Origin of the sequence: Formosa algae (genome assembly GCF_001439665.1) — a bacterium.
Lineage (GTDB): Bacteria > Bacteroidota > Bacteroidia > Flavobacteriales > Flavobacteriaceae > Formosa > Formosa algae.
The window spans coordinates 57,672-173,014 of the sequence record NZ_LMAK01000078.1 but is presented as its reverse complement, the minus strand read 5'-3'; the positions used below and the strand labels follow the sequence as shown (position 1 = coordinate 173,014).

Sequence of the window (115,343 nt, the reverse complement as noted above, 5' to 3'; positions counted from 1 at the left end):
GACTAGTCCATTTTAAATCAGAAGTCATCCAACCATTACCTGGCGATGAATGAATAGCGTTTCCTCCAATCGCATCAAAAGATGGGATAAAGTAACTCTCTCCAGATCTACTAGAAGTAGCGCCTTCTAAAACGTTTTGACCGTACATCATTCTATGAAGCCCATTTAAAATAAGGTCCATATTTTCTGTACTTGAAAGTGCTGCCTCTTCTGATATTGAATCTGTAGGTACAGTGTCAAGATAATCTTCACTACAGCCTACGATTACTACCATTGACATGGCAAGTAGTAATAATATTTTTTTTCGTATCATTTTGTGTATGTTTTAATTTAGAATTATATAATTTAAAAAGCGACGTTTAATCCAATCGAGATTACTCTGTTTGGGTTATAGTCATTTCCAGAAGGTGTTCCTGCAAGATTGTATTGAGGGTTTAATCCTTCTCTCTCAGCAAACATAAATAAGTTTTCTCCTGTTACAAATAATCTTAATTTATCTAATCCTATTTTATCGATAGTATTATTACTTAAGCTATAAGCTAAATTTACATTTCTAATAGATAAGTAAGACGCATCTGTTAACCATCTTGATGATAAGCTAGGCGATAAATCTGTGTTTGAGTTCTCTAAACGTGGTACGTCTGTAATGTCTCCTGGATTTTTCCATGCTTTAAGTGCATCTGGATGTAAAGATGCTCCGTAGGTTCCTGAGTGCATCATATCTGCATAACCATAATCTAAAATATCTCCTCCGATTTGGTAAGATAATAATACGTTAAGTTCAAAGTTTTTGTAGCTAAAGCTGTTAGAGATAGAACCAATTAAATCTGGTACTGCAGTAGCACCTACATAACCTTTACCAGCATCTGCCCAACTATTAGTTGTAGCATGAGTACCATCTTCGTTTAATACAGCAACACCTACTTCGTCACCTACTTCTTCGTACATGTAGAATAATGCGTCTCCATTACTAGAGTCTACACCTGCATAATCGTATAAGTAGAAATCAAATCTAGAACGTCCAGCTTCCCAACGTTTAGAACCATCAATAAAAGGGTCTGGAAGGAATGTAATTTCATTTTTTAAAGTAGAAGCTTGTAAGCCTAAGTTCCAAGAGAATTTATCTGATTGTACTATGGCTGCATTTATGCTAATTTCAAAACCTTCGTTATATAAATCACCTATGTTATCTGGAGCTTCAATTTGTCCTTCTGAAGCAGGGATTGGCACGTTATATAAAAGATCTGAAGTTGTTTTCTTGTAATACTCAAAAGAACCAGATATACGGTTGTTAAATAAACCATATTCTAAAGCAACATCATAACTATCTAAAGATTCCCACTGTAAATCTGCATTTCCAGTTGTGTCCCAATAAATACCAGGCTCACCTGCGTTAGAGTAAATAGCATATAATGGTTGAGAGATGTAGTAAGATCCTAATTGGTCATTACCAACTTCACCGTAAGAAGCTCTTAATTTTAAGCTATTAAAAACAGAGTTTTGCATAAAGTCTTCTTGGTCTATTCTCCAAGCCCCACCTACAGAGTAAAAAGTACCCCATTTGTTATTTGTAAATACAGAAGATCCATCTCTTCTTACAGAAGCACTTAAGTAATATTTATTACCAAAGTCGTAGTTTAGTCTCGCTAAATAACCTTCTAATTTATAGTCAGTACTACTACCTGAGGCATCTAACACTACAGAGAAGTTATCTAATTCATAAATTCCTGTTGCAGTTTGTGTGCTTTTAAAAGCTCTGTTTGAAGAATAGTTTCTACTAAAACTTTCATGACCTGCAGTTAAATCAAAATTATGCTCACCAAACGATTTGTTGTAAGATATAATTTGATTAAAGTTTTCTGTAGTTCTTTGGTATCTGTTGTCATCGAATCTACCTGTTGGAGCACCATCACCAACTTCTGCATTTTCGTAACTTTGGTTTACACCATCTTGGTAATCTTGACCATATATAAAGCTAACTTTAAGTCCGTCTAAAGGTTTAAAGTCTGCATTAAATCTGTATCCGTAATTGTCTGTAGTTGTAAGTTCATTATTTAAAATTGCTTCTTCTAATGCATTACGTCCTACACTTGTTGGTCTAGATGGTATGCCTAAAGATGCAACACTTTCACCACGATCCCAAATTACATCTCCTGATTCATCTCTTAAAATAGCACCTGTAGTAGGGTCTAATAAATACGGAGAATAAATAGATCCCATGTTTTTAGCAAAAGCAAATACGTTTGCTACAGATGTACCTCTAGAAGGAGGTCCATGAGACTTTTCGTTAGAGATATTAATATTACCACCTAAAGATAACCAGTCTGCAGCATCAAAAGTACCGCTTAATCGGCTAGTTACTCTTTTATAGTCACTTTCTATAACATATCCTTTTTCGTCTAAGTTAGACACAGATAAAAATACTGAGTGTTTTTCACCCCCACCAGATACGTTAATAGAGTTACTAGATCTAGATCCAGTTCTTTCTAAAGCACCGTACCAATCTAAGTCTTCTGCGATAATTTGTGCGTTAGGGTTAAAGTTTCCATTAACATCTACAATCTCGTCGTTAGCAACATTAAAAGGATTACGTCCTAAACGGTTGTAAATAGATGCCGAAGCTTCTATTGCAGCAGCTTCGTCACCACCTAAAGCATTCTTGTAAGATTGCCACATTAATTCGTAGTACTCTCCTGGATTAACAGCATCGTATTCGTTAATACCTTTTGTAATTACACCGTATTGGCTAGTTGCATTTACTGTAATTCCGCTACCTCTTTTACCTTTTTTAGTTGTAATGATTACAACACCATTTGCAGCACGAGATCCGTAAAGTGACGTTGAAGCCGCATCTTTAAGAACCGTCATAGATTCTATATCGTCTTGGTTTAATGTTCCTAAACCACCTTCAAAAGCAATACCATCTACAATAAAAAGTGGATCTGTATTACCATTTAAAGTACCAACACCTCTAATTACAATACTAGGAGAAGATCCTGGTTGTCCAGAAGATGATAAGAATTGTACTCCTGTAACTTTACCTTCGATTGCTCCAATAGGAGAACTTAACGGACGTAAGTCTAAATCTTTAGTACTTACAACTCCTGCAGATCCTGTAAAAGCTTCTTTTGTTGTAGTACCATAAGCAACAACAACAACTTCTTCAAGAGATGTTGCATCTTCTTTTAATACAACATCTATGGTATTAGACATACCTAGTGTAATTTCTTGAGAAATAAATCCCATGAAACTATATTTTAATTTGCTGCCCGCACTGGCTTTAATAGTATAGTTACCATCAAAATCTGTAGAGGTTCCAGATGATGTTCCTACAACTGAAATAGTAGTTCCTGGTAACGGTAATCCGTCTTCTCCGGTAACCGTACCTGAAACTGTTTTTTCTTGTGCAAACGTTAATTGCACAACAAACGCTAGAAATAGCGTTAGAATACCACGTAACTTTGTTTTCATGTTTATTTTTAATTTGAATTAGTCTAATGGTGAAAATCATAATTATTTGTTAATAACACAATAATATTTAACTAAAAATTAAGGTTTATGTTGCTTTTTGCAGAATAACTAAAAAGTCTTGAGTTTTTAATGTATAATAAGGTAAACTGTTGATATTTTTTATAACTTAATAAAGAAACATCCTTTGTTATAACCGAAACGACGCAGATTTTTCGCGTTTTTTGCTTAAAACGGATGCAATTGTCTGTTTATTTAACACGTTTTTATGTGTAAAACGTCAGTTTTTGGATTATTCGGCTTTTAAGTTAACGATTAGTTAACAATAATACACAAAATTAATGTTGTGATTAGTTGAGAAAAAGCTTGTATTTACTGATGCTTTGGTCTGAATTGCGCTCTAAAAATGCTAGAATATGTTTAGGGTTTTTAGAATTATGAAACATGCATTTTTGAAAATTAGTTGCTTTTTATTGTAGGAAGATTGAAAATTTAAAAAAAGACTTTATTGCACAGTTAATGCCGATTTAATTTACGGGCAGTTTGGAATAGTATTTTGTCAGGTTATACAGTCAAACTTTTTTCTTCTTTAATTTGTATAAAGACTGAATCTTTTGATATATAGAGTCGGTTTTTTTATAAAATGAAGTTGAACCAATTTTATAAAGTCACTGAGGTTTTATTTTCTGAATGAGTATTATAAATAGTTCCTTATTTTAACAATGCTTAATTGTAATGCATAAACATTAAAAATAGATTTATAGAATGTAGTAGTGTATTTTTATGAGAGTAGGAGAGAAGTCTACCTACTAGCGACGTTGTCTTAACGCTTCATATAAAAAGGCACCACAAGCAACAGATACATTTAGCGATCCAATTTCTCCTAATAAAGGTAGTTTTGCTTTTGCGTCTACTAATTTTAATACTGAAGGATTTATACCTTTACCTTCTGATCCCATAATTATTGCGCAAGGTTCTGTAAAAGAAACATCGTACATTAAGTCTTCTGTTTTTTCTGTGGCAGCGATAACTTTTATACCAGACGCTTGCATGTAAAACATGGCATCTTTAATATGGTCTACTTTACAAATGGGCATTTTAAATACTGCACCAGCACTTGTCTTAATGGTGTCTCCATTAACAGGAGCTCCACCTTTTTTCTGAATAATTATACCATCTACACCTGTGCATTCTGCAGTACGAATAATAGCTCCAAAATTTCTAACATCGCTTAATTGATCTAGCAAAAGAAATAGTGGTGTTTTTCCAGATTCGGTGACTTTAGTAACTAACTCTTCAATATCCCAAAATGTGATTGGAGCAATTTGTGCGACTACACCTTGATGATTTTTAGAAGTAAGTTTATTTAATTTTTCTACAGGAACATAAGAGAAGTTTATACGTTGTTTACGTAATACACTTTCTAGTTCATGAGATAATTCTCCTTTCAATCCTTTTTGAACAAATACCTTGTCGATATTTTCTCCAGATTGAATAGCTTCTATTACCGCACGAATACCAAAAATTTGAGTCTCTTTTTCCATGCACCAAAAGTACAATAAATTATGTATTTGCAATTAAAAATATTGGGCATAAAAAAACCACTTCAAAAAAAGTGGTTCTGTAATGATAAAAAAACAGCCGACTAATAATACTATTAGTCGGCTGCTTATAAAATAAACTCTTATTAGAATGAGTAACTAATTAGTTAACATCCCAGAATAACTTTGTTGTTTGTGCATCTCCACCAATAGCAGTAGAAGCAGCAGACCAGTTAGATTCATTTAAGTTTTGCTCGTTTACAGGGTAAGTGTAACGTGTTGGAACTGGATTTCCTGTGTTAACTGGTAAGTTAAATTCAGGAGCATCGTAAGTTCTCCAAGCTGTCCAGCTTTCAAAACCTCTATTATACATTGCTAACCACATTTGTGTACCAATAGATGTTTTCCAATCAGAAGCATCGTAAGCAACATCTGGTTGTGCTAAATAAGCATCTACACCATCAACTCCCCAGTCATCGAAATTAGCTGTAATTGCAGTATTGTAGAAATTTTCAGCAGTATCACCTACAGAAAAACCTCTTTGTGCTGCATCAGCTAAGAAGAAAGATACCTCAGAGAAATCTAATAATACTCCTCTAAATTCAGGGTCGTACATGTCGTCTCCAATATGTGTGTATAAAGAATATGTGTTGTTATCTCCGTAAGGTCCTCCTTCGTAAACACCAGAACCTAAGTTGTCATCGAAAAATACAGAACGTCTAGGATCATCTAAGTCGTTCATGAAATCTACGATAGTGTTAGCAGCAACAAAATCTGAACGTCCAGATTCAACTAAATCTTCCCATAAAGGGTTTGTATTAGGGCTAGTTGCTGTGTAAGCGATAGTTGCGTTATCTGCGTTAGATGTAAATACACCTGCAGCTACTGCAGATTCTATAGCCGTTTGAGCTGTTGCAGACATTCCAGGAGCATCTACAATACGAGAACCTATTCTTAATTTTAAAGAGTTAGCAAATTTAGACCAAGCAGAAACATCTCCGCTGTAAATGTTGTCTAAACTAAAACCAGTTCCAGATAAGTCAGCTATTGCTGAATTAAGACGAGAGATTAAATCTTCGTAAATAGTTGCAGCATCATCATATACTGGTAAAGGGTAAGTTGTAGCATCTAAAGCTTGAGTATAAGGAATATCTCCAAATGTATCAACTAGTTGTTGCCAAGTATACACTTCTAAAATTTCGATTTGAGCAACTTGAGTTGCCATATCTTCAGCAGATAATTCTGTATCAGCTTCAGTGTATTCTTTAGCTGTTTTTAAATCTAAAAGGACATCTCTATATAACTCAGACCAATGGTATTGAGGAATTGTTCTTCCCGTTAAGTCGTAGTTAGACTCATCGATATAGGTTGTTTCTGTCCAGTTTTGAGCAAGTAGTCTGAAAACATTTACGTTAACACTGGTACTTGTCATTTGGTCGAATAAACTTACAGTAGCAGAATTGAAAAGAAAAGACGCTTCTACTTGTGTTGGGTTTTTAGGATCTTCGTTATAACTTTCGTATTTCTCATCAGACATACAAGATGCAAGAAGTACAAAAGAAATTGCTGTAATAAATATTTTTTTCATGATTTTTTCTTGTTTTAGAACTGTAATTTAACACTTGCACCAACTTCTCTAATACTTGGGTATGCACCAGATTGGTATCCTTGAGCATTACCAGAACTTAATCCTGCTTCAGGATCTGAGTAAGGTACGCTCTTGTCAATAATCCACAAGTTTCTACCGATTACAGAGAAAGTAACTCCTGTAAATGGTAATCTGTCTAAATCTTTTAAGCTATAGCTAAAAGTTGCTTCTCTAAGTTTAACATAACCAGCATCGTAAACGTGTTGTGAATTTGCTGCTCTAGCATATCCCCAAGGGTTAGCATACGTGTTAGCTTCTGCTCTTACAGTGTTTACAGAACCATCTGCTTGCACACCTGGTAAAATAACTCCACCACCATCAGCTACAGAGTTTCTTACTGGGTTTCCTAAATCGTTTGTTCCTGCAGTAAAGTCATAAAGACCTGTTGCATAACCATACCAAGTATCAAGAGAGAAAACATCTCCACCTTTTTGCATGTCGATTAAGAAACTTAAGTTAAAGTTTTTGTAAGTAAAAGAGTTATATAAACCAGCTTTCCAGTCAGCGTTAATATCTCCAATTACATTGTTACTTGTACTTGTTCTAACGTAATATCCGTTAGTTCCTACTATTGGTTCTCCGTTTTCATTGTATGTTAAATCTGTACCTCTAATTGTACCGTAAGCTTCTCCTGGAGTTGCGTTAATACTAACACCACCTTGGAAAGAAGCTAATTCTAAATTGTCAATACCGTCTGTTAATTCTTCTACTAAACTTTCGTTTTTAGACCAGTTAACATTCATATCCCAAGTAAAGTTTTCTGTACGTATAGGAGTTACATTTAATGTTACTTCCCAACCTTTGTTAGAAATTGTTCCTGCATTAAGTAATGCTGAAGTATATCCTGTAGAGTTAGATAATGGTACACTTGTAATTTGGTTTTCGTTAAGTGCATCGTAATATGTTACATCAAAACCAAAACGTTTTTGAAAGAATTGCATTTCTAAACCAATTTCCCAGTTTGTTTGTTCTTCAGGTAATAAATCTGGATTTGATTTTGCACTAGGGTTAGTTGCGATACCACCGTTAAATGGTGTTCCAATTGCGTACGTATTAAATACATTGTAAGCATCTGTATCGTTACCTACTTTACCGTAGTTACCTCTTAATTTACCAAATGATAACCAATCTGCTTCTAATAACTGAGAGAATATTAAAGATCCAGTTGCAGACCAATAATCATAACGGTTGTTGTCTATTGGTAAAGAAGAAGAACGGTCTGTTCTATATGTTCCTTCAATAAAGGCAAAGTTATCGTAACCTAAACTTGCTTGAACGTATTCACCATCTACAACTTTAGTTGCATCATATTCAGAAGGTGCTTCAATAGAGTTTACACTATTAGATAAAGCATAAAGACCTGCAAGGTTTAAACCTCCATTTGTTACGGCATAAATGCTATTCGTATTGTTTTGTCTTAAGTTAAAACCAGCAATACCAGAAAGGTTTATTTTTTCTGTTAAATCTTTATTGAAAGATAACATTAAATCGTAGTTGTATTCAGATACATTTCTGTTGTAACGAGAGTATTCAGATACATCTACAGAACCTACTGCGATTCTTTCTTCTTGTAATTCAGAATAAGTATCAAAAGTAAAACGACCTAAAACACTTAACCAATCTGTAATTTCATAATCTAAAACTACATTACCCCAATATCTGTTACGCGTGTCAGTTTCGTAGTTCTCGTAACGTGTCCAGTAAAAGTTATCTGAGTAGATAGGAGAGGTGTCTGAAACACTGTTAGAATTCCAAGTTATGTTTTCACCTGTACTAAAGTAAGCATCTTTTTGCTCTTTTAAATCAACGTTCATTTGGAACCATTGTCTAAACTGTTGCATTGGGTTTTTAGAATCGTAACCTGTTCCGTAACGTCCTTTACCATCTGTTTTACTAAAGTTAAAGCTTGTAGAAGCAGTAAGTTTTTCTGTTAAATTTAAAGATCCGTTAAAAGAAATGTTGTTTCTTTTAATTGAAGAGTTAGGTAAGTTACCTTCCTGCATCATGTTTGTATAACCTAAACGGAAAGTTCCTTTTTCGTTACCACCAGTTAAATCAACAGAATTGATTAAAGTAGAAGATGTTGTCCAAACTGTGTTAGGATCATTTTCTGCAGCAACCCATGGTGTAGCTTGTTGGTAAGTATCTAATCCAGGATAGATAGAGTTCCATTGGTAGATTAATCTGTCTGGATCAAACTCAGCACCGTAAGATGCATCTTCTGTAAATACAACAGTTTCATCAAGAATACCATCTCCATTTACATCTACTAAGTCAAAATATCCATCACTACTAGAGTAATATGCACCGTAACCAGCACCATATTTTTTCTGGTAAGTTGGTAATGTTTCTTTATCTGGTGTACCTACAGTAACACTAGAGTTAATAGTAACACCAATACCTTTTTGTTTTTTACCTTTTTTAGTTGTAATCATAATTACACCATTCGATGCTCTAGAACCATATAATGCAGATGCAGCAGCACCTTTTAATACGTTAATAGACTCAATATCGTCTGGGTTAATGTCAGATGCAGCGTTACCATAATCGTAACCACCACCACCGGCTTGTTGCGTTGAAGAGTTAGAGTTTCCGTTATCAATTGGAATACCATCTACAACAAATAAAGCTTGGTTGTTTCCAGCAACAGAACTGTTACCACGTATTACTACGTTTGTAGAACCACCAATAGTACCTGAAGGTTTAATGTTTAAACCTGCAACTTTACCTGATAAAGAGTTAACGAAGTTTTGAGCTTTAACCTTAGAAACGGCTTCACCATCTACTTCTTGACTCGCATACCCTAAAGATTTTTTCTCTCTCGAGATACCTAAGGCAGTTACAACAACTTCATCAAGTTGTGCTAAATCTTCTTCTAAAGTCACATCGATAGTTGTAGAAGCTCCTACAGTTACGGTTTTCGTCTTATATCCCATAAAAGAATAAGATAAGATTTCGCCCGTAGCACTTGTAATGGAGTATTTACCATCAAAATCTGTTTGGGTTCCATTTGTAGTACCCTTTACTATAATGTTAACTCCTGGAAGAGGTAAACCGTTTGGGTCTGAAACGGTCCCTGAAATTGCCTTCTCTTGTGCAAACGTAATTTGCACGACAAACGCTAGGAATAGCGTTAGAATTCCACTAAACTTTGTTTTCATTTTATTTTATTTGAATTAGTCAATGACCAAATTCATAATTAATAGTTAATAAAACAATAATAATAACTTAAAGTTTGGATGTTTTTGTGTTTTTTGAGGAATATCTAATATTTCGAGTATAAATAATAAATATTTAAGTGATTTCTCAATGAATTTTTAAATTGATAATATTTTAAGAGTTCCAAACCCCCCGTTTTATGGTGTTTATTATTCGTTTTAGCCTTTTTTGACACGGTTGTCATTCTTTTTCGACCCCATTTTGGCTGCAAGATGTCTAATTGTAACATTTTTATGTGATTTGCTTAACCTTAAATTAACATTTCTAAGGTGTTTTTTAGTGTTTTTAAGCACAAAAAATCAAAGTTGAATAATATTGGTTTGCAGGTCTGTTTTTTGATCGTTTTTGGGGTTTTAAATGTGCTCGGATTTTTGAGTTTATTTAGGCTATTTTATATACTTAATTTTGAGTGATTAATTTGTCTTAAAAATAGGTGTTTTTGAATTTCTTAACCAAGAATAGGAATGAGGTTGTTGCCCTTGGTTTTTTGTTTTAAATGTAGATATAAAAAAAACCACCTTGTTAAAGGTGGTTTTATCATATTTAAATATGGCTTTTAATTAGTACGCTTGTACTGTATAAATGTAACCATCTTCAATAGTTATAGTAGCAATTGCATAAGTTCCAGAAGTAGAATCTGTATTATATGCATTTAATGTTATAGAACCTGTCACTGAATCAAAGTAATCTTGGCTCCAAGAGAATGTAATTGGTACATCTATTCCTCCTTCATATACATATAATGGGTTGTCGTATAAATCTACAACTACATAGTAAAATCCATCAGGTAAACCTGACAATGTAGCTGACTCTGGACAAGATCCTGTTGCTGCATTATAAAATCCTACATCAGTTAGAGTTTCATCATAAATAAGAATATCAAAATCCATAGCACAGAAATCTAATACTAAATCTGCTCCAGTACCTACAGATCCGGTGAAAGAACCTTCCCAAGTTAATTGGAAATCAAGTTGATCATTAATGTAGTCGTCATCAATTGTAATATCAATTGAGTAATCGTTAATGTTTAGGTTCGCTCTAGATTTAGCAGTTAATTCTAAAGTTTCAGTACCTTCTACATAAGCGTTACTAAATACAGTAATGTAACCCGTTCCTGTTGTGTTACCTGGACTTACAGTAATAGATGATGTTTCGTAATCTTCGCTATCTGCTTCACCACCTGTTTGAATTAAATCAATAATAGTAGTTGCTGTTACAGCTTCGTTAAGTGTTACAGTATAAGGAATGGTGTAATCACCAGATGTGTGAATATCAGATTCGCTTACCGTATAAGATTGTGATGCTGAAGATACCGTTGCTCCAACATTAGTATATTCTATTAGTGATTCTCCTGTATGGTCGTCTCCATCTTCACAAGATGTAAACACTATACCTGATAAAGCCAATAGACAAAAAGTTTTATATATGTTTTTCATAATTTATATGTTAAAGTTTTAATTCTACTATGAATTATTTTCTTACGTATGTAGACGTATATGCACCAACACCAAAGAACGCATCGTTGTGTGTCATTTGTAGTATTCCTGTTTCTTGATCCCAAGTTCCGCCAGTAATACATCCAATACCATAATCTCCACCTTCACAATAGTCAGGTCCTCCTGCAGTTGTAGAAGCATCAACTATACCTCCACAAGACACTGCAAAACTACCAAAGTTTTGTAAAGTTGTGTTTGTTGTACAATATTGTAATAAACCACCATCTGCTGTTGAAGCGTACCATGTACCATCAGAATTTTGTGAAATTTCAACTTCTACTTCACTACCACAAACAGAGTTTGTCATGGTGTAAGTTCCGTTTAAATCGTAAGAACAGTTAATAGCTAAAAGAAAACGTCCCATACTTGTGTTGTATGTATATACAGATCCGTCTGTTTTAACCACTTTAATAATGAAGCTAAAAGAATCTCCAATTCTTAAATCTGCAACATCTAATCCTGTTCCATCTACAAATTCTTCAATAGTAGTATATTCTACACTAAAAGGTAAACTTTCTGAAGATCCGATTAAAATTTCTTCACCACCATTAAGCGACTTGTAAGCTTGAATACTTTCTACACCTTGAGAAAAATCTCCAGATTGCTTAGTAACCACTAATGTTAAATAACTTTCAGAGAATTCAATAGAAGCTTCGTCTAATTCTTTTCCTGATTCTGGAGAACCTAATAGTGCGCCAGATGAGTAGTTAGATACATTAACAAGAACACCTGCTTCTCCTTCTGTTTCTACTACAGTGTCTGTATCAGTTTCCTGACATGATGTAAAACTAAGTACACTTAGCATTACAAAACATATATATAATAAATTTTTCATTTTTTTCATTTTAAATTAATTTTGCCACCAAAGTTCTGTTACTAAAGTATCTCCACCAATTGCATCTGCTGCAGCTGTGTAATTTGCATTATTAAGAGATTGTTCTGCTCCAGGATAATTATAACGAGATGGAATACTAGGTTGTACAGCATCAATTGCTAATGGTAATTCTGGGTAACCTGTTCTTAAGTATTCTGCCCAAGATTCATTTCCTTGCATATATAATGCAACCCATTCTTGCTCTGCTATTTGTTTTAAACCTGTTGCTCCTCCGCTATAGAATAACGATAAGCTACCTGTAGATACTCCATTGTCTAAACAAGACGCTGTAATTCCTTCAGCATAATATGTACTTGCTTCACCAGAAATATATCCTTTTTCAGCAGCTTCAGCCATTAATAGTTTTAGTTGAGCATAGCTCATAAAGTAAGCTGGTTGCGTTGCTTCTAAGTATTTTTCACCAATTAAAGACACGTTGTTAGAGTCTCCGTAAATAGTTTCTCCAACATTAGCGATTCCTGCAGGTTTACCAACATATCCATTTCCAGATCCGTTTCCGCCAACTTCTTGAGCGTATACAGCAAGTCTTGGATCGTCGCTAGCTAACATATAGTCTACAAGGCTTTCTCCTAAACACCACTCGTTAGTACGACCACCATCTACTAAGCCTTCAAAATAAGGGTTTGCATTAGGGCTTACCGATAAGAACGTTAAAGCAGCTTGGTCTGTGTTGCTTGTGAATAAAAGACCTGAATCTACTAAAGCTTGTAATTCTGATTGTACGTTAAATGCACTTGCGTTTTTAGACACACGCATTAAAACTCTAAATTTTAAAGATGCTGCAAAACGTTTCCAAGACATATAGTCTCCAGCGTAAAGTAAATCTTGACCGGCATCAATAGTACCTGTTCCGTCTAATAAAACCATAGCATCATCTAGCATATCTAAAATACCAGCATATACAATTTCACTATCGTCGTAAACAGGAGTAGTGTTTCCTGTAGTTGAAGCTTGACCTGCTTCTGTGTAAGGAACATCTCCAAAAGTATCTGTTAATAGTTGGTAGGCGTAAGCTTTCATAACTAAAGCAATTCCTTGCATATCGTTATTTCCTTCTTCTTCAGCTAAACCTTGCATTAAGTTAGCATTGTTAATGTTTGATACGTAAAATACGTTCCAGAACGTTTCAATACTTCCTTGTCTTGGTATATATAATTCACTATCGTTATATACAGGTTTTCCTAAGTGTTGTACCCAACAAGAGGCCGCTTCTCCCGCTAGGAAGTAATTTTGAACTTCATTTGCAGACGATCTTAATATCCCTGCTAATAATAAAGTACTCGGTACTGTGGCAGGATCGTTTGGATTTGTGTTTATCTCCTCAAAATTCGTGTCACAACTAGTGTTCATTACCAACATTGGTAATATAGTAGCTAGTAAGAATATATATTTAAGTTTTTTCATTTTACTTTAAGTTTTAAAATTTAACATTTAAGTTAATACCAATACTACGTGTAGAAGGTACTTGAGCGTACTCTAAACCTTGTGCTCCAGTACTGTTACTAAATGCAGATTCTGGATCGATGTTTGGTGTTTTCTTGTATAAAATAGCTAAGTTACGTACTGTAACACCTAAAGATAATTGATCAACTCCTGTTTTAGCCCATTTCTTTAATGGGAAGTCATAGAATAAAGCTAATTCTCTCCACTTCACAAAAGAAGCGTCGTATACTGCAGATTCTCCGATGTTAGAACCATACACAGTTCCGTAATACGTAGATGCAGTTTGTACGATATCGTTAGCAACCCATCCGCCGCTACCGTCAGATTTTACACCTTCACCAATAATACCAGTTTCTCTTCCTGGTAATGTTTCGGCTAGTACACCAGCGTAGTTACCCCAGCTGTTTGTTTGAGAATAAATATCTCCTCCCCATTTCACATCAAATAAAGTAGAGAATCTGATGTTTTTGTAAGACATGTCTATATTTAAACCTCCAGTCCAATCTGGGTTAATGTTACCTAATACTTGGTTTGTTGGATCTATAGTTGGTAAACCATTACTGTAAATAATAGCTCCATCATCGTTTCTTGCAAAAGCAGGACCGTAAATTGTACCTACGGCTTCACCTTCATTAGCTTGGATATCTACATTCCAAAGTCCACCTAAAACAATACTTCCATTGTTTGTTGTTGGATCATCATCAATATCTTGAGCTTTGTTTCTGTTACGTGCAAAGTTTGCAGAGAATCCTAAATTGAATCCGTCACCATCATTTCTAATGATATCGGCACCTAAAGTAACTTCGTAACCTTTGTTAGTTAATGTTGCTGCATTGTCCCAGAAGTATAAGTTTCCTGAAGCTCCAGAAATTTCTTTTGCCATAATAACATCAGACGTTTCTTTGTCGTAGTATGTAAAGTCTACACGTAAACGATTAGAAAAGAATCTTGCATCAAAACCAATTTCAAATTCTTCAGTAGTTTCATTTTTAATGTTTGGATTCCATAATGTAGTAGGAGAAGAGGCTACAGGAGTTGTTCCCCAAGCTGTACCAAATGTATATGCTGGTTCTAAACTGTAAGGTGATAATGGTCCTGAACTACCTACTTGTGCCCAACCTGCTCTAAGCTTTAAAAATGTATTATTCATATTAGCTATATCACTAACAATAGCACTTAAATTAGCACCAGGGTAGAAGAAGCTGTTTTTTGTTGATGGTAATACAGATGCCCAGTCATTACGTCCGGTAAGATCTAAAAATACCACATCGTCGTAAGAAAATGAAGCGATACCAAATCCTGAATTAATTTTTTGATCTGTTTGAGACTGATCTAAACTTGGTGTTACACCATCTCTTGTGTTAGAGATATTATATACATCTGGTACTTGTAATTCTGAAGCTGCCATGTATAAACGGTGATAATTATTTACCATTGTTTGTCCTCCAAGGCTTAAACTTGTATTGAATTTTTCAGTAATATCAATATTATAGTTTAAAATCGCTTGACTGTTAATTTCGTAACGTGTACGTTGTGTTTCTTCATAAGACCCTCTAGTACTTTCGTATGTACCAAATGCTCTTCGTTTAGTATCTAAAGAAGAGAAATAATCGATACCTGTTTGAGCAGTAAAGCTTAAGTCGTCTGTAATTTGATAAGTAATATTTATGTTACCTAATAATCTGTTTCTATCAAATGTATTTGTGTTTGTGTCTAAAGCCCAATATGGGTTGTTGTTGTATGCTAAGTTCCAGTTAATTGGAGTAGCTGTGTCAGATCCAGCAGCATAACCTAAAGGAAGATTTTTCCAATCTTTTAAAGCTTGGAAATCAACATTACGTCCACTCCATACTAATTGACCGATTTGGTTGTTCGCATCTCCATATCCTAAAGAAGGTAAGTTGCTACTTTCTGTTTTAATATAATTTACAGACATTCCTGCACTCCACTTATCAGATAAATCGAAATTTAATTTACCACCTAAGTTATATTTTCTTAAATCTGTATTGTATATAATACCTTTTTGATCTGTCATACCCAAAGAGATTCTACCGTTATAACCGTCTCCACTTTTAGAAAAAGCAATGTTGTTATTAGTTGTAATCCCTGTTTCGTAGAAATCTTTAACATTATCTGGATGAGATACCCATGGTTTAGCTTCACCATCAAAAGAATCCCATTGAATAAATTCGTATCCAGCATCTAGAGGTGCTCCCCAACTTTCGTCAATTCCACCGTCTCCAGTTACACCATCTACGTATTCAAAATATGTAGTATCAAAACCTTGTCCGTAAGAGTTTTGGTATTCTGGTAATACATAAGCGTTTTCAAAACTAACACTACTAGAAATCTCTATTCCTAATTGGGTAGATTTAGTAGTTCCTGATTTAGTTGTAATTACAATTACACCATTAGCACCACGCATACCATATAAAGAAGTTGCGGCTCCACCTTTTAAAACGTTCATAGATGCAATATCGTCTTGGTTAAGATCTGCTATACCGTTTGGAGTACTATTACCTCCATACGCACCAGAATCACCATAACTTGTATTGTCCATAACAACACCATCTACAATAATTAAAGGTTGAGTGTTTCCACTAATAGAAGAGATACCACGAATAACAATTCTACTTTCAGAACCTACAGCTCCAGAAGCGTTTGTTACGTTAATACCTGCGACTTTACCACTTAAAGAGTTTACAATGTTTGCATCTCTTACAGTTGTAAGTTCTTCAGAAGATACAGATTGAGAAGAATACCCTAATGCTTTCTCTTCTCTTCTAATACCTAATGCTGTTACTACAACTTCGTCAAGCTCAGATAAGTCTTGAGCCATTGTTAAGTTTAAGGAGCTAGATGCGCCTACAGTAACTGCTGTTGTTTTGTAACCCATGAAAGAAAATGATAATACATCTCCGCTTGCTGCAGAAATAGTATAATTACCATCAAAATCGGATTGTGTACCTTGAGAGGTACCTTTAATAATAATGTTAACCCCAGGGAGAGGTAGGCCGGCTTCGTCTGAAACAGTCCCTGAAATTAATTTCTCTTGTGCAAATGTTAGTTGCACAACAAACGCTAGAAACAGCGTTAGAATTCCACTAAACTTTGTTTTCATTTTTATTTGATTTGAATTAGTCGGAAACTAAAATCTTAATTAAAAGTTAATAAAACAATAATTATTCCTTAAAATTTGGAAAATATTAGATTTTTTGAAGAGAAATTAATAAAACAGCTACGAAATAATTGATATTTTGAAAATACAGCAATGTTTTTTTCAACTTCATAATGCTTTTTTTAACATAAAAAGTTGTTTTTTTCATTTATTTAATTCTGTAAATTAATTATTGACACGATTGTCATAATTATGTTAAGTTATTATACTATATTATATAGTAATAAATATTATCTATTTAAATTTTTTAAATATGTAAAAAAGAAAAGCCTTGTGTAACATGTACACAAGGCTTTAATAACATTAACCATTTATATATAATCTAACGTTTTTGTTTAGATTAGTTGATAAAAGGGTTGTTTTGTATTTCTAATTGAGGAATATCTAAAGTCAATCTATCATCGTCTGAAGAAATTGTTTGACTTGGGTAAGTAAGGTGGTTACTACCTAAGGTAATATCTGAATTGTTACGTTTCATTAATAAGTAACTTTTTCCTTCACCCCAAAACTCGATACGTGTTTGTAAAATGATTTCATCTAATAATGCATCTCCGCTTAATTGGTCTACATAAGATGTGTCATCTAAACGCTCATCTAATAACGCTTTAAGTACAGATATTGCAGTTGCTTCGTCTCCAGATTTTGCTGCAGTTTCTGCGTTTAAAAGGTACATTTCATCTATACGCATGTATAAATAATCTGTTTCAATGTTACGTTGTCCTCCTACAACTCTGTCTGGAGCGTAGAATTTATTGATTGGGTATAATTGACCATCTCCATAGGCATTCACAAACTGTCCTTTTCTAACATCGTTATCAGGAATTGCAGCATATAATTCGTCGTTAATAATTTTAGGATCTCCAGCCCAAGCATAGCTATATGTAAATAAATCTACTTGACCCCACCAAGATACTAAGTCTAAGTCTGAAGCAATAGTAATGTCTGTACCCCAAATCCAAGCACTAGTTGTAACATCGTTAAATCCGCCAACAGCTTCTGTTTCGCTAACAATGCTAGCTCCAGAGCTTAAAATAGCGTCTGAACTTGCTTGTTTTGCTAAAGCATTTTCTCCCATTGCAGCGTATGCATAAGCTAAAAGTCCTTGTGCTACTGTTTGGTTGATGTAAGATTTAGAATCTCTACTAAATCCATCTAATCCTTCAACAGCATATGTTAAGTCTTCAATAATAAGTGCATACACGTCTGCCGTAGTACTTAACGGTTGGTTGTCTTGAGATAAAGATGTATATATAGGTAAAATTTCTGCAGTAGCATCGTAAGATGTAGAGAATAAGTTTGCTAAGTAAAAGTAAGCATAAGCACGCATAGCACGAGCTTGAGCAAAAGAATAGATTGCATCTGTACCAGCTTCTAATTCTGCATCGTTTCCACCGTAACCATCAATTACAGAGTTCGCTCCATTTACAATACGGTAATAGTATCTCCATGGTTTGTAGTTGTCTGTATCTGTAAAGTCGATAGTTGATTGCATTTCAGAAATACCTGAATACCATCCGTAGTTTAAGCCTCCAAGAACCATATCTCCGGATAACATGTCTCCGTAAATATCGTAACTTTTCTGACCAAAATCATCATGATCTAAATCTGTACCACCAGAACCGGTTACGTACATGTTTTCGTAATTACCTCTTAAAATCGCTTCTGATAATTCTGGGTAATCTGGTGAAATTTCTGCTATTTCTTCATCAGACATAAACTCTGATGGATCTTTTTCTAGGAAGTCATCACTACAACTTACCGCAGTAGTTAACGAAACTCCTAATAGTATATATATTATTTTCTTCATGTTTATTATTTTTTAGAATCTTACATTAAGACCAAGAGTAACTGTTGTTAAAGGAGAGTAGCTATATGTGTCTGATACTCCAGTTTCTGATGCAGAAGGATTAAATCCGTCTCTTTCACTCCAAAGTGCTAAATTGTCTCCAGTTAATGATAGTGTGAAGTTAGACATACCCATTTTCTTAACAAATGTTTCTGGAATAGAGTAAGCTAAACGGATGTTGTTTAAGCTTAAGTAGTCTGCTTTAGTAATAAATCTTGTAGATGTAGCATTTACATTCTGATCTAAATTACTTGATAATCTTGGGATATCTGTAATATCTCCAGCTTGTTGCCATCTGTTTCTAATATCTGTATGCCAGTTGTTACCACCAACTTGAGTGTTGCTCATTAATCCTGCGTAAACAGAATCGTATGCGTAACCACCAATAGAGTATAAGAATTGTACGTTAAGTTGGAATCCTTTGTAGCCTGTAGCGATATTGAAAGCACCTCTTACATCTGGAAGGATAGATTTATTTACGAATTTTTGAGTTGCATCTGAATACGTTGTTGTAGTTGTTTTAGATACTTCTCTGTCTGGATAAAGTGCTTCGTATTCTGTTAAAGATGAAATACCTTCATCGGTGTCTACAACACCGTTACCGTTTCCATCATAGAAGTATTGGTTCCATTGTGCTTCTCCAGTTTCAGAATTTACACCAGCCCATTCACGTACATAAAAATCGTAAATAGAATGTCCTTCTGCTCTACCATATCGACCACTAATGTCTAATAATTTTTCTTCTCCTGTAGCAGGATCGATAGGCATACGTGTTAATTCGTTTGAAGTTATTTCTCCGTTAACGCCTAAATCAAGATAAAAATCTTTGTTTTTTACAAGGTGAGCTGTAAGATCAAATTCTAATCCAGATTCTCTTAGAGCCCCATCGTTTACTTGTACTAAAGCATAACCTATAGATGCTCCTACACGTCTGTCAAAGATTAAATTGTCTGTATCTTTAATGTAGTAATCTACACTAGCATCTAAATATTTTCCTAAAGAAAATTCTACACCAGCTTGGAACTGATCTGAAACTTCCCATTCTAAATCTGGGTTTCCTTTAGTATCGAAAATTAACGTAGGTTGGTCATCTAAATTACCAACAGTATATAAATCGTTTCCAGAGTAGTAATCTACACCACCTTGATCTCCAACTTTACCGTAACTTGCTTTTAGTTTTAAGAAACTAAAAATGTTTTGGTTAGACATAAAGTCTTCGTTAGACATAACCCATGAAGCACCAACAGATCCAAATGTTCCCCATCTGTTTCCGTCTTCAAATCTTGAAGAACCATCACGTCTTAATGTTCCAGATACAAAATATGTATCGTTATAGTTGTAATTTACTTGTCCAAAGAAACTTTCTAAAGAATAGCTTTCAGTATAAGAAGACATGTTAGATTGTACAACAGCATCGTTAAAGTCTGTACTGTTAGGATCTGTTAAATAAGATTTAGAACCAAATAAGTATTCTCTTTCCCAGTCGTTAGCTTCGTGTGCAACAAGTGCATCAAAAGCATGGCCGTTAAATTTTTTCTTATAGGTTAACATATTTAATAAGTTGTAAGAAAAAATATCTGTTCTTTCTTTGTAGATAGATCCGTTTTGAGACGCGCTTGGTCCGTAGTATGGTCCGTCTTGGCTATTGAAATTACTGTTTTTGTAGTTCCATCCAAATTTGTTAATTAATTTGAAATCATCGTTAAACGCAATATCAATACTTGCATTACCATTTAATTCGTGAACAACATCGTTAGAGATAGAGTTGTGTGCATCACTAATGGCATTTGTTAAACCACCAAATCCACGAGTTTCACCGTAATCGTATACATAACCACCGTAATATGGGTCGTCAATTTTGTTTCCGTCATCATCTCTTAAGAATAGAGGATAGATAGATGGAATATTGTCTACAAACCAGAATACAGAACCTGAATCTTCAGACTGTCCACCATTATTAGTTTCAGAATTCGTGTAACCAATATTAAGATTACCAGATAACCAATCTTTTGCTTGGTGATCTATGTTTGCTCTTACAGAGTAACGCTCGAAGTCTGAGTTAATAGAATATCCAACATCGTTTAAATATCCAAAAGAAGTAAAGTATCTTGTTTTGTCTGAACCACCACTAATTTTAACGTTAGCTTCTGTTCTGTTAGATTCTTGGAACGCGTAATCTTCCCAGTTTTCTGGATCGTATTTACGTGTCACACCATCCATTACTTTTCCAGTAGTAGGATCGATTAAATCTGCACCACTATCTACATTCCACATATTGTATTCTGTAGCAATACCAGTACTACTAAATAATAGGCTGTTAGCATATGCTGTACCATCGTAACCTAAAAGGCTACCTCTGTTTTTAAGAGCTTCGTAGCTTGTTTCAATATATTCTTCTGGAGAAGAGATAGTTGAGTAACGAGGTAAAGCACTAAAGTTCTGACCTGTTTTTAAATCTATTTCAATTTCAGAATTGTTTTTAGATCCTTTTTTAGTGTTAATTACAATAACACCATTTGCTCCTCTAGAACCGTAGATAGCTGTTGCAGCGGCATCTTTAAGGATAGTAGTCGACTCAATGTCGTTAGGGTTAATTGAGTTCACAGAACCTGTAAAAGGGATACCGTCCAACACGTATAACGGATCTCTGTTTCCGTTAAGAGAACCAAAACCTCTAATACGCACTGTTGCATCTTCACCAGGTTGTCCGCTAGTGTTAATTACACGTACACCTGCAGCTTCTCCAGCTAAAGCTTGAGAAACGTTAGATACAGCTTTACGCCCTAATGCTTCACTGTCAATTTGTGTTGCTGTACCTGTAAAAGAACGTAATGTAGATGTACCATATCCTACAATAAGAACTTCATCCAGTTCAGCCAAATCTTCTAATAAAGTCACATTAATTGTGGAAGAAGCTCCAACCAATTTTTCTGTTGTTTTGTAGCCCATAAAAGAAAAAGATAATGTGCTACCTGTCTCTGAAGAAATTGTATAATTTCCGTCAAAATCTGTCTGAGTACCTTGAGAGGTGCCCTTAATAACAATGTTAACCCCAGGGAGAGGTATACCGTTTTCATCGGAAACAGTCCCCGAAATTAGTTTTTCTTGTGCAAAAGTAAACTGCACAACAAACGCTAGGAATAGCGTTAGAATTCCACTAAACTTTGATCTCATTTTTAGTAATTTTGAATTAGTCGGCGGCAAAACTCTTAATTAATAGTTAATTAAACAATAAATAATCCTTAAATTAAAAGTTGTTAAATGTCTTTGAAAATTCTAAAACTCTAAATTTAGAGGCTAAAATTGAGCTGTTATACTGATGTGTATTTTTGCATTATCGATATTAAAAGGCTGACTTTCAGTTTTTCCATTAGCATATTGTAATTTTAATATGCCTGCTTTTGTTAAGAGTGTAAAACCGACACCAATGGCAATTATTTTTTCTTTTTGTTCAGTCACATTATTCTCTAAGTAGGAAAAATCTGTAATTGTGTTGATGTAAATGGTAGAATTGAGCTGATATCGGTATTCTAAATTTAGAACACCATACATATTTGCGGTTAAACTATTTTCTTCAAAACCACGTATGGAATTGATACCTCCAAAATACAAAAGCTCATTTTCTAAATAATTTTCAGATTGCAAATAACCAGACGTAACTCTTGTAAAAATGCTATTGTTGTGGTTTAGGTAAAAACTATGATATAATTCCGACTGCACAAGAATTTGATTTTCTTTGGTATCCTCATATGTGCGCGAACCAAATCCTAATTCTATATCTGCATAAGATTTTGTAGGTAACAGGGAGTTGTCTTGATTGGTGTTTAAGTATTTGTATTGTGTTGTATAGAACGTAGATTCATAATCGTCTATTGAAGTAGAATAAGACTCGTCTAGCAAATTGTTAGATTGTGTTGATGAAATACCTAAATAAGCTTTGTGTTTGGTATTAATTTGGTAATACAATTTTAAAGATTGGTCTACGGTAGAAAAAGTTGAATCTTTCTTAAAAATGTTTAATTCTAAATCGGCTCCTATAGGTGAGTTAAATATATAAGGAGCGTCTATATTAATATTAAATGTTTTTTGTTCGTTTTCGTCACTTCTATATAATAGCTTTAAAGTTTCACCGTAATTCAAGTTATTCCGGAATAACATATCTATGTATCCGCTAAATTCTAATTTATTGGTATCTTCATTTGTCGCAAAACCTATGTAACCATCAAAATTATTGCTTTTTTGTTTTTCTACATATATATATAGTGTTGTAGAGTCTTTTGTGAAAAGTACTTCTGGATCTCTAATTAAGTTGGCAAACGTTAATGTATTTATAGTATTGGTCTTTTCAATAATCTGATCCATATTAAAAAGATTACCTCGTTTAAGTTTAGCATAATACTTAATAAACTTTTTGGGAAATTTCTCGTACCCTTTAATTACAATCTTATCTAAGTGTCTAGGTGTGTCTTTTTGAGAAGTTATTAATTCAGCCTTTACACTATCGTTTTCAATTTTAATATGCTCAAGTTGTAATGTTGAAAAAGGGAGACCATTTTCTGTAAGTTTAGCGTTTAGTAACCCAAGTGTGTATTCTACATTAATAAATTTAATTTGTAAGTTACTATTGTCTGTAGTTATGTCAAGTGAATTTAATAGTTCAGAGGGTATAGCATGTGGATTATACCTTATATATAAGTATTCGTATTTTTTATTTAAGGTAACAAATGCATTAACAGTAGAATCGTTACTTTTTTCTGGCGCTTCAAACAGGTGTTCTATATATCCTAATTTATTTAATTGTACCGCTAGTGTATCTATTGTATTAGCTAAGGATTTGTAGTTTTTATGATTTTTTAAATAGCCAACAGAGTCTAAAACTGTTGTTTCTTTATCTGTTTCTCCATGAATATTTAATATTAAATTCTGGCACAGCACGTTAGATGTTGCAACTAAAAAGATGAAGAATATTAAAATTTTATTTTGCACTATTTGGTAGGCTTTAAAGATGTAAAACTAACGGAAAAAGTAAAGGAATAATATATAACTTAGAATAAAAGTTAAATTCAATTGAAAATTAATTGTTTAGGGTTTGAAAAATAAAAATAAATCCTTACATTTGCAGCCCTCTAAGAAGAGGATATTTTATAAATTTTATAGAAAATATGCCAACAATTTCACAATTAGTACGAAAAGGAAGAGCCAAAATAACCAAGAAGAGTAAATCGGCTGCTTTAGATTCGTGTCCTCAAAGACGAGGGGTTTGTACGCGTGTTTACACTACTACACCTAAGAAACCTAACTCTGCAATGCGTAAAGTAGCAAGGGTTAGATTAACTAACGGTAATGAAGTAAATGCATACATCCCTGGTGAAGGTCACAATTTACAGGAGCACTCGATAGTATTGGTTAGAGGTGGAAGGGTAAAAGATTTGCCAGGAGTTAGATATCACATCGTTCGTGGTGCCTTAGACACAGCAGGTGTTGCAGGTAGAACACAACGTAGATCTAAGTACGGTGCAAAACGCCCTAAGAAGTAATTAAAATCTTTTAAAGAAAAGACATGAGAAAAAGAGCAGCAAAAAAGAGACCGCTTTTACCAGATCCGCGTTTTAACGATCAGTTAGTAACTAGATTCGTTAACATGATGATGTGGGATGGTAAGAAATCGGTAGCTTTTAAGGTATTCTACGACGCAATTGACATCGTAGACTCAAAAAAAACAGACGAAGAAAAAACAGCTTTAGAGTTGTGGAAAGATGCTTTATCTAACGTTATGCCTCACGTAGAAGTACGTAGTCGTAGAGTAGGTGGTGCAACATTCCAGATTCCAATGCAAATTCGTCCAGACAGAAAAGTTTCAACAGCAATGAAGTGGTTAATTAGCTTCTCTCGTAAAAGAAACGAAAAATCTATGGCACAACGTTTAGCATCAGAAATTTTAGCAGCAGCTAAAGAAGAAGGTGCGGCTGTTAAGAAAAGAGTTGATACTCATAAAATGGCAGAAGCTAACAAAGCATTCTCACACTTTAGATTCTAAATAAAATGGCAAGAGATTTAAAATTAACTAGAAACATAGGAATTGCTGCTCATATTGATGCTGGTAAAACAACAACAACAGAGCGTATTCTTTATTATACTGGAGTTTCTCATAAAATAGGTGAAGTGCATGATGGTGCTGCAACTATGGACTGGATGGAGCAAGAGCAAGAACGTGGTATTACTATCACATCTGCTGCTACAACTTGTGAGTGGGTATTTCCAAGATTAGATGGTCAGCCAACAGCTGATTCTCAAGGATACCATTTTAATATTATTGACACACCTGGTCACGTAGATTTTACGGTTGAAGTAAACCGTTCATTACGTGTATTAGATGGTTTAGTGTTTTTATTTAGTGCAGTTGATGGTGTTGAGCCACAATCTGAAACTAACTGGAGATTAGCGGATAATTATAAAGTGCCTAGAATAGGTTTCGTTAATAAGATGGACCGTCAAGGATCTAACTTTTTAGCAGTTTGTGATCAAGTAAAAGAAATGTTAGGTTCAAATGCTGTGCCTATAGTTTTAAACATTGGTGACGAAGAAAACTTTAAAGGTGTTGTAGATTTAGTTAAAAACAGAGCAATCATCTGGCATGATGAAACACAAGGGGCAACTTTTGATGTTATTGATATTCCAGAAGAATTAAAAGAAGAGTCTCGTAAATACAGAGCTTTATTAATTGAGGAAGTTGCATCTTACGATGAAAACTTACTTGAGAAGTTTATGGAAGACGAAGATTCTATTACAGAAGAAGAAGTGCATGCTGCACTTAGAGCTGCTGTAATGGATATGGCAATCATTCCTATGATTTGTGGATCTGCTTTTAAAAATAAAGGTGTACAATTCTTATTAGATGCTGTATGTCGTTACTTACCTTCTCCAATGGATAGAGAAAGTGTAGTCGGAACGAATCCAGATACAGACGTTGAAGAAAAACGTAAACCAGATGTAAAGGAGCCTTTCGCTGCTTTAGCATTTAAAATAGCAACAGATCCTTTCGTAGGACGTTTAGCATTTTTCCGTGCATACTCTGGTCGTTTAGATGCAGGATCTTATGTGTTAAACAACCGTTCTGGTAAAAGAGAACGTATTTCACGTATCTACCAAATGCATGCTAACAAGCAAAATGCTATCGATTATATCGAAGCAGGAGATATTGGAGCTGCAGTTGGATTCAAGAGTATCAAAACAGGGGATACACTTTCAGACGAAAAATTCCCGATAGTTTTAGAATCTATGGATTTTCCAGACCCAGTAATTGGTATTGCGGTTGAACCTAAAACAAAAGCAGATGTAGATAAAATGGGTATGGCTTTAGCGAAATTAGCTGAAGAAGATCCTACATTTACAGCACGTACAGACGAAGCTTCAGGACAGACTATTATTTCTGGAATGGGTGAGTTACACTTAGATATTATTGTAGACCGTTTAAAACGTGAGTTTAAGGTTGAAGTAAATCAAGGTCAACCTCAAGTTGAGTACAAAGAAGCTATTACACAAGCTGCAGATCATAGAGAAGTCTATAAAAAGCAATCTGGTGGTCGTGGTAAATTCGCAGATATTGCGTTTACTGTTGAACCAGCTGATGAAGGTGTTATTGGTCTTCAATTTGAATCTATTATTAAAGGTGGTAACGTTCCTAAAGAATTTATCCCTTCAATTGAAAAAGGATTTAAAGCTGCAATGATTAATGGACCTCTAGCAGGTTTTGAAGTTGATGCAATGAAAGTGACATTGAAAGATGGATCTTATCATGATGTGGATTCTGATGCATTATCTTTTGAACTAGCTGCAAAGTTAGGATTCAAAAATTGTGCTAAAGCTGCAAAAGCAGTTATCATGGAGCCTATTATGAAAATTGAAGTTATTACTCCTGAAGAAAACATGGGTGATATCGTAGGAGATTTAAATAGAAGAAGGGGACAAATGAGCAGTATGGGAGACAGAGCAGGTGCAAAAACTGTAAAAGCTACCGTGCCATTATCTGAGATGTTTGGATATGTAACAACATTAAGAACATTATCTTCAGGTCGTGCTACATCAACTATGGAATTTTCACATTATGCTGAAACTCCTTCAAATGTTTCTGAAGAAGTGATTAAGGCAGCTAAAGGTACAGACGCTTAAAACTAAGAATATGAGTCAAAAAATCAGAATTAAATTAAAATCATACGATCATAACTTAGTAGATAAGTCTGCTGATAAGATTGTAAAAACTGTAAAAAGTACAGGTGCAGTAGTAACAGGACCAATTCCATTACCTACTCACAAGAAAATTTTCACTGTATTACGTTCTCCTCACGTTAATAAGAAGTCGAGAGAGCAATTTCAATTAAGCTCTTACAAGAGATTACTTGATATCTATAGCTCTTCTTCTAAAACTATTGATGCTTTAATGAAACTTGAATTACCAAGTGGAGTAGAAGTAGAAATTAAAGTTTAAGTAGAGAATACTTACTCAAGTAAGTTTTACAGAAACGAAAGTTTTATATAAACATGTCCTAAGCTGCGAGCGAGGGAAAAACGGTAAAAATACATTCAGGGTTGAACGTGTTTCGACCCTGAATCTTTTTATAAATAATACTAATAAATAAATTAATAATTATGTCTGGGTTAATTGGAAAAAAAATCGGTATGACCAGCATCTTCGATGAAAATGGAAAAAATATTCCATGTACAGTAATTGAAGCTGGACCATGTATCGTTACCCAAGTCAGAACTGAAGAAGTTGATGGTTATAAAGCCCTTCAACTTGGTTTCGATGACGCGACAGAAAAAAGTGCTACTAAAGCTGACTTAGGTCACGCTAAAAAAGCAGGAACTTCTGTAAAACGCAAAATCGTTGAATTTAAAGGTTTTGATGCGGAGTACAAATTAGGTGATGCAATCACTGTAGAGCACTTTATAGAAGGTGAATTCGTAGATATCGCTGGAGTTTCTAAAGGTAAAGGTTTTCAAGGAGTTGTTAAACGTCACGGTTTTGGTGGTGTAGGTCAAGCAACTCACGGTCAACACAACCGTTTAAGAGCACCAGGTTCTATTGGAGCTGCTTCTTATCCTGCAAGAGTATTTAAAGGAATGAAGATGGCCGGTAGAATGGGTACTGATAGAGTAAAAGTTGAAAATTTAAGAGTTTTAAAAGTAGTTGCTGAAAAGAATCTACTTGTGGTTAAAGGATGTGTTCCTGGTCATAAAAACGCTTATGTAATCATTGAGAAGTAATGAAAGTAGCAGTTTTAGATATTAATGGAAAAGAAACTGGAAGAAAGGTAGACCTTTCTGATTCAGTTTTTGCTATAGAGCCTAACAATCATGCTGTGTATTTGGATGTTAAACAATACTTAGCAAACCAAAGACAAGGAACTCACAAAGCTAAAGAGCGTGCTGAGATTTCTGGATCTACACGTAAGATTAAAAAGCAAAAAGGAACTGGTACTGCTAGAGCAGGTAGTATTAAGTCTGGAGTTTTTAAAGGAGGAGGACGTATGTTCGGACCAAGACCTAGAAACTACAGTTTCAAACTTAACAAAAACCTTAAGCGCTTAGCACGTAAATCAGCCCTAACAATTAAAGCTTCTGAGCAATCAATTGTTGTAATAGAAGATTTAAATTTTGAATCAGTTAAGACTAAAAATTTCACTAGTGTATTGAAAGCTTTAGACTTACAAGATAAAAAATCACTATTTGTGTTGGGTGCTTCAAATAATAATGTATATTTGTCATCACGAAATTTAAAGAGCTCTGAGGTTCTATTAAACTCAGAATTAAGCACTTACAAGATTTTAAACGCAAATAAAGTAGTCCTTTTAGAGAGTTCTTTAGAAGGAATTGAAACGAATTTAAGTAAATAGAGAAGCGATGAGTATCTTAATTAAACCTATAATAACAGAAAAAGCAACAACAAACAGTGAATTAAACAACTGTTTTAGCTTTATGGTTAGTACTAAGGCGAACAAGGTAGAAATTAAAAAAGCAGTGGAAGCTGCTTATGGCGTTTCTGTTGAAAAAGTTCGTACAATAAATGTCCGTCCAGATAGAAGTACCAAGTTTACAAAAACTGGTATTCAACATGGTAAAACAAATGCTGTTAAAAAAGCACTTGTACAACTGGCGGAAGGTGAAGTGATTGATTTATACAGTAACATGTAATTAGACAAAAATGTCAGTAAGAAAATTAAAACCGATCACACCAGGTCAGCGATTTAGAGTAGTAAATGGATTTGACGCCATTTCTACTGATAAGCCGGAGAAAAGTTTATTAGCTCCGAAGAAAAGATCAGGTGGTAGAAACAGTCAAGGAAGAATGACCATGCGCTATATTGGTGGTGGTCATAAAAAAAGGTATCGTATCATTGATTTTAAAAGAACTAAAGCGGGAATCCCTGCGGAAGTAAAATCAATTCAATACGATCCAAACAGAACAGCTTTTATTGCATTATTAAATTACCAAGATGGTGAGAAAGCATACATAATTGCTCAAAACGGATTACAAGTTGGTCAAACAGTTGTATCTGGGCAAGAAGGTGTCTCTCCAGAAATTGGAAATGCAATGCCGTTAAGTCAAATTCCATTAGGAACAATTATTTCTTGTGTAGAGTTACGTCCAGGACAAGGAGCTGTTATGGCTCGTAGTGCTGGTGCTTTTGCTCAGTTAATGGCAAGAGATGGTAAATTTGCAACAGTAAAACTTCCATCAGGAGAAACTAGATTAATTTTAGTTAACTGTATGGCTACAATAGGTGTTGTGTCTAACTCAGATCATCAATTACTAGTATCAGGTAAAGCTGGTAGAAGTAGATGGTTAGGTAGAAGACCTCGTACTAGACCAGTTGTAATGAACCCTGTAGATCACCCAATGGGAGGTGGTGAAGGTAAATCTTCTGGAGGACATCCTCGTTCAAGAAACGGTATACCTGCTAAAGGATTCAGAACCCGTTCTAAAACAAAAGCGAGTAATAAGTATATTGTAGAACGTAGAAAGAAATAAGACATGGCAAGATCATTAAAAAAAGGACCTTACGTTCATTATAAATTAGATAAGAGAGTCCAAGAAAATGTTGAAGGCGGAAAGAAAACAGTAATCAAAACATGGTCTAGAGCCTCTATGATTACACCAGATTTCGTTGGACAAACTATTGCAGTACATAACGGACGTCAATTTGTTCCTGTGTATGTAACTGAAAATATGGTAGGACATAAATTAGGAGAATTTTCACCAACAAGATCTTTTAGAGGTCATGCAGGTGCTAAAAACAAAGGTAAAAAGTAGTAAGCTATGGGAAGTCGTAAAAAACAAATGGCAGACGCTATTAAGGAAGACAAAAAGCAAGTTGCTTTTGCAAAACTTAATAACTGTCCTACGTCACCGAGAAAAATGCGTTTAGTAGCCGATTTAGTAAGAGGTGAAAAGGTAGAAAAAGCGCTTAATATTTTGAAATTCAGTTCAAAAGAAGCTTCTAACCGTTTAGAGAAATTGTTATTGTCTGCAATTGCAAACTGGCAATCTAAAAATGAAGATGCAAGCATTGAAGATGCTGAGTTGATAGTTAAGGAGATTAGAGTAGATGGCGGATCTATGTTAAAAAGATTACGTCCAGCACCTCAAGGTCGCGCGCACAGAATAAGAAAGCGTTCTAACCACGTTACAATCGTAGTTGGAGCTAACAATAATATACAAGCTTAATAGATATGGGACAAAAAACAAATCCAATCGGAAATCGCTTAGGAATTATCAGAGGATGGGAATCTAACTGGTACGGAGGAAACGATTATGGCGACAAATTAGCCGAAGACGATAAGATCAGAAAGTACGTTCATGCACGTCTATCTAAAGCAAGTATATCAAGAGTAATTATCGAGAGAACTTTAAAACTTGTAACCGTTACTATCACTACTGCTAGACCTGGTATTATTATCGGAAAAGGTGGTCAAGAGGTAGACAAGTTAAAAGAAGAACTTAAGAAAATTACTGGTAAAGAAGTTCAAATAAACATATTTGAAATTAAAAGACCGGAACTTGATGCATTTTTAGTAGGGTCAAGCATTGCTCGTCAAATTGAGAACAGAATCTCTTACAGACGTGCAATTAAAATGGCTATCGCTGCTACAATGCGTATGAATGCAGAAGGAATTAAAATCCAAATTAGTGGACGTTTAAACGGGGCAGAAATGGCGCGTTCAGAACACTACAAAGAAGGACGTATTCCATTATCTACATTTAGAGCCGATATTGATTATGCTTTAGTTGAGGCACATACTACTTACGGTAGATTAGGTGTTAAAGTATGGATCATGAAAGGTGAAGTATATGGTAAAAGAGAGCTTTCTCCGCTTGTTGGATTGTCTAAGAAGCAAGGAAAAGGTGGAACACGAGGAGGTAATAATAAACCACGTCGTAGAAAGTAATTTTTTAAAGTAAAGAAAAAATGTTACAGCCTAAAAGAACAAAATTTCGTAAAATGCAAAAAGGACGTATGAAAGGGAACTCTCAAAGAGGGCACCAACTTTCAAACGGAACTTTTGGGATAAAATCACTTGATTCGAATTTTTTAACATCGCGTCAAATAGAAGCAGCACGTATCGCCGCTACACGTCACATGAAGAGAGAAGGACAACTTTGGATTAAAATATTTCCAGATAAGCCTATCACAAAGAAACCTCTTGAAGTACGTATGGGTAAAGGTAAAGGTGCCGTTGAATATTGGGCAGCTGTTGTAAAACCAGGTAGACTACTTTTTGAAGTAGGAGGAGTGCCGTTAGACGTTGCAAAAGAAGCATTACGTTTAGCAGCTCAAAAATTACCGGTAAAAACAAAGTTTGTTATCGCTAGAGATTACGAAGCATAATTTATTTGATGTTATGAAACAATCAGAAATTAAAGAATTATCTACTGCTGAGTTACAAGAGAAACTTGGTGAGACAAAAAAGAGTTATTCAGACCTGAAAATGGCACATGCAATATCTCCTTTAGAAAATCCAATTCAACTACGTAGCGTAAGACGCGATGTAGCTAAAATTGCGACAGAAATAACTAAAAGAGAATTACAATAATTCTGCTGAAAGATGGAAAAAAGAAATTTAAGAAAAGAACGTGTAGGAGTTGTTACTAGTAACAAGATGCAAAAATCTATTGTTGTTGCTGAAGTTAAAAAAGTAAAACACCCTATGTATGGTAAGTTCGTGTTAAAAACGAAAAAATACGTTGCACACGACGAGACTAACGATTGTAATATTGGAGATACTGTAAAGATCATGGAAACACGACCTATGAGTAAATCTAAATGTTGGAGATTAGTTGAAATAATTGAAAGAGCGAAGTAATTATGTTACAACAAGAATCAAGATTAAAAGTAGCAGATAACACTGGAGCAAAGGAAGTTTTAACTATCCGTGTTCTAGGTGGTACTAAAAGAAGATACGCTTCTGTAGGAGACAAAATAGTTGTTTCAGTTAAAGACGCAACACCTAATGGAAACATTAAGAAAGGTGCTGTTTCTACTGCAGTTGTTGTACGTACTGTAAAAGAAGTAAGACGTCCTGACGGATCTTATATCAGATTCGACGACAATGCTTGTGTATTATTAAACCCAACGGGTGAAATGAGAGGTACACGTGTATTTGGACCTGTTGCAAGAGAACTTCGTGATAAACAATTCATGAAAATTGTATCATTAGCACCTGAAGTGCTTTAATGAATTATAAGATGACAAAGCTTAAGATAAAATCAGGAGATACTGTAAAAGTAATAACTGGAGATCATAAAGGATCTGAAGGAAAAGTACTTAAAGTATTAACCGATAAGAACAAAGCGATTGTTGAGGGTGTTAACTTGGTGAAGAAACATACTAAGCCAAGTGCACAAAACCCTCAAGGAGGAATCGTAGAAAAAGAAGCTCCAATTCAAATATCTAACCTATCATTATTAACTGCTACTGGAGAAACTACTCGAGTTGGTTATAAAATGGAAGGCGATAAGAAAGTGAGATTTTCTAAAAAATCTAATGAAGTAATATAGTTATGGCATATTCACCGAGACTAAAAGAAGAGTATAAAAGCAAAGTAATTGCTGCTCTTACAGAAGAATTTGGATATAAGAATGTTATGCAAGTTCCAAAATTATCTAAGATAGTAATATCTAAAGGTGTTGGAGCAGCTGTTGCAGATAAGAAGTTAGTAGACTACGCAGTAGAAGAACTAACAACTATTTCTGGACAAAGAGCTATAGCAACTTTATCTAAAAAGGATGTTGCATCTTTCAAATTACGTAAAGGAATGCCAATTGGTGCAAAAGTTACGTTAAGAGGAGAAAGAATGTACGAATTCTTAGACCGTTTAGTTACTTCAGCCTTACCACGTGTAAGAGATTTTGGCGGAATTAAAGCAACAGGATTTGACGGAAGAGGTAATTATAACCTTGGAATTACAGAACAAATCATCTTTCCAGAAATTGATATTGATAAAGTTAATAAAATTTCAGGAATGGATATTACCTTTGTAACTTCTGCAGATACTGATAAAGAAGCAAAATCATTATTAACTGAACTAGGTTTACCTTTTCAAAAGAACTAAGATATGGCTAAAGAATCAATGAAAGCCCGCGAGGTAAAAAGAGCTAATACAGTAGCTAAATATGCAGAAAAACGTAAAGCTTTAAAAGAAGCTGGCGATTATGAAGCATTACAAAAGTTACCAAAAAATGCTTCTCCTGTACGTATGCACAACAGATGTAAACTAACAGGAAGACCAAAAGGGTATATGCGTACATTTGGTATTTCTCGTGTAACATTCAGAGAAATGGCAAATAACGGTCTTATTCCAGGTGTTAAAAAAGCAAGCTGGTAAAAAATAATTATAAATTGGTTTCAGGTTCAATTTAAATATTGAAAACCAAAACCGCAAATTAATACATATGTATACAGATCCAATAGCGGATTATCTAACAAGAATTAGAAATGCTGTACGTGCTAACCACAGAGTGGTAGAGATACCAGCTTCTAACTTGAAAAAAGAAATCACAAAAATATTATTCGACCAAGGATATATTTTAAGTTACAAATTCGATGATTCTTCAGTACAAGGAACTATTAAAATAGCTCTTAAGTACAATAAGGAAACTAAAGAGCCTGTAATTAAGAAGATTCAAAGAATCAGTAAACCAGGTTTACGTAAATATGCTAGTTCAACAGAACTACCTAGAATTTTAAATGGTCTTGGTATTGCCATCGTTTCTACTTCTCACGGAGTAATGACAGGTAAACAAGCTCAACAAGAAAATGTAGGTGGCGAAGTATTATGCTACGTTTACTAATTTAAAGACTATAAGAAATGTCAAGAATAGGTAATAACCCAGTCGCAATTCCAGAAGGAATTACAGTTGATATTAACGAAAATATTGTTACAGTAAAAGGAAAATTAGGAGAATTATCTCAAGAATTTTCTGCAGTAGCAATTAAAGTTGAAGATGGAAATGTTATAGTTGAGCGTTCTTCTGATAGAAAAGAAGAAAAATCTAAACATGGACTTTACAGAGCTTTAATCAATAACATGATTGAAGGTGTAACTAAAGGATGGTCTAAAGAACTAGAATTAGTTGGTGTTGGATATAGAGCTTCTAATCAAGGACAAAAACTTGATTTAGCATTAGGATTTTCTCACAATATTGTATTAGATATTGCTCCAGAAGTAAAAGTTGAAACAGTATCAGAGAAAGGTAAAAACCCTATAATTAAACTATCGTCTCACGATAAGCAACTTGTTGGACAAGTAGCAGCAAAAATTAGAGACTTTAGAAGACCTGAACCATATAAAGGAAAAGGTATTAAATTTGTAGGAGAAATCATTAGAAGAAAAGCAGGTAAATCAGCTTAATAATTTATAAGTTATGGCGTTAACAAAAAACGAAAGACGATTAAGAATTAAAAGCAGAGTCCGTAAAATAGTTTCTGGTACAGAAACTAGACCAAGATTATCTGTTTTTAGAAGTAATAAAGAAATTTATGCTCAAGTAGTAGATGATGTAACTGGTAAAACAATCAGTTCAGCATCTTCAAGAGATAAAGACATTAGTGCTGCAAAAGGATCTAAAGCAGAAATTGCTACTCTAGTAGGAAAATCTGTAGCTGAAAAAGCTTTAAAAGCAGGTGTAGACACTATCTCTTTTGATAGAGGTGGATATTTATACCATGGTAGAGTAAAATCATTAGCTGAAGGAGCTAGAGAAGCAGGACTTAAATTCTAAGAAATTATGTATCAAAAATACAAAAGCGCAGAGCTAGTTAAACCAAGTGGATTAGATCTTAAAGATCGTTTAGTTGGTGTACAAAGAGTTACAAAAGTAACTAAAGGTGGTAGAGCATTTGGTTTCTCAGCAATCGTAGTGGTTGGTGATGAAGCTGGTGTAGTAGGTCACGGTTTAGGAAAATCTAAAGATGTTGCAAGTGCTATTGCTAAAGCAGTAGAAGATGCAAAGAAAAATTTAGTACGTATTCCAATCGTAAAACGTACATTGCCACATGAACAAAAAGGTAAATTCGGTGGAGCAAGAGTAAACATTATTCCTGCAGCTCCTGGTACAGGGGTAATTGCTGGTGGAGCTGTGAGAACAGTTTTAGAAGCAGTTGGAATACACGATGTATTATCTAAATCTCAAGGTTCATCAAACCCTCATAACGTTGTTAAGGCAACTTTCGATGCATTACTTCAATTAAGAAGTGCTCAAAAAATTGCTAAAGATAGAGGCGTTTCATTAGAAAAAGTTTTTAAAGGTTAATAGCGATAGAAATGGGAAAGATTAAAGTAACGAAAGTTAAAAGCACAATAAAACGTACACAAAGACAAAAAAGAACTTTAGAAGCTCTTGGTCTTAAACGTATTGGGCAAGTCGTAGAGCATGAAAACACACCAAATATTCTTGGTATGGTTGCTAAAGTTGAACACTTAGTTTCTGTAGAGGAAGCTTAATAATAAACTGAGAAATGGATTTAAGTAAATTAAAACCTGCACAAGGTTCAGTTAAAAATCAAGGAAAAAGAATAGGTCGTGGACAAGGATCTGGTAAAGGTGGTACTGCAACTCGCGGTCACAAAGGTGCTAAGTCTCGTTCTGGTTATTCTAGGAAACTTGGATTTGAAGGAGGGCAAATGCCACTTCAAAGACGTGTACCTAAATTTGGTTTTACAAACATTAACCGTGTTGAGTACCAAGGTGTAAATCTTGACAAGCTACAACAATTGGTTGATGCTGAGAAAATTACAGATACAGTAAATTTAGATACTTTAATGGCTATAGGTGTAACTGGAAAGAATGATCTAGTTAAAATCTTAGGTAGAGGAGAACTAAAAGCAAAATTAACAGTAACTGCTCATAAATTTACTGCTTCAGCAAAAGCTGCTATCGAAGCGGCTGGAGGAGAAGCTGTAACTTTATAATCACGTAATAGAGCATGAAATTTATAGAAACGTTAAAGAATGTTTGGAAAATTGAAGAACTAAGAAATAGAATCATCTTAACCGTTGGTTTATTATTAGTTTATCGTTTTGGTGCGCAAGTAGTTTTACCAGGTATAGATGCAGCACAATTAGAAACCTTACAAAGTAATACAGATTCTGGATTATTGGGTTTATTAAATGCATTTACTGGAGGAGCTTTTGCTAACGCATCAATATTTGCCTTAGGTATTATGCCTTACATTTCTGCTTCTATTGTAGTGCAATTAATGGGAATTGCAATTCCTTACTTGCAAAAATTACAAAAAGAAGGTGCAAGTGGTCAAAAGAAAATTAATCAAATCACACGTTGGTTAACTATTGCGATATGTTTGGTACAAGCACCAGGATATTTAGCAAGTTTACCAAGTTTGGGTATACCTCAAAGCGCCTTTTTATTAGGTCAAGGTGGATTGTTTTACTTTTCTTCTATAATCATCTTAGTTACAGGTTGTATCTTTGCTATGTGGTTAGGAGAGAAGATTACAGATAAAGGTATTGGAAATGGTATCTCACTTTTAATTATGGTGGGTATTATAGCACGTTTACCATTATCTTTTTTCCAAAACGCGGCATCACGTTTAGAAGGGAATAACGTTATGTTAATCCTTATTGAATTAGTGTTGTGGTTTGTTATTATTTTTGCATCAATTATGCTTATTATGGCAGTGAGAAAAATTGCTGTTCAATATGCTAGACGTACTGCCTCTGGAGGATATGAGAAGAACATTATGGGATCAAGACAATATATTCCATTAAAACTTAACGCTTCTGGAGTAATGCCAATTATTTTTGCTCAAGCTATTATGTTTGTACCTGGTTTAATAGGAGGGACTTCTTTTATGAAAGACTCTGCTGCTGGACAATGGTTACAATCACAATTTTCTGATATATTCGGATTTTGGTATAACTTATTATTTGCATTTTTAATTATCATATTCACGTATTTTTATACTGCTATTACAGTTCCTACAAACAAAATGGCTGATGATTTAAAACGTAGCGGAGGATTTATTCCTGGAATTAGACCAGGATCTGAAACTTCTGAATATTTAGATAAAATAATGTCTCAAATAACATTACCTGGTTCAATTTTCTTAGCACTTATCGCAGTATTTCCTGCAATAGTTGTAAAGTTAATGAATGTTCAATCTGGATGGGCCTTATTTTTTGGTGGTACTTCACTATTAATTTTGGTAGGAGTTGCAATTGACACGATGCAGCAAGTAAATTCTTATTTGTTGAATAGACACTATGATGGCTTGATGAAAACGGGTAAAAATAGAAAAGCAGTAGCTTAATATATTATACAATGGCAAAACAAGCAGCAATAGAACAAGACGGAACAATTATAGAAGCATTATCAAATGCAATGTTTCGTGTTGAGTTAGAAAATGGTCACATTGTGACTGCACATATATCTGGTAAAATGCGTATGCATTACATTAAGTTGTTACCAGGAGATAAAGTAAAATTAGAAATGAGTCCTTACGATTTAACTAAGGCTAGAATAACTTATAGATACTAATACGATGAAAGTAAGAGCATCAGTTAAAAAAAGAAGTGCAGATTGTAAAATCGTGCGTAGAAAAGGTAGACTTTACGTAATTAACAAAAAGAATCCTAGATTCAAACAAAGACAAGGGTAGTTATGGCAAGAATTGCAGGTGTAGACATACCAAAACAGAAAAGAGGAGTGATCTCTTTAACTTATATCTATGGAATAGGTAGTACTAGATCACAACAAATTTTAGCAGAAGCTAAAGTTGACGAAAACACAAAAGTTCAAGATTGGACGGATGATGAAATAGGGGCTATTCGTGAAGCTGTTTCAAAGTTCACTATTGAAGGTGAATTACGTTCTGAAACTCAATTAAGCATTAAGCGATTAATGGATATTGGATGTTACAGAGGTATACGTCATAGAGCGGGTCTTCCTTTAAGAGGACAACGTACTAAGAACAACTCTAGAACTAGAAAAGGTAGAAGAAAAACTGTTGCTAACAAGAAGAAAGCAACTAAATAATTAAAAGTCATTAGTATTTAGAAGTTAGATGAATCTGTTTGAAATTGAAAAGTTTAGGATTCTATCACTAACAACTAACAACTAGAAACTAAAATCATATGGCAAAGTCAAATACAAAAAGCGTTAAAAAACGTAAAGTTGTAGTAGATTCAGTTGGAGAAGCTCATGTAACTGCTTCTTTTAACAACATCATTATTTCATTAACCAACAAAAAAGGAGACGTAATTTCTTGGTCTTCTGCTGGTAAAATGGGATTTAGAGGATCTAAGAAAAACACTCCTTATGCTGCTCAATTAGCTGCTGAAGATGCTGCTGCTGTAGCACAAGAGGCTGGTTTAAAGAAAGTAAAGGTTTATGTTAAAGGACCAGGAAATGGTAGAGAATCTGCTATCCGTTCTATTCATAATGCAGGAATTGAAGTAACAGAAATTATTGATGTTACTCCATTACCACATAATGGATGTCGTCCTCCAAAACGTAGAAGAGTATAATTTTACTTCAAAATACTAAAAAAAATTAATATCAGCTTTAATATACAGTTGGTATTAATTTTTTTATATGTAAATTTGCACTCGTAAAAAAATAATTTAACAAGTATAATCAAGAGATTAACGATTATCGAAGGATAAGATTAAGACCTTAATTCATAATCACTCTTATAACAAATTTAAAATGGCAAGATATACTGGTCCTAAAACTAAAATAGCTCGTAAGTTTGGTGAAGCTATTTTTGGAGAAGATAAATCTTTCGAGAAAAGAAATTATCCTCCAGGTCAACATGGTGCGAACAAGCGTCGTGGAAAAAAATCTGAATACGCAATCCAATTAATGGAAAAGCAAAAAGCTAAATATACTTACGGTATATTAGAACGTCAATTCAGAGGTTTATTCAAAAAAGCAACAGCTTCACAAGGTATTACTGGTGAAGTATTATTACAATTATGTGAATCTAGATTAGACAATGTTGTCTTTAGAATGGGAATTGCTCCTACTAGAAGCGGTGCTAGACAATTAGTATCTCACAGACACATAACTGTAAATGGGGAATTAGTAAATATCCCTTCTTACAACTTAAAAGCAGGAGATGTTGTAGCTGTAAGAGAAAAATCTAAATCACTTGAGGCTATCGATAGATCTTTATCTAACTCAAGTCAAGTTTACGAATGGATTACATGGAACTCTGAAACTAAGCAAGGAACATATGTTTCTGTACCTGCTAGAATTCAAATTCCAGAAAACATAAACGAGCAGTTCATCGTCGAACTATATTCTAAATAATAACTGATACAAACGCAAATATGGCAGTATTTAATTTTCAGAAGCCCGACAAAGTAATCATGATTGATTCCACAGATTTTGAAGGTAAATTCGAATTTAGACCTTTAGAACCTGGTTATGGATTAACGGTTGGAAATGCTTTAAGAAGAGTTTTACTTTCTTCTTTAGAAGGATTTGCAATTACATCAGTTAGAATTGAAGGAGTAGAGCATGAATTCTCAACTATACCTGGTGTTGTTGAAGACATGACAGAAATTATTTTAAATTTAAAACAAGTGCGTTTTAAAAGACAAATAGAAGATGTAGATAACGAATCTGTTTCTATTTCTATTTCTGGACAAGAACAAATAACAGCGGGAGATTTTCAAAAATTTATCTCAGGTTTCCAAGTTTTAAATTCAGATCTAGTTATCTGTAATTTAGATCCTAAGGTGACTGTAAATATTGAAATTTCTATTGAAAAAGGTAGAGGTTATGTTCCTGCAGAAGAAAATAAAAAAGCTACTGCACCAATAGGTACTATCTTTACAGATTCTATTTATACACCAATAAAAAATGTTAAGTATAGCATTGAGAACTACCGTGTAGAACAAAAGACAGATTACGAAAAATTAGTTTTCGAAATTGAATCTGATGGTTCTATTACGCCTCAAGATGCTTTAACAGAAGCAGCAAAAACATTAATTCACCACTTCATGTTATTCTCTGATGAGCGTATCACTTTAGAAGCTGATGAAATTGCACAAACTGAAACTTATGATGAAGAATCACTTCACATGAGACAGTTGCTTAAAACTAAATTAGTTGATATGGACCTTTCTGTTCGTGCTCTAAATTGTTTAAAAGCTGCAGAAGTTGATACATTAGGTGACTTAGTATCATTTAATAAAAACGATTTAATGAAGTTCCGTAACTTCGGTAAAAAATCTTTAACAGAGCTTGAAGAGCTTGTAAATGTAAAAGGTTTAAACTTCGGAATGGATTTATCAAAATACAAATTAGATAAAGATTAATTAATCATATTTTGCTCCTCGATGTCGAGTTTGGTAGCAAGATGATAACACAAATGTCATGAGACACGGAAAAAAAGTAAATCACTTAGGTAGACAAACAGCTCATAGAAAAGCTATGCTTGCTAATATGGCTTGTTCTTTAATAGAACACAAACGTATTAACACTACTGTTGCTAAAGCTAAAGCTTTAAAACAATTTATTGAGCCTTTAGTAACTAAGTCTAAAGCAGATACTACACACAACAGACGTATAGTATTTAGTAAATTAAGACAAAAAGAAGCAGTTACTGAATTATTCAGAGATGTTGCTACTAAAGTAGGTGATAGACCAGGAGGATACACACGTATCATTAAACTTGGTAATCGTTTAGGAGATAACGCTGATATGGCAATGATAGAATTAGTTGATTACAACGAAATCTATAACGCTGGTAAGGCTGAAAAGAAAACTACTCGTAGAAGTAGAAGAGGTGGTTCTAAAGCAACTACTGCTCCTGTTGTAGAAACTAAAGCTTCTAACGAAGAAGAATAAATGTTACACAGCATTAGAATAAATAAAAAAAGGCTACCCTATTTTCAGGGTGGCCTTTTTTTTTATATTTGTGTAAAAAAAATATGAAAAATTTCTATCTAACTTTATTAGTATTCTTGATTTCACTGTCATCTTTTTCTCAAATAGAGAATTTAAATGCCACAAAAGATTATCAAGCATTTGCTACAAATTCACCAATTAATGGGAGTTGGGCAAGAGCATTCAATTCAGAAACTAATACTATAAAGGGAGATATTTATTTGTATGATGGTTGGTCTAACAACTCTCAAATTTATTTTGACGATGTAAATTCACCTCTAAAAACATCTAGAATCAACTACAACTTACAAGCAGAACGTTTTGAATTAAAAGAATCTAAAGATTCAGTTTTTATTATTAATCCAGGTAATGTAAGAAAAGTAGTTGTTGGTACGTCTGTGTTTAAGAGGTATTTAGATCCAGAATTCAGAAGAAATTCATTTTTTCAAGAATTATTTTTGACTTCAGAAAAAACGCTGTTAAAAAAATATCAACTCGATATTATAGTTGGTGCTGTAAATCCTATGACTAATCAAAAGATGAAAGCAGATGCCTATAATGTTAAAGAAAAATATTTTGTTTTAGCAGAAGATTCTAATGAAGTTTTAAAAGAAGTTAAATTAAACAAAAAATTAGTTTATAGTTTTACCTCTAGCGATAAAGCAGACGAGGTAAAACAATACGTAAAAAACCATCATTTGTCTTATAAAGATGACAATGATGTTATATTAATTTTAAATTATATTAAAACGTTATAACGTTTCAATTATCTCGTAACGGGTTCACTTATGAAATATCAAAAAAGAAATCAAGCAGTTGTATTATTAGCCGATGGTACTATTTTTTATGGTAAAGTTGTTGGAAACAGAGAAGGTACTGCATTTGGAGAAGTGTGTTTTAATACTGGTATGACTGGTTATCAGGAAATTTTTACAGATCCTTCTTATTTTGGACAATTAATGATTACTACCAATGCTCATATTGGTAATTATGGAACAGAAAAATCTGAAGTTGAATCTGAAACTATCAAAATCTCAGGTTTAATTTGTAAAAATTTTAGTTACGATTTTTCTCGAGAAGCTGCAGATTCAAGTTTAGAAGACTTTTTAAATGCGAATAATTTATTAGCTGTATCAGATATAGATACGCGTGCTCTAGTAAGTTATATTCGTGATAATGGTGCTATGAATGCTGTTATCTCTACAGATGTAGATAATATTGAAGGATTAAAAGCTGAGTTGAAAAAGATACCAGATATGAATGGTTTAGAATTAGCCTCTAAGGTGTCTACTTCAGAACCATATTTTATTGGCGAAGCATCATCTCAAATTAAAATTGCAGCTTTAGACTTAGGTATTAAAAAGAATATTTTAAGAAACTTTGCTAAACGTGGCGCTTATATTAAGGTGTTTCCTTATAATTCAACTTTTGAAGATATGAGTGCATGGAATCCAGATGGTTACTTTTTATCTAATGGTCCAGGAGATCCAGAACCTTTAGTAGCAGCACAAGAGGTGGCTAAAGAAATTATAAAAAGAGATTTACCTTTATTTGGTATATGTCTAGGTCACCAAGTTATTGCCTTAGCAAATGGAGTATCGACTTACAAAATGCATAATGGACATAGAGGAATTAATCATCCTGTTAAGAATTTAATTTCTGGCAAAGGTGAAATTACATCTCAAAATCATGGTTTTGCTGTAAACAGAGAAGAGGTTGAAGCTCACCCAGATTTAGAAATAACTCATATACATTTAAATGATGATACTGTAGCAGGCTTAAGAATGAAGAATAAGAATTGTTTTTCGGTACAATATCATCCAGAAGCAAGTCCTGGACCTAACGATGCCAATTATTTGTTCGATGAATTTATAGAAAACATCACTAAATAGATACTAAAAACCACAAAAAAGCTTGCTTTATTTGTGGTTTTTTTGTTACGAAAACAATGTAGTAATTTTATAAGAGAAATATACCAATATTTGTTGAAATTTAGACTTACAATTTTGTAATTTAGTACTTTAAAAACAATAAAATTAACTTTTTAAATTATATCAAGATGAGCATAATAGTTAGCATTCATGCAAGACAAATTTTAGATTCCCGTGGAAATCCTACAGTAGAAGTAGATGTATATACCGAAAATGGAGCTTTTGGAAGAGCAGCAGTGCCTTCTGGAGCATCTACAGGAGAACATGAGGCCGTTGAGTTAAGAGACGGAGGTGAAGCATATATGGGAAAAGGTGTTTCTAAAGCTGTAGATAATGTAAACACTATTATAGCTCAAGAATTATTAGGAGCATCTGTTTTCGAACAAAATCAGATTGATCAAATCATGATTGATTTAGATGGAACTCCAAATAAATCAAAATTAGGTGCTAACGCAATCTTAGGAGTGTCTTTAGCTGTAGCTAAAGCAGCTGCTTTTGAATTAGGTGTGCCATTATACCGTTACGTTGGAGGTGTGTCTGCAAACACTTTACCAGTGCCTATGATGAACATTATTAATGGGGGTTCTCATAGTGATGCGCCAATCGCATTTCAAGAGTTTATGATTATGCCAGTAAAGGCTAAAAACTTTACGCATGCTATGCAAATGGGAACAGAAATCTTCCATAATCTTAAAAAAGTATTACATGACAGAGGTTTAAGTACTGCTGTAGGTGACGAAGGAGGATTTGCTCCAACTTTAGAAGGAGGAACAGAAGATGCTTTAGATTCTATTAAATTAGCAGTTGAAAAAGCAGGATATACTTTCGGTGACGATGTAATGGTTGCTTTAGATTGTGCTTCTGCAGAATTTTTTGTTGATGGTAAATATGACTACAGTAAGTTTGAAGGCCCAACAGGAAAAATTAGAACTAGTGAAGAACAAGCAGAATACTTAGCAGAATTATCAGCTAAATACCCAATTATCTCTATTGAAGATGGTATGGATGAAAATGACTGGGAAGGTTGGAAATTATTAACTGATAAGATTGGTGATAAAGTACAATTAGTAGGAGATGATTTATTTGTTACTAACGTAGAGCGTTTATCTCGTGGAATTGAAGAAGGCATTGCAAACTCTATTTTAATTAAAGTAAACCAAATTGGTTCTTTAACAGAAACTATTGCAGCTGTAAACATGGCTAAAAATGCTGGTTATACTTCAGTAATGTCTCACCGTTCAGGAGAAACTGAAGATAATACTATTGCAGATTTAGCTGTAGCATTAAACTGTGGTCAAATTAAAACAGGTTCAGCTTCAAGAAGTGACCGTATGGCTAAGTACAACCAATTATTACGTATTGAAGAAGAATTAGGAGATGTAGCTTATTATCCTCAAGGAAAAGCTTTCAAATTCTAATATTTAGAATCAAAATATTTAAAAAGCGATTATTTCTTGAGATAATCGCTTTTTTTTATCTAAAAATTTGAGTAAAATTTAACCAAATGCTTTATTTTTTATATATAAATATTGTGATAGATTTTGTATTTTAGCCGATAGCAAAAAAAACGGAAAAAATACAAGTAAATTAATATGTCAAAACAAGCCACAATTGAAATAGATGGGAAAAAGTACGAATTTCCTTTAATTACAGGAACTGAAAATGAGGTCGCAATCGATATAGCTACTTTAAGATCAGCCACTGGTGGAGTAATCACTCTTGATTCTGGATTTAAAAATACAGGATCTTGCGAAAGTGCTATTACTTTTTTAGATGGAGAAAAAGGAATTTTAAGATATCGTGGTTATTCAATAGAAGAACTTGCTCAAAAAGTAGACTTCTTAGAAGTGACGTATCTTTTAATATTTGGAGAATTGCCTACTAAAGCTCAAAATGATAAATTTCATGATGATATTAAAGCGCAATCTACAGTCGATGAAGATATAAAGAAAATATTAGAAGCTTTCCCTAAGACGGCACATCCAATGGGAATCATTTCTTCTTTAACAAGTGCTTTAACAGCATTTAACCCTTCTTCTGTGAATGTAAATTCAGAAGAGGATATGTATAAAGCTATCGTTAAAATATTAGGTAAAATGCCTGTATTAGTAGCGTGGACTATGCGTAAGAAACAAGGATTACCTCTTGATTATGGTGATGATTCTTTAGGTTACGTAGAGAATATTCTTAAAATGATGTTCGCAAAGCCTAACTGTCAATATGTACAAAATAAAATTTTTGTAGATGCCTTAGATAAATTATTAATCTTACATGCAGATCACGAACAAAACTGTTCTACATCTACAGTAAGAATAGTAGGTTCTGCACATGCAGGATTATTTGCATCTATTTCTGCAGGTATTTCAGCACTTTGGGGACCACTTCATGGTGGTGCTAACCAAGCTGTTCTTGAAATGTTACAAGCTATTGAAGCAGATGGTGGAGATACTAAAAAATATATGGCTAAAGCCAAAGATAAAAACGATCCTTTCAGATTAATGGGATTCGGACACCGTGTTTATAAAAACTTCGATCCAAGAGCAAAAATTATTAAAAAAGCTGCAGATGAAGTTTTAGAAGCTTTAGGAATTGAAGATCCAATTTTAGCAATCGCTAAAGGTTTAGAAAAAGAAGCTTTAGAAGATCCTTACTTCGTAGAAAGAAAATTATACCCTAATGTAGATTTCTACTCTGGTGTTATTTATAGAGCGATGAACATTCCTCAAGAAATGTTTACAGTAATGTTTGCCATTGGTCGTTTACCAGGTTGGATTGCACAATGGAGAGAAATGCGTTTACGTAAAGAACCAATTGGTCGTCCACGTCAGTTATACGTAGGTGAAACTTTAAGACCTTATGTTGATGTAGATAACCGTTAAGGAACTATAGATTCAATAATCTCATGTCATTTTGAATACTTTTAAAACATAAACTGTGTTTTACCAATATTCAAAATGACATTTTTATTTAATATAAGATATGTTATCATTAAATGTTACAAATGAAACGTCTCGATTAAGAGCCGTAGTTTTAGGGACAGCAGTAAGTAACGGAGACGTACCTTCTATAGAAGAAGCATACGACCCGAAATCTATTGAACATATTAAAGCTGGAACTTATCCAGATGAAGCTGATATGATTAAAGAGATGGAGGCTGTAAATAATGTGTTTAGTAAATACGATGTTAAAGTATTTCGTCCTAAAATCATTGAAAATTATAATCAAATCTTCGCCAGAGATATCGCTTTTGTAATTGATAATAAATTTATTAAAGCTAACATTCTTCCAGATAGAGAACAAGAATTAGATGCTTTACAACATGTAATAGATCAAATTAATCCTACAGACATTGTTAAACCCCCTGAAGCTGTACATATTGAAGGTGGAGATGTAATGCTCTGGAACGACTATATTTTTATAGGAACTTATAAAGGTGAGGATTATCCAGATCATATAACTGCAAGAACAAATTTAGAAGGTGTTCAATTTATAAAAGCTCTATTTCCAAATAAAATAGTAAAGGAGTTTGATTTAGCGAAATCTAAAACTGAAGCCAGAGACAATGCATTACATTTAGATTGTTGCTTTCAGCCTGTAGGTAAAGACAAAGGTATAATTTATAAAGATGGGTTTAGAGCCGAATCTGACTACATGTATCTTGTAGATCTTTTTGGAGCAGATAACTTGTTTTATATTACGCGAGATGAGATGTATAATATGAATAGTAATGTGTTTTCTATAGATGAACACATTGTAATTTCTGAAGAGAAGTTTGTGAGATTAAATACATGGTTAAGATCTAAAGATTTTATCGTAGAAGAAGTACCTTATGCAGAAATATCTAAACAAGAAGGGTTATTACGCTGCTCTACAATGCCTCTAGTTCGCGATTAAAAAATATAAGCTTAAGGTTATAATAATATTGAAATTTCCTTTGTTTCACTTACATTTGTTGTAATGCAGAACCTACTTCAAAGCTATATACCCGAAAATTCAATTCCCAAAGTTCAGGAATTGTTAGCGCATGATAAATTAGATTTTATCGTTAAACAAGAGCGTAAAACGCGGCATGGTGATTATAGAAAATTACCAAATGGCAGACACTTAATTACTGTAAACTCAAATTTAAATCCGTATCGCTTCTTAATTACTTTAATTCATGAAGTAGCACATTTTGAAACGTTCCAAGCTTACGGCGCACACGTAAAGCCTCATGGTAAGGAGTGGAAATATACGTTTCAACATTTAATGTTACCATTTATAAATCCAGATGTATTTCCTAAAGAACTTTTACCGCTATTAGCTAAACATTTTATAAATCCTAAAGCAACAAGCGATACTGATCATATTTTATCATTAGCTTTAAAACAATATGATGAAAATTCAGATAAAACCTATATTTTTGAAGTCCCCGAAGGAAGTTTATTTAAGATTTATAATGGACGACAATTCAAGAAAGGTAATAAGCGTGTTAAACGTTTTGAATGCATTGAAATTAAAACCGGAAAAAAATATTTATTTAATCCGAATGTAGAAATAGAAGTTATTTAATATAAATAGAATGAACAAAAATAATTATGCCATTATTATGGCAGGAGGTGTAGGCTCAAGATTTTGGCCAGTAAGTATGAACAGTTTCCCTAAACAGTTTCACGACATGCTAGGAACTGGAGAAACATTAATCCAGAAAACGTTTCAGCGTTTGTCAAAGTTCATTCCCAAACAAAATATATACATCTTAACTAATGCAGATTATAACGATTTAGTATTAGAACAATTACCAGATATATCGCAAGAACAGGTTGTGCTTGAACCTGCCATGAGAAATACAGCACCATGTATTTTATATGCTGCTTTAAAAATTCAGAAAGAAAATCCGGATGCTTTAATGTTAGTTGCACCAAGTGACCACTGGATAGAAGATGAAGCTGCTTTTTCTAAAAATGTATTAACTGCTTTTGATTTCTGTGAGCAGAACGATGCCTTAATGACATTAGGAATCCAACCTACATTTCCAAATACAGGTTATGGCTATATCGAGTACGATACAGAAACTGAAAATGTAGTAAAGCCTGTAAAACAATTTAGAGAAAAGCCAGATTATGCTACTGCAAGATCTTTTATTAAGCAAGGTAATTTTGTTTGGAATGCCGGTATTTTTATGTGGAGTGTGGCTAGTGTATTAAAAGCTTTTAAAACCAATCAGCCAGAATTGTTTCAATTATTTGAACACGGAATTCCGTCTTATAACACGGCTTCAGAATCTGAGTTTATAGCAGAAAATTATGTCAAGGCCGATAATATTTCAGTAGATTACGCTATTATGGAAAGCTCTAAAAACGTATACGTTTTATCTGCGGAATTTGACTGGAATGATTTAGGAACTTGGGGAAGTCTTTATGACAAGCTAGATAAAGATGAGGATAATAATGCTGTTGTAAATGCAAGAACATTAGTAGAGGATGCTTCAGGAAATATGATTAGAACCAAAGATAATAAAATTGTTGTCGTTGATGGTTTAAATGACTATATTATAATCGATAAGGATGATGTTTTACTAATTTATCCAAAAGCAAAAGAGCAAGATATTAAAGGAATACGAAATAAAGTGAGAGATACATTCGGAGACAAGTACTGTTAATATATGAGTGAAAATAAGTTTGATTTTTCGGAAGACGAAGCTGATAAAAAGAAAGCAGAAGCTCAGGATGCTGCTGTAAGTGAGTCTAAACAAGCCATTAAAAAAGATGCTCAGGGTTTACTTGATAGCATTCGAGATTTTTTATCAGAATTATTAGATTTTAGACAAGATACAGATCAGCAAGCAACCATAGCTGCCATTAAAGGCGATATTCCTTTTAAGGGCGCTACGGCTTGGATTTTAATTTGTTCTATTTTCGTCGCTTCCATTGGATTGAACGCGAACTCTACAGCTGTTGTTATTGGTGCTATGTTAATTTCACCATTAATGGGACCTATCTTAGGTATAGGTTTATCTGTAGCCATTAATGATATTGATACACTTAGAAAGTCCCTTATTAATTTTGGGGTTATGATTTTCTTGAGTGTAATAACCGCTTTTCTTTTTTACAAATTTTTTCCATTACAAGAAGAATCACTAGAGCTTTTAGCACGAACAAAACCAGATATTAGAGATGTTTTAATTGCCTTTTTTGGTGGCGCTGCTTTAATTATTGCACGAACTAAAAAAGGAACAATTGCGTCTGTAATTTTTGGTGTTGCTATTGCCACAGCCTTAATGCCTCCATTATGTACTGTAGGATATGGTTTAGCAGTGTCTTTCGACGATTTCTCTAAAGGGATAGGGTATGCGTCTGGAGCTTTCTACTTATTTATAATTAATACTATTTTTATAGCATTAGCTACGTTTATAGCCTTAAAGATTTTGCGTTTCCCAATGATTAAATACGCAAATTCTAAAAAGAGAAAACGCATTTCTCAAATTGCATCTCTATTAGCGATTGTTGCTATGATTCCTGCAATATGGACCTTCGTTGATGTTTTAAAAGAAAGTAATTTTAAAAGAGAAGCACAATTATATTTAGACCACGAATTAAAAGGTTTACCACAATATGACTATATTAAACGCAATGTAGTTTATGAATATTCTAATGGTAAAGATGGATCTAGTTTTATATTTAATACTTATGGAATTGGATATATACCAGATGAAACTATTGAACTGTTAAAAGCCAAATTAGCAGATTATCCAACATTAAGGAATGCACATTTTGAATTTAATCAAAGTAGAACTAATGTAGATAATGTGAAGTATATGGAGCAATTACGTCAGCGCGATTCCTTAGATTTATTATCTCAGACTCAAAAGATTGCTTATTTAGAAAAGCGAGTAGGACAGTTACAATACCTAGAAGATCAGACTATTCCTTTTGAAGATATTTTAAAAGAAGTTCATATCAATTATGAAAACCTGGATCTGTTTAGATATTCTCCTGTGATTTCATCAAATTTCGAAAAGATAGATACTATTCCCGTATTTGGTATCCGTTGGAAAGCAGATAAAGCGCTTAAAGAAGAAGTGCTAGCTAAAGACCAAGACAAGTTAGAACGTTGGTTAAAACTTAAATTGAAATTAGATACTTTACTTGTTGAACGCGTAAAGCACTAAAGGTTTTCTTCGATATACATTTTTCTTACCTTTTTAAATAGCTCTGAAGAGTATACAAAGTCTGTAACAACTTCATTGTCGGTTTTAAAAATGGTTTCGTTAGAACCTTCCCAAGCTTTTAATCCATCTTTTAGAAAGACAATTTTTTCGCCTATTTCCATAACAGAATTCATGTCATGTGTATTAATTACAGTAGTAATATCGTATTCGTCTGTAATTTCTTGAATTAGATTATCTATGACTATAGCTGTTTTTGGATCCAGGCCAGAATTAGGTTCGTCACAAAAAAGGTATTTTGGTTTGTTTACTATAGCACGTGCAATAGCAACACGTTTTTGCATACCTCCGGAAGCTTCAGAAGGTAATTTGTTGTGAGCATTTTCTAAATTCACACGTTTTAAAACAAAATTTGCACGGTCGTCCATTTCACTTTCACTAAGTTTTGTAAACATACGCAAAGGGAATTTTACGTTTTCTACAATAGTCATGGAGTCGAATAGTGCACTGCCTTGAAATACCATTCCTATTTCAGATCTTAAATCGCGTTTCTGTTCGTCAGATAATTTAGAAAAAATTCGTCCTTCATAAGAAATACTACCTTCTTCATAATTAAATAAGCCTAGTAAGCATTTTAAAAATACAGTTTTACCAGAGCCACTTTGTCCGATAATAAGGTTTGTTTTTCCTTTATCAAAAGTGGTACTAATGCCTTTTAAGATATGAGCATCCCCGAATGATTTTTGTAAATCTTTAACTTCAATCATTAACTTAACAGGATTTGAGTTAGTATAAAATTTAATGTAATTATGGCAACACTGGTCCAAACAAAAGAGACTGTACTTGCTTTACCTACATCTAGTGCGCCTCCTTTCATATAAAAACCATGATACGAAGGGATTGTTGCTAGTAAGAATGCAAAACCAATAGTTTTCATAAAGGCATATATTATATGGTAAGGAATAAAATCGTCTTGTAATCCCGTTATATAATCATTCACTGTAGCAAAACCACCAAAAGCACAAGCTGCTAGTCCTCCAACAATTCCTAAAAACATAGAAATTGAAATTACAAAAGGATATAACATTAAAGACACAAGTTTAGGGAAAACCAAATAGTTAAGCGAGTTTATTCCCATAACCTCCAAGGCATCAATTTGCTCTGTAACTCTCATAGTTCCTATACTGGATGTAATAAAAGAACCAACTTTACCAGCCATAATAATGGAAATAAAAGTTGGAGCAAATTCTAAAATAACCGATTGCCTGGTTGCAAAACCTATTAAAGATTTTGGAACTAGCGGGTTATCCATGTTTAAAGCGGTTTGTATAGTAACAACTCCTCCAACAAAGAAAGATATAAATGCAACAATACCTAAAGAACCAATAATCAAGTCGTCGATATCTTTAATAATGAGTTTTTTCATCACCGACCATTTGGTAGGTTTTCTGAAAATCTCTATTATCATGAGTATATAAGTGCCAATACTGTGTAGATAATTCATAGAATAGTTTGTAACTGCTAAAGTAAAAAAATACTATTACTTATTTAATGATTATTTAAATTAAGAAAGATTTTAAAAACCTTATTTTTGTATTCAAAATTTCAATTCTTTCTTATGAAAAATTCAATATTAAGTTTTGCGGCCGGCTTGCTCTTTGCAACTGGTTTTGCTCAACAAACACAGGACACAAAACCTGCAGACATATACGTGAAACCAAAATTGGTTGTGGGTATAGTGGTAGATCAAATGCGTTATGATTACCTAACACGCTTCTATGATAAATATGGTGATGATGGTTTTAAGCGTATGATGAATGAAGGTTTTAACTGTAAAAATAATCATTTTAATTACATTCCTACCTATACAGCTCCTGGACATGCCTCTATTTATACAGGAACCTCTCCAATGAATCACGGTATTATTGGTAATAATTGGTATGATAAAGAAATTAAAGCCTCTGTGTATTGTGCAGAAGATGCTTCCGTAGCGCCTGTTGGTACAGAAAACAAAGCAGGAAAAATGTCGCCTCACCGTATGATGACAACTACTTTTGCAGATGAAAATAGATTGTTTACACAAATGGAAGGTAAAACTATAGGTATTTCTATTAAAGATAGAGGTGCGATATTACCTGCAGGACATACAGCAAATGCGGCTTATTGGTTCTTTGGTGAAGATCAAGGCGATTTTATCTCAAGTACATATTACCAAGAAGAATTACCGAAATGGGTAAAGAGTTTCAATTCGTCTAAAAAAGCAAAAAATTACTTAAAAGAATGGGATACGTATTATAACATCAAGAAATACACTGAAAGTGGAGACGATTTAAATGAATTTGAAGGTGGATTTAAAGGAAAGAAAACAGCATCTTTTCCTTATGATTTAAAAGCTTTAAGTAAAGAAAATAACGGATTCGACATCTTAAAAAGTACACCATACGGTAATAGTATTGTAGCAGATTTCGCAATAGAAGCTATAAAAGGTGAAGATTTAGGTAAAGATGATATTACAGACGTATTAACAGTGAGTTTTTCATCTACAGATTATATCGGACATAATTTTGGTGTAAACTCTAAAGAGGTTGAAGATACTTACATCCGTCTAGATAAAGACTTAGCACGTTTATTTAAAATGTTAGATAGTTATGTAGGTAACGGAGAATATACTGTGTTTTTAACCGCAGATCACGGTGCTGTAGATGTTCCTTCGTATTTACATTCTCAACATGTTCCTTCAGGATATTTCGCAAAAAGTTCATTTAATGACAAATTGAATGCCTTTATGGCACAAAAATATGGTGCTACAGATTTAATTGAAGACATAAGTAATAATCAAATCTTCTTAAACCGTAAGAAAGTAAGTGTTTTAAATTTAAAGTTGGAAGACGTTCAACAAGAGATTGCAAATGAACTAATTGCTTACGATCATATTTATTATGTTACTCCAGCTTATTCTGTTTCAAGCGGCGGAAATGATATGGAAGCTTTATTGAAAAACGGCTATAATCAAAAGCGTTCGGGAGATGTGCTGTTTGCTTTCGATCCTGCTGTGATTTCATATAGCAAAACAGGATCTACTCATGGTTCTGGTTTAAACTACGATACACATGTACCGTTATTATTCTTTGGAAAAGGTATTAAGCATGGTAGTACTTTACAAAAAACAGAGATTATAGATATTGCGCCAACCATTTCAGGACTCTTAGGAATTAGCTTTCCAAATGGTACAACTGGTCAGCCTTTAGAGTTTGTCTTACAGCATTAATATGTGTAATATATTACAATACAAAAAGCCCTTAACTTTATACATTAAGGGTTTTTTTATATGGTGTTTCTTAATTTTATGTTGAATGCTTAACGTTGAATGCGTAAACCGAGATAAAGTAAGAATGTAATCATTCTTTGTAAGTACAGTAATATTTAATACTACTTTCTGTACAAACTATAGTTATTTACCAGATCGATATAAATGCGCTTAGCTTCGTCTTGTGTAATGTTTTGTACTTGGAATAATGCATTTGTTTTAAATGCATTTATAATGGGCTTACCACTATTAGGTCTATTATAATCGTTAGTGGCCTTTTTGTAATACGCATATAAGCGTAACAGAAAATCTGCTGGAAATGGGCCCGGAAGATTATTAATGCGTTCTACGGCATCCTTAAAGTCAATATCTAATTCTTCAGAAGTCATTATAATTCAGCAACAATACTTTGTCCTCCTTTAACTTTCTCGTTAAGGTTAACGTTTATTTTAGTTCCTAAAGGTAAAAATAAATCTACTCTCGAACCAAATTTAATAAATCCAGAATCACTAGCTTGTATAGCATCATCCCCAACTTTAGCATAATTAACTATTCGTTTTGCTAATGCACCCGCAATTTGGCGATGTAAAACTTTCCCGAAAATCTTATTTTCAACGACCACTGTTGTACGTTCGTTTTCTTCGCTAGCTTTAGGATGCCAAGCCACTAAAAATTTACCAGGATGGTATTTGCTAAACACCACTTTTCCTCCAATAGGGTATCGTGTAACGTGTACATTTATAGGAGACATAAACACACTAACTTGTAGGCGTTTTTCTTTAAAATATTCTTTTTCAAAAACTTCTTCGATAACTACAACTTTACCATCTACAGGAGATAATACTTGATTATCGTTTAAAATACCTTTACGATTTGGGTTTCTAAAAAATTGTAAGATTAGTATTAAGAATCCAAAACATGCAAAAAATAGTACGTTTCTTAACCAAGCGGTTGAAATGAAATTATCTATTGCCAAAAATGAAGCAATTACTAATACAAAAGTGATTAAAATAATCTTAAAACCTTCTTTATGAAACATAATCTAAAATTCTTAAAAACAAATAAATAAATGGTGCTGCAAAAATAATACTGTCTAATCTATCAAGTAATCCGCCATGTCCAGGCATAATTACACCACTATCTTTAACATTTACCTGACGTTTAAATTTAGACTCTACTAAGTCGCCCAATGTACCAAAAACACTAACAATTATTGCTAATATTAGCCATTGGTTAAAACCAAGAGTTTGGGTAAAGGTAGCAATAAAATAGCTAGCAACACATGAAAAAAACAATCCGCCTATAAAACCTTCAACTGTTTTTTTGGGTGATATCTTTTCAAATAATTTCTGTCTACCGAAATTTTTTCCAACTATAAAGGCAAAAGTATCATTAACCCAAACTAAAATAAATGAACCTAAGATGATGCTAGGTAGGTATTCGTTTCCAAATCGGGCAATCAAAAGTAAGAATACAAATGAGCTAGATAAGTAAAAACTAGTGAGTAGAAATCGTTTAAATTTAAATAGCGGAATTGCTCTTTTAGAAAATAAATCTTTTATCAGGAATAGATTTACAAATATAGATAGCACTAGAAGTATTTGTGTAGCTTCATTAAAACCATCTAGTTTTGGAGAGACCATATGCCAGTATCCAAATACAAAATATAGAATGGTAAAGATTATGTATGGCGTAAATGTACGAGTGTCTATCAGTTTCTTAAATTCACCTATAGATATAAGTCCGAAAATAAAAAATAGAACGGTTACTGCATGCTCATTATAAAGAGATCCAATTAATAAAGCAACGTATATAAAACCAAAAATAGCTCTGGTAAGAATTTCTTTCATGTTAGAGGTCTTCTAAAAGCAGCAAATATAGGTTTTTTGAATTACTACCATAGGTCATAAAGTTTTTTTCCTCTTCTAATTTAAAATGCTTTATTGTAGTAATATTTGTTGGAATTCTTTGCGTGTTTTTAGATTTAATTTTACGTAGCCCTTCACTTATGCTTCCTACTATCTGACTTGTAGTGGAGAACACAATAAAATTACTTGGAAGATCTGCTAGTTTTTTTTCTGCGATTTGTTTAGAACAAATTAATAATGAACCATCGTCTGCAATTAAGCTTTCACAACTTGTTAAAAAATAAGTTGTGTCGGTATCATTAGGCTTAGCCATGTTTAAACTAGATGAAGCAAAACGTTTTTTTAATTCGTTTTCCAGAATAAGAATTTTTTTATCTTCCCAACTGTTTTCTTCTATGATATAATCTAGGGTTTGAAAAATTTCATCTAAATTTTCGCAATACAAAAATTTACCACCATTTTCCTTAAAGTTTATTGTAAACTTTTCATCTATAGGTAGTTTTATTTCAGGCATGTATTTGCCTCTGTCTTCCGATTTTATTTCCTCTTCTGATTTATTTGATTTGGAACCAAAAAGTTTTCTAAATAGACTCATTAAGACATCTGCGATTAATCTATGTTAAATAGGGTTTGTTCAAAGATAAAAAATCTTAAATTAACCAAAGGTCAATTTAAGATTTTTCCTGCTATTAAGCGTAACTACTTAATAGATTATTTATCTAAAAGGGGTTTTAATTCTGGATCAAAAGGGCGTTTACCAAATATTTTCTCAAGGTTATCTTTAAAAATAACTTCTTTTTCTAAAAGTACATCGGCTAACTCTGTAAGTTTGTCTTTGTTATCTTCTAAAAGTTTGATTGCTCTTTCGTATTGTTTTTCAATAATATCAGATATTTCTTTATCGATAAGTTCTGCAGTCTTTTCACTATAAGGTTTTGTAAAACCATATTCGTTTTGACTAGAAGAGTCATAATACGTTAAGTTTCCAACTTTATCGCTTAATCCATAAACGGTAACCATTGCTCGTGCTTGTTTAGTCACTTTTTCAAGATCACTTAAAGCTCCTGTAGAGATTTTATTAAAAATAACTTTCTCTGCAGCACGACCTCCTAATGCAGCACACATTTCGTCTAGCATTTGCTCTGGTCTAACAATTAGGCGTTCTTCTGGTAAATACCATGCAGCTCCTAAAGAACGACCACGTGGTACTATAGTAACTTTTACTAAAGGTGCAGCATGTTCTAACATCCAACTCACTGTAGCATGACCAGCTTCATGAAAAGCAATAGCTTTCTTTTCGCTAGGTGTAATGATTTTATTTTTCTTCTCTAAACCACCAATAATACGGTCTACAGCATCTAAGAAATCTTGTTTGTCTACAGCTTTTTTACCTTGTCTTGCAGCAATTAAAGCAGCCTCGTTACATACATTAGCAATATCTGCTCCAGAGAAACCTGGTGTTTGTTTTGCTAAGAAATCTGTATCAAGATTTTCAGATTTTTTGATAGGTTTTAAATGAACTTCAAAAATTTCTTCACGTTCTCTAATATCTGGCAAGTCAACAAAAATTTGTCTGTCAAAACGACCGGCACGCATTAAAGCACTATCTAAAACATCTGCTCTGTTGGTTGCAGCTAACACAATTACATTTGTGTTGGTTCCAAAACCATCCATTTCTGTTAACAACTGGTTTAAAGTATTTTCTCTTTCATCGTTAGATCCAGACATATTACTTTTCCCTCTTGCACGTCCAATAGCATCAATTTCATCAATAAAAATAATTGCTGGAGATTTTTCTTTAGCTTGTTTAAATAAATCTCTAACACGAGATGCACCTACACCTACAAACATCTCTACGAAATCTGATCCTGATAAAGAGAAGAACGGTACTTTAGCTTCACCTGCAACGGCTTTTGCTAATAAGGTCTTTCCTGTTCCTGGAGGGCCTACAAGTAATGCGCCTTTTGGTATTTTACCACCAAGAGCTGTGTATTTTTCTGGGTTCTTAAGGAAGTCTACAATTTCTTGAATTTCTTCTTTAGCACCTTCTAAACCGGCTACATCTTTAAACGATGTTTTAACGTCTGTATTCTGATCGAATAATTTAGCTTTAGATTTTCCGATGTTAAAGATTTGACCTCCAGCACCGCCACCTCCACCAGAAGACATTCTACGCATAATAAAGATCCAAACTCCTATTAATAGAATAAAAGGCAGAATACCAATAAGGAAATCTCCCATTAGGTTTTGTTCTGTTTTGTATTCTACATGAGTTTTTAACCCTTGATCTTTAATTGCAGCATTTACTTGATTTTCAAAATTTTGTAAATCACCAAATTCAAAACTATAATTTGGCTGTTTAGATGCTGTTGGAAGTAACGTAGACGGTTTTGAATTCTTATGTTCTTCTTTTTGTAAAGCTTCATCTGTTAAATAAACATCTGCTTCTCTCTTGTTTACAATTTCTACAGTTTCAATATCACCATCGCTCAGATATTTCATGAATTCTGATGGAGTAGTTGTGGTAGAGTCTTGTAAACTATTACTGTTAAAAAGCTGCATTGCAATAAAGATTGCAATAATAGCTCCGTAAATCCAATACGGATTTAATTTAGGTTTCTTATTTGGAGTTTTCTTTTCGTTTGCCATTAAATCTAATAGTTTGTTTCAATTATCGTTGTTTTTGCATCGCCCCATAGGCTTTCAATGTCGTAGTATTCGCGGATATGCTTTTGAAAAACATGAACTACAACATTCACATAATCTATTAATACCCATTCGGCATTGTCTTGCCCTTCTGTGTGCCAAGGTTTGTCTTTAAGTTCTTTACTAACTTTTTTCTGGACAGCGTTTACAATGGCATTAACTTGAGTGTTTGAGGTACCTTCGCAGATTATAAAATAATCACAAACCGTATTTTCAATTTCACGTAAGTCTAAAATATTTATTTCTTTTCCTTTAACATCTTCAATTCCACTTAAGATGGTGGCAATTAGCAAGTCTGAATTTGTGTTTTCTTTCGCCATTAATTTGATTTAATTTGTACAAAGTTATTATTTTTTAGTTCTTTATACTTTAAAATTTGCAGAAGTTTTCATCCTGCCTACATAAATAATATAAATGCATATAATCAAACTTGATGCCATCGATTCAACCAATACTTTTTTAAAACAATTAAGTAGTTGCGAAATGGTTGAAGATTATACTGTAGTAGTCGCTAAAGAACAGACCATGGGACGCGGACAAATGGGAACGATTTGGGAGTCTGAAACCGCTAAAAACCTAATGTTTAGTGTATTTAAAGATGTTTCTTTTGTACCCGTAGAAAAGCAGTTTTATATTAGTATGGTTACCGCTATAGGGATTTATAAAGCTTTGAAAAAACTGGCATTACCTCGAGTAAAAATAAAATGGCCTAACGACATTTTGTCAGCAGATAAGAAAATATGTGGAGTGCTTATTGAAAATATTGTAACATCAAACGGACTTAGAGACAGTGTGCTTGGTATTGGAGTAAATGTTAATCAGACAGATTTTGTAGGACTTCCCAAAGCGTCTTCTTTAGTTAATATGGTAGGACGTGTTTTTGATTTAGATGAAGTATTATATCACATTCTTGTAGAATTAAAAGAATGTTTTGCTTGGCTTGAACGCGGACAGTACAAAAAAATAAAAAACGAATACGAAAGCGAATTATTTAAAAAGAATAAGCCTTCAACATTTTTAGATGCTGAAGGCAGTATGTTTGCCGGTTTTATTCTTGGTGTAACAGAACTTGGTCATTTAAAAGTGCTGTTAGAAGATGAAATTATAAAAGTTTATAATTTAAAAGAAATAACCTTGTTGTATTAAATAGATGTTGGCATTTTAGTCGCTAAGGTTTCAATAAACTTTGAAATAGGTCCTTTTACCATCATAGCCATCATAGGGTTGAAATCGCCTTCAAACTGAAGTTTAACCTCACTTTTTCCTTCAGCAGTCTCCGTAATATTTCCTACTAAAGAAAAGTCTAATTTACCGCCTGCAGCGCCTAAAACTATTTTGTTTGGCGGAACCACTTCTTTCTTTTTTAAAATAATTTCTGGCATCCCTTTTAAGGCGAATAGAAATTTGTCGTCGTCTAAAATTTCAAACTTACTAATGTTATCTGGCATTAGTTTTTCAAAATTTTTAATATCAGAAAGAAAATCAAATACCTCTTGAGATGATTTGTCTACCGTTACTTTTGGAGATTCTAAATTCATGATTTTTTATTTGTTAAGATATAATCAAATAGCGTTCCATTCACTCGGATTGGAGTTCCAATCTGTCAATGTTTTTACTTCGGCTTGCGAAACGTAATTTGTTTCTACAGCTTGCATGATTAAACTGTCGTAGTTACTTAAGGTTTGAAGCATTACATTTTCTTTTTCAAAATTCTCTTTAGCGATATTAAAACCGTAAGAGAAAATAGCAATCATACCTTTTACATTCAGATTTGCTTCTCTAAGTGCACGCACAGCATTTAGACTGCTTTTTCCTGTACTAATTAAATCTTCAACAACAACAACATTTTGTCCTTTTTGGATAAAGCCTTCAATCTGGTTTTGTCTACCATGACTTTTAGCTTCAGGTCTTACATAAATAAAAGGAACTCCTAAATATTCTGCAACCAACATACCTATACCTATAGCACCAGTAGCAACACCAGCAATAACGTCTGGTTTTCCATATTGTTCTTCAATATGTTTGGCCATAGTTTCACGTATGTAATTTCTAATTAGCGGAAAAGATAGTATAATCCTGTTGTCGCAATAAATAGGCGATTTCCATCCAGAGGCCCACGTAAAGGGAGCGCTAGGGCTTAGTTTTATTGCATTTACTTGCAGTAAAACTTCAGCAGTTTTTCGAGCTGTTTGTTTGTTTAAAATCATAGATGCAAAATTACACATTAATTAAAATAATACTTCTTGTCTATTAAAATTATTTTTTTAAAGTTAATATGTTTGCTATAAAAATTGATACTTTTACCATAATTAATGTAGGATATTTTTTATATGTATAAAATATTTGTCAACGACAAGCCAATCATTTTAACCACTGTGGTTGAAAAGGAAACACATTTTAAGAATTACTTATTAGATACTGTTCATATTGGTAAAGTAATTAAGGAGTTAAATACTACTTCTTTAAAGGAAGTGCGATTAATTCACAAAAATGGAGATAAATTACTTAAAAAGTTTTTAAAGAAACTACCTAACGTTGTTGCAGGTGGTGGTAAAGTTTATAATAAAGATGGCAGTATTCTGTTTATATATAGAAACGATAAATGGGATTTACCTAAAGGAAAAGCCGAGTCTGGTGAAACCATAGAAGAAACGTCTTTAAGAGAAGTAGAAGAAGAAACAGGAGTTTCAGGTTTAAAAATTACTAAGCCTTTACATACTACCTACCACATATTTAAGCGTAACGGTAAATTTAAAATTAAAGTAACGCATTGGTTTGAAATGTCTACAGATTTTAAAGGAAATTTATGGCCACAACATAACGAAGGCATTACTAAAGTGGCATGGTTAAATGAAGTTGAAGCGATTCAGGCTTTAGAAAATTCGTATGCTAATATTCGTCCGCTTATTTAATGATACTCGCTTTTAAAGCTCCGTAAATTTGATGCTTTAAAAGTGACGGCATCATATTTTGTGAAGCAAATTTCTGATTAACTTCTAACTCAATACCAATATAATTTAAAGGATGTTGTTTGCGTAGATAGGTTGTTAAACCATCTGCCTTTCCTAAATACGGATAATTAAAACGTGTTTTTAATCTCGGATTCTCAAGGTGTAAATTCGATTTAAATGTTTTGCAAAATTTAGATTCTTCAGCACGCTCGGTGTCATATAAAAGTCCGATATCGCAAGTGCGTTGTTCTCCTTTTAAAACAGGAGTAAAGCTATGTATCGCTAGATGAATAACTGTGTTTTCTTTATTAATTTCTTTTGAAATGTATTGTTCTAAAGCATTTCTGTATACCTTATAATAACTAGTAATTAGATATTCTTTATCTGAATTAGATAGCGTTTTAGCATATTCTGAAAACAGGTTTTTATGATGCAACGATCTGTTTAGCTCAATTAATAACCGACTAGTTTCACTGTAGTTTGTAAAATCTGCTAACGGTTTTAAATACTTAAAAAGATCTAAAGCGCCAATATCAAAACCACGATGCGTTTGTAAAGTGGTTTTTTCATTTATAAAGGCAGATGCAAATCGTTTAGGTATGTTTGCTCCACCATGTTCGCAAGTTAAAAGCAATTTCATTTTAAAAATAAGGTGTTAGTCTCCAGACAGCTTGTAAGTGATTTGTATACTTTAAGCACATTAGATTCAGAATAATCTTCTGCCAAAACCTTTTCAATTCGAGTTGCTAAAGTGCCTTCGTTTAAAATAGTTTCAATAGTCTTATAGTGCGATTTGTGTATGTTAGGTTTAGCTAATTGATAGATATGTTTCCAAACATCTTGAATAGAACAAGCGTCTTCAATATCAAATACATTTAGATAGTCTAAGTTTTCTATTACTGAAGTCTCTCCGTGTTTAATTGCATCATTAAGAATTACATATAAGTCTTCTTTAGTCCATCGTTTTTGAGCCGCTAAAGGCGATAGCTTTTTATTGACTAATAATTTTAGAGTTTCAATAATTAAAGCACAAATAGCTAAATCTGCTTTCGGACATTCTTGAATATCGACTAAGCGTATTTCTATGGCATTTCTATCGAAACGCGCAATAGCACCACGGGAATTTAAGAAATGATGATCTAAAATATTATGGGTGTCAAATGGTTTTATAGCCTTCTTAATTGGTTCAAAAATAGTGGCAAAATAATCCAGTTTTGTAAACACACGCTCAGGAATAACAAGTCCAGTCATTTCAGGAATTTCTTTCTGATTGGTTTTGTAGTATTCTAATCGCGTGTCCTTAAAGCCTGTCAATTTTCCTTCTAATATTGGTGAACTCGCACTTAAACCCGGAATAAGCGGAAGTATTATACGGATGGCTGCGTGTAACTTTTCAAACTCTTTATCGTCAAAAAATGGTAAATTTATATGAACACTTTGCACGTTGCTCCAGCCGTGATTTTTACAATTAAAAATACGGTTGTATAATTCGTAAACTTCGCTATAACTGTGCTTCCAAAGTTGCGTTTCACTTACGGGGTTCATAAAAGGATGAGCAGCGGTAGGTAATAACTCGGTCTGTAAAGGTTTTAAAAGCGCATTGATTTCTAATACGTTTTTATGAAATAAGTCGGCCAAACCATTTAAATTTTTAGTTGGCCCATTGGTTTTTATTTCTACAACATGGGCAACCAATTCGTTGCTCCAAGCTATTTTACCATTTACAATATCCGAGGTTAATTTGCCATGCTTTTTAATGAGAAGCGCATCAACAATTGGAGCAATTTTTAAATCGGATTGATTTACTAGCATGTATTCTAGTTCAATTCCATAAACATCAAAAAGATGATATTTTTTATTCATTTTAATCTAAACGTTTTTTTAATGCAGATAAAATTTCTGTGTAAACGGCATCGCCATAATGAGCGTCTTCTACACCAAAATCGATATTTGGGTTGTCGTTAATTTCAATAACCATAGGTTTGTTATCTACCACTTTTATGTCGATACCATAAAGACCTTTACCCATAAGTTTGGCCGATTTTATGGCCATGTTTAATACTTTTTTGGGAACAGATTCTATAGGTAAACAGTCGGCATTACCATCTTGGTCGTCTTTCTTTTTAGCATTCCAATTATAGATTTGCCAATGCCCTTTAGCCATGTAATATTTACAAGCGTAAAACGGTTTGTCGTCTAAAATACCTATGCGCCAATCAAAATCTGACGGACAGAATTCTTGTGCAATAATTAAATCAGATTCTTTTAACATCTCAGAAACCAAGTTATGGTATTCTGTTTCTGTTTTGGCCTTTTTTACACCAAAAGAAAACGTAGAATCTGGTGCTTTTAACACACAAGGTAAACCCACTTCATCAAGTACCTGTTGCTTGTTATCTTTGTGTACAATAATTGTCTTAGGCGTATCTATATTTGCATTTTGCAAAGCTTCGGCCATATACACTTTATTGCAACATTTTAAAATAGCATCTGGATAATCTATAATAGCGAGACCTTCTTGCTGTGCTTTTCTTGCAAAGGCGTAGGCTTCGTTATTTACTTCTGTACTTTGTCTGATAAATAAAGCATCGAAAGACGATAAGCGGGACAAATCTTTAGGTTCAATAATTTCAGCATAAATGTTCATTTTTTCAGCCAAATCTATAAACTTCTTAAGGGCCTTAGCATTACTTGGAGGCGCAGGATCTTTAGGGTTTACTAATATGGCTAAATCGAAATCACTTTTAGTTAACTTCGGAAAATCGTAACGTGTTTTAGAAAAATATTGATTAGCAAATTGCTGAACACTTTCTAAATGCTCTGATGGTATTTCAGATTCAGAAATAGCTTTAATACTTTGAATGTTCCACTTGGTTGTATGGTTAAATTTTACGCGCAAAAACGGCACCTGAAAATGTTTGTAAAACAACAGGCTTAACTCCTTGTATTTTTGTGCTACGTTCTGCCCAAAATAAATGCTTAACGTAAACTCTTGCGATTTTATATTCTTTAAACTTTGTTGGATGGTGTCGTCAAATTCGTCGGACACAATTCTTACAAGTTTTAAAGCTTTTAAATCGACTATATTTTTTATGTTCGGAATAGGCAAATGACCTCTAGCCTCTGCTAAAAGCGATACATAATAGCCTTTAGATTGGTAGGAGTAATCTTTGCATAAGTTGAAAATTCTAGCTTTTTTAACTAGTGAAAATTCAGGATTAGTAAGGTATTCTTGCGAAGAAATTACTTTGATATTCTCAATCGAAAAATTCCATTTTTCAGGTTGATTGACAACAATATACTTGTTCATTAATGGCGCTGCATAGCGATATAAATTTGAATCAAATGTATATTATTTTTAAATATGTTTTACATCCTAATATTAAATTTTTCACATATTATTTTACTCTAAAAACAGGGTAAAGCATATGGGCTTTTTCATAATTGTCACTGTGTTTATGTATCCAGTCTAACTGTGCATACCAATTCGATTTAAATTCTTGGTCAGATGCTTTTTTAGCTTCAAATTCTTGCTTCAGTTTTGGGTTTTTATTTAATAGCGCTAAGGCTAAATCTTCCCAAACGTAAGGCGAAAACCCTTCTTTTTGTTGTAAAATAGTGTCGAAGAAATTCCAGTTAAAAAACGAATCCACAGCTTGCGGTTCTAAAGTTTCTAAAAGATAACGAATGGCTGGTTGTCGGGTTTCTATATAAAAATCGCCAGCTCTAAATGTGATTTGTTGGGTTGTTGATTCTGTAGTGGTATTACTGTGTAGATAATGACCTTCATAAGGTGAAGATTTGGTTTTGAAATCTGTTATGTGGTAACTTTCAACAGTAAACGTTTTATCTGTTTCCAAAGGTATCATCTTTACCTGATTCAGTTTTAACAGCTCAATAATAGTATACCAACCTTGCGGAATAATATAGGCTTCTGGAATAGTAATTTCCACTGTAGGTTTAAAGTAATTTTGGTATGTAACAGGTTTGGTAAAAGGTTGTGTTCTGTCGTATTTTAAACGTTTTAAACCCGTTACATCACTTGTTTTATATTCGCCTTCAAACCCTTTAAATTGCAGTGTAGAAGATTTTGTGGTGTCTATGGTCCAACCTAAACTGTAAGTCTTTGCATTAAGAAAGGAGTTGTTGGCATCTTCGCGTAATGTTTTAATGGTTTTGTAATCTTTTTCAATAATAGAAATCATACTTTTCATAAGTTCGTAAGTGCCTTCAACTCGAGGTTTGTATGGTTTTAGCATATGTGTTTCTACCATCATTCCTAAGGTGTTAAATAAAGTGGTGTAACCTGTAGAGTATCTTGGGTGATCTATAAACTGACTGAATCCAATTTCAGGAACCTGATTAAAAACATTAACGTAAGGTGTAATGTCCCATTCTTTTTTAGCTAAACTCTGTTCCAGTTCTGGCATCATTTTAGTATGTAAATAGGTGCCTAAATTTCCGCCAAGTTTATTGTGTTGTGTAAATAAATGCGTGAGGGTGTATTGGTAATCGGCTCCATTACTTACGTGGTTATCTATAAACACATCCGGTTGCACTTTATGGAAAATTTCTGCAAACGTTTTTGCGTTTTTAGTATCGCTTTTTATAAAGTCGCGGTTTAAATCGTAATTGCGAGCATTTCCTCTAAACCCATATTCTAAGGGGCCATTTTGGTTGGTTCTGGTTGTCGCATTTCTGTTTAAACTACCACCAATATTATAAATAGGAATGGTTACTAAAACGGTATGCTTAGGCATACTAATCTTGCCTTGAACAATGTCTCTATACAACATCATGGTTGCATCAATACCATCGCTTTCTCCTGGATGAATGCCATTATTTACGAGAAGAATACGTTTGTTTGTTCTGATTTTTGAAAACTCGAAGACCTTATCAGGGTTCAAAGTCACCAGGTGTAGTGGCTTTCCAGAGTCAGTTTCGCCTATAGTTTGTATGTCTATTTGCGGATACGTTGAGGCGAGATTGTTATAAAATTGAATAACTTCTGCATAAGTTGCTGTTTCTAGACCATTACTTTTTTCAAAATGTGTTGTGAAATCATTTTGAGATTGTGTGTGTAAGGTATTCAATAATAGGAATATAATGAAAACAGAGGTGGATAATTTCATTCTTAGTATTTTTAAACAAACTTAATGAAATTATTACATTAAGAACTTGTGAGTCCCCATTTTAACTGTATTTTTGCCCCTCTTAAAAAAGAAAAGATGACAGATTTTATAAGGAAAATAACACCTAATGCGAAGGATGATGTTTTAGCAGGTGTAACGGTATCACTGGCCATGATTCCTGAAGTTGTAGCCTTTGCCTTTGTGGCTCAAATTAGTCCGATTGTTGCCCTTTTTGGAGCCTTTATTATCGGAATTGTTTCGGCCTTATTTGGTGGACGACCAGGTTTAATTTCTGGAGCAGCGGGAGCTGTGGCAGTTATTTTTGTGCACATGATCCAGGAAGGACATGCTAAAGGTCTTTTATTTGATACGCCTGTAGAAAATATGGGCTATTTCTATTTACTAGCTGCGGTTGTGTTAATGGGTGTTATTCAGATTTTGTCGGGTATCTTCAAACTTGGAAAATTTGTACGATTAATACCGCATCCTGTAATGTTAGGTTTTGTAAATGGTTTGGCTATTGTCATTTTTATGGCACAATTGGGTATGTTTAAAGAAAATACTAAAGATGTATTCGGTCAAAACATGCGTAAAACCGTTTCTAAAGAATTGGTTTATAATGTAAATGATAATGCTGTAACCGATTTAATTTCTGGTAGTAAATTGTTTTCAATCAATGGAGAATCGATAACTAATGCTAGTACTGGTGAAGAGGTGTTTATTATGTCCGACAATCAAGTTTTCGACGTAAAAACTAAAAAAGTCGTCTTTAATGTTCAGGATAACGGGTTTTATTCAGTTAAAGATAATGGTGTTGTAAAGTCCACTATGGAAGGCAATAAGCTTTATGTTATGATTGGTTTGGTACTGTTAACTATGCTAATTATTTGGGGATTACCTAAATTGACTAAAAAAATGCCTGCTGCATTAACCGCTATTTTAATTGTGACTTTAATTTCAATATTTGGAGGATTACAGTCTATAAATGTCGGAGATTTTATTAGAGATGGAGGAGGAGCAGGTCTTAACGGTTTTGACGAATTGTCTAGCAAACTAAATCTTGGAGAGCTTTGGAGCCATTTGCCATTTAATTTAGATACATTAAAATTTATTGCGCCTTATGCGTTTTTAGCAGCTTCTGTAGGATTAATAGAAACGTTAATGACGATGAATCTTGTAGATGAATTAACAGATTCACGAGGAGATGGAAATAGAGAATGTGTAGCTCAAGGTGCTGGGAATATGTTAAGCGGAATCTTAGGTGGTACTGGTGGTTGTGGTATGATTGGACAAACTGTAATTAATATTAATGCAGGTGGTAGAGGACGTTTATCTGGTGTAATGATGGCGATAACTTTACTAACATTTATATTGTTTGCAGATAAATATATTGAGCAAGTGCCTATTGCCGCTTTAGTAGGGGTGATGTTTATGATGGTTATTGAAACTTTTGCTTGGTCAAGTTTACGTATTATGAAAAAGATACCGGTATCTGATGCAGTGGTGTTAGTAATTGTATCTGTAGTGACAGTGTTTTTTGATTTAGCTATTGCAGTATTTGTGGGAGTAATTATTTCTGCATTGTCTTTTGCATGGGAAAATGCTAAAAAGATTAGAGCAAGAAAGCGTTTTTCTCAGGATGGAAATATTAAAACTTATGAAATTTGGGGACCTTTATTTTTTGGTTCAATTACCGCTTTTAATGAGAAATTTGATGTTAAAAACGATCCAGATGAGGTGTATATCGATTTTGTAGAATCTCGTGTTAGTGATCATTCAGCATTAGAAGCCATTACTAATATTGTAAATAAATATGAAGCTGAAGGAAAATCTATTAAGCTAAAGCACTTAAGTGAAGATTGTAAAATACTTATGTATAAAGCGAATCCGAAATTTAAGGAAGTTATAATAGAAGATGTTCACGATCCGCGTTATCACTTAGCAGCGAATCCTGAAGAGTTTCCTAAACCACTTTCGGAATATAAATTTTAATAAAAAAAGGCGCCAATTATGGCGCTTTTTTTACTCTTACATTATCGGGAACAAGGAGTGTGTAATCTCCATTGTGTCGTATTACATCTCTAACAATACTAGAACTTATAAAAGAGGTCTTAGATGAGGTTAGTAAAAACACTGTTTCTATTTCAGAAAGCTTACGGTTTGTTTGTGCAATGGCTTTTTCGAATTCAAAATCGGCAGGATTTCTAAGTCCGCGTAAAATAAATTCGACATCCATTTTTATACAGAAATCTACAGTCAGTCCAGAGTAGGTTGTTACAGATACTTTAGGTTCATCTTTAAAGGTTTCTTTTATAAAATTAAGACGTTCTTCTAAGGTAAACATATAGTTCTTTTCAGAATTGATTCCGATGGCTACTATAATTTCATCAAAAACATGAACGGCACGAGAAATAATATCGAGATGTCCTAAAGTTAAAGGGTCAAAAGATCCAGGAAATATGGCGCGTTTCATGTTAGCTGTGTTAAAAGTTTAGTGGCGTGAATTTACGATTTATATCTTAAAGCATCTTCAATAGCACTTTCAAATAACTCAGATAAAGATATTCCAGCTACTGCGGCTTGTTGTGGTAAAATACTTTCTTTAGTCATGCCAGGAACCGTATTTATCTCTAATAAATGCGGCTCGCCGTCTTTGAATATAAATTCACTTCTAGAAAACCCTTTCATTTTTAGAATTTCATATACTTTTTTAGCAAGCGTATTTACACTTTGCTCTTGTTCAGGGGTTAGTCTTGCTGGCGTTATTTCTTGAGACTGTCCTAAATATTTGGCTTTGTAATCGAAAAAATCATTTTCACTTACAATTTCTGTAATCGGTAATACGGTTGTTGCTCCTTTGTAAGTAATCACACCAACAGAGACTTCTACACCATCTAAAAATGATTCAATAATAATTTCGTCATCTTCTTTAAAAGCGGTGTCTATAGATGCTTTTAAATCTTCTTTTTTATACGCTTTAGTGACACCGAAACTACTTCCGGCTTTGTTTGCTTTAACAAAGCATGGTAGGCCTACTTTTTTAATTATGGTATCTTCATCAATAACATCTCCAAGATTAACGTAGTAAGATTCAGCAGTTTTTATACCATAAGGTTTTAATATGCTTAAACAGTCACGTTTATTATAGGTTACGGCAGCTTGGTACATTTCGCAACTTGTTTGTGGCATATTTAAGAGATTAAAATAGCCTTGTAGTTGGCCATCTTCACCCGGAGCACCATGAATTGCATTAAAAACACAATCGAAGCTGGTCTTTTTACCATCAACAGTTACAGAAAAATCATTTTTATCGATAGGAAATTCTTTATCTTCATTATTAACATAAACCCATTTATTTTTAAAAATATGGATTTTGTATGCATTGAATTTTTCGGTATCAAGTGACTGGTAAACAACGTTTCCGCTGTTTAAGGAGATTTCATATTCGCTAGAATAACCTCCCATAACGATGGCTATATTTTTTTTCATAATAGTAACAAACGATGGAAAAAATCGTTTAGCTAAAATATCATTTATTAATCAAAAGTAAAAACAGAACGGTTTTTATATCTTTGCCAATCAAATTCTATATCATGGGCCTTATAAAATTCCTTACTAGTAAAACATTCTTTCTTAATTTGCTTTTAGCTGTAGTTGCTATTTTTGTGTTGAGTTATTTAACATTAAGATGGTTAGATAGTACAACAAACCATGGTAAGTTTGAAACGGTTCCAGACTTAACGGGAGTTTCAATAGATGTAGCTAGAGCTGAATTAGAAAAAAATAAGCTCGTTATGCAAATTCAGGATTCTGCGAATTACAATCCAGATTATCCTAGATTTTCTGTTATAGAACAAGACCCTAAAGCAGGATTTAAAGTTAAAGAAGATAGAAAAATATATATAACACTTAATCCGTCTGGATACAGAAAAGTGTTAGTACCAGCATTAACAGATCGTACATTTAGACAAGCCAAACCTACTTTAGAAGCTTTAGGTTTTCAGGTAGGAACCATTAGATACGAAGACAATATTGCCAAAGATATGGTTTTAGAAGTATCTCATGACGGCGAAAAAATAAAGACAGGCGATATGTTACCTAAAACATCTAAAATCGATTTAGTATTAGGAAACGGTAATAGACCAGAGTAAATTATGAGTGATTATACACCACAAAACGAAGAGGCTGAAGATGAGCTTTACGAGCATTATGCTTTTACAGCAGAAAAGGGGCAATCGCCACTTCGAATTGATAAATATTTAATGAATTTTGTAGAGAATGCCACACGAAGTAAAATTCAGGCTGCTGCAAAATCAGGTAATATATTTGTTAATGGCGTTCCCGTTAAGTCCAACTATAAAGTTAAAGGTAACGATGTTATTAAAGTGCTTTTTGCACATCCGCCGTACGAGAATTTATTGGTCGGCGAGAATATACCAATCGATATTGTTTACGAAGACAACGATTTATTGGTTGTAAATAAACCTGCAGGAATGGTGGTGCATCCAGGCCACGGAAACTATTCTGGGACTTTAATAAATGCCTTAATTTATCATTTCGATAATCTGCCGGAAAACTCTTCTGGACGTCCAGGTTTAGTACATAGAATAGATAAAGATACAAGTGGTTTGTTGGTGGTTGCAAAGACAGAAGAAGCGATGGCACATTTGTCTTTACAATTTGCAGAGAAAACTTCAGAACGTGAATATGTCGCAATTGTTTGGGGTAATGTTGATGAAGAAGAAGGTACCGTTGAAGGAAATATTGGTAGACATCCTAAAAATAGACTTCAGAATACAGTCTTTTTTGGCGACGATGCAGATAAAGGAAAACCAGCTGTAACGCATTATAAAATTATAGAGCGATTAGGATACGTCACTCTATTGTCTTGTAAATTAGAAACAGGCCGCACGCACCAAATACGTGTGCATATGAAACATATTGGACACACTTTATTTAATGATGAACGTTACGGTGGAGAGAAAATTTTAAAAGGCACAACCTTTACTAAATACAAGCAATTTGTAGATAATTGTTTTAAAATTTTGCCACGACAAGCGCTACATGCCAAGACTTTAGGGTTTGAGCATCCTAGAACAAAAGAGTTTATGCGTTTTAATACAGACATCCCAGAAGATATGCAACAGTGTATTGAAAAGTGGAGACAATATGTGAAGCACCAAGAGTTAGATGAGGCATAAGTATTTGTTATGTAATTATAAGAAATAACAGTATTTATCTATATGATTTCAGTCATTTCAAACGTAAATTTGATTGATTTTAAAACTGAAATCAATTATAGAAGTTGAATTGAAATAATCCTACGAATATGAAATTAGTAATATCTCCAGCAAAGTCTTTAGATTTAGAACGCGAATTACCAACAGAAGTTTCTACAGAAGCTTTGTTTTTAAAAGAAGCTGAGCAATTAAATAAAGTTGTAAAAAAGAAATCTGCAAAAGGATTGTCTGAGTTAATGCGTATTTCTGATGCTTTAGGACAGTTAAATTATGAAAGAAATCAGGATTGGACGTTGCCGTTTACAAAAGAGAATGCACGCCAAGCTATTTATGCATTTAACGGCGATGTGTATCGTGGACTAGATGCGTACACAATTTCTGAAGATAAATTAGGAACGCTTCAAGATACCGTTAGAATTTTATCTGGTTTATATGGTGTTTTAAAACCATTAGATCTAATTCAGGCTTACCGCTTAGAAATGGGGACTAAATTGCCTGTAGGAACAAACAAAAATTTGTATGAGTTCTGGAAAAAAACGATTACAGCATCCTTAAATGATGAATTAAAAGACGATGAATTGTTTTTAAATTTGGCTAGTAATGAGTATTTTAAAGCTGTAGATGTAAAATCTTTAAAAGTGCCAGTAATTACTGCCACGTTTAAGAATTTTAAAAACGGCGAATATAAAATGATTGCAACTTATGCAAAGCTTGCTCGAGGTTTAATGGCGCGCTACGTTATAGATACTAATGCTAAAACTGTTGAAGACTTAAAAGGATTTGACTACGAAAACTACAGATACGATGAGCAATTCTCAACAGAAACCGAGTTGGTCTTTACAAGATAATAAACGTTCTGAAACCGAACGCGAAGCATTTAAGCCTACAGGAAAATCTCCTAAAAAGCTATCGAAAATGTATATTGGTGTGGTCGTATTAGTGACGTATCTTACCAGTTTAACCTTAACGATAGGGTCTAAGAAAACATTAGAAACATGTATCACTTCAGATTTTTGTTTCAATTCTAAAGACGATGTTTTCCTGTATGCTTTTTATGTGTTTAGTACCATAGCCATTATTGTATTTGTAATTTTAATGGCCTCCAAATTTGGTAAGCGTTTTGGACATGCTGTAAAACAGTAGTTAACGTTTTACAGTAGTGTCTTTGTCGACATCAATTTTTATTTCTGGACGTACTTTTTTCTTAATTCGCGGACGTCTTACGCCGTAAGAACCTCTATTTATTTTTCCGCGTTTTGTTTTTTTATCTCCTCTTCCCATTGTTTTTCTTTTAAAATACTATTTTTAAAGCAAACAGCAAAACATAATGTTTAAACATAAGCATCCTTATGCACCATTTATACCGGAATCAGCCACAAAATTAATTGTAGGGACATTGCCACCACCACGTTTTTCTGTAGGCGAATTTAAACCTGGAGATGTAAATTTTAGTTATGGAAGTATAGATGGACAATTATGGCCTATTCTAAATACGATTTTTGATTTAAATTTAAAGTTTGAAACAACTGAAGAAGCTATCCTGCAACGTAAACATTTTTTAAATTCTAGACATATAGGTATATGCGATATTGTTGAAAGTGCAGAACGTGAGAAAATTGATGCGTCAGATTTAGGAATGCAAAATATAGTATTAAGAGACCTGTTAAAATATATTAAAGCACATCCAAAAGTGCATACGTTATTGTTTACTGGAGGAAATAGTAAAAATGGTCCAGAATATTTTTTTAGAAGATATTTAAAAACTTATAAGCTGGCATTAAAAGTAGAGTGCGATGAGGTGCCAAGAATTCACAGTTTTGAATTTAATGGACGCCATATTAAAACAGTCTCCTTAACAGCGCCTTCTGGCGCTGCTAATAGAGCTGTTGGCGGTATGACACAGTATAAACACATAAAACAGACTAATTCAAAGTTTAATACTTTTGATTTTCGTGTCATGCAGTACCGCCAATTTTTTTAATTAATTTTTAATAATGAAACGTTTAAATGTGGTTTCGTTATTTGTATTGCTTGCTTTTAATATATAGGTTCCTACAGAAAGTCTAGAGACGTCTATAGTCGTTTTTACAGAGGATTGTATTGATTTAGATAGTATCATCTGTCCTTGAATGTTATAGATTTCTATTGCACTTAACTGTTGTTTTGCATCAGAAATATTGATTTCGTTCTGAGCCGGATTAGGATATAGCTTTAAGTCTGCCGCCAATGTATTATCGGTTACAGAAAGTTTGCTATCTATGCCGTATATACGTACTTCGGCTAAACTTGTCCATGCACTATTTTCGTTTCCATATCCTATAACTTGAACGTAACGTGCCTGTGTAGCATCTATCATAAAATTTTCGTAATCTTTTGTCGTTCCAGAGCTTTCTAATTCTTCTGTTAATTTTGTGAAATCAGTACCGTTTTCAGATACAGCAATTTCAAAATATGTTTTACGAGAGTCTCCATTATGAAAAGCAATTTTTAATAAACTCACTGTATTTAAAGCTCCTAAATCGTAAGTAATGATTTGTCCGTCACCTTCTGCAGACCAACGCGTATCGAAATCATCATCAAGCGTGTTTTCAGGGCCGTTAGATTCTTGGGCCTCACTTGCAGATACAGAGTCAGGAACTAATTCATCTAATCCGTCGGCAGGATCTTTACCTATTTGAGTTATGTTTAAAGTTCTGCTTAACGTGCTACTTGTAATGGTTAGCGTTCCTGAACGTTCTTCTGTGGTTGTGTTTTCCGATACTAAAACATCTACAGTAGCATTGTTTTCTCCGCTTGCAGGTGATACAGAAATCCAATCTTGATCAGCTGTAATTTCCCAAGCCATGTTTGAGGTTACGGTTGTCGTTTGTGTTTCAGATTCCGCAGAAAAGGTGTCTAGGGTTGCTATCGATAATTGATCGATTTCTTCTATTTCTCCTTCATCAGAATACGGACCAACATCTTCAGGGTCTAAAGGCGCGTAGCGTACGCTTTCTGTACTATAGTGATCTGCACCAGCATTACTTTCATCTGGTCTGCTTTGCCCTTCAATATCTTCATCGACCATGATAGAAGTAACTCCAGCAGTAAATAGAGGAGAGGTTTCTGTACTATACCAAACACCATCTTTATATTCTAAATACGGATTGCCAACTGTAACTTCGTTACTATCAAAAGTAGAATTGTCGCTAGTTAAACTGGCATCGCCTTCAGGATACATTAAATTGTTGCTCCATGTAACACCATCGCCTTGATCGTTACCATCTACATAATTAACTAAACTGTTTGTTTTACCCGTAACTAGGTTATTGGCAAACATTACATCTTTAACTTTTTTGCTGTAGTTTCCGTTATTATCGAAACCAATTTCAATTCCATATGTATTATCTACAAGTGTGTTGTAAGCAATGGTAACACGTTCAGCTCTAAAATGTTTGCTTAAGCTGCTACTTTCTCCATCTATAGCATCTCCTTGTGTAATAGTTATAGGTGCGTCCCAACGCGTACCTTCAAGATTTTCAAAATAATTATTAATAATTACGTGATCTGTTCCGTAAACACGAATACCACCGGTGTATAGTGTTGCACCGCTATCAGATGTTCCAATGGCTTTGTCGTCTCCAAAAAAGTAGTTTCCTTCAATACGGTTTCTGTTTCCGTGTCTTAAAGATAAAGTACCATAACTTTTTCTGAATGTATTATGTCTAACAATGTTATCGCAGCTTTTTACAGATACAATTTCTGGATCGCCATCGCAATCTTCAAACAAGTTGAATTCTACAGTGGTGTATCCGCTAGATTCAGACATTTCGCTCCAACCAATTCTAATAGATTCTTGTTCGTTATCTGCACGAGGTCCGTTATTTTTAAAGTAATTGTGATCTATTCTGTCGTAAGTCGACTGACGGAAATCTTCATCGCCATCATTTGTACCATCAATAGTTATGTAATGCCCAGGTGTGGTTTTGTTCTGAAACGTATTGTGATCTATACGGTTGTCGTGACTAGTGTATTGAAATGTATGGTCGTCCCATATACCACCAATGTAAATCCATTTGATAGACTCTTCTGTTTGGAGTTCAAACACATTTCTTGTAATTCTAATGTTGTTTGAACCTTCTAGTTTAACTAAAGAATTATCGCCTTCAGCATCAAAGACAAAGCCTTGAAGTGTGAAATACGACGATTTTTTAAAAACAAAATGAGATTCTCCTGTAAGTGTTACACCGCCAACAGTTTCTGCTTGTATTACAATAGGCGCTCCATCTGCACCATGTTTTTCTGAAATACTTAGTTCGAAATCGTTGTAGGTTCCGTTTTTAATGATAAATACATCTCCTGGAGATGCTTCATTTAAAAGGTCTTCTATGTCGTCTGGATCTTCGACATAAGTTTGTGCAGTAATGCAAAATGTAAACAACGAAAATGCTAAAAATAACACATGTTGTTTCTTCAGTCCATAGAATATGGACCGTAATGAAAGGTAGTTGTTTGTCATGTTTTAATAGTTTTTATCTGGAATACCAGATTGGTTAACCAAAATTAATGATATTTTTTATGAAGTACAATAAAATGTGGGGAAATAATTAAGGGTTTTTTAATAAATTAGAGAGTTAGTTATTAATATGATATTTTATGCTTTTTTGAGAAAATTGCTCTAATCTGCTGCAGATCGCGTTAAACTGCAAAAAAAATGAGAAATATGCATGCGTTTTTTTATGGGTCAATGCTTCGTTAATACACATCAAATCATTAAATTTGCGTTTCTTAAAATTTGATGAAAGTTTATGTTTAATAATTTAAGTGAGAAATTAGATAAAGCGTTACACGTTCTTAAGGGACATGGAAGTATAACGGAAGTTAATGTTGCAGAAACCTTAAAGGAAGTACGTCGTGCTTTATTGGATGCCGATGTTAACTTTAAAATTGCTAAAGATTTTACCACTAGAGTAAAAGAAAAAGCACTTGGTCAAGATGTATTAACTGCATTACAACCAGGACAGTTAATGGTTAAAATCGTTAAAGACGAGCTAACCGAGTTGATGGGAGGAGATGCTGCTGGTATTAATTTATCCGGAACGCCAAGCATTATTTTAATGTCTGGTTTACAAGGATCTGGTAAAACTACTTTTTCAGGAAAATTAGCAAACTATCTTAAAACTAAAAAAACAAAGAAACCCTTATTGGTAGCTTGTGATGTATATCGTCCGGCAGCGATAGATCAGTTACATGTTGTAGGAGGACAGATTAATGTAGATGTTTTTAGCGATAAAGGCAATTCAGATCCTGTTGCTATTGCACAAGCTGGTATTGCACATGCCAAAGCTAACGGACATAATGTGGTTATTATTGATACCGCAGGTCGTTTAGCTGTAGATGAGGTAATGATGGCCGAGATTTCTAATATCCATAAAGCCATACAACCACAAGAAACGTTATTTGTTGTAGATTCTATGACAGGGCAAGATGCTGTAAATACAGCAAAAGCCTTTAACGATGTGTTGAATTTTGATGGGGTGATTTTAACCAAATTAGATGGTGATACTCGTGGTGGTGCAGCGATTTCTATTAAATCTGTAGTCGATAAACCAATTAAATTTATTGGTACGGGGGAGAAGATGGAAGCGATTGATGTATTCTATCCATCTCGTATGGCAGATCGTATTCTTGGAATGGGAGATGTGGTGTCTCTTGTAGAACGTGCTCAAGAGCAGTTTGATGAAGAGGAAGCGAGAAAATTACAAAAGAAAATAGCAAAGAATCAATTCGGATTTGATGATTTCTTACAGCAAATTCAGCAAATCAAGAAAATGGGGAACATGAAAGACCTTATTGGAATGATTCCTGGTGCTGGAAAAATGATGAAAGATATCGATATTGACGACGATGCTTTTAAACATATTGAAGCCATTATTCACTCTATGACTGTTGAAGAACGTACAAATCCTTCAGTGATTAATGCGAGCAGAAAAAAACGTATCGGAAAAGGTTCTGGAACATCTGTACAACAAGTGAATCAATTGTTAAAGCAGTTTGATCAAATGAGCAAGATGATGAAAATGATGCAAGGTGGTGGCGGAAAACGTATGATGCAAGCCATGAAAAACATGCGTTAAGATTTAAATCTAATAAATAAATAATAAACCCTATTACATGACAATTTTAGACGGAAAAAAGGTTAGTAACGATATTAAAGACGAAATCACCGAGCAAGTCAATAAAATGAAAGCTAAAGGTGAAAAAGTTCCTCATTTGGCAGCTATTATTGTTGGTAATGATGGGGCAAGTTTAACTTATGTAGGGAGTAAAGTACGTGCTTGCGAACGTGTTGGTTTCGAGTCTACTTTAGTTAAAATGTCTAGTACAACGAGTGAGTTAGAGTTGTTAGATAAAATTAAAGAGCTTAACGATAATCCAGAAATAGATGGTTATATCGTTCAGTTGCCTTTACCAGACCAAATAGATACACAGAAAGTGTTATTAGCTGTAAATCCAGATAAAGATGTAGATGGTTTTCACCCTGCAAACTTTGGAAAAATGGCGTTAGATATGACGACTTTTATTCCTGCAACACCATTTGGGATTTTAGAATTATTAGAACGTTATGGCGTAGAAACAAGTGGGAAACATACTGTTGTTATTGGTCGTTCTCATATTGTTGGTCGCCCTATGAGTATATTAATGGGTAGAAAAGGATTTCCTGGAAATTCTACAGTAACATTAACACACAGTCATACTAAAAACATCACGCAAATAACATCTCAAGCAGATATTATTATTTCGGCCTTAGGAGTTCCAAACTTCTTAAAAGCTGAAATGGTTAAAGACGATGTGGTAATTATAGATGTTGGAATTACTCGTGTTGCCGATGATACTACAGCAAAAGGATATAGAATTACTGGAGATGTAGATTTTGTAAACGTAAGTAAAAAAGCAAGTTTTATAACCCCTGTACCAGGAGGTGTTGGGCCAATGACAATTGCAATGTTGTTGAAAAACACGTTGTTAGCCTGCGAAAGACATAGAAAGAAAGCTTAAAAGCCTTCTTTATTACACTTTAATTAAGCATAATTACATATACGTAGTTATGCTTATTTTTTTTAAGCCCACATTATAACCGAACTTTTTTTGTTAAATTTAGTTATCTAACTAACCTAACTTTAACGATTTGAGATCAGTATACCTAGTGTGTGTAGTCTTCTTATGGAGTATTTATGCAAATGGGCAAACATCAGATATTATACAAATTAATTATTTAGGGCAAGAACACGGGCTTTTACAATTAAATACAAAAGCACTTGCCTTAGATGATATGGGCTATTTATGGGTTGGCACAGAAGATGGTCTACACCGTTTTAATGGTCATGAATTTAAAAGTTATATTTCTAATCCTAAAGATCAATCTAGTTTATCAGACGATCATATTCGTGGACTACTTTCGGTAAAAGACACTTTATGGATTGCAACAAATTCTAAAGGTATTCAAGGATATATTCGTTCTAAAAATCAGTTTTTCTCATTACTTACAGAACAGGATCACCCAGATTTAAATAATACCTATAAAGCTTTTCAACTCACAGAAAAGCTATTGTTATTTTCAGCTAAAAATCATTTTATCCTTTTTGATAGGCGTCTTAAAACCCATACCATCATAAACCTTTCTAATCTTTCCATTGAAAATAGAGTGGAAGATGTACTCGTATTAGATCGTAAACGAGCCTGGTTAGCGACTAAAGAAACGGGGATTTTAGAATTAAATTTAGAAGATTATACCACATCACATGTGCCAGATTTTGAGCGTAAAGATGTGTCTAGTTTTGTAGATACTAAAGATGAAATTTATATAGGATCTGCACAAGGAATTCAGGTTTATAATAAAGCGACGTCTCGTTTTAGTGATACCAAAATAAAGACTACTGTCGATGGATTTCATAAAATAAGTGATTCTCAATTTTATGTGCTTACTCCAAAAGGCATGTTTAAATATAATGCTGTAACAGATAGTTATAACAGTGTAATTTTTGATAATGTAAATGAAAATAAACATTATGAGTTAGTCGATTTTACTGAAGTTATTGAAGATAACTACGGGAATATGTGGTTTGGAACAGAAGGAGAAGGTGTTTTTCATTACAATAAGTTTCAGAAGAAATTTGATAGTTTTAAAGTGAATTTAAAAGATTTATACGGCGATGAACGTATTAGTGTTTTTCCTATTCAAAAAGAAAACGATTCTACTTTATGGCTGGGGACTTATGCGGGCACTGTAAGTTATAATTTAAAAACGGGAGCATCTAAATTATACAATACAGGTAAAGGCGGCATAACTTACGACTTTTGTAAAGATAAAAATGGGACACTTTGGGCAGGCGGCATTACTGATGGATTGATGAAGTACGATGCCATTACCGATCGTTTTAAACAATGGAAACATACCGCTTCAGAAAATAGTCTTACAGATAATGAGGTGCTTAATATTATACCTGTTTCAAAAGAAAAACTTTGGGTGTGTACTTGGTCTGGTGGTATCAATGAATTCGATATCGCTACAGAAACATTTACCAAGTTAGCGTTTAACGGGACTCAAATAGATCGCGCTAGAACATCAATTATAGACTCAAAAAATCATATATGGTTGGGTACAGATAATGGTTTGTACGAAATAGAATCTAAAAAAATTATTAGACATATTACAGAGACCGCCAAGGGAGATTTACAATTAACAAATAACAGAATTTTTTCAATATCAGAAGATCACAAGGGGAATCTGTGGGTTGGTACAGCTTCTGGATTAACCTATATAAATACTAAAACACAAACATCTACACTGTATTATAAGCAAAAGGGATTTCCTAACGATTTTGTGTATGGTATTGTTACAGATGCCAATCATAAAGTGTGGATGAGTACTAATTTTGGGCTCTCTGTGTTTAATCCTATAGATAAATCATTTACCAACTATACTAAAGAGGACGGTTTACAGGATAATGAATTTAATGGTAAGTCTTTTTTTAAAGACGACCAAGGCATCTTATACTTTGGTGGGATTGATGGTTTTAATATTATAAATACAAATCAAATTATAGACAATCCGTACTTGCCAAATGTGAGTTTAGAATCTGTAGAACTCTTCAATCAGCCTATAGAAAATAATGAAATGTTTAAAGACACCTTGATTTTTAAAAGTAAAGAAAACGTCTTGACTTTTAATTTTTCTGCCATTCATTATTTAAACCCAAACAAGTGCTTGTATCAATATAAGTTAGAAGATTTTGACGATAACTGGAGTCCTGTATCCAAGAAAAACAATGTTACCTATACCAATTTAAATCCGGGACACTATACTTTAAAAATAAAAGCTTCGAACGATGTGGGTAAATGGAACCCGAAATTAAAAACAGTACACTTAATTATAGTTCCGCCTTGGTATTTAAAACCTGAATTCAAGGTGTTGTTTATTGGAGTGTTCTTGCTTTCTGGAATATTGTTTTATCTGTTTAAAACCTCGAAACTGAAACGCGATAAATTAAAGTTAGAAGGCGTTATTGCAACCCGAACAAGAGATTTAATGGTGAAGAATGCAGAATTAAATGCGTCTCATTCTGTCATGGTCGAACAGAATAATAATATAGAATTTTTAATGAAGGAATTAAATCATCGTGTTAAAAACAACCTCCAAATTATTTCAAGCTTATTAAATATGCAGGCTAATAATATTGAAGAAGAAGAGGTGAAAGATATTCTGAATATTGCCAAAAATAGAATTTTAACCATTGCCTATATTCAAAACGATTTGGCTTCAAAAGACGAGCCTACTGATATTCCTGTATTCTTAAAAGATTTTTCAAGAAAAATTTTAGGCTTATTATCCGATAGTCAAACACAGAAATTTAAACTTATTTTTATTCTAGAACCACATTGTCTATGTCAGTTAAACACAACTTTGCTGGGGCTCATTTTAAACGAACTCATTACTAATACGTATAAATATGCTTTTAAAACATATAGTCCAGATCATCTGTTGCGTATTTCTTGTTCTAAGACCGATTGTAAACTAAAAATAGTAATTGAAGATAATGGGATTGGATATGATAGTAATGAAATAAGAGAGAATTCACTAGGCTTAGATTTAGTGAAAACAATGGTGCATCAATTAAATGGTACCATTACGGTAACATCTAATAATGGTGTAAAAAATGTAATACTAATACCTTGCTAACTATAAAAATAAATACCTATGCGAAGAATTTTACTAATTGAAGACGAGCTCATTGTGGCTATGGATATAATAAAATGTCTGGAAAGAAAAGGGAATAATAAAGTGTTTTCTGCTAGAAACTATAAAGAATCCATGGCGTTGTTTTTAATGGAAGACATTAATCTGGTGATTTGTGATGTTAATTTAAACGATGTAAAAGATGGCATCGAAATTATTGAAGAACTCATGGAAATAAAAAACATACCAGTAGTGTATTTAACGGCTTACGATAATACAGAAATTATTAATAGAGCAAAAGATACCGTGCCATATGCGTATTTATTGAAGCCATATAACGAGTTACAATTGCAAATGACTATAGATTTAGCTGATATAAATTTCAAGAAAAAAGAAGAAGGTCATATTGCTGTAGAAGAAAATATATATAAACTTGAAGAATTAACTAAAAGAGAGAAAGAAATTTTATTGGTTATTGCAACAGGGAAAACCAGTAAAGAAATAGGAGATTGTTTAAGTATTTCTAAGCATACTGTCGATCAGCATAAAAAGAATATTAAAAAGAAACTCAATTTAAGTACGATAGGTGAGTTGGTAAGCTTTATCATGACTACGCATATAGAACACGCAATTCGTTAAGCATTTTACTCTCGCCGTCTTGATGGACGAACCGGAGAATATGTTTTGGTAGATTCTCCAATTAAAGCCTGTAATTCTTTCATTTCCTCCCTAGTAATATCTCGATATTCACCTATAGGCATATCTAATTTTATATTCATTATACGCACACGTTTAAGTGCTTGTACTTCGTAAGTTAAATATTCACACATTCTACGAATTTGTCTATTTAGACCTTGTGTTAATATAATTTTGAACTCGTAAGTGCCTAGCTTTTCAACCTTACATTTTTTGGTCACACGATCTAAAATAGGTACACCGTTAGACATGCGTTCTATAAAGGTTTGCGATATAGGCTTATCAACAGTTACAATATATTCTTTTTCGTGATTGTTACTTGCGCGTAAAATTTTGTTAACAATATCGCCATCATCGGTTAAGAGAATTAACCCTTCACTAGGTTTATCTAATCGTCCGATAGGAAAAATTCGTTTAGGATAGTTAATATAATCAATAATATTATCCTTCTCAACACGGGTGTCTGTGGTGCAAACAATACCTACAGGTTTATTAAAAGCCAAATACACAAAATCTTTTTTGGTGTTCACTACAGCTTCGCCATCTACAGCTACAACATCTGTACTGCTTACTTTTGTACCCATTTCTGGTACAACACCATTTATAGTGACACGACCAGCATCAATAAGTTTATCTGCCGCACGACGTGAGCAATATCCTACTTCGCTTAAATATTTATTGATTCGTTTTAATTCCGTTTCCATGTGGCAAAGATACGATAAGTTTAGGCTTCTAGGAAGTTGTAAATGTGTTCTCTTACTAAAGCATTATTTAAGGAATGCCCGAGCCCTTCTGTAGATATTAAAGTACTATTTTTGTATGCACGATTTATAAGAAGTGCATCCTCATAGGGAATAATAGTATCTTCTTTATCATGAATAATGAGGCCTTCTGTTTGTATGGTATTTAATAATTTAGCAGAAGAAAACATATCAGGAGTTACCCCAAAGCGTTTAAGAATAACTTGATTTAATTGATGTGAAATGCGATTGTTGTAACCCAACATATCTACATATCTAGAAATAATATCTTTAAATTCTGAAGGCGCTCCTAGAAGGATTAATTTTTCCAAATCAGGGAGTTGGTATTTGTTCTGAAAAGCTGTAGTAGCCATGCCGCCCACAGAATGCGCAATAATAATGCTTGGATTAAATCGTGTAGCGACAACGTTTATAAATTCTGCATACAGTAAAGCATTAAATTCTTTACTTCCAGATCGGCCATGTGCTGGGGCATCTAAAGCCACAACAGTATATCCTTTTTTTAGTAATTCTGAAACTAAAGGTCTCCATCTGTAAGAATTACTTTCCCAACCATGAACAAGTAAAATAGTCTCTTTTTTACCCAACCAACGATACGTCATTATGGGGTGTTCTTCATAGTTTAGCTCTTCATTAAAAGCGGTTTCTAAAAAGTCGATTTGATGTTTTAAAACACGTCCCTTTCTGGGTTTTGTAAATAAGTTTAAAGCTTTTTTTGCAGCATAAGGTTTAGAGAGATAACTTAAAATATTAAGATAACTTCCAACAGATTTTACAATTAGGGTTTTCATAAATCTTCTCTATTTACTTTGTCTAGAGAAAAGGCAGGTGTGCAAATGGCAATATATTCACAAGGGTTTTCAAACGGATTTGAATATTGGACACGTGTGTTTTTTTCAATTTTAATAGATTGGCCAGCTTCTAAAACAACAACTTCATCTTCAATAATAAACTGTTTTTTGCCTTTTATAATATAAGTGAATTCATCAAACTCTGGGGTTTGAAAAGGTTCTTTCCAACCCGCAGGCGCAATCATATGTGCAATACTTATATTTGAGTCGCCAGTTGTGGCTTGACCAAAATGTTCTTCTATTAATTTTCCATCTGTAGTAGGTACAACAAATGGATTTGTTACGAGTGTATATTTTTTCATATGGGGACTATTTTAAGGGCTTTCTTTTAATCATGCCGCCTTTTAAATCCTTTACAAGCCCCATGATAATAAAAGCATTTCTGTCTATTTTATCAATTTCTGTTTCAAATTTAGCCAATTCTAAGCGGGTAACCACAGTGTAGATAATATCTTTTTCTTGAGCACCACCTTCTTGGTTGTATCCGCCTTTACCAGTATAAATGGTGCAGGCTCGTCTTAATTTTTCTGTCACCATAATCCGGATCTCTTCATGCTTCTCTGAGATAATAGTTACACCAACATATTCTTCTACACCATCAATTACAAAATCGACTGTTTTAGCTGCAGACATGTATGTTAATATGGCGTAAAGCGCAGTTTCAATAGAAAGAATGTAGGCTCCAAAAGAGAAAATGATAATGTTTATTAATAATAAAACATCGCCAACAGTCATAGATAATTTACGTCCAATAAAAAGTGCTAAGACTTCGGTGCCGTCAATTACACTACCGCCTCTCATGGCCATCCCGATACCTAGACCAAGAAAAAAACCACCAAAAACAGAGATTAATAACTTGTCGTCTGTAATTGTAGGATACTCAACATAATGTACTACAAAAGCTAAAAATGTAATGGCTACAATACTTTTTAAAGCAAATTTTAAATTGAATGTTTTAGCCGCTAAAATTAAAAATGGTAAATTCACCATAATTAAAAGGTAACTTAAAGAGATGTTGGTTAAGTTTTCTAAGAGTAAAGAGATTCCTGTTGCTCCGCCATCAATAAAGCGGTTAGGAAGTAAAAAGCCTTTTAAGCCAAACCCTGCAGAAACAACACCTATAGCAATAAAAATATACTCTTTTATGGCATGACTAAGCTCTACTTGCAGTGTGCGCACTACAGGTACAACCTTTTTTAAACTAGCGGGGGCCACTGTCTCTTTGGTTTCGAGTTTTTTTCTAGCAATTAAAACTAGCAGTTTAGAGACAAGTGAATTCATAGATTTATAAGATTACCAGTTTAAGAAAAAGTATTTGATTTTAGCTGAATCAGGAATTTGTGAAGCTTCAATATTTAAACTCATATCGAATCTTAAATTTGAAGGTAATTCTTTTTTGTCAATTGTAAACGATGCATTTAATTCATTTACAGAAATGACTACAGCATTTATTAAATTATCAATGCTGGATATTTTATAATGATCTTGAATATCTTTAAAAGTACTTAATGTAGAAATGCCTTTATCTGATTTATAACGTGGATCGAAAACTTGAACAGAACGTATTACTGAAGTAGAATCCATAACAGTTACAGGTGTAAGTGTTAATAGTTTTTTTCCGCCTTTTTCAAAAATCTCTATTTCATTAATACTTGCTGTAAATTCTCCGCCTGGAACAAATTTTACAATAGAGTCATTTGCAAATGTGGTTTCTAAATCTTTAACTTGAGTGGTTGGTGTTAAGGCGCCAATGCTGTTTTTAGCAATAGTAAAGTTTTCGGTTTTTGTAGAACAGCTAACGCACGCAAGAGCCATGATAGCTAGGCTAAGGATAGATTTTTTCATGTTAGAGTAATCTTATTTTAATAATTTTTTTGAAGGCGTGAAAATAGTTATTTTTTCATCACTTTGGTTAAAATTCCAAAGACACTTCTAATAAAAGTCGCACTTGTAAGTACTTTTACAATCGGGTTCATAGCCGTGCTTTTACGACGAGTTGGCGCTTTCTTTTTGCTTTCTTTTTGGCGTTCTGCTTCTTTTTCAGCTTCTGCTTCAGCGAGTTTTATCTTTTCGTTTAGTAATTCGTATGCGCTTTCTCTGTCTATAGTTTCGTTATACTTTTTAACTAATTTCGATTTGGAAATTAATTCAGATAATTCGCCAGTTGTTAAAACATCCATTCTGCTCATTGGGGCTCGCATCATTGTGGCTGCCAAAGGTGTTGGTCGTCCTTTTTCATCTAAAGCAGATACTAAAGCTTCTCCGGTTCCTAAGTTAGTAAGTACCGTTGCTGTATCGTAATATTCAGAATCTGGATAGTTTTGAGCTGTTAGCTTTATCGCTTTTCTATCTTTAGCGGTAAACGCACGTAAGGCATGCTGAATTTTTAATCCTAACTGTCCTAACACTGCTTCTGGAACATCTGTTGGATTTTGAGTTACAAAGTATAAACCAACACCTTTACTTCGGATTAATTTAACGATGCTTTCAATTTGATTTAATAAGGCTTTAGAGGCTTCGTTAAAGATAAGGTGGGCTTCGTCTATAAAAATAACCAATTCTGGTCTTCCGCTATCACCTTGTTCAGGAAATGTGGTATAGATTTCAGCTAATAAACTCAGCATGAAGGTTGAAAATAATTTTGGACGATCCTGAATATCTGTTAATCTAAGAATGTTTATATAACCACGACCTTCGTGATCAATTCGTGTTAAGTCCTGAACATCAAAAGAGGTTTCTCCAAAAAATAAATCGGCACCTTGCTGTTCCAATTCAACAACTTTCCTTAAAATAGCTCCGGTAGATGCAGTGGAAATTCTGCCATAAGCTTCTTGGAATTCAGCCTTTCCTTCTTGTGTGGCGTATTGTAATATTTTTTTAAAATCTTTTAAGTCTAGTAGTGGTAACTTATTATCGTCGCAATATTTAAAGATTACAGAGACAATTCCTGATTGGGTATCGGTTAAATCTAAAATTCTAGATAATAAAATAGGACCAAATTCGCTAACCGTAGCACGTAATCTTACACCGTCTTGTTCAGACAACGTAAGTAAGTCTACAGGAAAATTTTTAGCCGTAAACGGAAGTCCAATTTTTTCATGACGTTCATCTATCTTAACATGGTTTTCTCCTGGTTTGGCAAGGCCACTTAAATCCCCTTTAATATCCATAAGTAACACAGGAATCCCTTTTTCAGACAGATTTTCTGCCATAACTTGTAGGGTTTTAGTTTTTCCAGTACCTGTTGCTCCTGCAATTAAACCATGCCTGTTTAACGTTTTTAAAGGAATATTGACATAAGCATTTTTTATAGGCTGCTCGTTTAATATGGCAGAACCCATAGTAATGTATTCCCCTTTAAAGGTATTTCCTTCGGTTATCTCTTTAAAAAAAGCGTCGTTGGTTGTCATGATTCTTAATTTTTTTATAAAAATAGTAATCTTAAAGGAATACGCTTTAAATCTTTTTAAGATTTTATATGCAAACATAAATCAGTGAACTATCTTTGCACGTTATGAAGAAAGATATTCAAGAGTTGGTAAACAAAGGCGAGATGTTGCCTTTAATGGAAGAGTTTTACACCATACAAGGGGAAGGGTTTTATAAAGGAACGGCTGCTTATTTTATTAGAGTTGGTGGTTGCGATGTGGGTTGCCACTGGTGTGATGTAAAAGAAAGTTGGGATGCAGAATTACACCCGCCAACAGCAACGACTACAATTGTTGAAAAGGCTGCACTTCATAGTAAAACTATTGTAGTAACAGGAGGAGAACCTCTAACTTGGGATATGACGGCTTTAACCACGCAATTAAAAGCTAAAGGGTTACAAGTTCATATTGAAACTTCTGGGGCTTACCCGTTAACGGGGACTTGGGATTGGATTTGTTTATCGCCTAAGAAATTAAAATTACCAACGCCAGAAGTGTCAGCTAAAGCACACGAATTAAAAGTGATTATTTTTAATAAAGACGATTTTAAATTTGCCGAAGAACAAGCTGCTTTGGTTAATAAAGATTGTATTTTATATATGCAACCAGAGTGGAGTAAACGCGATAAAATGATTCCAGAAATTGTGGAATATGTTATGGCTAATCCGCAATGGAAAGTCTCTCTTCAAACCCATAAATACTTGAATATTCCATAGTCTGTATATTCAAATCTTAAATTTATATTCATTTTTTTATCATTATCGTAAAAAAATAATGTTACAAGGTTAATGCTAGGTTAACGGTCAGGTTATCATTGTCTAAAGGACGGTGTTTCTATAGTTTTAAAACTTAAACTATTAACTTGATTTAAAAATGAAAAGAAAACTACTTTTTCCATTACTTCTAATTGGTGCAATAAGCTACGCCCAAGTTCAAGAAGGTAATTATTTAAATGGTTCTGCCGATGAAGAGTTTTTTGGTGGTGATGTCGCCTTGTCAGAAGACGGCAGCCGCATGCTTGTTGGCGTGCGAAGTTTTGACGGCGTTATTAATCTTTCTCCAGTAAGCCAAACAGGTAAAATTGTGATGTATGAAAAATCAAGTGACACTTGGGAACAACGCGGTAAATATTTTATAGGCGAGCATGTAAATGAAGGTTTTGGTGTTCGTGTAGACGTCTCTGAAGACGGGAATGTTATGGCGGGTGGTGCACCTTGGAATTTTCCTTATACAGCCATACCAAGAGCTGGAGCTGTAAGAGTTTATCAATATGTAGATGGAGCTTGGATTTATAAAGGCGATGATATTGATGGTGAAAATGCAGCAGATAGAACAGGAACAGCAGTCGCTTTAGCTAAAAATGGAGATAGAATTGCTGTTGGAACGCCTCAGTTTGATGTGGGAAGTGATAGTAACAATGGTTTAATAAGAGTATACGATTGGGATGGTGAAGATTGGGTACAATTAGGTGGAGATTTAGTTGGAGATGAAGGCGATTTTTATGGTATGTATGTCGATTTTTCTAAGGATGGTAATCGAATGGTTACAGGGTCTAGGTTTGGTGAAAACGAATTTGGAAATAAAACAGGAGATATTAAGGTTTATGATTGGAGTGGTACAGCATGGGTGCAAGTAGGAAGTGACTTAGCTGCAACTTATGAATTTACTTATTTTGGTCAATATTGTAAAATTTCTGCAGACGGAACTCGTATTGTGGCTGCTGGATATGGTCATAATTCAGATAGAGGGATTGTAAAAGTATATGATTGGGATGGTACCGATTGGTCAGAATCTTTTAGTAAAGAAGGTGTAGATGCAGATGAGTGGTATGGTTACTCAGTAGATTTATCTGACGATGGTAATATTCTAGTTGTAGGAAATCCTTATAGTACACAAGCGGGTTCTAGTTCTGGACGTGTTTTTATTTATGCTTACGATGGTGAAGAATGGTCGCAAATAGGTGATACTATAAATGGTGACACAGAATGGGCTATAACGGGAGCAGCAGTTTCTATTTCTGGAGACGGACAATATGTAGCTGTAGGTTCTCCGTATCATGGAACAGACGAGTCTAAACCAGGACGTGTGGTGGTATATAATATTTCTCAACTTGTACTATCTACCGATGAGGTTGTTGCAGATGACACAGTACTTGCGGTTTATCCTACACTTACACATGGTATTGTAAATTTTTCTTCTACAAAATTTACCGTGTCTAAAATTCAGGTGTATAATGTGTCTGGTCAATTAGTTAGAGATTTAAATGTTGGTGCACAGCAAAATAGTATCAATATTTCAACATTAACATCAGGCGTATATTTCTTAAAGATGTTTAACGATCAAGGAGCTTCTATAGTCAAAGAGGTGGTAAGACAATAAGTTTTATACAGAATCAATCCAAAAATTAATTAACCAAAACCAACATTTATGAAACATTACTTTACTTTATTACTGCTATTTATGGTAGCATTGCTTAATGCCCAGCAAATTGGGATACAAGAAGACTTCGAGTCCTTGTCTAATTCGCAGTCTGATCTACCGGGATGGACTCAGGACGGATTTAGTACGTCGTTATCATTATATTCTTGTTTTGGTACATCTATAGATGCACAGTTCTCGGGATCTGCAGAATCGGCAGCACAATTAGTGTCACCAAATTTAATTAAGGCATCTAATGGTACAGATATTACTGTAGATTTTATGTCTAAAATTTATTTTTACGGTTTTTTTGGGGCTAGTGCTCCAGCGCCATCTGGATGGGGAAGCTTTACTGTAGAGTACTCTATTAATGGAACAGATTGGATAGAGATTGAAACGTTTGACAATACAAACTACGACTCTGTAGATGCGTGTAAATCGCATTCTTTTACAATTGCAGGAGCAGATGTTCCTGAAGATTCAGATTTTCAAATCCGTTGGTCTGTGATTCATTTAGATGGAGATTATAGCGTGTTTTTCGATAATGTATCGGTAACACAAGTGGGTACAAGTGTGCCAGACTGTAGTGCTACTGTTATTATTCCTGAAAATGGGGCTACAGATATTGATCCTGCTTCAGGTGTAAGTGTAACCTGGGGAAATGCTACAGGAGTATTTACGGGCTATAAATTATCTGTAGGAACTACAGAAGGTGGCACAGATCTTATAGATAAACTTAATTTAGGAAGAACGAATTCGTATAATGTGGTTGCAGATTTTGCATTTGAAACAGAATATTTTATAACGATAACACCTTATAACGACAATGGAGATGCTACATCAGCGTGTGCGAGTTCTTCATTTACTACTCGTTCAGCGCCTTTACAAGGAACAAACTGTAGTGATCCAATTATTATAGATCCAGCGGCATTAAATTATACCGTTTCAGGAACATCTGAAGGGTATGAAGATACATATTCTTCAATGCCATGTGGGGCTAACTATTTAATTAGTGGTAATGAAGTGGTTTATGCAATAACGCCAACAGAAAAAATGTCTATAAATATAGACTTGACTAATGTTACAGAAACACAAACCGTGGTAAGTATTATGGATGATTGTCCAGATACTGCAACTACATGTTTAGGAACGGGTACCTCTGGAAGTGGTTTAGAAGATGTATCTATTCAAGATATCGTATTAGAGGCAGATACTCAGTATTTTGTTATTGTTTCAACAACGTCTACAACTAAATTTTCAACATACGATTTAGCTATTTCAGAAAACAGCTGTATCATACCATCGGCCACTTATACCGTAAATTCAGATTGTGAAAATAGAGCGTTTTCAGTAGATGTAGATATAACAGATTTAGGAAGTGCAACATCTTTAGTTATTACAGATGGAGAAACCTCTCAAACAGTTACAGCATTAGGAATCGCTACTTTTGGACCATATGCTAGTGGAACTTCTATTGATTTTTCAGTGACTAATGTAGATGATAATGCTTGTGAGATATTCGAAACTGTAGATTTCTATTGTGCTCCTTTAAATGATTTATGTGCAGACGCTACAGAGGTTGCTATAAATACAGATGATTCTTGTGATTTAAAAACATGGGGAACAACAATCAGTTCAACAGTAACAGATGGTTTTGAGTCTGTATGTACTGGAACTAATTATGGTGATGTTTGGTTTAAATTCACTGCAACTAGTGAAAATTTAGATTTTAAAATTGAAGATAAAGTAAATTATGAAGGCACAAGTGTAAACATTGGAACTGAATTTTATACAGGGAGTTGTGGTGAGTTTACAAGTATAGAATGTAATACAACAGATTATAATCCGCTTTCTGGATTAACAGTAGGTGAGGTGTATTATGTTAGAGTTTATACAAGATCTTCGGGAACAAGCCATACGTTTAATGTTTGTATAAACACTCCTGCAGACGCACCTGTAAACGATGAATGTACTGGAGCAATTGCATTATCCGTGTCTGATGATACCTGCGATAATAAAATTAGCGGATCAACAATTGGGGCTACAGAAAGTGATTTTGAATCGTGTAGTACTGATAGACGAGATGTATGGTACTCTTTTACTCCAACTGAAGATGCGTATTATACCATTACGTTGAGTGAGTATACAACTGCATATTATGGTGTGTTAGAAGGCGACTGTGAAACAGGAGAATTTACAGATGTATTAGGTGGTTGTAACGGTAGAGATGATGCTTTAAGTTTCTCTGCAGATAAACAATATTACATTTTTGTAAGGTCTGGATTAATAGATATAGGCGAAACTTTCGACTTATGTGTAACACCTTTTACTCCTGTTGCAAATAATGAATGTACAGATGCCATAGCCTTAACAGAATCATTAGATTTAAATGGAGATAATAAAATAATAGGAACCACAGAGAATGCTTTAAATTCTACTGCTGTAGATTGTGTTAATAGTACTTATGGTGTGGTTTGGTATAGTTTTATGCCTTCTCAATCAGGATTATATCACATTGATTTAACAAAAATTGATGGTGGAAATGCTTACTTTACTGTATTTTCAGGAAGTTGTGCAGAAGGATTCACAGCTTTAGATGAGTTAACCTCTTGTTATAATAGAGGTACAAAAGATGTTCTTTTAGAGGCTGGAATAGAATATATAATTCCAGTGTATGCGTCAAGTGCTTCAAATTTCGAGCTTATGGCTTATCCAGATCAGGCTTTAAGTATTTCAGAAACGTCTGAGCTTGCTTTAGGAGTTACTGTATTTCCCAATCCAGTAAATAATAATTTGACTATAGTGTCTAAAGTTGCTGTTAATACAATAACCGTATACAATACATTAGGGCAAAAAGTTTTAGTAACAGAAGCAAGTTCTAGTAACAGAACAGAAGTGTCTTTTAGTGCATTACAAAACGGATTTTACTTCGTGAAAGTAGATTCAGATAATGCATCGCAAACCATTAGAGTGGTTAAGCAATAACTAAATAATTCTAGTATGCGTGGTTTAATAAGCGCATTAAAATAAAAAAAAAGCCGCTTTCTTAATTGAAAGCGGCTTTTGTATGTTATAAATCAAAAGGTTTTAGCTTTTAAAAGGTAAAGATACACGAGTTGTTCCCCATGCTAAATACATTGTCCCTTCTTCATCAAAAGCAATAGAAAATGCTTCAATAGATTCTGCATCAATAGATACTAAACCTTTAGCACGTGCAATATCATTGTCTGGGTTGTACGAGTAAGCTCCCCAAGCATTTAAATCTTTATTAAGAATTAAAGTCCAAGTTTTTTCCTCGCGAATTGCAAATAAAGAATATGTTCCAGCTTTTACTGGAGTATCTCCAAAGTGAGAATCTTTGTAAAATGTAATTTCAGCAGATTCGTTTGCTCCTAATCTCCATACTTTTCCTAGCGGCACTAAGTCGTATAATTCTCTGTTATTAAGTTGTGGTCTGCTATAAATAACTTTCATTGTTTTGTTAGTTACTTTACTGCTTGCAGGGTATGCCGCAGCATCCAATGGGCTCTTGTCTAACGAGCTAAATTTTTGTGCGTGCATTTCAGTATTAGCGCTAAATGCTACTAATAAACAGAATACAGATGCTTTAAGTAATTTCATAATTGAGTTTTTTATTATTGAATATTAAGTCTTAGGTAAAGGTCGATATTTTTTATTAAAGTTTACAAAATTAAAATATTGAAAGCTCAATTTTTGAATTCAGTTTCATATTTAATTAAATTATTGTTTATTTGTTTCAAATTGTAACTAATAACTTGTTTGTTGTTTTATTATGTGAATGATATATTCATATTTGCTTAAGAATTAAAATAAAAAGAATTAAAAATATATAGATTATGTGTGGAATTGTATGTGCATTCGATTTGAAACAGAAAACGGATGATTTAAGACCTCAAGTTTTAGAAATGTCAAAAAAAATTCGTCACCGTGGACCAGACTGGAGTGGGATTTTTAGTAATGACAAAGCTATTATGGCGCACGAACGTTTAGCTATTGTTGATCCAGCTTCTGGAAAACAACCTTTATTTAGCCCTGATGAAACATTAGTGCTTGCAGCAAACGGAGAAATATACAATCACCGCGAACTTCGTAAGCAATTTGAAGGAAAATACGATTTTCAAACAGAATCTGACTGTGAAGTTATCTTAGCATTATACAAAGAAAAAGGACCTGATTTCGTTGATGAAATGAACGGAATTTTTGGTTTTGCTATTTATGATGTAGAAAAAGATGAATATTTTGTGGCTCGTGACCATATGGGAATTATTCCTTTATATATAGGATGGGATCAGAACGGAACCTTTTATGTCGCTTCAGAATTAAAAGCATTAGAAGGACAATGTACTAAAATTGAATTATTTCCACCAGGACATTATATGTCTAGTAAAGACGGAGAATTTGTAAAATGGTACAATAGAGAATGGACAGAATATGATGCAGTAAAAGATAACGAAACCAGTATTAAAGAAATTAAAGACGCTTTAGAAGCAGCTGTGCACAGACAGTTAATGTCTGATGTGCCTTACGGTGTATTGCTTTCAGGAGGATTAGATTCTTCAGTAACATCTGCAATTGCTAAAAAATATGCCCAAAAACGTATTGAAAGCGATGATGAGTCTGATGCTTGGTACCCACAATTACACAGTTTTTCTGTTGGTTTAGAGGGGTCGCCAGATTTAGCTGCGGCGCGTAAAGTTGCAGATCATATTAAAACCATTCACCACGAAATTAAATTTACCATCCAAGAAGGTTTAGATGCGATTCGCGATGTAGTGTATAACCTAGAAACTTACGATGTTACTACAATTCGTGCCAGCACACCAATGTACTTAATGGCACGTGTTATTAAGTCAATGGGAATTAAAATGGTATTGTCTGGAGAAGGAGCAGACGAATTATTTGGAGGGTATTTATACTTTCATAAGGCACCAAATGCTCAAGAATTTCATGAAGAAACCGTACGTAAATTAAGTAAACTTCATATGTACGATTGTTTAAGAGCTAATAAAAGTTTAGCGGCTTGGGGAATTGAAGGACGTGTACCTTTCTTAGATAAAGAATTTATGGATGTCGCTATGCGTATCAATCCGCAAGATAAAATGATTAACGGAGAACGCATGGAAAAATGGGTAGTTCGTAAAGCATTTGAAGACATGATTCCTGAAAGTGTAGCATGGAGACAAAAAGAACAATTTAGTGATGGTGTTGGATACAGCTGGATCGATACGTTAAAAGAAGTAGTTGCAACAGAAGTATCAGACGAGCAATTAGCAAATGCGAAATACAAGTTTCCGTTACAAACGCCAACAAGTAAAGAAGAGTTTTATTACCGTTCAATTTTTGCAGAACATTTCCCTAGCGATGCGGCTGCATTATGTGTGCCTCAAGAAGCAAGTGTGGCTTGTAGTACTAAAATTGCATTAGAATGGGATGAAGCATTTAAAAACATGAACGACCCAAGTGGAAGAGCAGTTGCAAATGTGCATACAGAAGCGTACAAGTAAAACTTAGAATTAGAAGCGTTTTTATAATAAATTTAGTGTTTAAGAAACCTCAAAATCTCATGTATCAGAGATTTTGAGGTTTTTGTCATTTTAACATCATGTTAAAAAACACGAATATTTAATTTAAGGCTGTTTTAAGCCATTTTTAGCATACTTGTGTTAATTAACAAATGTTGATAATTTTAAGCCTTCCTGCGTTAAATTCTTTTTAAACTGCCTTTAAATTCGTATATTTGTTAGTATTCAAAATGGTGCGAATGCATCATTTTTTTTATGATTATAAATCAAAAAAGTATAACATTTAATATTTTATGAGCGAAGAAGCTAAAAAACACAATTACTCGGCCGATAGTATACAGGCTTTAGAGGGTATGGAGCATGTTAGAATGCGTCCTTCCATGTATATTGGAGATGTTGGAGTAAGAGGTCTTCACCACTTAGTTTACGAAGTAGTGGATAACTCTATCGATGAGGCCTTAGCAGGACATTGCGACGTCATTAAAGTTATTATTAATGAAGACAATTCTATTACTACAGAAGATAACGGTCGTGGTATCCCTGTAGATTTACATAAGAAAGAAGGAATCTCTGCCTTAGAAGTTGTTATGACTAAAATTGGTGCAGGTGGTAAATTCGATAAAGATTCTTACAAGGTATCTGGTGGTCTTCATGGTGTTGGTGTAAGTTGTGTTAACGCATTATCTGAACATTTAACTGCTACCGTTTATAGAGATGGAACCATATGGGAACAAGAATATGAGCGTGGGAAATCTTTATATCCAGTAAAAGCAGTTGGTGAAACAGATTTAAGAGGTACAGTCGTTACCTTTAAGCCGGATCCTACTATTTTTAAGCAAACATTAGAATATAGTTACGATACTTTAGCAAGCAGATTACGTGAATTGGCATACCTTAATAAAGGAATTACCATTACGCTTATTGATAAAAGAATTAAAAATGAAGCTGGCGAACATGATGTTGAAACCTTTCATTCTGACGAAGGTTTAAAAGAGTTTGTAAAGTTTTTAGACGGTAATCGCGAGCCAATTATTACGGAAGTTATTGCTTTTGAAGGGGAAAAGAATGATATTCCTGTAGAAGTAGCAATGATTTATAATACCTCTTACGCAGAAAATTTACACTCGTATGTAAACAACATTAATACACACGAAGGTGGGACACACCTTTCTGGTTTTAGACGTGGTTTAACCCATACACTTAAAAAATACGCAGATAGTTCTGGATTAACAGATAAATTAAAGTTCGAAATTTCTGGAGATGATTTCCGTGAAGGCTTAACTGCAATTATTTCTGTAAAAGTTCAAGAACCACAGTTCGAAGGGCAAACAAAAACAAAATTAGGAAACAGAGAAGTTTCTGCTTCAGTGAGTCAAGCGGTTTCAGAAATGTTAACCGACTATTTAGAAGAGCACCCAGATGATGCTAAAATAATAGTTCAAAAAGTAATTCTTGCTGCTCAAGCCCGCCATGCAGCACAAAAGGCTCGTGAAATGGTGCAGCGTAAAACCGTGATGAGTATTGGTGGTTTACCTGGAAAATTAAGTGACTGTTCAGAACAAGATCCTTCAAAATGTGAAGTATTCCTTGTCGAGGGAGATTCGGCGGGTGGAACGGCTAAACAAGGTCGTGACCGTGCGTTTCAAGCCATCTTACCTTTACGTGGTAAAATTCTTAATGTTGAAAAAGCCATGCAACACAAGGTTTTTGAAAACGAAGAAATCAAGAATATCTTTACAGCTCTTGGGGTTACTATAGGAACAGAAGAAGATAGTAAAGCGCTTAACTTGTCTAAATTACGTTACCATAAAGTTGTGATTATGTGTGATGCCGATATTGATGGTAGTCACATTGCAACTTTAATCTTAACATTCTTCTTTAGATACATGAGAGAACTTATTGAAAATGGGCATATTTATATTGCAACGCCACCTTTATATTTAGTAAAGAAAGGGGCTAAAAAAGAATATGCTTGGAGTGATTCTGAACGTGATGGTTTAGTACAACAATTTGGAGGTTCTGCAGGTATTCAACGTTATAAAGGTCTTGGAGAAATGAATGCCGAGCAACTTTGGGATACGACTATGAATCCAAACTTTAGAACATTAAGACAAGTAAATATCGATAACGGTGGAGAAGCCGATCGTATTTTCTCTATGTTAATGGGAGATGAGGTACCACCACGTCGTGAGTTTATCGAGAAAAATGCAGTATACGCTAAAATTGATGCGTAAATATAATAACACCTTAAGTTTTTAGTTTAAGGTGTTTTTTTTAATATGTTGTTAATGGCATATTTAAGATTTGAACAAGTTGGTTTTACGTTAAATTGAGAAATCTAGTCTTTAAATTGTAATATTATTATAATAAGAGATTCTAGCGTGGTCGAATTGTATTAAATGTGTTAAATTAGCAAAAAGAAAAATAATTTTTGAATCTTTAAAATAAAAATAAAATGAAAGTAACAGTAGTTGGAGCAGGAGCAGTAGGTGCAAGTTGTGCAGAATATATTGCTATTAAAAACTTTGCTTCAGAAGTTGTATTGTTAGACATTAAAGAAGGTTTTGCTGAAGGTAAAGCAATGGATTTAATGCAAACTGCATCTTTAAACGGATTCGACACAAAAATTACAGGTGTAACTGGCGATTATAGCCAAACTGCTGGTAGTGATGTTTGTGTAATTACAAGTGGTATTCCTAGAAAACCAGGAATGACAAGAGAAGAGCTTATCGGTATTAACGCTGGTATTGTAAAAAATGTATCAACTAGTTTATTAGAGCATTCTCCTAATATGATTCTTATTGTGGTAAGTAATCCTATGGATACAATGACGTATTTAGCGCATAAAGCTACAGGTTTACCAAAAAATAGAATTATCGGAATGGGTGGAGCTTTAGATTCTGCACGTTTTAAATACAGATTAGCAGAAGCTTTAGGAGCACCTATTAGCGATGTAGACGGAATGGTAATTGGTGGACATAGCGATACAGGAATGTTCCCATTAACACGTTTAGCAACTAGAAATAGTGTGCCTGTTTCAGAATTTTTATCTGAAGAGCGTTTAAATCAAGTAAAAGAAGATACTAAAGTTGGTGGAGCAACATTAACTAAATTATTAGGAACCTCAGCTTGGTATGCACCAGGTGCAGCTGTATCAGGAATGGTACAAGCTATTGCTTGCGATACTAAAAAGATTTTCCCTTGTTCTACATTATTAGATGGAGAATACGGTTTAACAGATATCTGTTTAGGTGTGCCAGTGGTTTTAGGTAAAGACGGTATCGAAAAAATAGTAGATATTACACTTAACGAAGAAGAAAAAGCGCATTTAGCAGCAAGTGCTGAAGGTGTTAAGAAAACAAATGGGTTATTAGAATTCTAATTTGTTTTAAACTTTTTATATAAGAGACTGTCTGTAATGACAGTCTTTTTTTATGCCTTAATTTTTGTATGTTTTGAGATGAATTTCGGGTGTATTTACTGCTAATTAAAGGCCGTTATTTTTGTTGAAAAATGAGAAATTTAATACCTTAGAGGTAGCTAAATTTATCGTGTTATGGGACCAATAGTAGTTGCAACAAATTTTTCAAAATTATCTGATAATGCTGAGCTATATGCCGCAGCATTAGCGAAACATTTTAATGTCAAGCTTATTCTTTTTAACGCTTTTCAAATCCCGCTTCACGCTTCTAATACTTTGCTTCCTGCGGCATCAATCAATGACTTAATGCAAAATAATATTGATCGATTAGAAGTTACAGCAAAGCAATTGAAAACAGCATTCGATATAGAAGTAGAATATAAGTGTCGCTACGCGCAGTTGGAGTTTAATATAGACGATTTGATGTGTGCTAATGAATCTTCATTATTAGTTATTGGTATGTCTGATAAATCTTTAGAACAAAATTTAATTGGAAATCCAACAACCACGCTAATTAGTATGAAGAAGTTTCCGGTATTGGCTATTCCAATTCACGCAAAATTTAACGGTATGAAAAAAATCCTTTTTGCTTGCGACTTAATGCAAGATGTGCCGTTAAAAACCTTAGCTAAACTCCGTCAGATTTCTACAAAATTAAAATCTGAAGTTACCGTATTTTATGTCGATAAAATGATAGACGAATTAAAATTTAATAAGTCTACTCTGGGGAACATAGATAAGGAATTAGAGCAAGTAGATTATTTATACAAGAATGTAAAATCTGATACGGTAATTGAAGAGATTGAACGTGAAATAAAAACGTTTCATTCAGACTTGTTAGTCATGATTCCTAGAGAATACGGGTTTTGGGAATCTTTAATTCATAAAAGTAAAACGCGAGTTATGGCTTCTGGTTTAAATATTCCTTTGCTATCTATTCCTGTAAAATAATGTCATCTTTAAAATCTAATTAAGATTATTTGTAGGGCTATTTTTACTTTAATCAACACAATTATTAAGAGTTTAATTTTGGTACGGATAATAAACGAATAACCATAGAAACTAATCTTAAAATTTTTATATATTTGGCGCATGAATTTGAAATGGTACATTAGTACTTTTATAGTAACTGTAGCCTTATTTTTTGGTGTTGTAAGTCAGCAGCAAAAAGTTGTGCCTAATCAGGAGATTGTTTTACAATTTTCTGGTGATGTTGTGGTACAAGACAAAACAGAGCATACCATTTCAATAGTAAAGCAACAATTAGAAAATATTGGTGCTGAAAATATTCAGGTTAGTGAAGCTGAAGACGGGACTTTAAAAATAACGTATTACTCAAATTCTGATGTAGAACATATTAAAGAAATTTTATCTGATGATGATACTTTAGAGTTTGACGATTCTAATTCAGAACACCAACAATTCCCTTTAAATAATAAAGACGCTGCTGTTACATATAACTTTGATGTTTTTGAAATTCATAAAGCATCAGATTTTGCATTTAGCCATGCAGGAAAAGTAGCAATAGAATTAAAAGCGAGTAGTCATCACTATAATAATACAAATTCACACCCGCTATTAGGTTCTACAGTTCATGTAATTGAATTACCTTCAATTAAAGTCGCTTATAAATTTTATAGAGATATTGCGCTTGCAATAGATAATAATTCTAAAAAAATACCCGAAGTTCGGGCAGGACCTTTAGCTTAAAGGAGGTCTCTAGGCATTCAGCTTTTTTAGAATAACGTCTGTAAAGTGTAAAGACGTTATACACTCCACTTAATAAGATATGTTGTGTAGTCATGTAGCTCACAACTTCCCATTAGCAAAGTAAATTTACTTCATGCTATATTTCACGTACACAAAACTAAAAATTAGATGTATCGCCGTCTTCTGTACAGCATACATATTCAAAATATTGATTAATAAATAATTAAATAATGCAGAATAAAGGATTAGTAAAGTTGTTTGCAGTCTTGTTCGGTTTGGTAAGTATTTACCAATTATCGTTCACGTTTAAAGCAAACAGTATCGAAGACGCGGCAAAAGCGTATTCTAATGGAGACTCGGTAAAAGAGGCTCAGTATTTAGATTCATTATCAACCGAAAAAGTATTTAACTTAGGGGTTGCAGATTACACTTATGGTGAGGTAAAAGATAAGGCCATGAACCTTGGTCTTGACCTAAAAGGAGGGATAAACGTTATTCTTCAGGTGTCTGTAAAAGATATCTTAAAAGGATTAGCTAACCATACTAGCGAACCAGCATTTAACAAAGCGTTAGATGATGCTTCAGAACTTCAGAAAAACAGTCAGAATACATATTTAGAAGATTTCTATATCGCATTCGACAAAATTAAAGGAGATACTAAATTAGCTTCTCCAGATATTTTTGCGAACAGATCGTTAAGTGATGAGATTACTTTTGATATGACAGACGACCAAGTGAAGCCAATTATTGATAAGAAAATTGACGAATCTATTACGTCTGCTTTTGAAGTATTACGTAAGCGTATTGATGAATTTGGGGTAACATCTCCAAACATTCAACGTTTAGGAGAATCTGGACGTATCTTAGTAGAATTACCAGGTGTTAAAGATGTAGAGCGTGCTAAAAAATTATTACAAAGTACAGCGCAATTAGAATTTTGGGATGTTTATAAAGGTGAGACTTTAATTCCTTTTATTATTCAAGCAAACAATGTGCTTAAAACAGAAGTTGCTGCGACTAAAGATACGACAGAAGATGTTTCTGGAGATGAGGTTTCAGATAGCGATTCTCAGATTGATGATTTATTAGGTGAAGCTGTAACAGATTCAACTAATGTAGATGCAAATCCGTTATTAGATTTAATTATCGGACAAGGTTACCAAGGTGGTCCAATTGTAGCTCAATTTAATATTAAAGACAAGCAAACTGTTTTAGACTATTTAAATAGATCTGATATTAGAGCCTTACTTCCAGTAGAGCAACGTTATGTTAAGTTTGCTTTTGGTATGCCAGAACAAAACAGTGAAGCTGTAGGTTTATATGCGTTAATTGGTAACAGAGAAAATGTACCACCTATGAGTGGAGCAGTTATTACAAATGCAACACAACAATACGATCAATTAGGGAAGCCTGCAGTATCTATGCAAATGAATGCTAAAGGTGCTAAAGTTTGGGAAGAAATGACTGGAAAAGCATATTCTCAACAAAGCCAAATTGCTATTGTTTTAGATAACGTAGTGTATTCTGCGCCAGGTGTAACAACAGGAGCAATTGCAGGCGGTAATTCAGAAATTTCTGGAAACTTTACATTAAACGAAGCTGTCGATTTAGCAAACGTATTACGTGCTGGTAAATTACCTGCTTCTGCAGATATTATTCAAAGTGAAGTTGTAGGACCATCTTTAGGTCAAGAAGCTATTGATAGTGGTGAGATTTCATTTGTTATCGCTTTAATACTAGTATTAGTATGGATGTTATTTTACTACGGTAAAGCTGGTGGATTTGCTGATATTGCAATGGCATTAAACATCTTATTAATCTTTGGTGTATTATCTGGATTAGGTGCTGTATTAACCTTACCTGGTATTGCTGGTATTGTATTAACTATTGGTATGTCGGTAGATGCGAACGTATTAATTTTTGAACGTATTCGTGAAGAAATAGCAAATGGTAAAGGTCAAAGGGAAGCCATACAAGATGGTTTTAGTAATGCATTATCTTCAATTTTAGATGCAAACATTACAACTGGTTTAACAGCTTTAATCTTATTTGTATTTGGTACTGGTCCAATTAAAGGATTCGCGACTACCTTATTAATTGGTATTGTAACGTCTTTATTTACGGCAATTTTTATTACGAGATTATTAATTGACTGGTATGTAAACCGTGGTGGAAACTTAGATTTCTCTACAGCAATTACTAAAAAATTATTTAGAAATATTAATATTGAATTCCTTCAAAAACGTAAAATTGCTTACATCCTTTCAGGAACTTTAATCGTGATAAGTTTAGGATCTTTATTTACTAACGGATTAGATCAAGGTGTAGATTTTGTTGGAGGTAGAAATTACCAAGTGCGTTTTGATGAAGCTATTACGCCTTCAGAATTATTACCAACATTAAATGAAGCTTTTGGTAGTGCAGATGCTAAAACATTTGGTAGCTCTAACCAAGTAAAAATTACAACTAAATATAAAGTAAACGAAACAAGTGCAGAAGTTGATGAAGAAATCAGAAAAGATTTATACACAGCTTTAGAGCCACATTTAACAGGGATTTCTTACGAAGACTTTATTAGCGATAACCAACACAAAACAATTGGTTTAATGAAATCTTATAAAGTAAGTCCAACCATTGCAGATGATATTAAGAAAGAATCATTCTGGGCTGTTTTAGGATCGTTAATCGTAGTGTTCTTATATATCTTATTCCGTTTCAAAAAATGGCAATATTCATTAGGTGCTGTAGCTGCAGTATTCCACGATGTTATTATTGTATTAGGTGTATTCTCTTTAACTTATAAATTCATGCCATTTAACATGGAGATCGATCAATCATTTATCGCAGCCATCTTAACCGTAATTGGTTACTCGCTGAATGATACCGTGGTTGTATTTGATAGAATTCGTGAGTACTTCCATATCCATACCGGATGGAATTTAAATAAAGTAGTAAATGTATCTTTAAGTAGTACTTTGAGTAGAACGTTAAATACATCGTTAACTACTTTAGTGGTATTATTAGCAATCTTTGCTTTTGGTGGAGATTCAATTCGTGGTTTCATGTTTGCATTAATAGTTGGGGTTGTCGTGGGTACATACTCTTCATTATTTATTGCAACACCTATCATGTATGATACTTTAGCTGCTTCAGAAAAGAAAAGAAAATTAAAAGAAGGAGATGAAGTTGCTGCGTAAGTAATAATCATTTTCTAATAGATTAAAAGCCCTCTAAGCGAAAGTTTAGAGGGCTTTTTTGTGCCTTTTTAGTCTGTTTTTTACTGATTCACTTATTTTAACTTGCGCTTTTGTGTCGTCGTGTGTTATAAAATATTTTAAACTATTTAGTGTGTTAAACTTATTTGTAGCTTATTAGTTAGCTTGAAAGGTATCTGATATCGTGAGGATTATAAATCAACTATATTAAAAATAGCTAATGGAATTTCATTATTAATAATTTTATAGCCTTTTGTTTTCTGTATTGACAATAATACGTATTAAATGAAGTTTTTGTGTCTTTTTAGCTCTATAATTAAGTATTAATACTTACTTTTGGAATAAGTAATCGAAAAATAACTACGTATATGAAAAAAGTGATAGTTGTAGGAAACGGCATGGTTGGGTATAAGTTTTGTGAAAAATTTGTAGCCAAAGCAGGAAGTGAAGCATTTAAAATAACTGTTTTTGGAGAAGAGCCAAGACCTGCGTACGATCGTGTTCATTTAAGTGAATTTTTCGAGAGTCAAGATGCTAAAGCTTTAGAGATGGCTCCGAGATCTTGGTATGAAGAACATAACATCGAGTTAATTACAGAAGTTCGCATTTCTGATATACATAGAGATAAAAAAACAATCACTAGTGTAGATGATGAAGAATATGATTACGATTATTTGGTATTAGCGACTGGATCTTCTCCTTTTGTCCCGCCAATTAAAGGGGTAGAGAAGGAAGGTGTGTTTGTGTATAGAACCATAGAAGATTTAGAAGGTATGTTAGCATATGCTGCTAAACTAAAAGCGACCAATCCCAATGCTAAAGCCGCTGTGCTTGGTGGTGGTTTGTTAGGTTTAGAAGCAGGGAAAGCGGTAATGGATATGGGATTAGAACCTCATATTGTAGAATTTGCTCCTAAATTAATGCCAAGACAATTAGATTCTAGAAGTAGTCAGGTTCTACAATTGAAGCTAGAATCTATAGGTTTAAATATTCATTTAAGTAAAGCGACCAATCAAATCTTAGGAGATGAGGGTTACATTACAGGAATGGAGTTTGGAGAAGACGATAAGTTAGATGTAGAAATGTTAATTATTTCTGCAGGAATTCGTCCGCGAGATGAGCTAGGTAAAACTTGCGATTTAGAAATGGGAGTTCGTGGCGGTATTGTTGTAAATAACAAAATGCAAACTTCAGATCCTGATGTGTTTGCTATCGGTGAAGTTGCTTTGTATAATCAGATGATATATGGATTAGTCGCACCTGGTTATGATATGGCAGAAGTTGCTGCGAGTCAAATTATAGGTGATGCAGATGTGTTAATGCCGGCAGAAATAGACATGTCTACCAAATTAAAATTAATAGGAGTAGATGTAGCGAGTTTTGGAGAACCTTTTATGCCTGCTTCAAAAGGGCATTCGGTGATTTTCGAAAATAAAACACAGCATTTATATAAACGTATTAATGTCAGTTTAGATGGAAAATCCCTATTAGGAGGAATCCTTGTTGGAGATGCTTCAGATTATAATATGTTACACCAAGTATTTTTAAATGGTATGGCTATTCCTGAAGATCCTGCTCAGTTAATCTTGCCAGCAACAGAAGGCGGTGCTTTTGGTAGTGCTTTAGATTTACCAGATGAAGCTCAAATTTGTTCTTGCGAGAATGTAAGCAAAGGTCAGATTTGTGGTGCTATTAAAGATGGTTCTTGCGAAGATTTAGCTAGTGTTGTTTCTGCAACAAAAGCCAGTACAAGCTGTGGAGGTTGTAAACCTATGGTTACAGATTTAGTCAACGAAACTTTAAAATCTTTAGGGAAAACTGTAAAAAATGTCATTTGCGAACATTTTGAATATAGTCGTCAAGAATTATACGGTATAGTAAAAGTTAAAAAATTAACCAATTTTAATGAGGTCTTAGATGCTTGTGGTACGGGACATGGTTGCGAAACATGTAAGCCTGTAGTGTCTTCTATTTTTGCAAGTTTATATAATATAACTCCTAATAAAGAAGATGTAACCCAAGACACCAACGATAAGTTTTTAGCCAATATACAACGTAACGGAACGTACTCTGTGGTGCCGAGAATTGCAGGAGGAGAGATTACGCCAGAAGGTTTAATTGTGTTAGGGCAGATAGGATCGAAATACAACTTATATACAAAAATTACAGGTGGTGCTCGTATCGATTTCTTTGGCGCGCAGTTAAACGATTTACCTGCCATTTGGAAAGAATTAATAGATGCTGGATTTGAAAGCGGACATGCTTATGGAAAATCATTACGTACGGTAAAAAGTTGTGTGGGTTCTACATGGTGTCGTTACGGATTAGACGAAAGCGTCTCGTTTGCTATTGCTTTAGAAAATAGATACAAAGGTTTGCGTTCGCCTCATAAAATAAAGGGTGGTGTGTCTGGCTGTATTAGAGAATGTGCAGAAGCTCGCGGAAAAGATTTCGGCGTGATTGCTGTAGAAGGTGGATGGAATTTATACGTAGGAGGAAATGGTGGCGCAACACCAAGACATGCAGAGCTATTAGCTGAAAAAATAGATAACGAAACCGTAATAAAATATATAGATCGCTATTTAATGTATTACATACAAACCGCTGCACCGTTAATGCGAACAGCTGCTTGGTTGGATAAATTAGAGGGTGGAATAGAGCAATTGAAGAAAATTGTAATAGAGGACAGTTTGAACATTGTTGAAGAGTTAGAAAAAGATATGCAATTTTTAGTTGATGCTTACGAATGTGAGTGGAAACAAGCTATTGAAAATGAAGACATGAAAAAACGTTTCAGTCACTTCGTTAATTCAGATGATAGAGATGATAACTTGGTATTTGTACCACTAAGAGATCAGAAAATGCCAAAGCATTGGGAAAAAGAAGCTAAAGAAGTAACCCTTTAAGTATATAAGTTATTGTTTTAAAATAGACATTTATGGAAGAAGTACTCTCAAAATACAAAACGGTTAAAGACAATGAAGTTACGGTGTGGTTTAAAGCTGCTTCAGTAGACGCATTTCCTAATGATGGTGGAGCTTGTGTAAAATATAAAGACCTACAAATTGCTGTGTTTAACTTTTCAAGACTAAATGCTTGGTATGCTTGCCAGAATTTATCTCCAGAAAAACAAGAAATGGTATTGTCTCGTGGCATGTTAGGCGATCAAAAAGGAATACCTAAAATTGCATGTCCGTTGCACAAAAAAACATTTTCGTTACTGACAGGTGAAAATCTGAATGGCGATTTAGATCCTATAGCAATTTATCCTGTAAAAATAGAAGACAACTTTGTGTATATCGGATTTTCTGAATAGATTTGATAGATATCCAAAACTATAACATTGTGAGTACAAAATTTGAACAGGCCATAGCATTAATCGATGAAAAAAATGCTCAAGACTTAAATCGCGAAATAGAGAACGGGACATCTATGCCAAAAGAATTGTTGTATTCTCAGCGCATGACGGATTGCCTTTTAGATTATATGCCAACAGCTTCAGAAGCCTTACAAATCGCTGTTCGTGCACAACATATTTGCCGTTGGGAGATTCCTAGAAAGGATTATCCTATGACAAAACCAGGATATATGAATTGGCGTAACGATCTTAAAAAAATGCATGCTAATATAACCGCCGAGATTTTAGAATCTGTAGGTTATGATGCAGAATTTATAGATCGTGTAAAGTTTATAATTAGCAAAAAATCTTTTAAAAAAGATCCAGATTCACAAACGTTAGAAGATGTGGTGTGTTTGGTTTTTCTACAGTTTTATTTTGAGGATTTCGCGAAGAAACACGATACCGATAAATTAATAGATATTGTTCAGAAAACTTGGAATAAAATGTCTGATGCTGCTCATAAAAAAGCAATGACATTACCATATTCAGAATCTAGTTTAAATCTTATTAAACAAGCTTTGGCTTAAATCAAATGACCGACTTGAGTAGTACGTTAGATAATAGTACGTTTGATAGACTCCGTCGTTTATATATTATTGCTTTAGGTGCTATTGCATGTTCTGTGTTTATTAGTCAGATTATTGTACGCAATTTTTTGAAAGATCAGCAGGACGATTCTACTGTTATTAACGTTGCTGGTCGGCAACGTATGCTTAGTCAGAAACTTAGTAAAGAAGTACTTTTAATTGTCAATTCTACCAACGTGTCTAAGCGTTTGGTGTATAAAGATACGTTAAAGAAAACCATTAACAGATGGCAAAATTCTCATATAGGCTTACAGCAGGGGAGCGATAGTTTAAAAATTTCGGGAACCAATAGTGCTGAAATTATAGAGATGTTCTCGCGTCTTCAAATCCCCTTTTCAGAGATGTATCAGGCGTCTCAAAATATTATTTCTAAAATAGAGCAGAATCCCGACATAGAACAAGCTCAATTAGAACCCTTCGAAAAACAAGTTACCGCAAACGAGTATCAGTTTTTAACAATTATGGATACCATTGTAAATCAATACGATGTAGAAGCAAATGAAAAAGTAAACTTGTTGCGAAATTGGGAGCTGTTACTTATGATTTTTACGCTCTTATTATTATTCCTTGAATTCCTCTTTATATTTAAACCAACAGCGAAAATGGTAAAAGAAACCATTACGAGGTTGTTGCATTCCGAACGAAAGGCAATACAAACAGCTTATGAAGCAGATGAATTGCGAGAAGAGAATGAAAAATCTGTAAAAGAGTTACGTGTTTTAAATCAGGCCATGAATAAAACACTGCTATTTGCTAGAGTAACTTCAGATGGTACCATTCTTCATATTGGTGAAAAGTTTTCAAAACTATTTGAGCAGGCAGAGTTCAATATCAATTCGAATTTTTCAGAATTAATTACCACCGGAAAGAATGATCAGCAGTATGTAGAACACGTCTTGAAAACCTACTATAAATCTGGATGGCAAGGCGAAATTAAGGCTTCTAAAAGTACAGGGGACTTGCTGTGGTTAGAGATGTATTTAATTCCTATACATTCTGGTAAAGACCAATCTGAAATTTTAGTTATAGCCTCGGACATCACCGAGAAAAAAGAAGCGCAGCTAGAAGTAGAATCTCTAACGAAACAGAGTTACGAGGAGGAAATGAATCAGCAGAAAATCATTTCAAGTAAAATTATTGAAAACCAAGAGCAAGAGCAAAATCGTATTGCCAAAGATATTCACGATGGTATCGGGCAAATGCTAACGGGTTTAAAATATAATTTAGAAAGTGTAAACCTGAACGATTTAGAAAAAGCGGCTTCCAAAATTGAAAATTTAAAAAGTTTAACGGCCGATATTATTCAAGGCGTAAGAGCGGCAACTTTTAATTTAACACCACCAGAATTAAGTGATTATGGAATTGTCTCGGCGCTATCAAAATTAACGCACGAGTTATCTAAACTTACAGGTAAAACCATAGAACTTTACAATCGTAAAAACTTCAATAAGCGATTAGATTCTTTAGTCGAAATTAATATTTATCGCATTACTCAAGAAGCGATTAATAATGCGATTAAATATGCTGATTCCTCTTATATTTTAGTGTCCGTGTCTCATAGTGATCACATGTTAAGTATTACGATTGATGACGATGGAAAGGGGTTTGATGTGAATCGCCCTAAAAACATTAAGACAGGTGTTGGTGGTATGGGAATGACCTTTATGAAAGAGCGTATAAATTACATAAATGGTCGTCTGTTTTTAAGTTCTTCTCCAGAAACAGGAACCCGAATCACTTTAAATATCCCAATTTAATTAGGTGTATTTACTTATTTTTTGATTATTTTGCTACGTATTAAATAGAATATATAAGTATATGATAAATGTAGTGTTAGCAGACGATCATATTTTAGTTCGTGACGGCATAAAATCATTGTTAGAAGACCAAGAAGGAATTCATGTTGTAGCAGAAGCCTCTAATGGAAAAGAAGCTTTAGATGTCGTAGAAACTGCGCTTCCAGATGTGTTGATTGTGGATATACGTATGCCAGAAATGAATGGAATTGAAGTGGTTGCTGAATTAAAAAAGACAAATAAAGCTGTAAAAACATTAGTGCTCTCCATGCACGACTCTGAAGAATATGTTTTAAATGCTATAAATGCAGGAGCAGATGGCTACTTATTAAAAGGATCAAGTAAAGAAGAATTTATGAAAGCTTTACAAATGATTGCTAGCGGAGGTAAGTATTTTACTGGAGATATATCATCTATTATTATAAATAGTATGGTTAATAAAGGCGGACAACAAGTAGAAGAAGACCAGCCAGAAGCAACTTTTAAGCTCACAAAACGTGAAAAGCAAATTTTAGGATTGGTGTTAGATGGTAAGAGTAATAAAGAAATTGCCGAAGATTTAGATGTGAGTAAGCGAACTGCAGAAGTACATAGATTTAATTTAATGAAAAAATTAGACGTTAAGAACTTAATCGAGCTTACCAAAGTAGCTTCTAAGTATCGATTGGTTTAGTTTATAAAAATGTATATCATTATATTATAGCTTTTTAGGTGTTATTATTAAAAGATTGATAATTTAAGCTTGAAATTTTACTATCTACGTAATAATTGAAAAATTACGTAGATAATTACGTATAAATTAAGTATTATTACTTAGTTTTATCATGTAAACGTAAAATTCCAATATTATGAATCCAACAAAAGCTACAAAATTAGACCTTTTAAATGTAAAGAGTCTTCCTATCCGAACATTCTGGATTACATCAATCGCCTTTTTCTTATGTTTCTTTGCCTGGTTTGGTATCGTACCTTTTATGCCAGATGTTGTTAAAGATTTAGGATTATCACCGTCACAAAAATGGAACTCTATTATTCTTGCAGTTTCAGGAACTGTATTTGCTCGTTTATTAATTGGTAAATTATGTGATAAATACGGACCGCGTTTGTGTTATTCATGGTTACTTGTTTTAGGAGCCATTCCCGTTATTTTATTAGGATTTGTACAAACTCCTCTTCAGTTTTTAGTTTGCCGATTTTTTATTGGTTTTATTGGAGCATCGTTTGTTATCACACAATTTCATACGTCAATTATGTTTGCTCCAAATATTGTAGGAACTGCGAATGCAACTTCTGCCGGTTGGGGGAATTTAGGAGGTGGAGCTAATCGTTTAGGGATGCCAATAATAGCAGCAGCAGTTGTAGCCTTTGGAGCAGCAGAGTCTGAAGCTTGGCGTTATTCTACGATTGTAGCTGGTGTAGTGTGTTTTTTAATGGGACTTGTATATTACAATTTTACTCAAGATACGTTACAAGGAAATTATAAAGATTTGAAAGCAACTGGTGAAATGCCTGTCGCTAAAAAAGATGATGTTAGCTTTTTAGAAGCCATCAAAGATTACCGCGTTTGGATTTTATTCTTAGTCTATGCAGCCTGTTTCGGAATTGAATTGACTGTGTATGGAACGATGGATGATTATCTGCAAAACACCTTTCAATTAGAGCGGGTTACTGCGGGTAATATTGTATTGTCTTTTGCATTAATGAATATTTTTGCCAGAACGCTAGGAGGCTTCTTTGGAGATAAATTTGGAAAATTAAAAGGACTACGCGGACGTGTATTATTCCTAGCCGTTATTTTAGCAGCAGAAGGTATCATGTTGGCATTATTCTCTACTGCAACTGGAATTTTTGTCGGCATTGCATTATTAGTATTGTTTAGTTTAACAGTGCAAATGGCCGAAGGAGCAACCTTTTCTGTGGTCCCGTTTGTAAATCCAAAAGCAATTGGGTCTATTTCTGGAATTGTTGGAGCAGGAGGTAATGTAGGCGCATTCTTAGCCGCTATTTTATTAAAATCTAAATCGGCTGTAGCAGAAAAAGCAGCAATAACAGCGACAGAAGGTATGGGTGCAGAAGCCATTCAAGCAGCACAATCTGCAGCGTCTTCTTCGGCAGTTTCAAGTGGTTTCTTGTTAATCGGATTTACAGTAATCATTGTTGCTATAGGTGTATTAGCTATTAAGTTCGCTCCAGTAGAAGATTCAATCATTGAAAAAGAAATAGAAGACGATTTAGAAGCAGAAATGCTAACACAATCCATTTAAAAAATGTCATTCAAATAATGACTTCGTAATAGATAGTTTCATTACTTTTAGTAGAATAGATAATATATTTAAATCCTGAATATGCCTCAAAAAGAAATTAAAACAACGTGTTCATACTGTGGTGTTGGCTGTGGTATTATTGTAAAGAAGGATGAACATAATAAGGTTTATGTGGAGGGCGATAAAGAGCATCCGGTAAACAGAGGGATGTTGTGTTCTAAAGGTATGAACTTACATTACGTTGCCAACGATGTTTCAGATAGACTGTTGTATCCTGAAATGCGATGGAGTAAATCTCATCCGTTAGAGCGCGTAAGTTGGGATACGGCTTTAGATCGTGCGGCAAAAGTTTTTAAATCTATTATACAAAAATATGGTCCAGACAGCGTGGGGTTTTATGTGTCTGGACAGTGCTTAACCGAAGAATACTATATTGCAAACAAACTAACTAAAGGATTTTTAGGAACCAATAACATAGATACAAATTCTAGGTTATGTATGAGTTCTGCTGTTGTTGGTTATAAAAAAACATTTGGTGAAGATTCTGTGCCTATCTCTTATGAAGATATAGAATTAGCCGATTGTTTTTTAATAACCGGCGCAAATCCGGCATGGTGTCACCCTATACTGTTCAGACGTATTGAGCAACATAAAGAGAAGAATCCAGATGTAAAAATCTTGGTTGTAGATCCTAGAAAAACCGACTCCGCTAATTTCGCAGATGTGCATCTTCAAATTTTACCAGGAACAGATGTTATTTTATATAACGCGATTGGAAGACGTTTAATTGAACGTCGAATGATCGATAAAAACTTTATAAAAGATCATACCGAAAATTTCGAAAAATATAAAAAACAAGTCCTGGGCACTTCATTAAAAGAAGCCGCAACTTTATGTGGTATTACTGTTGATGAAATTAAAAAGGCTGCTCAAATCATTGGAAACTCTAAAGCCTTTATTAGTATGTGGGCTATGGGTCTAAATCAAAGTGCTATTGGAACACATAAAAATTATGCACTTTTAAATCTGTCTTTAATTACCGGACAAGTAGGAAAACCAGGTTGTGGTCCGTTTTCTTTAACCGGACAACCTAATGCTATGGGAGGTCGTGAAGTTGGAGGTATGGCAAATTTATTAGCAGTTCATAAAGATTTATTTAATGAAAAACACCGCCAAGAAGTAGCCGATTTTTGGAAGGTTGATAAAATTTCAGATAAGGCTGGATATACAGCGACAGAAATGTTTGATGCTTTAGAATCTGGTAAAATGAAAGCCGTTTGGGTAGTCTGTACAAACCCAATGGTAAGTATGCCAAATGCACATAAAATTGAAAAAGCCTTAAAACATGCTAAATTTGTTGTGGTACAAGATATTTCTAATCGCTCTGATACTTTAGAGCATGCAGATTTGGTGCTACCAGCTGCAGCCTGGTTAGAAAAAGAAGGTACGATGACAAATTCTGAACGTCGTATTTCATATCTACCAAAAGGTATTGAAGCGCCAGGAGAAGCAAAACCAGATGTAGAGATTTTATGTGAGTTTGCTCAGAAAATGGGATTTGAAGGTTTTGATTATAATTCTACTGCCGAAATTTATCAAGAGTATTGCGAGATGACTAAAGGCTCGAATATTGATGTGTCTGAATTAAGTTACGACCGCTTAAAAGGGGAAGGTACATTTCAATGGCCCGTGTCCGAAACACATAAAGCAGGGACTCCAAGATTATTTCAAGATAAAAAGTTCTACACGCCTTCGCAAAAAGCGATGTTTAATGTGCCAGAATTTATAAAAAATACATCCAATTTACCAAACGAAACTTTTCCATTAATCTTAACTACTGGGCGTGTGCGTGACCAATGGCACACCATGACAAAGACAGGAAAAGTCTCGCGTTTAAAAACACATTATTCTACTCCAGTTTTAGAAATTAGTCAAGTTGATGCCTTCCTAAATAAAATTAAAGATGGCGATGTTGTAGAAGTTACCAGTGCGAAAGGCGTGGTAAGAGTGCGTGCCAAAGTTACAGATAGTGTAAAAAAAGGTGTCGTGTTCTTACCTATGCATTGGGGAAAACAATTGCAGAGTGATTTAAATCGTGCAAATAATTTAACCCACACTATTGTCGATCCAATATCTAAAGAGCCAGATTTTAAATTCACCCGAGTTTCGGTATCAAAATATAAAAAAGAAACAGAAAAAATAATCGTAGTTGGTGCAGGAGCCGCAGCATTTCGTTTTATTCAAAATTACAGAGAACATAGCGAAACCGATAAGATTGTAGTGTTTTCAAAAGAAATAAACCCCTTTTATAACCGTGTGTTACTTCCAGAGTATATCACAGAAGAGTTAAGCTGGGAACAACTTCAAAAAATTAAAGAAAAAGAACTGAAAAAACTTCAAATTGAATTGCATTCAGAAACTTTTATTGTAGAAATTGATCGCGATAATAAACTGGCAACAGATAATCATGGAAATTATCATGCTTATGATAAATTAATTCTAGCAACCGGAAGCCGCTCTTTTGTGCCTAACGATGTGCAGTTAAATTTACCTGGCCGATTCACGTTACGTTCTAAAGATGATGCCGATCGTTTTAAGTCGTATTTAGACGGTACAAATCTAAAAGCAGAAGATCAGCATGTCACTATTGTTGGAGGTGGACTTTTAGGTTTAGAGCTTGCTGCCGCTTTAAAACACAGAAATGTTAATACAACCATTATTCAGCGAGCGTCTAATTTAATGGAGCGTCAGTTAGATCCTATTTCTTGTAAACTATTAGCTAAGCATGTACAGGAATTGGGTATTCAGATCTATTTTTCTAACGAAGTGAGTACAGTGTTTGACGACGAGAATACTAAAAACGCATTAAATATCACCTTAAAAAGTGGGAAGACATTTAAATCTAATGCCATTGTGTATGCTATTGGAACGCGACCAAATATAGAGATTGCAAAATCTAGTGGTGTTGCATGTGGCCGTGGTATAAAAGTGAATCATCATTTACAGTCTTCAGATCCAAGTATTTTTGCCATTGGTGAAATTGCTGAATTCAATAATAATATTTTAGGAATTACTTCTGCCGCCGAAGAACAAGCAGCCATTCTTGCAAATTATTTAGCAGGAGATATTAGTAGTATGTACAAAGGATCTGTATCGATGAATATTTTAAAATTCAGCGATTTAGATTTATGTAGCTTAGGAAATATATCTGTACCTGAAAATGATAATAGTTACGAAGAAATTATCTTTATGGATATGTCTAAGCGTTACTATAAAAAATGTATTGTAAAAGACGATTTGCTAGTCGGAGCCGTTTTAATGGGGGATAAGAATGAATTTGCAGAATTTAAAACCCTTATTGAGAGTAAGGTAGAACTGTCTGATAAACGAGATAAATTGCTGCGAGGCGCATCTAGCGATAAACCTATGGTTGGGAAATTGGTGTGTTCTTGTAGTCAAGTTGGAGAAGGAAATATAACAGAAGCCATTACTAACGGTTGTACAAATTTCACTGAGTTATGTAACCAAACGGGAGCAGGGTTAGGATGTGGAAGTTGTAAAACTGAAGTGAGAGAGATATTAAATAATCATAAAGTTTTAGCATGATG

General features: G+C 33.9%; 107 protein-coding genes (2 of these 107 cut by a window edge). 70 read left to right on the top strand and 37 right to left on the bottom strand.

What is annotated here, in order from left to right:
* The 12 genes from AST99_RS17515 to AST99_RS17460 all read right to left on the bottom strand — a co-directional run.
* On the bottom strand, positions 1-313 hold the start of the coding sequence (locus AST99_RS17515) for a RagB/SusD family nutrient uptake outer membrane protein (protein WP_057783994.1). 1,301 nt of this gene lie to the left of the window's left edge; the window shows 313 of its 1,614 coding nt (coding positions 1-313); it begins with the start codon at positions 311-313; its stop codon lies off the left edge, out of view.
* 32 nt (positions 314-345) lie between these two features.
* Positions 346-3,471, bottom strand: a complete 3,126-nt coding sequence (locus AST99_RS17510) for a SusC/RagA family TonB-linked outer membrane protein (RefSeq protein ID WP_057783992.1) — start codon at positions 3,469-3,471, stop codon at positions 346-348.
* 806 nt (positions 3,472-4,277) lie between these two features.
* On the bottom strand, positions 4,278-5,012 hold the full coding sequence (gene rlmB, locus AST99_RS17505; protein WP_057783990.1) for a 23S rRNA (guanosine(2251)-2'-O)-methyltransferase RlmB: 735 nt from the start codon (positions 5,010-5,012) through the stop codon (positions 4,278-4,280).
* A gap of 160 nt (positions 5,013-5,172) precedes the next feature.
* Complete coding sequence (locus AST99_RS17500; protein WP_057783988.1) at positions 5,173-6,597, bottom strand: SusD/RagB family nutrient-binding outer membrane lipoprotein; 1,425 nt, start codon at positions 6,595-6,597, stop codon at positions 5,173-5,175.
* Positions 6,598-6,611: 14 nt separating this feature from the next.
* The gene (locus AST99_RS17495; RefSeq protein WP_057783986.1) at positions 6,612-9,818 is read right to left on the bottom strand and encodes a SusC/RagA family TonB-linked outer membrane protein; all 3,207 of its coding nucleotides are present in this window, start codon (positions 9,816-9,818) and stop codon (positions 6,612-6,614) included.
* 618 nt (positions 9,819-10,436) lie between these two features.
* A complete protein-coding gene (locus AST99_RS17490; RefSeq protein ID WP_146035161.1) occupies positions 10,437-11,312 on the bottom strand; it encodes a hypothetical protein in 876 nt (291 codons plus the stop codon).
* A 34-nt stretch (positions 11,313-11,346) separates the two neighbouring features.
* Positions 11,347-12,207: a hypothetical protein gene (locus AST99_RS17485; protein ID WP_146035160.1), complete on the bottom strand. Its 861-nt coding sequence runs from the start codon at positions 12,205-12,207 to the stop codon at positions 11,347-11,349.
* Between the two features lie 15 nt (positions 12,208-12,222).
* Positions 12,223-13,671, bottom strand: coding sequence for a SusD/RagB family nutrient-binding outer membrane lipoprotein (locus AST99_RS17480; RefSeq protein WP_057783979.1), 1,449 nt, complete (start codon positions 13,669-13,671; stop codon positions 12,223-12,225).
* 13 nt (positions 13,672-13,684) lie between these two features.
* Positions 13,685-16,831: a SusC/RagA family TonB-linked outer membrane protein gene (locus AST99_RS17475; protein WP_057783978.1), complete on the bottom strand. Its 3,147-nt coding sequence runs from the start codon at positions 16,829-16,831 to the stop codon at positions 13,685-13,687.
* Between the two features lie 397 nt (positions 16,832-17,228).
* Positions 17,229-18,695, bottom strand: a complete 1,467-nt coding sequence (locus tag AST99_RS17470) for a RagB/SusD family nutrient uptake outer membrane protein (protein WP_057783975.1) — start codon at positions 18,693-18,695, stop codon at positions 17,229-17,231.
* Between the two features lie 12 nt (positions 18,696-18,707).
* Positions 18,708-21,908: a SusC/RagA family TonB-linked outer membrane protein gene (locus AST99_RS17465; protein ID WP_057783974.1), complete on the bottom strand. Its 3,201-nt coding sequence runs from the start codon at positions 21,906-21,908 to the stop codon at positions 18,708-18,710.
* A gap of 123 nt (positions 21,909-22,031) precedes the next feature.
* Positions 22,032-23,720 (bottom strand): BamA/TamA family outer membrane protein, encoded by a 1,689-nt coding sequence (locus AST99_RS17460; protein ID WP_232301645.1) that lies wholly within the window; start codon positions 23,718-23,720, stop codon positions 22,032-22,034.
* Positions 23,721-23,896: 176 nt separating this feature from the next.
* Here AST99_RS17460 and rpsL point away from each other — a divergent pair, with 176 nt between their 5' ends.
* The 40 genes from rpsL to AST99_RS17265 all read left to right on the top strand — a co-directional run bounded on the left by rpsL (position 23,897) and on the right by AST99_RS17265 (position 50,228).
* Entirely contained in the window at positions 23,897-24,271 is a 375-nt protein-coding gene (gene rpsL / locus AST99_RS17455) for a 30S ribosomal protein S12 (protein WP_057783973.1), read from the top strand.
* Positions 24,272-24,294: 23 nt separating this feature from the next.
* The gene (gene rpsG / locus AST99_RS17450; protein ID WP_038527271.1) at positions 24,295-24,771 is read left to right on the top strand and encodes a 30S ribosomal protein S7; all 477 of its coding nucleotides are present in this window, start codon (positions 24,295-24,297) and stop codon (positions 24,769-24,771) included.
* A gap of 5 nt (positions 24,772-24,776) precedes the next feature.
* Positions 24,777-26,903, top strand: coding sequence for an elongation factor G (fusA, locus tag AST99_RS17445; protein ID WP_057783972.1), 2,127 nt, complete (start codon positions 24,777-24,779; stop codon positions 26,901-26,903).
* Between the two features lie 10 nt (positions 26,904-26,913).
* Positions 26,914-27,219: a 30S ribosomal protein S10 gene (rpsJ, locus tag AST99_RS17440; RefSeq protein WP_007650482.1), complete on the top strand. Its 306-nt coding sequence runs from the start codon at positions 26,914-26,916 to the stop codon at positions 27,217-27,219.
* A 161-nt stretch (positions 27,220-27,380) separates the two neighbouring features.
* Positions 27,381-27,998 (top strand): 50S ribosomal protein L3, encoded by a 618-nt coding sequence (rplC, locus tag AST99_RS17435; protein ID WP_057783971.1) that lies wholly within the window; start codon positions 27,381-27,383, stop codon positions 27,996-27,998.
* Positions 27,998-28,627 (top strand): 50S ribosomal protein L4, encoded by a 630-nt coding sequence (rplD, locus tag AST99_RS17430; RefSeq protein WP_057783969.1) that lies wholly within the window; start codon positions 27,998-28,000, stop codon positions 28,625-28,627. Before rplC ends, rplD begins: the two co-directional genes overlap by 1 nt.
* Positions 28,628-28,634: 7 nt before the next feature.
* Positions 28,635-28,925: a 50S ribosomal protein L23 gene (gene rplW / locus AST99_RS17425; RefSeq protein ID WP_057783967.1), complete on the top strand. Its 291-nt coding sequence runs from the start codon at positions 28,635-28,637 to the stop codon at positions 28,923-28,925.
* A gap of 10 nt (positions 28,926-28,935) precedes the next feature.
* Complete coding sequence (gene rplB / locus AST99_RS17420; protein WP_057783965.1) at positions 28,936-29,763, top strand: 50S ribosomal protein L2; 828 nt, start codon at positions 28,936-28,938, stop codon at positions 29,761-29,763.
* A gap of 3 nt (positions 29,764-29,766) precedes the next feature.
* On the top strand, positions 29,767-30,045 hold the full coding sequence (gene rpsS / locus AST99_RS17415; RefSeq protein WP_057783963.1) for a 30S ribosomal protein S19: 279 nt from the start codon (positions 29,767-29,769) through the stop codon (positions 30,043-30,045).
* Between the two features lie 6 nt (positions 30,046-30,051).
* A complete protein-coding gene (gene rplV / locus AST99_RS17410; protein WP_057783961.1) occupies positions 30,052-30,459 on the top strand; it encodes a 50S ribosomal protein L22 in 408 nt (135 codons plus the stop codon).
* A 5-nt stretch (positions 30,460-30,464) separates the two neighbouring features.
* Positions 30,465-31,181 carry a 30S ribosomal protein S3 gene (gene rpsC / locus AST99_RS17405; protein WP_057783959.1) on the top strand — a complete coding sequence of 239 codons (717 nt, stop codon included), beginning with the start codon at positions 30,465-30,467 and terminating at the stop codon, positions 31,179-31,181.
* A 20-nt stretch (positions 31,182-31,201) separates the two neighbouring features.
* A complete protein-coding gene (rplP, locus tag AST99_RS17400; protein ID WP_057783957.1) occupies positions 31,202-31,621 on the top strand; it encodes a 50S ribosomal protein L16 in 420 nt (139 codons plus the stop codon).
* A 13-nt stretch (positions 31,622-31,634) separates the two neighbouring features.
* Positions 31,635-31,826: a 50S ribosomal protein L29 gene (rpmC, locus tag AST99_RS17395; RefSeq protein WP_057783956.1), complete on the top strand. Its 192-nt coding sequence runs from the start codon at positions 31,635-31,637 to the stop codon at positions 31,824-31,826.
* A gap of 12 nt (positions 31,827-31,838) precedes the next feature.
* Entirely contained in the window at positions 31,839-32,096 is a 258-nt protein-coding gene (gene rpsQ, locus AST99_RS17390; protein WP_038527305.1) for a 30S ribosomal protein S17, read from the top strand.
* Between the two features lie 2 nt (positions 32,097-32,098).
* Complete coding sequence (gene rplN / locus AST99_RS17385; RefSeq protein WP_038527308.1) at positions 32,099-32,467, top strand: 50S ribosomal protein L14; 369 nt, start codon at positions 32,099-32,101, stop codon at positions 32,465-32,467.
* 11 nt (positions 32,468-32,478) lie between these two features.
* Complete coding sequence (gene rplX / locus AST99_RS17380; protein WP_057784057.1) at positions 32,479-32,790, top strand: 50S ribosomal protein L24; 312 nt, start codon at positions 32,479-32,481, stop codon at positions 32,788-32,790.
* Between the two features lie 2 nt (positions 32,791-32,792).
* The gene (rplE, locus tag AST99_RS17375; RefSeq protein WP_057783955.1) at positions 32,793-33,344 is read left to right on the top strand and encodes a 50S ribosomal protein L5; all 552 of its coding nucleotides are present in this window, start codon (positions 32,793-32,795) and stop codon (positions 33,342-33,344) included.
* A 3-nt stretch (positions 33,345-33,347) separates the two neighbouring features.
* A complete protein-coding gene (gene rpsN / locus AST99_RS17370; RefSeq protein WP_057783953.1) occupies positions 33,348-33,617 on the top strand; it encodes a 30S ribosomal protein S14 in 270 nt (89 codons plus the stop codon).
* Between the two features lie 67 nt (positions 33,618-33,684).
* Positions 33,685-34,083, top strand: coding sequence for a 30S ribosomal protein S8 (gene rpsH / locus AST99_RS17365; protein ID WP_057783951.1), 399 nt, complete (start codon positions 33,685-33,687; stop codon positions 34,081-34,083).
* Between the two features lie 17 nt (positions 34,084-34,100).
* The gene (gene rplF, locus AST99_RS17360; protein WP_057783949.1) at positions 34,101-34,643 is read left to right on the top strand and encodes a 50S ribosomal protein L6; all 543 of its coding nucleotides are present in this window, start codon (positions 34,101-34,103) and stop codon (positions 34,641-34,643) included.
* A gap of 13 nt (positions 34,644-34,656) precedes the next feature.
* A complete protein-coding gene (gene rplR, locus AST99_RS17355) occupies positions 34,657-35,013 on the top strand; it encodes a 50S ribosomal protein L18 (protein ID WP_038527321.1) in 357 nt (118 codons plus the stop codon).
* A 6-nt stretch (positions 35,014-35,019) separates the two neighbouring features.
* On the top strand, positions 35,020-35,544 hold the full coding sequence (gene rpsE / locus AST99_RS17350) for a 30S ribosomal protein S5 (RefSeq protein WP_057783947.1): 525 nt from the start codon (positions 35,020-35,022) through the stop codon (positions 35,542-35,544).
* An 11-nt stretch (positions 35,545-35,555) separates the two neighbouring features.
* Positions 35,556-35,735: a 50S ribosomal protein L30 gene (rpmD, locus tag AST99_RS17345; RefSeq protein WP_057783944.1), complete on the top strand. Its 180-nt coding sequence runs from the start codon at positions 35,556-35,558 to the stop codon at positions 35,733-35,735.
* A 14-nt stretch (positions 35,736-35,749) separates the two neighbouring features.
* Positions 35,750-36,202: a 50S ribosomal protein L15 gene (rplO, locus tag AST99_RS17340; protein ID WP_057783942.1), complete on the top strand. Its 453-nt coding sequence runs from the start codon at positions 35,750-35,752 to the stop codon at positions 36,200-36,202.
* A gap of 14 nt (positions 36,203-36,216) precedes the next feature.
* Positions 36,217-37,560: a preprotein translocase subunit SecY gene (secY, locus tag AST99_RS17335; protein ID WP_057783940.1), complete on the top strand. Its 1,344-nt coding sequence runs from the start codon at positions 36,217-36,219 to the stop codon at positions 37,558-37,560.
* A gap of 11 nt (positions 37,561-37,571) precedes the next feature.
* Positions 37,572-37,787: a translation initiation factor IF-1 gene (infA, locus tag AST99_RS17330; protein ID WP_007094967.1), complete on the top strand. Its 216-nt coding sequence runs from the start codon at positions 37,572-37,574 to the stop codon at positions 37,785-37,787.
* A 4-nt stretch (positions 37,788-37,791) separates the two neighbouring features.
* On the top strand, positions 37,792-37,908 hold the full coding sequence (ykgO, locus tag AST99_RS18510; protein ID WP_013305171.1) for a type B 50S ribosomal protein L36: 117 nt from the start codon (positions 37,792-37,794) through the stop codon (positions 37,906-37,908).
* 2 nt (positions 37,909-37,910) lie between these two features.
* Positions 37,911-38,285 (top strand): 30S ribosomal protein S13, encoded by a 375-nt coding sequence (gene rpsM / locus AST99_RS17325; protein ID WP_057783938.1) that lies wholly within the window; start codon positions 37,911-37,913, stop codon positions 38,283-38,285.
* A gap of 98 nt (positions 38,286-38,383) precedes the next feature.
* Positions 38,384-38,776 (top strand): 30S ribosomal protein S11, encoded by a 393-nt coding sequence (gene rpsK / locus AST99_RS17320; protein ID WP_057783936.1) that lies wholly within the window; start codon positions 38,384-38,386, stop codon positions 38,774-38,776.
* Between the two features lie 181 nt (positions 38,777-38,957).
* Positions 38,958-39,563, top strand: coding sequence for a 30S ribosomal protein S4 (gene rpsD, locus AST99_RS17315; RefSeq protein WP_057783934.1), 606 nt, complete (start codon positions 38,958-38,960; stop codon positions 39,561-39,563).
* Positions 39,564-39,583: 20 nt separating this feature from the next.
* Positions 39,584-40,576 (top strand): DNA-directed RNA polymerase subunit alpha, encoded by a 993-nt coding sequence (locus AST99_RS17310; protein ID WP_057783933.1) that lies wholly within the window; start codon positions 39,584-39,586, stop codon positions 40,574-40,576.
* Positions 40,577-40,634: 58 nt separating this feature from the next.
* Positions 40,635-41,108 carry a 50S ribosomal protein L17 gene (gene rplQ, locus AST99_RS17305; protein WP_057783931.1) on the top strand — a complete coding sequence of 158 codons (474 nt, stop codon included), beginning with the start codon at positions 40,635-40,637 and terminating at the stop codon, positions 41,106-41,108.
* Between the two features lie 83 nt (positions 41,109-41,191).
* On the top strand, positions 41,192-41,905 hold the full coding sequence (locus tag AST99_RS17300; protein ID WP_057783929.1) for a hypothetical protein: 714 nt from the start codon (positions 41,192-41,194) through the stop codon (positions 41,903-41,905).
* 30 nt (positions 41,906-41,935) lie between these two features.
* Positions 41,936-43,039, top strand: a complete 1,104-nt coding sequence (carA, locus tag AST99_RS17295) for a glutamine-hydrolyzing carbamoyl-phosphate synthase small subunit (protein WP_057783926.1) — start codon at positions 41,936-41,938, stop codon at positions 43,037-43,039.
* A gap of 167 nt (positions 43,040-43,206) precedes the next feature.
* On the top strand, positions 43,207-44,496 hold the full coding sequence (gene eno, locus AST99_RS17290; protein ID WP_057783924.1) for a phosphopyruvate hydratase: 1,290 nt from the start codon (positions 43,207-43,209) through the stop codon (positions 44,494-44,496).
* Positions 44,497-44,670: 174 nt separating this feature from the next.
* Positions 44,671-45,957, top strand: a complete 1,287-nt coding sequence (locus tag AST99_RS17285; RefSeq protein ID WP_057783922.1) for a citrate synthase — start codon at positions 44,671-44,673, stop codon at positions 45,955-45,957.
* A 100-nt stretch (positions 45,958-46,057) separates the two neighbouring features.
* The gene (locus tag AST99_RS17280; RefSeq protein WP_057783921.1) at positions 46,058-46,972 is read left to right on the top strand and encodes a dimethylarginine dimethylaminohydrolase family protein; all 915 of its coding nucleotides are present in this window, start codon (positions 46,058-46,060) and stop codon (positions 46,970-46,972) included.
* A 63-nt stretch (positions 46,973-47,035) separates the two neighbouring features.
* Positions 47,036-47,629, top strand: a complete 594-nt coding sequence (locus AST99_RS17275) for a SprT-like domain-containing protein (protein ID WP_057783919.1) — start codon at positions 47,036-47,038, stop codon at positions 47,627-47,629.
* Between the two features lie 10 nt (positions 47,630-47,639).
* A complete protein-coding gene (locus AST99_RS17270) occupies positions 47,640-48,719 on the top strand; it encodes a mannose-1-phosphate guanylyltransferase (protein WP_057783917.1) in 1,080 nt (359 codons plus the stop codon).
* A gap of 3 nt (positions 48,720-48,722) precedes the next feature.
* Entirely contained in the window at positions 48,723-50,228 is a 1,506-nt protein-coding gene (locus tag AST99_RS17265; protein WP_057783915.1) for a DUF389 domain-containing protein, read from the top strand.
* Here the strand turns inward: AST99_RS17265 and AST99_RS17260 are convergent.
* Positions 50,225-50,992 (bottom strand): ABC transporter ATP-binding protein, encoded by a 768-nt coding sequence (locus AST99_RS17260; RefSeq protein WP_057783913.1) that lies wholly within the window; start codon positions 50,990-50,992, stop codon positions 50,225-50,227. The genes AST99_RS17265 and AST99_RS17260 overlap by 4 nt on opposite strands.
* Positions 50,992-51,729 carry an MlaE family ABC transporter permease gene (locus AST99_RS17255; protein WP_057783911.1) on the bottom strand — a complete coding sequence of 246 codons (738 nt, stop codon included), beginning with the start codon at positions 51,727-51,729 and terminating at the stop codon, positions 50,992-50,994. The genes AST99_RS17260 and AST99_RS17255 overlap by 1 nt, the downstream gene beginning before the upstream one ends.
* Before the next feature lie 114 nt (positions 51,730-51,843).
* Between AST99_RS17255 and pafA the strand changes: the two genes are divergently transcribed.
* On the top strand, positions 51,844-53,493 hold the full coding sequence (gene pafA, locus AST99_RS17250; RefSeq protein ID WP_057783909.1) for an alkaline phosphatase PafA: 1,650 nt from the start codon (positions 51,844-51,846) through the stop codon (positions 53,491-53,493).
* A 161-nt stretch (positions 53,494-53,654) separates the two neighbouring features.
* Here the strand turns inward: pafA and AST99_RS17245 are convergent, their stop codons facing one another.
* The 6 genes from AST99_RS17245 to rsfS all read right to left on the bottom strand — a co-directional run bounded on the left by AST99_RS17245 (position 53,655) and on the right by rsfS (position 58,426).
* On the bottom strand, positions 53,655-53,921 hold the full coding sequence (locus AST99_RS17245; RefSeq protein WP_057783907.1) for an acyl-CoA-binding protein: 267 nt from the start codon (positions 53,919-53,921) through the stop codon (positions 53,655-53,657).
* A complete protein-coding gene (locus AST99_RS17240; RefSeq protein WP_057783905.1) occupies positions 53,921-54,571 on the bottom strand; it encodes a phosphatidylserine decarboxylase family protein in 651 nt (216 codons plus the stop codon). The genes AST99_RS17245 and AST99_RS17240 overlap by 1 nt, the downstream gene beginning before the upstream one ends.
* Positions 54,561-55,382: a phosphatidate cytidylyltransferase gene (locus tag AST99_RS17235; protein WP_057783903.1), complete on the bottom strand. Its 822-nt coding sequence runs from the start codon at positions 55,380-55,382 to the stop codon at positions 54,561-54,563. The genes AST99_RS17240 and AST99_RS17235 overlap by 11 nt, the downstream gene beginning before the upstream one ends.
* A gap of 1 nt (position 55,383) precedes the next feature.
* Positions 55,384-55,995 (bottom strand): LUD domain-containing protein, encoded by a 612-nt coding sequence (locus AST99_RS17230; RefSeq protein ID WP_057783901.1) that lies wholly within the window; start codon positions 55,993-55,995, stop codon positions 55,384-55,386.
* 116 nt (positions 55,996-56,111) lie between these two features.
* The gene (gene ftsH / locus AST99_RS17225; RefSeq protein ID WP_057783899.1) at positions 56,112-58,049 is read right to left on the bottom strand and encodes an ATP-dependent zinc metalloprotease FtsH; all 1,938 of its coding nucleotides are present in this window, start codon (positions 58,047-58,049) and stop codon (positions 56,112-56,114) included.
* A 5-nt stretch (positions 58,050-58,054) separates the two neighbouring features.
* The gene (rsfS, locus tag AST99_RS17220; RefSeq protein WP_057783897.1) at positions 58,055-58,426 is read right to left on the bottom strand and encodes a ribosome silencing factor; all 372 of its coding nucleotides are present in this window, start codon (positions 58,424-58,426) and stop codon (positions 58,055-58,057) included.
* A gap of 94 nt (positions 58,427-58,520) precedes the next feature.
* Here rsfS and AST99_RS17215 point away from each other — a divergent pair, with 94 nt between their 5' ends.
* Positions 58,521-59,252, top strand: a complete 732-nt coding sequence (locus AST99_RS17215) for a biotin--[acetyl-CoA-carboxylase] ligase (protein ID WP_057783895.1) — start codon at positions 58,521-58,523, stop codon at positions 59,250-59,252.
* Here AST99_RS17215 and AST99_RS17210 read toward each other — a convergent pair.
* Both AST99_RS17210 and pyrE read right to left on the bottom strand, forming a co-directional pair.
* On the bottom strand, positions 59,249-59,644 hold the full coding sequence (locus AST99_RS17210) for an SRPBCC family protein (protein WP_057783893.1): 396 nt from the start codon (positions 59,642-59,644) through the stop codon (positions 59,249-59,251). The genes AST99_RS17215 and AST99_RS17210 overlap by 4 nt on opposite strands.
* A 24-nt stretch (positions 59,645-59,668) precedes the next feature.
* Positions 59,669-60,313, bottom strand: a complete 645-nt coding sequence (gene pyrE / locus AST99_RS17205) for an orotate phosphoribosyltransferase (protein WP_057783891.1) — start codon at positions 60,311-60,313, stop codon at positions 59,669-59,671.
* 123 nt (positions 60,314-60,436) lie between these two features.
* On the opposite strand from pyrE, the gene AST99_RS17200 reads away from it, so the two are divergent.
* Positions 60,437-61,018: an NUDIX hydrolase gene (locus tag AST99_RS17200; RefSeq protein ID WP_057783890.1), complete on the top strand. Its 582-nt coding sequence runs from the start codon at positions 60,437-60,439 to the stop codon at positions 61,016-61,018.
* On the opposite strand, the gene AST99_RS17195 is transcribed toward AST99_RS17200, so the two are convergent.
* The 4 genes from AST99_RS17195 to AST99_RS17180 all read right to left on the bottom strand — a co-directional run bounded on the left by AST99_RS17195 (position 61,011) and on the right by AST99_RS17180 (position 66,189).
* Entirely contained in the window at positions 61,011-61,697 is a 687-nt protein-coding gene (locus AST99_RS17195; protein WP_057783888.1) for an N-formylglutamate amidohydrolase, read from the bottom strand. The two genes, AST99_RS17200 and AST99_RS17195, sit on opposite strands and share 8 nt — an antisense overlap.
* Positions 61,694-62,920, bottom strand: coding sequence for a glutamate-cysteine ligase family protein (locus AST99_RS17190; protein WP_057783886.1), 1,227 nt, complete (start codon positions 62,918-62,920; stop codon positions 61,694-61,696). The genes AST99_RS17195 and AST99_RS17190 overlap by 4 nt, the downstream gene beginning before the upstream one ends.
* Before the next feature lies 1 nt (position 62,921).
* Positions 62,922-64,367 carry a RimK family protein gene (locus AST99_RS17185; protein ID WP_057783884.1) on the bottom strand — a complete coding sequence of 482 codons (1,446 nt, stop codon included), beginning with the start codon at positions 64,365-64,367 and terminating at the stop codon, positions 62,922-62,924.
* Positions 64,368-64,455: 88 nt separating this feature from the next.
* Positions 64,456-66,189 (bottom strand): M14 family metallopeptidase, encoded by a 1,734-nt coding sequence (locus tag AST99_RS17180; RefSeq protein ID WP_057783882.1) that lies wholly within the window; start codon positions 66,187-66,189, stop codon positions 64,456-64,458.
* Between the two features lie 96 nt (positions 66,190-66,285).
* Here AST99_RS17180 and AST99_RS17175 point away from each other — a divergent pair, with 96 nt between their 5' ends.
* Positions 66,286-68,181: a SulP family inorganic anion transporter gene (locus tag AST99_RS17175; RefSeq protein ID WP_057783880.1), complete on the top strand. Its 1,896-nt coding sequence runs from the start codon at positions 66,286-66,288 to the stop codon at positions 68,179-68,181.
* 16 nt (positions 68,182-68,197) lie between these two features.
* Here AST99_RS17175 and coaD read toward each other — a convergent pair whose 3' ends face one another.
* Positions 68,198-68,662, bottom strand: a complete 465-nt coding sequence (gene coaD / locus AST99_RS17170; RefSeq protein ID WP_057783878.1) for a pantetheine-phosphate adenylyltransferase — start codon at positions 68,660-68,662, stop codon at positions 68,198-68,200.
* A 32-nt stretch (positions 68,663-68,694) separates the two neighbouring features.
* Complete coding sequence (locus AST99_RS17165) at positions 68,695-69,678, bottom strand: D-alanine--D-alanine ligase (protein WP_057783876.1); 984 nt, start codon at positions 69,676-69,678, stop codon at positions 68,695-68,697.
* 104 nt (positions 69,679-69,782) lie between these two features.
* On the opposite strand from AST99_RS17165, the gene AST99_RS17160 reads away from it, so the two are divergent.
* The 4 genes from AST99_RS17160 to AST99_RS17145 all read left to right on the top strand — a co-directional run bounded on the left by AST99_RS17160 (position 69,783) and on the right by AST99_RS17145 (position 72,572).
* On the top strand, positions 69,783-70,340 hold the full coding sequence (locus AST99_RS17160; RefSeq protein ID WP_057783874.1) for a PASTA domain-containing protein: 558 nt from the start codon (positions 69,783-69,785) through the stop codon (positions 70,338-70,340).
* A 3-nt stretch (positions 70,341-70,343) separates the two neighbouring features.
* A complete protein-coding gene (locus AST99_RS17155) occupies positions 70,344-71,390 on the top strand; it encodes an RluA family pseudouridine synthase (protein WP_057783872.1) in 1,047 nt (348 codons plus the stop codon).
* Between the two features lie 128 nt (positions 71,391-71,518).
* Entirely contained in the window at positions 71,519-72,277 is a 759-nt protein-coding gene (gene yaaA / locus AST99_RS17150; protein ID WP_057783870.1) for a peroxide stress protein YaaA, read from the top strand.
* Positions 72,234-72,572: a hypothetical protein gene (locus AST99_RS17145; protein WP_057783868.1), complete on the top strand. Its 339-nt coding sequence runs from the start codon at positions 72,234-72,236 to the stop codon at positions 72,570-72,572. The genes yaaA and AST99_RS17145 overlap by 44 nt, the downstream gene beginning before the upstream one ends.
* Here AST99_RS17145 and AST99_RS18380 read toward each other — a convergent pair whose 3' ends face one another.
* Complete coding sequence (locus AST99_RS18380) at positions 72,573-72,710, bottom strand: 30S ribosomal protein THX (protein WP_069727874.1); 138 nt, start codon at positions 72,708-72,710, stop codon at positions 72,573-72,575.
* A 46-nt stretch (positions 72,711-72,756) separates the two neighbouring features.
* On the opposite strand from AST99_RS18380, the gene AST99_RS17140 reads away from it, so the two are divergent.
* Entirely contained in the window at positions 72,757-73,410 is a 654-nt protein-coding gene (locus AST99_RS17140; RefSeq protein WP_057783866.1) for a uracil-DNA glycosylase family protein, read from the top strand.
* Here AST99_RS17140 and AST99_RS17135 read toward each other — a convergent pair whose 3' ends face one another.
* Entirely contained in the window at positions 73,411-75,927 is a 2,517-nt protein-coding gene (locus tag AST99_RS17135; RefSeq protein WP_083495723.1) for a chondroitinase-B domain-containing protein, read from the bottom strand.
* A 289-nt stretch (positions 75,928-76,216) separates the two neighbouring features.
* On the opposite strand from AST99_RS17135, the gene ffh reads away from it, so the two are divergent.
* The 4 genes from ffh to AST99_RS17115 all read left to right on the top strand — a co-directional run bounded on the left by ffh (position 76,217) and on the right by AST99_RS17115 (position 82,284).
* Positions 76,217-77,545: a signal recognition particle protein gene (ffh, locus tag AST99_RS17130; RefSeq protein WP_057783862.1), complete on the top strand. Its 1,329-nt coding sequence runs from the start codon at positions 76,217-76,219 to the stop codon at positions 77,543-77,545.
* Between the two features lie 37 nt (positions 77,546-77,582).
* Positions 77,583-78,467, top strand: coding sequence for a bifunctional 5,10-methylenetetrahydrofolate dehydrogenase/5,10-methenyltetrahydrofolate cyclohydrolase (locus AST99_RS17125; protein WP_057783860.1), 885 nt, complete (start codon positions 77,583-77,585; stop codon positions 78,465-78,467).
* Between the two features lie 130 nt (positions 78,468-78,597).
* Complete coding sequence (locus tag AST99_RS18505) at positions 78,598-81,648, top strand: ligand-binding sensor domain-containing protein (protein WP_198151542.1); 3,051 nt, start codon at positions 78,598-78,600, stop codon at positions 81,646-81,648.
* Between the two features lie 18 nt (positions 81,649-81,666).
* Positions 81,667-82,284, top strand: coding sequence for a LuxR C-terminal-related transcriptional regulator (locus AST99_RS17115; protein ID WP_057783857.1), 618 nt, complete (start codon positions 81,667-81,669; stop codon positions 82,282-82,284).
* A 5-nt stretch (positions 82,285-82,289) separates the two neighbouring features.
* On the opposite strand, the gene rluF is transcribed toward AST99_RS17115, so the two are convergent.
* The 6 genes from rluF to AST99_RS17085 are packed head-to-tail and all read right to left on the bottom strand — an operon-like array spanning position 82,290 to position 87,363.
* The gene (gene rluF / locus AST99_RS17110) at positions 82,290-83,045 is read right to left on the bottom strand and encodes a 23S rRNA pseudouridine(2604) synthase RluF (RefSeq protein WP_057783855.1); all 756 of its coding nucleotides are present in this window, start codon (positions 83,043-83,045) and stop codon (positions 82,290-82,292) included.
* A 20-nt stretch (positions 83,046-83,065) separates the two neighbouring features.
* The gene (locus tag AST99_RS17105) at positions 83,066-83,893 is read right to left on the bottom strand and encodes an alpha/beta hydrolase (RefSeq protein WP_057783853.1); all 828 of its coding nucleotides are present in this window, start codon (positions 83,891-83,893) and stop codon (positions 83,066-83,068) included.
* Positions 83,890-84,255, bottom strand: coding sequence for a cupin domain-containing protein (locus AST99_RS17100; RefSeq protein WP_057783851.1), 366 nt, complete (start codon positions 84,253-84,255; stop codon positions 83,890-83,892). Before AST99_RS17100 ends, AST99_RS17105 begins: the two co-directional genes overlap by 4 nt.
* A 7-nt stretch (positions 84,256-84,262) precedes the next feature.
* Entirely contained in the window at positions 84,263-85,234 is a 972-nt protein-coding gene (locus AST99_RS17095) for a YitT family protein (protein WP_057783849.1), read from the bottom strand.
* Positions 85,235-85,246: 12 nt separating this feature from the next.
* Positions 85,247-85,798, bottom strand: a complete 552-nt coding sequence (locus AST99_RS17090) for a hypothetical protein (RefSeq protein WP_057783847.1) — start codon at positions 85,796-85,798, stop codon at positions 85,247-85,249.
* A gap of 47 nt (positions 85,799-85,845) precedes the next feature.
* Positions 85,846-87,363 (bottom strand): helicase HerA-like domain-containing protein, encoded by a 1,518-nt coding sequence (locus AST99_RS17085; RefSeq protein WP_057783845.1) that lies wholly within the window; start codon positions 87,361-87,363, stop codon positions 85,846-85,848.
* Between the two features lie 104 nt (positions 87,364-87,467).
* Between AST99_RS17085 and AST99_RS17080 the strand changes: the two genes are divergently transcribed.
* The 3 genes from AST99_RS17080 (at position 87,468) to AST99_RS17070 (ending at position 92,784) form a co-directional block, all read left to right on the top strand.
* Positions 87,468-88,097 carry a 7-carboxy-7-deazaguanine synthase QueE gene (locus AST99_RS17080; RefSeq protein ID WP_057783844.1) on the top strand — a complete coding sequence of 210 codons (630 nt, stop codon included), beginning with the start codon at positions 87,468-87,470 and terminating at the stop codon, positions 88,095-88,097.
* A 157-nt stretch (positions 88,098-88,254) separates the two neighbouring features.
* Positions 88,255-89,760, top strand: coding sequence for a T9SS type A sorting domain-containing protein (locus AST99_RS17075; protein ID WP_057783841.1), 1,506 nt, complete (start codon positions 88,255-88,257; stop codon positions 89,758-89,760).
* 48 nt (positions 89,761-89,808) lie between these two features.
* Positions 89,809-92,784 (top strand): T9SS type A sorting domain-containing protein, encoded by a 2,976-nt coding sequence (locus tag AST99_RS17070; RefSeq protein WP_083495721.1) that lies wholly within the window; start codon positions 89,809-89,811, stop codon positions 92,782-92,784.
* A gap of 102 nt (positions 92,785-92,886) precedes the next feature.
* On the opposite strand, the gene AST99_RS17065 is transcribed toward AST99_RS17070, so the two are convergent.
* Entirely contained in the window at positions 92,887-93,420 is a 534-nt protein-coding gene (locus AST99_RS17065) for a DUF2911 domain-containing protein (RefSeq protein WP_057783837.1), read from the bottom strand.
* Between the two features lie 236 nt (positions 93,421-93,656).
* Between AST99_RS17065 and asnB the strand changes: the two genes are divergently transcribed.
* The 14 genes from asnB to AST99_RS16995 all read left to right on the top strand — a co-directional run.
* Positions 93,657-95,324, top strand: coding sequence for an asparagine synthase B (asnB, locus tag AST99_RS17060; RefSeq protein ID WP_057783835.1), 1,668 nt, complete (start codon positions 93,657-93,659; stop codon positions 95,322-95,324).
* Between the two features lie 311 nt (positions 95,325-95,635).
* Positions 95,636-97,576 carry a DNA topoisomerase (ATP-hydrolyzing) subunit B gene (gene gyrB / locus AST99_RS17055; RefSeq protein ID WP_057783833.1) on the top strand — a complete coding sequence of 647 codons (1,941 nt, stop codon included), beginning with the start codon at positions 95,636-95,638 and terminating at the stop codon, positions 97,574-97,576.
* Between the two features lie 221 nt (positions 97,577-97,797).
* Positions 97,798-98,724 carry a malate dehydrogenase gene (gene mdh, locus AST99_RS17050; RefSeq protein WP_057783831.1) on the top strand — a complete coding sequence of 309 codons (927 nt, stop codon included), beginning with the start codon at positions 97,798-97,800 and terminating at the stop codon, positions 98,722-98,724.
* Between the two features lie 174 nt (positions 98,725-98,898).
* On the top strand, positions 98,899-99,714 hold the full coding sequence (locus tag AST99_RS17045; RefSeq protein WP_057783829.1) for a universal stress protein: 816 nt from the start codon (positions 98,899-98,901) through the stop codon (positions 99,712-99,714).
* A 141-nt stretch (positions 99,715-99,855) separates the two neighbouring features.
* Positions 99,856-100,473, top strand: coding sequence for a hypothetical protein (locus tag AST99_RS17040; RefSeq protein WP_057783827.1), 618 nt, complete (start codon positions 99,856-99,858; stop codon positions 100,471-100,473).
* A 230-nt stretch (positions 100,474-100,703) separates the two neighbouring features.
* Positions 100,704-103,670, top strand: a complete 2,967-nt coding sequence (gene secDF, locus AST99_RS17035) for a protein translocase subunit SecDF (protein WP_057783825.1) — start codon at positions 100,704-100,706, stop codon at positions 103,668-103,670.
* Between the two features lie 386 nt (positions 103,671-104,056).
* Complete coding sequence (gene nirB, locus AST99_RS17030; RefSeq protein WP_057783824.1) at positions 104,057-106,594, top strand: nitrite reductase large subunit NirB; 2,538 nt, start codon at positions 104,057-104,059, stop codon at positions 106,592-106,594.
* 32 nt (positions 106,595-106,626) lie between these two features.
* Complete coding sequence (gene nirD / locus AST99_RS17025) at positions 106,627-107,004, top strand: nitrite reductase small subunit NirD (RefSeq protein ID WP_057783823.1); 378 nt, start codon at positions 106,627-106,629, stop codon at positions 107,002-107,004.
* Positions 107,005-107,033: 29 nt separating this feature from the next.
* A complete protein-coding gene (locus tag AST99_RS17020; protein WP_057784056.1) occupies positions 107,034-107,615 on the top strand; it encodes a DUF4202 domain-containing protein in 582 nt (193 codons plus the stop codon).
* Positions 107,616-107,620: 5 nt separating this feature from the next.
* Positions 107,621-109,432: an ATP-binding protein gene (locus tag AST99_RS17015; RefSeq protein WP_057783822.1), complete on the top strand. Its 1,812-nt coding sequence runs from the start codon at positions 107,621-107,623 to the stop codon at positions 109,430-109,432.
* A 61-nt stretch (positions 109,433-109,493) separates the two neighbouring features.
* The gene (locus AST99_RS17010; RefSeq protein WP_057783821.1) at positions 109,494-110,144 is read left to right on the top strand and encodes a response regulator; all 651 of its coding nucleotides are present in this window, start codon (positions 109,494-109,496) and stop codon (positions 110,142-110,144) included.
* Positions 110,145-110,319: 175 nt separating this feature from the next.
* A complete protein-coding gene (locus tag AST99_RS17005) occupies positions 110,320-111,735 on the top strand; it encodes an MFS transporter (RefSeq protein WP_057783820.1) in 1,416 nt (471 codons plus the stop codon).
* Positions 111,736-111,816: 81 nt separating this feature from the next.
* Positions 111,817-115,341, top strand: coding sequence for a nitrate reductase (locus tag AST99_RS17000; RefSeq protein WP_057783819.1), 3,525 nt, complete (start codon positions 111,817-111,819; stop codon positions 115,339-115,341).
* Positions 115,338-115,343, top strand: the 5' portion of a protein-coding gene (locus AST99_RS16995) for a rubredoxin (RefSeq protein ID WP_057783818.1). It continues 1,443 nt past the right edge of the window; the window shows 6 of its 1,449 coding nt (coding positions 1-6); its start codon is at positions 115,338-115,340; its stop codon lies off the right edge, out of view. The genes AST99_RS17000 and AST99_RS16995 overlap by 4 nt, the downstream gene beginning before the upstream one ends.

Bases quoted from the DNA above. Each gene is read 5' to 3' on its own strand.
- AST99_RS17105 (WP_057783853.1), bottom strand. From the start codon at position 83,893: ATGAAAACCCTAATTGTAAAATCTGTTGGAAGTTATCTTAATATTTTA.
- AST99_RS17230 (WP_057783901.1), bottom strand. From the start codon at position 55,995: ATGAGTCTATTTAGAAAACTTTTTGGTTCCAAATCAAATAAATCAGAA.
- mdh (WP_057783831.1), top strand. From the start codon at position 97,798: ATGAAAGTAACAGTAGTTGGAGCAGGAGCAGTAGGTGCAAGTTGTGCA.
- rplV (WP_057783961.1), top strand. From the start codon at position 30,052: ATGGGAAGTCGTAAAAAACAAATGGCAGACGCTATTAAGGAAGACAAA.
- AST99_RS17235 (WP_057783903.1), bottom strand. From the start codon at position 55,382: ATGAAAGAAATTCTTACCAGAGCTATTTTTGGTTTTATATACGTTGCT.
- AST99_RS17475 (WP_057783978.1), bottom strand. From the start codon at position 16,831: ATGAAAACAAAGTTTAGTGGAATTCTAACGCTGTTTCTAGCGTTTGTT.
- AST99_RS17255 (WP_057783911.1), bottom strand. From the start codon at position 51,729: ATGAATTATCTACACAGTATTGGCACTTATATACTCATGATAATAGAG.
- AST99_RS17015 (WP_057783822.1), top strand. From the start codon at position 107,621: ATGACCGACTTGAGTAGTACGTTAGATAATAGTACGTTTGATAGACTC.
- nirB (WP_057783824.1), top strand. From the start codon at position 104,057: ATGAAAAAAGTGATAGTTGTAGGAAACGGCATGGTTGGGTATAAGTTT.
- AST99_RS17075 (WP_057783841.1), top strand. From the start codon at position 88,255: ATGAAAAGAAAACTACTTTTTCCATTACTTCTAATTGGTGCAATAAGC.
- AST99_RS18380 (WP_069727874.1), bottom strand. From the start codon at position 72,710: ATGGGAAGAGGAGATAAAAAAACAAAACGCGGAAAAATAAATAGAGGT.
- AST99_RS17470 (WP_057783975.1), bottom strand. From the start codon at position 18,695: ATGAAGAAAATAATATATATACTATTAGGAGTTTCGTTAACTACTGCG.
- AST99_RS17490 (WP_146035161.1), bottom strand. From the start codon at position 11,312: ATGAAAAACATATATAAAACTTTTTGTCTATTGGCTTTATCAGGTATA.
- eno (WP_057783924.1), top strand. From the start codon at position 43,207: ATGAGCATAATAGTTAGCATTCATGCAAGACAAATTTTAGATTCCCGT.
- rpsS (WP_057783963.1), top strand. From the start codon at position 29,767: ATGGCAAGATCATTAAAAAAAGGACCTTACGTTCATTATAAATTAGAT.
- rpsH (WP_057783951.1), top strand. From the start codon at position 33,685: ATGTATACAGATCCAATAGCGGATTATCTAACAAGAATTAGAAATGCT.
- rpsQ (WP_038527305.1), top strand. From the start codon at position 31,839: ATGGAAAAAAGAAATTTAAGAAAAGAACGTGTAGGAGTTGTTACTAGT.
- AST99_RS17210 (WP_057783893.1), bottom strand. From the start codon at position 59,644: ATGAATTTAGAATCTCCAAAAGTAACGGTAGACAAATCATCTCAAGAG.
- AST99_RS17200 (WP_057783890.1), top strand. From the start codon at position 60,437: ATGTATAAAATATTTGTCAACGACAAGCCAATCATTTTAACCACTGTG.
- AST99_RS17140 (WP_057783866.1), top strand. From the start codon at position 72,757: ATGTTTAAACATAAGCATCCTTATGCACCATTTATACCGGAATCAGCC.
- AST99_RS17495 (WP_057783986.1), bottom strand. From the start codon at position 9,818: ATGAAAACAAAGTTTAGTGGAATTCTAACGCTATTCCTAGCGTTTGTC.
- rsfS (WP_057783897.1), bottom strand. From the start codon at position 58,426: ATGGCGAAAGAAAACACAAATTCAGACTTGCTAATTGCCACCATCTTA.
- AST99_RS17480 (WP_057783979.1), bottom strand. From the start codon at position 13,671: ATGAAAAAACTTAAATATATATTCTTACTAGCTACTATATTACCAATG.
- AST99_RS17310 (WP_057783933.1), top strand. From the start codon at position 39,584: ATGGCAGTATTTAATTTTCAGAAGCCCGACAAAGTAATCATGATTGAT.
- rpsE (WP_057783947.1), top strand. From the start codon at position 35,020: ATGTATCAAAAATACAAAAGCGCAGAGCTAGTTAAACCAAGTGGATTA.
- AST99_RS17165 (WP_057783876.1), bottom strand. From the start codon at position 69,678: ATGAAAAAAAATATAGCCATCGTTATGGGAGGTTATTCTAGCGAATAT.
- AST99_RS17125 (WP_057783860.1), top strand. From the start codon at position 77,583: ATGACAATTTTAGACGGAAAAAAGGTTAGTAACGATATTAAAGACGAA.
- AST99_RS17510 (WP_057783992.1), bottom strand. From the start codon at position 3,471: ATGAAAACAAAGTTACGTGGTATTCTAACGCTATTTCTAGCGTTTGTT.
- asnB (WP_057783835.1), top strand. From the start codon at position 93,657: ATGTGTGGAATTGTATGTGCATTCGATTTGAAACAGAAAACGGATGAT.
- pafA (WP_057783909.1), top strand. From the start codon at position 51,844: ATGAAAAATTCAATATTAAGTTTTGCGGCCGGCTTGCTCTTTGCAACT.
- AST99_RS17080 (WP_057783844.1), top strand. From the start codon at position 87,468: ATGAAGAAAGATATTCAAGAGTTGGTAAACAAAGGCGAGATGTTGCCT.
- AST99_RS17155 (WP_057783872.1), top strand. From the start codon at position 70,344: ATGAGTGATTATACACCACAAAACGAAGAGGCTGAAGATGAGCTTTAC.
- secY (WP_057783940.1), top strand. From the start codon at position 36,217: ATGAAATTTATAGAAACGTTAAAGAATGTTTGGAAAATTGAAGAACTA.
- fusA (WP_057783972.1), top strand. From the start codon at position 24,777: ATGGCAAGAGATTTAAAATTAACTAGAAACATAGGAATTGCTGCTCAT.
- carA (WP_057783926.1), top strand. From the start codon at position 41,936: ATGAAATATCAAAAAAGAAATCAAGCAGTTGTATTATTAGCCGATGGT.
- rplF (WP_057783949.1), top strand. From the start codon at position 34,101: ATGTCAAGAATAGGTAATAACCCAGTCGCAATTCCAGAAGGAATTACA.
- ykgO (WP_013305171.1), top strand. From the start codon at position 37,792: ATGAAAGTAAGAGCATCAGTTAAAAAAAGAAGTGCAGATTGTAAAATC.
- rplC (WP_057783971.1), top strand. From the start codon at position 27,381: ATGTCTGGGTTAATTGGAAAAAAAATCGGTATGACCAGCATCTTCGAT.
- AST99_RS17260 (WP_057783913.1), bottom strand. From the start codon at position 50,992: ATGATTGAAGTTAAAGATTTACAAAAATCATTCGGGGATGCTCATATC.
- rpsG (WP_038527271.1), top strand. From the start codon at position 24,295: ATGAGAAAAAGAGCAGCAAAAAAGAGACCGCTTTTACCAGATCCGCGT.
- AST99_RS17045 (WP_057783829.1), top strand. From the start codon at position 98,899: ATGGGACCAATAGTAGTTGCAACAAATTTTTCAAAATTATCTGATAAT.
- rlmB (WP_057783990.1), bottom strand. From the start codon at position 5,012: ATGGAAAAAGAGACTCAAATTTTTGGTATTCGTGCGGTAATAGAAGCT.
- AST99_RS17265 (WP_057783915.1), top strand. From the start codon at position 48,723: ATGAGTGAAAATAAGTTTGATTTTTCGGAAGACGAAGCTGATAAAAAG.
- AST99_RS17145 (WP_057783868.1), top strand. From the start codon at position 72,234: ATGAGCAATTCTCAACAGAAACCGAGTTGGTCTTTACAAGATAATAAA.
- nirD (WP_057783823.1), top strand. From the start codon at position 106,627: ATGGAAGAAGTACTCTCAAAATACAAAACGGTTAAAGACAATGAAGTT.
- AST99_RS17005 (WP_057783820.1), top strand. From the start codon at position 110,320: ATGAATCCAACAAAAGCTACAAAATTAGACCTTTTAAATGTAAAGAGT.
- AST99_RS17095 (WP_057783849.1), bottom strand. From the start codon at position 85,234: ATGAATTCACTTGTCTCTAAACTGCTAGTTTTAATTGCTAGAAAAAAA.
- AST99_RS17180 (WP_057783882.1), bottom strand. From the start codon at position 66,189: ATGAAATTATCCACCTCTGTTTTCATTATATTCCTATTATTGAATACC.
- pyrE (WP_057783891.1), bottom strand. From the start codon at position 60,313: ATGATTTTAAACAAACAAACAGCTCGAAAAACTGCTGAAGTTTTACTG.
- secDF (WP_057783825.1), top strand. From the start codon at position 100,704: ATGCAGAATAAAGGATTAGTAAAGTTGTTTGCAGTCTTGTTCGGTTTG.
- AST99_RS17175 (WP_057783880.1), top strand. From the start codon at position 66,286: ATGACAGATTTTATAAGGAAAATAACACCTAATGCGAAGGATGATGTT.
- AST99_RS17240 (WP_057783905.1), bottom strand. From the start codon at position 54,571: ATGTTTCATAAAGAAGGTTTTAAGATTATTTTAATCACTTTTGTATTA.
- rpsN (WP_057783953.1), top strand. From the start codon at position 33,348: ATGGCTAAAGAATCAATGAAAGCCCGCGAGGTAAAAAGAGCTAATACA.
- AST99_RS17465 (WP_057783974.1), bottom strand. From the start codon at position 21,908: ATGAGATCAAAGTTTAGTGGAATTCTAACGCTATTCCTAGCGTTTGTT.
- rpmC (WP_057783956.1), top strand. From the start codon at position 31,635: ATGAAACAATCAGAAATTAAAGAATTATCTACTGCTGAGTTACAAGAG.
- rplB (WP_057783965.1), top strand. From the start codon at position 28,936: ATGTCAGTAAGAAAATTAAAACCGATCACACCAGGTCAGCGATTTAGA.
- AST99_RS17115 (WP_057783857.1), top strand. From the start codon at position 81,667: ATGCGAAGAATTTTACTAATTGAAGACGAGCTCATTGTGGCTATGGAT.
- rplX (WP_057784057.1), top strand. From the start codon at position 32,479: ATGACAAAGCTTAAGATAAAATCAGGAGATACTGTAAAAGTAATAACT.
- AST99_RS17245 (WP_057783907.1), bottom strand. From the start codon at position 53,921: ATGACTTCTGAAGAATTAGATATTGACTTTAAGGATGCCGTAGAACGC.
- AST99_RS17190 (WP_057783886.1), bottom strand. From the start codon at position 62,920: ATGAATAAAAAATATCATCTTTTTGATGTTTATGGAATTGAACTAGAA.
- AST99_RS17135 (WP_083495723.1), bottom strand. From the start codon at position 75,927: ATGACAAACAACTACCTTTCATTACGGTCCATATTCTATGGACTGAAG.
- AST99_RS17065 (WP_057783837.1), bottom strand. From the start codon at position 93,420: ATGAAATTACTTAAAGCATCTGTATTCTGTTTATTAGTAGCATTTAGC.
- AST99_RS17070 (WP_083495721.1), top strand. From the start codon at position 89,809: ATGAAACATTACTTTACTTTATTACTGCTATTTATGGTAGCATTGCTT.
- AST99_RS17195 (WP_057783888.1), bottom strand. From the start codon at position 61,697: ATGAAATTGCTTTTAACTTGCGAACATGGTGGAGCAAACATACCTAAA.
- rluF (WP_057783855.1), bottom strand. From the start codon at position 83,045: ATGGAAACGGAATTAAAACGAATCAATAAATATTTAAGCGAAGTAGGA.
- AST99_RS17160 (WP_057783874.1), top strand. From the start codon at position 69,783: ATGGGCCTTATAAAATTCCTTACTAGTAAAACATTCTTTCTTAATTTG.
- yaaA (WP_057783870.1), top strand. From the start codon at position 71,519: ATGAAATTAGTAATATCTCCAGCAAAGTCTTTAGATTTAGAACGCGAA.
- AST99_RS17485 (WP_146035160.1), bottom strand. From the start codon at position 12,207: ATGAAAAATTTATTATATATATGTTTTGTAATGCTAAGTGTACTTAGT.
- ftsH (WP_057783899.1), bottom strand. From the start codon at position 58,049: ATGGCAAACGAAAAGAAAACTCCAAATAAGAAACCTAAATTAAATCCG.
- rplE (WP_057783955.1), top strand. From the start codon at position 32,793: ATGGCATATTCACCGAGACTAAAAGAAGAGTATAAAAGCAAAGTAATT.
- ffh (WP_057783862.1), top strand. From the start codon at position 76,217: ATGTTTAATAATTTAAGTGAGAAATTAGATAAAGCGTTACACGTTCTT.
- AST99_RS17275 (WP_057783919.1), top strand. From the start codon at position 47,036: ATGCAGAACCTACTTCAAAGCTATATACCCGAAAATTCAATTCCCAAA.
- rplN (WP_038527308.1), top strand. From the start codon at position 32,099: ATGTTACAACAAGAATCAAGATTAAAAGTAGCAGATAACACTGGAGCA.
- AST99_RS17010 (WP_057783821.1), top strand. From the start codon at position 109,494: ATGATAAATGTAGTGTTAGCAGACGATCATATTTTAGTTCGTGACGGC.
- coaD (WP_057783878.1), bottom strand. From the start codon at position 68,662: ATGAAACGCGCCATATTTCCTGGATCTTTTGACCCTTTAACTTTAGGA.
- AST99_RS17040 (WP_057783827.1), top strand. From the start codon at position 99,856: ATGAATTTGAAATGGTACATTAGTACTTTTATAGTAACTGTAGCCTTA.
- rplP (WP_057783957.1), top strand. From the start codon at position 31,202: ATGTTACAGCCTAAAAGAACAAAATTTCGTAAAATGCAAAAAGGACGT.
- rpsC (WP_057783959.1), top strand. From the start codon at position 30,465: ATGGGACAAAAAACAAATCCAATCGGAAATCGCTTAGGAATTATCAGA.
- AST99_RS17270 (WP_057783917.1), top strand. From the start codon at position 47,640: ATGAACAAAAATAATTATGCCATTATTATGGCAGGAGGTGTAGGCTCA.
- rpsJ (WP_007650482.1), top strand. From the start codon at position 26,914: ATGAGTCAAAAAATCAGAATTAAATTAAAATCATACGATCATAACTTA.
- rplQ (WP_057783931.1), top strand. From the start codon at position 40,635: ATGAGACACGGAAAAAAAGTAAATCACTTAGGTAGACAAACAGCTCAT.
- rplO (WP_057783942.1), top strand. From the start codon at position 35,750: ATGGATTTAAGTAAATTAAAACCTGCACAAGGTTCAGTTAAAAATCAA.
- rpmD (WP_057783944.1), top strand. From the start codon at position 35,556: ATGGGAAAGATTAAAGTAACGAAAGTTAAAAGCACAATAAAACGTACA.
- rplR (WP_038527321.1), top strand. From the start codon at position 34,657: ATGGCGTTAACAAAAAACGAAAGACGATTAAGAATTAAAAGCAGAGTC.
- rpsL (WP_057783973.1), top strand. From the start codon at position 23,897: ATGCCAACAATTTCACAATTAGTACGAAAAGGAAGAGCCAAAATAACC.
- AST99_RS17085 (WP_057783845.1), bottom strand. From the start codon at position 87,363: ATGACAACCAACGACGCTTTTTTTAAAGAGATAACCGAAGGAAATACC.
- AST99_RS17280 (WP_057783921.1), top strand. From the start codon at position 46,058: ATGTTATCATTAAATGTTACAAATGAAACGTCTCGATTAAGAGCCGTA.
- rpsK (WP_057783936.1), top strand. From the start codon at position 38,384: ATGGCAAAGTCAAATACAAAAAGCGTTAAAAAACGTAAAGTTGTAGTA.
- AST99_RS17500 (WP_057783988.1), bottom strand. From the start codon at position 6,597: ATGAAAAAAATATTTATTACAGCAATTTCTTTTGTACTTCTTGCATCT.
- rplD (WP_057783969.1), top strand. From the start codon at position 27,998: ATGAAAGTAGCAGTTTTAGATATTAATGGAAAAGAAACTGGAAGAAAG.
- AST99_RS17300 (WP_057783929.1), top strand. From the start codon at position 41,192: ATGAAAAATTTCTATCTAACTTTATTAGTATTCTTGATTTCACTGTCA.
- gyrB (WP_057783833.1), top strand. From the start codon at position 95,636: ATGAGCGAAGAAGCTAAAAAACACAATTACTCGGCCGATAGTATACAG.
- AST99_RS17100 (WP_057783851.1), bottom strand. From the start codon at position 84,255: ATGAAAAAATATACACTCGTAACAAATCCATTTGTTGTACCTACTACA.
- AST99_RS17285 (WP_057783922.1), top strand. From the start codon at position 44,671: ATGTCAAAACAAGCCACAATTGAAATAGATGGGAAAAAGTACGAATTT.
- infA (WP_007094967.1), top strand. From the start codon at position 37,572: ATGGCAAAACAAGCAGCAATAGAACAAGACGGAACAATTATAGAAGCA.
- rpsM (WP_057783938.1), top strand. From the start codon at position 37,911: ATGGCAAGAATTGCAGGTGTAGACATACCAAAACAGAAAAGAGGAGTG.
- AST99_RS17185 (WP_057783884.1), bottom strand. From the start codon at position 64,367: ATGAACAAGTATATTGTTGTCAATCAACCTGAAAAATGGAATTTTTCG.
- rpsD (WP_057783934.1), top strand. From the start codon at position 38,958: ATGGCAAGATATACTGGTCCTAAAACTAAAATAGCTCGTAAGTTTGGT.
- AST99_RS17000 (WP_057783819.1), top strand. From the start codon at position 111,817: ATGCCTCAAAAAGAAATTAAAACAACGTGTTCATACTGTGGTGTTGGC.
- AST99_RS17090 (WP_057783847.1), bottom strand. From the start codon at position 85,798: ATGAAAAAATCTATCCTTAGCCTAGCTATCATGGCTCTTGCGTGCGTT.
- rplW (WP_057783967.1), top strand. From the start codon at position 28,635: ATGAGTATCTTAATTAAACCTATAATAACAGAAAAAGCAACAACAAAC.
- AST99_RS17215 (WP_057783895.1), top strand. From the start codon at position 58,521: ATGCATATAATCAAACTTGATGCCATCGATTCAACCAATACTTTTTTA.